This window comes from Corynebacterium nuruki S6-4 (assembly GCF_007970465.1).
GTDB lineage: Bacteria > Actinomycetota > Actinomycetes > Mycobacteriales > Mycobacteriaceae > Corynebacterium > Corynebacterium nuruki.
In genome coordinates, this window is record NZ_CP042429.1 from 1,095,761 (window position 1) to 1,211,103 (window position 115,343).

The 115,343-nt window shown below is 69.4% G+C and carries 96 protein-coding genes (2 of these 96 running past the window's edge); 37 read left to right on the top strand and 59 right to left on the bottom strand.

Features of this window, described 5'->3' with window-relative positions:
• Positions 1–632, top strand: partial view of a PucR family transcriptional regulator gene (locus FSW06_RS04930; protein ID WP_010121624.1) — the final stretch only. 985 nt of this gene lie to the left of the window's left edge; 632 of the gene's 1,617 nt are visible here — the last part of the coding sequence; its start codon lies off the left edge, out of view; it ends in the stop codon at positions 630–632.
• Between the two features lie 41 nt (positions 633–673).
• Here FSW06_RS04930 and FSW06_RS04935 read toward each other — a convergent pair whose 3' ends face one another.
• Positions 674–2,131: a GntP family permease gene (locus FSW06_RS04935; RefSeq protein ID WP_010121625.1), complete on the bottom strand. Its 1,458-nt coding sequence runs from the start codon at positions 2,129–2,131 to the stop codon at positions 674–676.
• 135 nt (positions 2,132–2,266) lie between these two features.
• On the opposite strand from FSW06_RS04935, the gene FSW06_RS04940 reads away from it, so the two are divergent.
• Entirely contained in the window at positions 2,267–2,488 is a 222-nt protein-coding gene (locus FSW06_RS04940; protein WP_010121626.1) for a hypothetical protein, read from the top strand.
• 214 nt (positions 2,489–2,702) lie between these two features.
• On the opposite strand, the gene FSW06_RS04945 is transcribed toward FSW06_RS04940, so the two are convergent.
• The 4 genes from FSW06_RS04945 to FSW06_RS14925 form a co-directional block, all read right to left on the bottom strand.
• On the bottom strand, positions 2,703–4,163 hold the full coding sequence (locus FSW06_RS04945) for a hypothetical protein (RefSeq protein ID WP_050802009.1): 1,461 nt from the start codon (positions 4,161–4,163) through the stop codon (positions 2,703–2,705).
• Positions 4,160–4,837: a hypothetical protein gene (locus tag FSW06_RS04950; RefSeq protein ID WP_010121627.1), complete on the bottom strand. Its 678-nt coding sequence runs from the start codon at positions 4,835–4,837 to the stop codon at positions 4,160–4,162. The genes FSW06_RS04945 and FSW06_RS04950 overlap by 4 nt, the downstream gene beginning before the upstream one ends.
• 166 nt (positions 4,838–5,003) lie before the next feature.
• Positions 5,004–5,387: a GNAT family N-acetyltransferase gene (locus tag FSW06_RS04955; protein WP_010121628.1), complete on the bottom strand. Its 384-nt coding sequence runs from the start codon at positions 5,385–5,387 to the stop codon at positions 5,004–5,006.
• Between the two features lie 108 nt (positions 5,388–5,495).
• Positions 5,496–7,184 carry a helix-turn-helix domain-containing protein gene (locus FSW06_RS14925; protein ID WP_010121629.1) on the bottom strand — a complete coding sequence of 563 codons (1,689 nt, stop codon included), beginning with the start codon at positions 7,182–7,184 and terminating at the stop codon, positions 5,496–5,498.
• Between the two features lie 105 nt (positions 7,185–7,289).
• Between FSW06_RS14925 and FSW06_RS04965 the strand changes: the two genes are divergently transcribed.
• The 4 genes from FSW06_RS04965 (at position 7,290) to FSW06_RS04980 (ending at position 12,762) form a co-directional block, all read left to right on the top strand.
• Positions 7,290–8,408, top strand: a complete 1,119-nt coding sequence (locus FSW06_RS04965) for an alcohol dehydrogenase catalytic domain-containing protein (protein ID WP_010121630.1) — start codon at positions 7,290–7,292, stop codon at positions 8,406–8,408.
• A gap of 94 nt (positions 8,409–8,502) precedes the next feature.
• Positions 8,503–9,975, top strand: a complete 1,473-nt coding sequence (locus FSW06_RS04970) for an NAD-dependent succinate-semialdehyde dehydrogenase (RefSeq protein ID WP_010121631.1) — start codon at positions 8,503–8,505, stop codon at positions 9,973–9,975.
• Between the two features lie 472 nt (positions 9,976–10,447).
• The gene (locus tag FSW06_RS04975) at positions 10,448–12,088 is read left to right on the top strand and encodes a DUF726 domain-containing protein (RefSeq protein ID WP_139024550.1); all 1,641 of its coding nucleotides are present in this window, start codon (positions 10,448–10,450) and stop codon (positions 12,086–12,088) included.
• A gap of 71 nt (positions 12,089–12,159) precedes the next feature.
• Positions 12,160–12,762, top strand: a complete 603-nt coding sequence (locus FSW06_RS04980) for a hypothetical protein (RefSeq protein ID WP_010121633.1) — start codon at positions 12,160–12,162, stop codon at positions 12,760–12,762.
• Here FSW06_RS04980 and FSW06_RS04985 read toward each other — a convergent pair.
• The 4 genes from FSW06_RS04985 to FSW06_RS05000 are packed head-to-tail and all read right to left on the bottom strand — an operon-like array spanning position 12,752 to position 19,536.
• The gene (locus FSW06_RS04985) at positions 12,752–13,720 is read right to left on the bottom strand and encodes a Gfo/Idh/MocA family protein (RefSeq protein WP_010121634.1); all 969 of its coding nucleotides are present in this window, start codon (positions 13,718–13,720) and stop codon (positions 12,752–12,754) included. The two genes, FSW06_RS04980 and FSW06_RS04985, sit on opposite strands and share 11 nt — an antisense overlap.
• Positions 13,721–13,739: 19 nt before the next feature.
• Positions 13,740–17,174 carry an ATP-binding protein gene (locus tag FSW06_RS04990; RefSeq protein WP_040430635.1) on the bottom strand — a complete coding sequence of 1,145 codons (3,435 nt, stop codon included), beginning with the start codon at positions 17,172–17,174 and terminating at the stop codon, positions 13,740–13,742.
• Positions 17,175–17,179: 5 nt separating this feature from the next.
• Positions 17,180–17,908 carry a DUF4194 domain-containing protein gene (locus tag FSW06_RS04995; protein WP_010121636.1) on the bottom strand — a complete coding sequence of 243 codons (729 nt, stop codon included), beginning with the start codon at positions 17,906–17,908 and terminating at the stop codon, positions 17,180–17,182.
• The gene (locus FSW06_RS05000; protein WP_010121637.1) at positions 17,905–19,536 is read right to left on the bottom strand and encodes a DUF3375 domain-containing protein; all 1,632 of its coding nucleotides are present in this window, start codon (positions 19,534–19,536) and stop codon (positions 17,905–17,907) included. The genes FSW06_RS04995 and FSW06_RS05000 overlap by 4 nt, the downstream gene beginning before the upstream one ends.
• Positions 19,537–19,829: 293 nt before the next feature.
• Between FSW06_RS05000 and FSW06_RS05005 the strand changes: the two genes are divergently transcribed.
• Positions 19,830–20,354, top strand: coding sequence for an RDD family protein (locus tag FSW06_RS05005; RefSeq protein WP_010121638.1), 525 nt, complete (start codon positions 19,830–19,832; stop codon positions 20,352–20,354).
• Here FSW06_RS05005 and FSW06_RS05010 read toward each other — a convergent pair.
• Positions 20,351–20,839, bottom strand: a complete 489-nt coding sequence (locus FSW06_RS05010) for a type II toxin-antitoxin system Phd/YefM family antitoxin (protein WP_010121639.1) — start codon at positions 20,837–20,839, stop codon at positions 20,351–20,353. The two genes, FSW06_RS05005 and FSW06_RS05010, sit on opposite strands and share 4 nt — an antisense overlap.
• A gap of 111 nt (positions 20,840–20,950) precedes the next feature.
• Here FSW06_RS05010 and FSW06_RS05015 point away from each other — a divergent pair, with 111 nt between their 5' ends.
• Positions 20,951–21,478 carry a hypothetical protein gene (locus FSW06_RS05015; protein ID WP_010121640.1) on the top strand — a complete coding sequence of 176 codons (528 nt, stop codon included), beginning with the start codon at positions 20,951–20,953 and terminating at the stop codon, positions 21,476–21,478.
• A gap of 4 nt (positions 21,479–21,482) precedes the next feature.
• Here the strand turns inward: FSW06_RS05015 and FSW06_RS05020 are convergent, their stop codons facing one another.
• Genes FSW06_RS05020 through FSW06_RS05045 form a run of 6 tightly spaced genes read right to left on the bottom strand, consistent with a single transcriptional unit; the run spans position 21,483 to position 27,279 of the window.
• Positions 21,483–22,139: a hypothetical protein gene (locus FSW06_RS05020; protein WP_010121641.1), complete on the bottom strand. Its 657-nt coding sequence runs from the start codon at positions 22,137–22,139 to the stop codon at positions 21,483–21,485.
• Complete coding sequence (locus tag FSW06_RS05025) at positions 22,132–22,740, bottom strand: GNAT family N-acetyltransferase (RefSeq protein ID WP_010121642.1); 609 nt, start codon at positions 22,738–22,740, stop codon at positions 22,132–22,134. Before FSW06_RS05025 ends, FSW06_RS05020 begins: the two co-directional genes overlap by 8 nt.
• The gene (locus FSW06_RS05030) at positions 22,737–24,140 is read right to left on the bottom strand and encodes an amidase (RefSeq protein WP_010121643.1); all 1,404 of its coding nucleotides are present in this window, start codon (positions 24,138–24,140) and stop codon (positions 22,737–22,739) included. The genes FSW06_RS05025 and FSW06_RS05030 overlap by 4 nt, the downstream gene beginning before the upstream one ends.
• Positions 24,141–24,172: 32 nt before the next feature.
• Entirely contained in the window at positions 24,173–25,660 is a 1,488-nt protein-coding gene (locus FSW06_RS05035) for a sodium:solute symporter family protein (RefSeq protein ID WP_010121644.1), read from the bottom strand.
• The gene (locus FSW06_RS05040) at positions 25,657–25,926 is read right to left on the bottom strand and encodes a PH domain-containing protein (protein ID WP_010121645.1); all 270 of its coding nucleotides are present in this window, start codon (positions 25,924–25,926) and stop codon (positions 25,657–25,659) included. The genes FSW06_RS05035 and FSW06_RS05040 overlap by 4 nt, the downstream gene beginning before the upstream one ends.
• A 6-nt stretch (positions 25,927–25,932) precedes the next feature.
• Entirely contained in the window at positions 25,933–27,279 is a 1,347-nt protein-coding gene (locus FSW06_RS05045; protein ID WP_010121646.1) for a M20 family metallo-hydrolase, read from the bottom strand.
• A 307-nt stretch (positions 27,280–27,586) separates the two neighbouring features.
• Here FSW06_RS05045 and FSW06_RS05050 point away from each other — a divergent pair, with 307 nt between their 5' ends.
• Complete coding sequence (locus FSW06_RS05050; RefSeq protein WP_010121647.1) at positions 27,587–29,446, top strand: BCCT family transporter; 1,860 nt, start codon at positions 27,587–27,589, stop codon at positions 29,444–29,446.
• 33 nt (positions 29,447–29,479) lie between these two features.
• Here the strand turns inward: FSW06_RS05050 and FSW06_RS05055 are convergent, their stop codons facing one another.
• Both FSW06_RS05055 and FSW06_RS05060 read right to left on the bottom strand, forming a co-directional pair.
• A complete protein-coding gene (locus FSW06_RS05055) occupies positions 29,480–30,340 on the bottom strand; it encodes an N-acetylmuramoyl-L-alanine amidase (RefSeq protein WP_238525994.1) in 861 nt (286 codons plus the stop codon).
• 435 nt (positions 30,341–30,775) lie between these two features.
• Positions 30,776–31,732 (bottom strand): SWIM zinc finger family protein, encoded by a 957-nt coding sequence (locus FSW06_RS05060; RefSeq protein ID WP_010121649.1) that lies wholly within the window; start codon positions 31,730–31,732, stop codon positions 30,776–30,778.
• A gap of 180 nt (positions 31,733–31,912) precedes the next feature.
• Between FSW06_RS05060 and FSW06_RS05065 the strand changes: the two genes are divergently transcribed.
• Together FSW06_RS05065 and FSW06_RS05070 are read left to right on the top strand one after the other, a co-directional pair.
• Positions 31,913–32,293 (top strand): hypothetical protein, encoded by a 381-nt coding sequence (locus FSW06_RS05065; protein WP_010121650.1) that lies wholly within the window; start codon positions 31,913–31,915, stop codon positions 32,291–32,293.
• Positions 32,294–32,323: 30 nt separating this feature from the next.
• On the top strand, positions 32,324–33,229 hold the full coding sequence (locus tag FSW06_RS05070) for a hypothetical protein (protein ID WP_010121651.1): 906 nt from the start codon (positions 32,324–32,326) through the stop codon (positions 33,227–33,229).
• 10 nt (positions 33,230–33,239) lie between these two features.
• On the opposite strand, the gene FSW06_RS05075 is transcribed toward FSW06_RS05070, so the two are convergent.
• Together FSW06_RS05075 and FSW06_RS05080 are read right to left on the bottom strand one after the other, a co-directional pair.
• The gene (locus tag FSW06_RS05075; RefSeq protein WP_040430618.1) at positions 33,240–33,533 is read right to left on the bottom strand and encodes a ribbon-helix-helix domain-containing protein; all 294 of its coding nucleotides are present in this window, start codon (positions 33,531–33,533) and stop codon (positions 33,240–33,242) included.
• Between the two features lie 2 nt (positions 33,534–33,535).
• Positions 33,536–33,907: a hypothetical protein gene (locus FSW06_RS05080; RefSeq protein ID WP_139024551.1), complete on the bottom strand. Its 372-nt coding sequence runs from the start codon at positions 33,905–33,907 to the stop codon at positions 33,536–33,538.
• Positions 33,908–34,110: 203 nt separating this feature from the next.
• On the opposite strand from FSW06_RS05080, the gene FSW06_RS05085 reads away from it, so the two are divergent.
• The 4 genes from FSW06_RS05085 (at position 34,111) to brnA (ending at position 36,321) form a co-directional block, all read left to right on the top strand.
• Positions 34,111–34,404: a hypothetical protein gene (locus tag FSW06_RS05085; RefSeq protein ID WP_010121654.1), complete on the top strand. Its 294-nt coding sequence runs from the start codon at positions 34,111–34,113 to the stop codon at positions 34,402–34,404.
• A 57-nt stretch (positions 34,405–34,461) separates the two neighbouring features.
• Complete coding sequence (locus FSW06_RS05090; protein ID WP_010121655.1) at positions 34,462–35,655, top strand: hypothetical protein; 1,194 nt, start codon at positions 34,462–34,464, stop codon at positions 35,653–35,655.
• A gap of 320 nt (positions 35,656–35,975) precedes the next feature.
• Complete coding sequence (locus FSW06_RS15050) at positions 35,976–36,095, top strand: BrnT family toxin (RefSeq protein WP_420838763.1); 120 nt, start codon at positions 35,976–35,978, stop codon at positions 36,093–36,095.
• Entirely contained in the window at positions 36,082–36,321 is a 240-nt protein-coding gene (brnA, locus tag FSW06_RS05100; protein ID WP_010121657.1) for a type II toxin-antitoxin system BrnA family antitoxin, read from the top strand. Before FSW06_RS15050 ends, brnA begins: the two co-directional genes overlap by 14 nt.
• 49 nt (positions 36,322–36,370) lie before the next feature.
• Here the strand turns inward: brnA and FSW06_RS05105 are convergent, their stop codons facing one another.
• Together FSW06_RS05105 and FSW06_RS14710 are read right to left on the bottom strand one after the other, a co-directional pair.
• On the bottom strand, positions 36,371–36,562 hold the full coding sequence (locus tag FSW06_RS05105) for an alpha/beta fold hydrolase (RefSeq protein ID WP_139024552.1): 192 nt from the start codon (positions 36,560–36,562) through the stop codon (positions 36,371–36,373).
• 28 nt (positions 36,563–36,590) lie between these two features.
• Entirely contained in the window at positions 36,591–36,836 is a 246-nt protein-coding gene (locus FSW06_RS14710) for an alpha/beta fold hydrolase (RefSeq protein ID WP_238525995.1), read from the bottom strand.
• Here FSW06_RS14710 and FSW06_RS05115 point away from each other — a divergent pair.
• A complete protein-coding gene (locus tag FSW06_RS05115; RefSeq protein WP_238525996.1) occupies positions 36,814–37,083 on the top strand; it encodes a cation:dicarboxylate symporter family transporter in 270 nt (89 codons plus the stop codon). The genes FSW06_RS14710 and FSW06_RS05115 overlap by 23 nt on opposite strands.
• Before the next feature lie 96 nt (positions 37,084–37,179).
• Here the strand turns inward: FSW06_RS05115 and FSW06_RS05120 are convergent, their stop codons facing one another.
• A complete protein-coding gene (locus tag FSW06_RS05120; protein ID WP_010121661.1) occupies positions 37,180–38,130 on the bottom strand; it encodes a hypothetical protein in 951 nt (316 codons plus the stop codon).
• Positions 38,097–41,447, bottom strand: a complete 3,351-nt coding sequence (locus tag FSW06_RS05125; RefSeq protein WP_029449932.1) for an SWIM zinc finger family protein — start codon at positions 41,445–41,447, stop codon at positions 38,097–38,099. Before FSW06_RS05125 ends, FSW06_RS05120 begins: the two co-directional genes overlap by 34 nt.
• A gap of 301 nt (positions 41,448–41,748) precedes the next feature.
• Between FSW06_RS05125 and FSW06_RS05130 the strand changes: the two genes are divergently transcribed.
• Positions 41,749–42,534, top strand: a complete 786-nt coding sequence (locus tag FSW06_RS05130; RefSeq protein ID WP_139024554.1) for a hypothetical protein — start codon at positions 41,749–41,751, stop codon at positions 42,532–42,534.
• Positions 42,535–42,739: 205 nt separating this feature from the next.
• Here FSW06_RS05130 and FSW06_RS05140 read toward each other — a convergent pair whose 3' ends face one another.
• The 3 genes from FSW06_RS05140 to brnQ are packed head-to-tail and all read right to left on the bottom strand — an operon-like array spanning position 42,740 to position 46,401.
• On the bottom strand, positions 42,740–43,669 hold the full coding sequence (locus tag FSW06_RS05140) for an ornithine cyclodeaminase family protein (RefSeq protein ID WP_010121664.1): 930 nt from the start codon (positions 43,667–43,669) through the stop codon (positions 42,740–42,742).
• Between the two features lie 14 nt (positions 43,670–43,683).
• The gene (locus FSW06_RS05145) at positions 43,684–44,937 is read right to left on the bottom strand and encodes an FAD-dependent oxidoreductase (protein WP_010121665.1); all 1,254 of its coding nucleotides are present in this window, start codon (positions 44,935–44,937) and stop codon (positions 43,684–43,686) included.
• A gap of 3 nt (positions 44,938–44,940) precedes the next feature.
• On the bottom strand, positions 44,941–46,401 hold the full coding sequence (gene brnQ, locus FSW06_RS05150; RefSeq protein ID WP_010121666.1) for a branched-chain amino acid transport system II carrier protein: 1,461 nt from the start codon (positions 46,399–46,401) through the stop codon (positions 44,941–44,943).
• Positions 46,402–46,552: 151 nt separating this feature from the next.
• Between brnQ and FSW06_RS05155 the strand changes: the two genes are divergently transcribed.
• From FSW06_RS05155 to FSW06_RS14465, 4 genes are all read left to right on the top strand, one after another.
• Entirely contained in the window at positions 46,553–48,163 is a 1,611-nt protein-coding gene (locus tag FSW06_RS05155; protein WP_010121667.1) for a PucR family transcriptional regulator, read from the top strand.
• Between the two features lie 52 nt (positions 48,164–48,215).
• Entirely contained in the window at positions 48,216–50,906 is a 2,691-nt protein-coding gene (locus FSW06_RS05160; protein WP_010121668.1) for a DNA methyltransferase, read from the top strand.
• 100 nt (positions 50,907–51,006) lie between these two features.
• The gene (locus tag FSW06_RS05165; protein ID WP_146881306.1) at positions 51,007–52,338 is read left to right on the top strand and encodes an ISL3 family transposase; all 1,332 of its coding nucleotides are present in this window, start codon (positions 51,007–51,009) and stop codon (positions 52,336–52,338) included.
• A gap of 40 nt (positions 52,339–52,378) precedes the next feature.
• On the top strand, positions 52,379–52,537 hold the full coding sequence (locus FSW06_RS14465; protein ID WP_010121670.1) for a type IIL restriction-modification enzyme MmeI: 159 nt from the start codon (positions 52,379–52,381) through the stop codon (positions 52,535–52,537).
• Here FSW06_RS14465 and FSW06_RS05170 read toward each other — a convergent pair.
• Both FSW06_RS05170 and lepA read right to left on the bottom strand, forming a co-directional pair.
• Positions 52,509–52,877 (bottom strand): transposase family protein, encoded by a 369-nt coding sequence (locus tag FSW06_RS05170; RefSeq protein WP_238525998.1) that lies wholly within the window; start codon positions 52,875–52,877, stop codon positions 52,509–52,511. The two genes, FSW06_RS14465 and FSW06_RS05170, sit on opposite strands and share 29 nt — an antisense overlap.
• 147 nt (positions 52,878–53,024) lie before the next feature.
• Complete coding sequence (lepA, locus tag FSW06_RS05175) at positions 53,025–54,875, bottom strand: translation elongation factor 4 (RefSeq protein WP_010121672.1); 1,851 nt, start codon at positions 54,873–54,875, stop codon at positions 53,025–53,027.
• Positions 54,876–55,117: 242 nt separating this feature from the next.
• Between lepA and FSW06_RS05180 the strand changes: the two genes are divergently transcribed.
• From FSW06_RS05180 to FSW06_RS05230, 11 genes are all read left to right on the top strand, one after another.
• The gene (locus FSW06_RS05180) at positions 55,118–56,302 is read left to right on the top strand and encodes an HRDC domain-containing protein (protein ID WP_139024557.1); all 1,185 of its coding nucleotides are present in this window, start codon (positions 55,118–55,120) and stop codon (positions 56,300–56,302) included.
• A gap of 48 nt (positions 56,303–56,350) precedes the next feature.
• Positions 56,351–57,832 (top strand): ABC transporter permease, encoded by a 1,482-nt coding sequence (locus tag FSW06_RS05185; protein WP_010121674.1) that lies wholly within the window; start codon positions 56,351–56,353, stop codon positions 57,830–57,832.
• Positions 57,833–57,953: 121 nt separating this feature from the next.
• Positions 57,954–59,360 (top strand): ABC transporter permease, encoded by a 1,407-nt coding sequence (locus FSW06_RS05190; RefSeq protein WP_010121675.1) that lies wholly within the window; start codon positions 57,954–57,956, stop codon positions 59,358–59,360.
• Between the two features lie 54 nt (positions 59,361–59,414).
• The gene (locus FSW06_RS05195) at positions 59,415–59,972 is read left to right on the top strand and encodes a type II toxin-antitoxin system PemK/MazF family toxin (RefSeq protein WP_139024559.1); all 558 of its coding nucleotides are present in this window, start codon (positions 59,415–59,417) and stop codon (positions 59,970–59,972) included.
• Between the two features lie 3 nt (positions 59,973–59,975).
• Positions 59,976–60,656: an alpha-ketoglutarate-dependent dioxygenase AlkB family protein gene (locus FSW06_RS05200; protein WP_010121677.1), complete on the top strand. Its 681-nt coding sequence runs from the start codon at positions 59,976–59,978 to the stop codon at positions 60,654–60,656.
• Positions 60,653–61,288, top strand: a complete 636-nt coding sequence (locus FSW06_RS05205) for a DNA-3-methyladenine glycosylase I (RefSeq protein ID WP_010121678.1) — start codon at positions 60,653–60,655, stop codon at positions 61,286–61,288. The genes FSW06_RS05200 and FSW06_RS05205 overlap by 4 nt, the downstream gene beginning before the upstream one ends.
• The gene (locus tag FSW06_RS05210) at positions 61,285–62,481 is read left to right on the top strand and encodes a hypothetical protein (RefSeq protein ID WP_010121679.1); all 1,197 of its coding nucleotides are present in this window, start codon (positions 61,285–61,287) and stop codon (positions 62,479–62,481) included. The genes FSW06_RS05205 and FSW06_RS05210 overlap by 4 nt, the downstream gene beginning before the upstream one ends.
• A 548-nt stretch (positions 62,482–63,029) precedes the next feature.
• Positions 63,030–63,299, top strand: coding sequence for a 30S ribosomal protein S20 (gene rpsT / locus FSW06_RS05215; protein WP_010121680.1), 270 nt, complete (start codon positions 63,030–63,032; stop codon positions 63,297–63,299).
• Between the two features lie 147 nt (positions 63,300–63,446).
• Positions 63,447–64,523, top strand: a complete 1,077-nt coding sequence (locus FSW06_RS05220; RefSeq protein ID WP_010121681.1) for a YdcF family protein — start codon at positions 63,447–63,449, stop codon at positions 64,521–64,523.
• Between the two features lie 300 nt (positions 64,524–64,823).
• Positions 64,824–67,661 carry a PD-(D/E)XK nuclease family protein gene (locus tag FSW06_RS14930; RefSeq protein ID WP_010121683.1) on the top strand — a complete coding sequence of 946 codons (2,838 nt, stop codon included), beginning with the start codon at positions 64,824–64,826 and terminating at the stop codon, positions 67,659–67,661.
• Positions 67,658–70,993 carry a UvrD-helicase domain-containing protein gene (locus tag FSW06_RS05230; protein WP_010121685.1) on the top strand — a complete coding sequence of 1,112 codons (3,336 nt, stop codon included), beginning with the start codon at positions 67,658–67,660 and terminating at the stop codon, positions 70,991–70,993. The genes FSW06_RS14930 and FSW06_RS05230 overlap by 4 nt, the downstream gene beginning before the upstream one ends.
• Positions 70,994–71,002: 9 nt before the next feature.
• Here the strand turns inward: FSW06_RS05230 and FSW06_RS05235 are convergent, their stop codons facing one another.
• The 6 genes from FSW06_RS05235 to FSW06_RS05260 all read right to left on the bottom strand — a co-directional run bounded on the left by FSW06_RS05235 (position 71,003) and on the right by FSW06_RS05260 (position 80,358).
• Positions 71,003–72,865, bottom strand: coding sequence for a flavin-containing monooxygenase (locus tag FSW06_RS05235; RefSeq protein ID WP_010121687.1), 1,863 nt, complete (start codon positions 72,863–72,865; stop codon positions 71,003–71,005).
• Between the two features lie 274 nt (positions 72,866–73,139).
• The gene (locus FSW06_RS05240; protein WP_010121688.1) at positions 73,140–74,681 is read right to left on the bottom strand and encodes an amino acid permease; all 1,542 of its coding nucleotides are present in this window, start codon (positions 74,679–74,681) and stop codon (positions 73,140–73,142) included.
• A 108-nt stretch (positions 74,682–74,789) separates the two neighbouring features.
• Positions 74,790–76,259, bottom strand: coding sequence for an NAD-dependent succinate-semialdehyde dehydrogenase (locus FSW06_RS05245; RefSeq protein WP_010121690.1), 1,470 nt, complete (start codon positions 76,257–76,259; stop codon positions 74,790–74,792).
• Positions 76,252–77,601 (bottom strand): 4-aminobutyrate--2-oxoglutarate transaminase, encoded by a 1,350-nt coding sequence (gene gabT, locus FSW06_RS05250; RefSeq protein ID WP_010121692.1) that lies wholly within the window; start codon positions 77,599–77,601, stop codon positions 76,252–76,254. The genes FSW06_RS05245 and gabT overlap by 8 nt, the downstream gene beginning before the upstream one ends.
• A gap of 499 nt (positions 77,602–78,100) precedes the next feature.
• Positions 78,101–79,120, bottom strand: a complete 1,020-nt coding sequence (locus FSW06_RS05255; protein WP_010121694.1) for a phosphotransferase — start codon at positions 79,118–79,120, stop codon at positions 78,101–78,103.
• The gene (locus tag FSW06_RS05260) at positions 79,117–80,358 is read right to left on the bottom strand and encodes an aspartate aminotransferase family protein (RefSeq protein ID WP_010121696.1); all 1,242 of its coding nucleotides are present in this window, start codon (positions 80,356–80,358) and stop codon (positions 79,117–79,119) included. Before FSW06_RS05260 ends, FSW06_RS05255 begins: the two co-directional genes overlap by 4 nt.
• A gap of 150 nt (positions 80,359–80,508) precedes the next feature.
• On the opposite strand from FSW06_RS05260, the gene FSW06_RS05265 reads away from it, so the two are divergent.
• Positions 80,509–82,131, top strand: coding sequence for a PucR family transcriptional regulator (locus tag FSW06_RS05265; protein ID WP_238525999.1), 1,623 nt, complete (start codon positions 80,509–80,511; stop codon positions 82,129–82,131).
• Here the strand turns inward: FSW06_RS05265 and FSW06_RS05270 are convergent.
• The 5 genes from FSW06_RS05270 to FSW06_RS05290 all read right to left on the bottom strand — a co-directional run bounded on the left by FSW06_RS05270 (position 82,091) and on the right by FSW06_RS05290 (position 87,684).
• Positions 82,091–83,470, bottom strand: a complete 1,380-nt coding sequence (locus FSW06_RS05270; RefSeq protein ID WP_029449949.1) for an MFS transporter — start codon at positions 83,468–83,470, stop codon at positions 82,091–82,093. The genes FSW06_RS05265 and FSW06_RS05270 overlap by 41 nt on opposite strands.
• A 28-nt stretch (positions 83,471–83,498) precedes the next feature.
• Positions 83,499–84,785 (bottom strand): TRAP transporter large permease, encoded by a 1,287-nt coding sequence (locus tag FSW06_RS05275; protein ID WP_010121702.1) that lies wholly within the window; start codon positions 84,783–84,785, stop codon positions 83,499–83,501.
• A complete protein-coding gene (locus FSW06_RS05280) occupies positions 84,782–85,408 on the bottom strand; it encodes a TRAP transporter small permease (protein WP_029449951.1) in 627 nt (208 codons plus the stop codon). The genes FSW06_RS05275 and FSW06_RS05280 overlap by 4 nt, the downstream gene beginning before the upstream one ends.
• A 5-nt stretch (positions 85,409–85,413) precedes the next feature.
• Positions 85,414–86,538: a TRAP transporter substrate-binding protein gene (locus FSW06_RS05285; RefSeq protein ID WP_139024560.1), complete on the bottom strand. Its 1,125-nt coding sequence runs from the start codon at positions 86,536–86,538 to the stop codon at positions 85,414–85,416.
• Positions 86,539–86,871: 333 nt separating this feature from the next.
• Positions 86,872–87,684 (bottom strand): IclR family transcriptional regulator, encoded by an 813-nt coding sequence (locus FSW06_RS05290; RefSeq protein WP_010121708.1) that lies wholly within the window; start codon positions 87,682–87,684, stop codon positions 86,872–86,874.
• A 128-nt stretch (positions 87,685–87,812) separates the two neighbouring features.
• On the opposite strand from FSW06_RS05290, the gene FSW06_RS05295 reads away from it, so the two are divergent.
• The 3 genes from FSW06_RS05295 to FSW06_RS05305 all read left to right on the top strand — a co-directional run bounded on the left by FSW06_RS05295 (position 87,813) and on the right by FSW06_RS05305 (position 91,421).
• Complete coding sequence (locus FSW06_RS05295) at positions 87,813–88,997, top strand: acyl-CoA dehydrogenase family protein (RefSeq protein WP_010121709.1); 1,185 nt, start codon at positions 87,813–87,815, stop codon at positions 88,995–88,997.
• Positions 88,997–90,112, top strand: coding sequence for a CaiB/BaiF CoA transferase family protein (locus tag FSW06_RS05300; RefSeq protein WP_010121710.1), 1,116 nt, complete (start codon positions 88,997–88,999; stop codon positions 90,110–90,112). The genes FSW06_RS05295 and FSW06_RS05300 overlap by 1 nt, the downstream gene beginning before the upstream one ends.
• A gap of 313 nt (positions 90,113–90,425) precedes the next feature.
• Positions 90,426–91,421 carry a hypothetical protein gene (locus tag FSW06_RS05305; RefSeq protein ID WP_010121711.1) on the top strand — a complete coding sequence of 332 codons (996 nt, stop codon included), beginning with the start codon at positions 90,426–90,428 and terminating at the stop codon, positions 91,419–91,421.
• 152 nt (positions 91,422–91,573) lie between these two features.
• Here FSW06_RS05305 and lpdA read toward each other — a convergent pair whose 3' ends face one another.
• From lpdA to nadD, 12 genes are all read right to left on the bottom strand, one after another.
• The gene (gene lpdA / locus FSW06_RS05310; RefSeq protein ID WP_010121712.1) at positions 91,574–93,004 is read right to left on the bottom strand and encodes a dihydrolipoyl dehydrogenase; all 1,431 of its coding nucleotides are present in this window, start codon (positions 93,002–93,004) and stop codon (positions 91,574–91,576) included.
• Positions 93,005–93,026: 22 nt separating this feature from the next.
• Positions 93,027–94,364 carry a dihydrolipoamide acetyltransferase family protein gene (locus tag FSW06_RS05315; protein ID WP_010121713.1) on the bottom strand — a complete coding sequence of 446 codons (1,338 nt, stop codon included), beginning with the start codon at positions 94,362–94,364 and terminating at the stop codon, positions 93,027–93,029.
• A gap of 20 nt (positions 94,365–94,384) precedes the next feature.
• The gene (locus tag FSW06_RS05320; protein WP_010121716.1) at positions 94,385–95,362 is read right to left on the bottom strand and encodes an alpha-ketoacid dehydrogenase subunit beta; all 978 of its coding nucleotides are present in this window, start codon (positions 95,360–95,362) and stop codon (positions 94,385–94,387) included.
• A 2-nt stretch (positions 95,363–95,364) separates the two neighbouring features.
• Positions 95,365–96,492 (bottom strand): thiamine pyrophosphate-dependent dehydrogenase E1 component subunit alpha, encoded by a 1,128-nt coding sequence (locus FSW06_RS05325; protein WP_010121717.1) that lies wholly within the window; start codon positions 96,490–96,492, stop codon positions 95,365–95,367.
• Positions 96,493–96,508: 16 nt separating this feature from the next.
• The gene (locus FSW06_RS05330) at positions 96,509–97,765 is read right to left on the bottom strand and encodes an MFS transporter (protein ID WP_010121718.1); all 1,257 of its coding nucleotides are present in this window, start codon (positions 97,763–97,765) and stop codon (positions 96,509–96,511) included.
• A gap of 199 nt (positions 97,766–97,964) precedes the next feature.
• The gene (gene holA, locus FSW06_RS05335) at positions 97,965–98,921 is read right to left on the bottom strand and encodes a DNA polymerase III subunit delta (protein WP_010121719.1); all 957 of its coding nucleotides are present in this window, start codon (positions 98,919–98,921) and stop codon (positions 97,965–97,967) included.
• A gap of 10 nt (positions 98,922–98,931) precedes the next feature.
• Positions 98,932–101,031, bottom strand: coding sequence for a ComEC/Rec2 family competence protein (locus FSW06_RS05340; protein WP_010121720.1), 2,100 nt, complete (start codon positions 101,029–101,031; stop codon positions 98,932–98,934).
• A complete protein-coding gene (locus FSW06_RS05345; RefSeq protein WP_010121721.1) occupies positions 101,012–101,770 on the bottom strand; it encodes a ComEA family DNA-binding protein in 759 nt (252 codons plus the stop codon). The genes FSW06_RS05340 and FSW06_RS05345 overlap by 20 nt, the downstream gene beginning before the upstream one ends.
• Before the next feature lie 215 nt (positions 101,771–101,985).
• A complete protein-coding gene (locus FSW06_RS05350) occupies positions 101,986–103,035 on the bottom strand; it encodes a DegV family protein (RefSeq protein WP_010121722.1) in 1,050 nt (349 codons plus the stop codon).
• On the bottom strand, positions 103,035–103,781 hold the full coding sequence (locus FSW06_RS05355; protein WP_010121724.1) for a histidine phosphatase family protein: 747 nt from the start codon (positions 103,779–103,781) through the stop codon (positions 103,035–103,037). Before FSW06_RS05355 ends, FSW06_RS05350 begins: the two co-directional genes overlap by 1 nt.
• A 9-nt stretch (positions 103,782–103,790) precedes the next feature.
• Positions 103,791–104,291 (bottom strand): ribosome silencing factor, encoded by a 501-nt coding sequence (gene rsfS / locus FSW06_RS05360; protein ID WP_010121726.1) that lies wholly within the window; start codon positions 104,289–104,291, stop codon positions 103,791–103,793.
• Between the two features lie 71 nt (positions 104,292–104,362).
• Positions 104,363–105,133: a nicotinate-nucleotide adenylyltransferase gene (gene nadD, locus FSW06_RS05365; RefSeq protein ID WP_010121727.1), complete on the bottom strand. Its 771-nt coding sequence runs from the start codon at positions 105,131–105,133 to the stop codon at positions 104,363–104,365.
• A 125-nt stretch (positions 105,134–105,258) separates the two neighbouring features.
• Here nadD and FSW06_RS05370 point away from each other — a divergent pair, with 125 nt between their 5' ends.
• Positions 105,259–106,251 (top strand): YwiC-like family protein, encoded by a 993-nt coding sequence (locus tag FSW06_RS05370; RefSeq protein ID WP_083827098.1) that lies wholly within the window; start codon positions 105,259–105,261, stop codon positions 106,249–106,251.
• A gap of 22 nt (positions 106,252–106,273) precedes the next feature.
• Here FSW06_RS05370 and FSW06_RS05375 read toward each other — a convergent pair whose 3' ends face one another.
• The 7 genes from FSW06_RS05375 to FSW06_RS05405 all read right to left on the bottom strand — a co-directional run.
• Positions 106,274–107,032 carry an alpha/beta hydrolase family protein gene (locus FSW06_RS05375; RefSeq protein WP_170233716.1) on the bottom strand — a complete coding sequence of 253 codons (759 nt, stop codon included), beginning with the start codon at positions 107,030–107,032 and terminating at the stop codon, positions 106,274–106,276.
• Between the two features lie 89 nt (positions 107,033–107,121).
• Positions 107,122–108,429, bottom strand: coding sequence for a glutamate-5-semialdehyde dehydrogenase (locus FSW06_RS05380; protein ID WP_010121731.1), 1,308 nt, complete (start codon positions 108,427–108,429; stop codon positions 107,122–107,124).
• A 70-nt stretch (positions 108,430–108,499) separates the two neighbouring features.
• Positions 108,500–109,822: a glutamate 5-kinase gene (proB, locus tag FSW06_RS05385; RefSeq protein WP_010121733.1), complete on the bottom strand. Its 1,323-nt coding sequence runs from the start codon at positions 109,820–109,822 to the stop codon at positions 108,500–108,502.
• Between the two features lie 46 nt (positions 109,823–109,868).
• A complete protein-coding gene (gene obgE / locus FSW06_RS05390) occupies positions 109,869–111,392 on the bottom strand; it encodes a GTPase ObgE (RefSeq protein ID WP_010121734.1) in 1,524 nt (507 codons plus the stop codon).
• Positions 111,393–111,615: 223 nt separating this feature from the next.
• Complete coding sequence (gene rpmA, locus FSW06_RS05395) at positions 111,616–111,894, bottom strand: 50S ribosomal protein L27 (protein ID WP_010121735.1); 279 nt, start codon at positions 111,892–111,894, stop codon at positions 111,616–111,618.
• 57 nt (positions 111,895–111,951) lie between these two features.
• Complete coding sequence (gene rplU / locus FSW06_RS05400; RefSeq protein WP_010121736.1) at positions 111,952–112,254, bottom strand: 50S ribosomal protein L21; 303 nt, start codon at positions 112,252–112,254, stop codon at positions 111,952–111,954.
• Positions 112,255–112,505: 251 nt separating this feature from the next.
• Positions 112,506–115,343 carry the 3' portion of a translation initiation factor IF-2 N-terminal domain-containing protein gene (locus FSW06_RS05405; protein ID WP_029449966.1) on the bottom strand. It continues 687 nt past the right edge of the window, so 2,838 of the gene's 3,525 nt are visible here — the last part of the coding sequence; its start codon lies off the right edge, out of view; it ends in the stop codon at positions 112,506–112,508.

The following is a 115,343-nucleotide window of genomic DNA, read 5'->3' on the forward strand; positions in this document are numbered from 1 at the left end:
TGGAGGTCCGTGGTCCGGGAACATCCGGCCCGGTGGAGGCCGCCACGGTGCGCCGGATCGCCGACCGCACCGGGTGGGACGTCCTCGCCGCACCGGGGTCAGTCACCCCCGGGTCGGCGACCGCCCCCACCTCCGGGGCTGCGTCCGACCGGATCAGCGCAGCGGTCTCCGCGCCCGCCGGCGGCGATCCGCTCGGCACGCTGCGCACCCTGGCCGACTGGCCGGGCACGGCGGTGCTGGTCTCCCCGCCGCAGCGTGACGTCGGCGCGCTGTCGCGCACCCTGCGGTCGCTGGGCCGGATCCGGGACGCCGCGCCCGGGGTGACGGTCGTCGGCGGGACGCCGGTCTCGACCGTCATCGACGAGCTGCGGGACGACGTCCATGTCCGGGATTTCGCCGCCCGGCTCCTGGAACCGCTGCTCGACTACGACCACCGCCACGACGGCGATCTCGTCGAGACCACGGCTGCGGTGCTGCGCCATCCGTCGTCCCGCTCGGCGGCGGCCGAGGACCTTCATCTGTCGCGGACGTCGCTGTACTCGCGGATCGCGACGATCGAACGGCTCCTCGGCATGGATCTCGGCGACGGGGAGACCCAGTTCGCGCTGGGGCTGGCACTGCGGACGCGGTGAGCCGGTTCGCCCGTCACGTCAAGTCCGCACTCCCCTGCGTGCTACACGAACACCGAGAGCAGCAGAGCCATGAGCAGACCGAAGATCGAGACGAGCGTCTGCACCGTCATGTGCGTCTTCGTCGCCTGACCGAGCGTCATACCGAAAGACTCCTTGACGAACCAGAATCCGGCATGGTTCACCCAGTTCAACCCCACCGACCCGGACCCGATCCCGATGACCACCAGGGAGATGTACGCGGGAGCCATCCCCGCCACCAACGGCGCGAGGATACCGGTGGCACTGACGATGCCGACGGTGGCCGAGCCGGTACAGAACGACAGCACCAGACCGATGATCCAGCCGAGCAGGATGTAGTTCATGTCCCAGCCGGAGATGACGTCGACCAGGGCGTCGTTGATGTCGGAGGTCTTCAGTACCTCGTTGAACATCCCGCCACCGGCGATGATCAGGGCGACCCCGGCGACAGAACCGAGTGAGGAGCCGAAGGATTTCTTCACGTCGCCACCGGTCATGCGACTGCTCCAGGCGAGGACCGTCCCGGCGAACAGGACGCCGGCAAGCATGGCGATGACCGGTTGACCGACCAGCGCAGCGGGAGTCTTGAGCACCGAGTCCGGCGCAACGAGATCCACGAGGGTCTCAAACAGCATGAGGACCACCGGGACGAGCACGCAGACGAACGCCAGCCAGGTCGGCACCGGTGACAGTTCATTGCCGGAGTCCGCTCCGACCCGTTTCCTGACCGTCGCCAGCGCGGACGCACCGTCGCCGGAGGCGTCCTGCTGCTTTTCCGCCTCGTCGGGAGTGGTGCCGGCGTACTGCCGGACCAGATCGTCCGAGGGCTCAAGCCGGATCCGTGGGGCAATGAAATGGGCGTACACCGGCCCCGAAAGCACGACGGCAGGTACCGCGCAGATCAGACCGAGGCCGATGGTGAGGCCGATGTTGGCGTCCAGCCCGTTGACCGCGATCGTCGGACCGGGATGCGGCGGCAGCATGCCGTGCAGACAGGACAGGGCTGCAACAGCAGGGATGAGAATGCGGAGGTACCAGGTCTTCGGACGTCCGGCCGCGACATCGAGCCGCAGGGCTACGGCGTAGATCACCGGCATGAGCACCACGAGTCCTACCTCGAAGAACATCGGCATACCGATGAGGAAGGCCACACCCGTCATCACCCACGGCGCGGTCCGGGGCGAGCTGTGTTCCACGACTAGGTCGGCGATGCGTCCCACCGCACCGGAATCGGCGAGCAGGCGGCCGAGCATCGCTCCGAGGAACACCACCAGACCGGTCTCACCGAGGGTGCCGCCGGCACCGTCGACAAGATTCTCCGGAATGTCCGCCAGCGGCAGGCCGGCGGCGACGGCGGCAAACAACGAGGTCACAGACAATGCGAGGAAGGGGTGCAGTTTCGTCCGCCAGTTGATCAGGAAGATGAGCAACAGGATCGAGACCACGAGGACCCCGACCAGGTAGGTAGGAGAATCAGTCATGCCCGGCACCGTACGCCCCGGACAATGGCGGGAATCGTCGGGCGACGGACGCCCCGCACGGCGCCGGCACCGCCCGGGTCCGACCCGGTCTAGAGTGTCACCTGTCCAACTTTTATCTCTGAAAGGATTTCACCGATGGACCTCATCAACACCATCTCCGGCTCTGTCCAGGGCGTCTGGGTCGCCTTCCGCGAATGGGCGGACAACCCGGTCGTCGACGCCTTCGGGAAGTTCGTCGACCACCTCGAAGACCTCGTCGGCATCACCCCGGACCCGGATGTCTCCGGTGACGTGACCGGCAGCGTCCAGGGCAGCTCCCTCGGCAGCCTGGGCAGCAGCGCCGCCGACGCCGAGTAGCCCCGACAACCTACCGGGTTTTTCACACCTCCCCGCCGGACGCCGCCCCCGGCTCACCCGCCCTGACCTGCACATCTCTGTGTGTGGGACGCCGTGGAGGTGTGAAAAACCGGGTGGGCGGTGGGAGGCGGGCTGGATGCCACGGCGGGAGGCGGGCTGACTGCCACGGTGGGCGGCGGACCCGGCGCAGCGACCGACCACCCAGCACACCCGGTCACCAGCGCGACGAACCGCCCCCGCCGGAGAAGCCGCTGCTGAACGAGGTGTTCGTCGAGGAACTGTTGTGCGCCGCCTCATCGGAGGCGTGCCAGCTGCTGACCGTGTGGTACGGCGTCCAGCCCCGGTACCCGGACCCCACCCGGTAGTCCTCGTCCCAGATCTGCGGCGGCACCCGGCCCTCCTGGTCGAGCCGGAGGTGCTCCATTTCCCGCTCGACCAGCTCCATGATCCGGGAGTATTCGGCGATGACGGTGGCGAACCGGGCCATGAAGTCCGCCCGGTCAGGGGTCTCCCGCAACTGCATGCACCGGTGGTGCAGGCCCTGCAGCTGGGTCTTCACCGCCGGGTTCACCGTCCCGGTCCGGGCGTCGACGATGTCGTCGGCCAGGGCGTCCAGCTCACTGCGGCGGACCTCCCGGTCCCCCTGCTCCATGGCGAAGATCCGGTCGATGTTCGCCTCCGCGGTGTGCATGTGCGCCACCGCCTCGTCGGCGTCCCCGATGGTCGTCGCCTGCGCCCGGAATTCCCGGTCCGTCGAGGACACGGTGAGCCCGGTCCGCCCCACCACCTCGTTGACCTCGAGGAAGGCGTCCCGGCAGTCCTCCCACTGGCGCCGCAGTTCCGCGTCGGCGATCGGCGAGGTCAGTGAGTGGGCCCGGATGTCAATCTGGTCGAGGCGCAGGGCGGCCGCACTGTAGCGGTCCGACAGGTCGGTGAACTTGTCGCGGGCGGTGGTGACCGTGCTGCGCCGGGTCCGACGCCGCCCCCAGATCCCGATTCCGACCGACGGGGCGAGGACGACGGCACCGATCGCGACGGGTCCCCAGAATTCGCCGCTGTCGTCCTTGACCTTCGACGGGTCACCGGCGGTCCGCAGTCCGTCGAGCAGGCCGCGGGCGTAGTCGCCGTCGCGCAGCCCCGGTTTCATGTCCTCGAGCGTCTGGTCGAGGTGCCCGCCGTCGCGCAGGTCGAGGGCGTCGCACACGTCGTCGCCGCAGTACACACCGTTGCCGTGGGTGGCCACGCCGACGACCAGGATCAGGGAACCGGCCCGCCACGTCGCACCTTGACCGGTGCCGTCGGGGACGAGGTCGGGGCGGTGTGCCCCGACCCAGTCGAGGGCCTCGTCGTTGAAGTTGTCGTCACTGTCCCAGCCGTTCTCGGCCCCGTCGCCGAGGACGATGTAGTCGACCTGCCTCGCGGGGTCCGGCACGAGTGACCCGGTCTGCGCGGTGAGATCCTGCTCGGTGGCGGGGTCGAGCAGGTCGTCCGGATCGTCGATGCGCACGTCAGGGTTGCCGGGCGCCGCCGGATCAGGTGCCGCCCCGGCCCCCGGGCAGGACGCCGCCCCCGCCAGGCCGGCGACGGCGGCCGCACACAGCAGTCGGGACAGCAGCCGGGCGCGACGCGGCCGGACCCGGGTGGTCCGGGTGGTCAGAGCGGTACGGGATGTCATGCGGCCGCCTGTCCGGCGCGGGTGGTGATGTCGTCGAGGTCGCGGGTGACGGTGACGACGCGGTCGAGGAGCCCCGCGGTGTCCGGGGTTCCGGACACCTCCTCCCGCAGCTGCCGGACCTGCTCCTCCAGGTGCTGCAGCTGCGGGTACGCCCACTGCGAATCCCAGTGGTCGGCCTCCGCCTCGTTGATGTCGCCGATGAGGTCGGTGAGCCGGTCGTGGCGTCCCGCCGGGTCGTCCCGCTCCAGGGCGAGGAGGCGGTCGACGGCGTCCGAGGCCTGCTGCATCCTTGCCGCTGCATCATCGGCGGTGCGGATCTCCCCGGCGTGCCGGCGGAACCCGCGGGCCGGCGAATCAGGGGTCAGGCCGGTGGCCTGCACGATCCTGTCGACCTCGAGGAAGGCGTCCCGGCATTCCTGCCAGCGGCGGCGCAGTTCCGCCTCGACGGCCGGGGAGGCCGGCGAGTGGGCACGGTCGTCGAGACTGTCGAGCTGCTGCGCCATGGCGCTGTACCGGTCGACGACCCGGCGGAACCGGGTGCGTGGGCTGTCCCCGTCGTCGCGGTCGTCCCGGGCGTCGGACCAGGCGTCGAACCAGAAGGCGACGGCCACCATGGCGGCGACGGCGACGACGACCGCCACCGCGATCAGTATGTACAGCAGCCAGTCCGGCATGTCCGACACTCCTCGCACCAGTGTGCGGCGACACTGTGCGCCGGAACACATCAGAAACTTACGGGAACTCACCCTACAAGAGGGGTGCCCCGGCCGCGCCCCTCACCCCGGTGACGTTGCCCCGGATAACCCCCGGCCCTGACCCGGCCGCGACCCGGCTGCCCCCTCACTCCTGGTCGGCGAGCCACTCCTGCACCTCGTCGGTGACTGGGGCGACGGCGCCGTCCCAGTCGTTCTTCGTGATCCAGTGCGCCACATAGGAGCACACCGGCACCACCGTGAATCCCTGCTCGCGGGCATCCGCCAGCGCCGCCGACACCAGCACTCCGGCAAGGCCCCGACCAGCGAACTCGTCGTCGACGACCGTGTGGTGGAAGACCCGCTCCACACCCCGTCCGAACGCCGCATCGGCCGGCCGGTCAAGGTAGTCGGCATGGCCGAGCTGCCGGTCATCGCCGGCGTAGAAGATGCGGTAGGTGTTCTCCTCCGGTGCGCGCTCCAGCACGACAGGCGTGCCCTCCCGGTCGGTCAGCTGCGGGGCTGTGCTCATGTCTGTCCTCTCCGTACTCTCTGTGCTCTCTGTGCTCTCGATGGATCGGTTCTCTTTCCTGACTGAACGCTTATTGTGGGGCCTGCATTCCCCGGGCGCAAGGCCTTCTCACCGCCGGTCCGCCAGGGCCTGTACCCGCAGTGCCAGCTGCAGGTCGAGTTTCCGCGGCATCGTGTTCCAGTCCTCCCCGAGCAGTCCGCCGATCCGGTCGAGCCGCTGCCGCACGGTGTTGCGGTGCACGCCGAGCACCGTCGCGGTGCGCGCCACGCTGCCGTCGGTGTCGAAGTACACCTGCGCGGTCCGGGTCAGCCCGCTGTGGTGGGACGCGTCGTAGCCGGTCAACGGTGACAGGTCGGCGACCAGCGGGGTCGGCAGTTCACCCTGGTCCGCCAGGTGCAGGACGGCCGCGAGGATGCCCAGCCCGGCGCCGTCGGACAGTCCGGTGCGTCCGAGTGTCCGCTGTGCCGAGGCCGCCAGTTCGGCCTGCCGGTGTGCCGCGGCGAAATCCCGTCCCGCCGGGCCGGCCGTGCCAGTAGCGTCGGCAGCGTCGGCAGAACCGGCGGCGACCCAGGTCATCCCGCCGCGCAGCGTCCAGCCGCGGGCGGCGAACAGGTCCGGCACCGCTGCCACCCACCGCGCGTCCCCGGTGACCACGCAGATGTGACCGTCGTGCGGGGCGATGATCACCGGCGACGGCGAGGACGCCGACAGTGCCCGCATCACCCGGTCCCGCACCGGGTCCGGTGAGTCCAGGACCAGCACACACCACCGGTCGGCCTGGTGCAGCCACCATTCCGCCAGGACCGACCGCACCGCCGGGGCGTCCAGGTCGCCGCCGGCCAGGGCGGCCACGGCCTCGGTCCCGTCCCGCAGTTCCACCGCCTCGCGGGCGCGGGCGAGCATCACCCACAGGGCGGTGTGCAGGCTGACCCGTTCCAGCAGGGTCTGTTCCGCCTCGCCGAGGGCACGGTCGGTGACCAGCTCGCCGAACTGCCGGCCGGCCGCGGTCACGGCGAGGAACGTGCCCCCGGCGTTCGCCGCCCGGTCCGGGACCGGTGCGTCGGTGGAGGCGGCGATGGGACGGCGTCCGGGCAGGTCCGTGAACCAGATGTCGCAGTCCAGCACCTGGGCGCCGATCGACAGCAGCGACGAGGCCGGCAGTTCCGAGGTGACGGTCTCCATGAGGCGCCGGTCCAGGTCGAGTCCCCGCGACAGGGCGGCGACATCGGATCCGCTCCGTTCCCGCTCGCCGCTGGTCTGCTCCACCAGCTCCATCAGCTGTTCGTGGCGTTGGGCGTTGTCGATCGCCACCGCGGCCTGGTCGGCGACCGATTCGAGCCGTGCGACCTCGACCGGGGAGAACTCCCGGGGTATCCGGTGGGCGATGAGCAGGGCGCCGATGACCCGCCCCGCGACGGTGAGGGGTGCGCCGAGCAGGGCGCGGACACCCTCCCCCGCCACGATGTCGTCGATGTCGCCGAGGTGGTGCAGTTTCTCGTCCACCTGGTAGTCGGGCGTCCAGTAGGACGAGTGGCCGATCGCCACCCGCCCCAGCACCCCGGTCCCCAGCGGCTGCCGGATGGTGGCGTAGGCCTGCGTGCGCACCCCGTCGGTCTTGCGGATCACCGTCTCGTTGCGGTCGAAGTCGGTGAAACTGACGTAGGCCATGTCCGAGCCCATGAGTCCGCGGGTGTGCCTCGCGACCGCCTGCAGCGTGGTTTCGGTGTCCCGGAGCTCGGTCAGCTGTGTCGCGGACCGCAGTCGGCGGCGGATCCAGTCGCCATCGGTGTGTGCCATGCACTGAATATCGCAGGAACATGGTCATGTTGCCACTACCGCGGGGTGCGGCCCGCCCCTAGTGTTGCGGACGAACATGTCCGTCGGCGTCAGAAAGGCGACCCCATGAAGATCACCGGAGCAGTCCTCGAGGAGATCGGACGCGCCCGGCCGTACGCCGGGACCACCCCCATCACCGTCAGCGAGCTCGACCTCACCGCCCCCGGCCCCACCGAGGTGCTCATCAGGGTCGAGGCCGCGGGCCTGTGCCACTCCGACCTGTCCGTGGTCGACGGCAACCGGCCCCGGCCCGTGCCCATGCTGCTCGGTCACGAGGCGGCCGGACTGGTCGTCGAGACCGGCGCCGAGGTCACCGATCTCGCCGAGGGGGAACGGGTCACCATGACTTTCCTGCCCCGCTGCGGCGAATGTGACGCGTGCCGGACCGACGGCCGGCTGCCCTGTGAACGCGGTTCGGCGTCCAACACCGCCGGGACGCTGCTGCACGGCTCCCGGCATCTCAGCCGGGACACCGGCGACGAGGCCGAGACCGTCCAGCATCACCTTGGCGTCTCCGGTTTCGCGACCTATGCCGTGGTGGACCGCGCCTCGCTGGTGAAGATCGGCAACGACGTGCCCCCGGCCATCGCCGCCGTCCTCGGCTGCGCCGTCCTGACCGGCGGCGGTGCCCTGCTCAACGCCGTGCAGCGCGCGGACGGGGAATCCGTGATGATCGTCGGCCTGGGCGGGGTGGGCATCTCCGCACTCATCTCGGCGGTCGCCGAGGACAAGGGCGACGTCATCGCCGTCGACGCCCTCCCGGAGAAGCTGGATCTCGCCCGCGAGCTCGGCGCCACCGCCGTCTACACCCCCGCCGAGGTCGCGGAGCAGGGCATCCGGGCCTCCCACACCCTCGAGTGCGCCGGTCATCCGCGCGCCTTCGAGACCGCCTTCGCCGCGACGAAGCCGGGTGGCCGGACCGTCACCGTCGGCCTGCCGCACCCGGACGCCATGTCCGAGGTCCCGCCGGCGGTCATCACCGGTGAGGCGCGCACCGTCATCGGCAGCTACCTGGGGTCGGCGGTACCGCAGCGCGACATCCCGAAGTTCGCCGACTGGTGGCGGTCCGGGAAGCTCCCGGTCGAGAAGCTGATCTCCCGGACGATCCGGCTCGACGAGATCAACGAGGCCATGGACGAGCTGGCTGACGGCCGTGCCGTCCGGCAGGTCATCCTGTTCGACTGAACGCCTACCCTGGGCGGCAGACCCCGGATCCCATCTCCGGGACACACTCCATGAGACAGACTCGAGACAGACACCAGAAAGACAAGGAACCGTCATGACCGACATCTCCACCCTCCTCTCGAAGGTCCCCACCGGCCTGCTCATCGGCGGGCAGTGGCGCGACTCCTCCGACGGCACCACCGTCGACGTCGACAACCCCGCCACCGGCGAACACCTCGCCACACTGGCCTCCGCCACCAGTGAGGACGCCGTCGCAGCATTGGACGCCGCCTGTGCCGTCCAGGAGTCCTGGGCCCGCACCGCCCCGCGCACCCGCTCCGAGATCCTGCGGAAGGCCTTCGAGCTCGTCCACGAACGCGCCGAGGACTTCGCCACCCTCATGACCCTCGAAATGGGCAAGCCGCTCGCCGAGGCCCGCGGCGAGGTCACCTACGGCGCCGAATACCTCCGCTGGTTCGCCGAGGAGACTGTCCGCCACTACGGCCACCACACCGAGGTCCCCGAAGGCACCCTGCGCATGACGACCCGCCACAAGCCGGTCGGCCCGTGCCTGCTGATCACCCCCTGGAACTTCCCGCTGGCGATGGCCACCCGCAAGGTCGCCCCCGCGATCGCCGCCGGCTGCACCATGGTCCTCAAGCCCGCCAAGCTCACCCCGCTGACCGCCCAGTACTTCGCGCAGACCATGGCGGACGCCGGACTGCCCGACGGCGTCCTCAACGTCGTCACCTCGCAGTCGGCGTCCTCGGTCTCCGAACCGCTGATGGCCGACCCGCGGCTGCGCAAGGTCTCCTTCACCGGCTCCACCCCCGTCGGCCGCACCCTGCTCAAGGCCGCCGCCGACAACGTCCTGCGCACCTCCATGGAGCTCGGCGGCAACGCCCCGGTCATCGTCTTCGCCGACGCCGACCTCGATGTCGCCGTCGAGGGTGCGATGGCCGCCAAGATGCGCAACGGCGGCGAGGCATGCACCGCCGGCAACCGCATCCTCGTCGAGGAATCGGTCGCCGCCGAGTTCACCGAGAAGTTCGTCGCCCGGATGGAAGGGCTCGTCACCGGCGACGGCCTGGAGGACAACACCGACCTGGGCCCGATGATCGAGGCGAAGGCCGTCGACAACCTCGAGTCCCTCGTCGCCGACGCCGTCAACCTCGGCGCCCGCGCCGCCGTCGGCGGTCAGCGTCTCGACGGTCCCGGCAACTTCTTCGCCCCCACCGTCCTCGTCGACGTACCCACCGAGGCCCGCGTGTTCCGCGAGGAGATCTTCGGGCCGATCGCCCCGATCTTCACCTTCCGCACCGAGGAGGAGGCCGTCGCCCTGGGCAACGACACCGAGTACGGTCTCGCCTCCTACGTGTTCACCCAGGACCCGGCGCGGATGTACCGGCTCGCCGACGGTCTGGAGTTCGGCCTGATGGGCTACAACTCCGGGGTGATCTCGAACGCCGCCGCACCGTTCGGCGGCGTCAAGCAGTCCGGCCTCGGCCGCGAGGGTGGCGCCGAGGGTATCGCCGAGTACTCCACCGTGCAGTACATCGGCCAGCGCGACCCCTACGCCGGCCGGTAGGACTGCCTCAGGGCTTGTCTCTGCTCCGGCGGCGCAGCGGTCGCACACGGGGCATGTCCTCCTCGGCCGGTCCTGCACCACCCGTCACTCCCGGATCATCCGCACCATCCGCATCATCCGGGCTAATAGTGTCGGGATGAAAATCAGTTATGCTATGCGACATAGCATAACTGATTTTCGTCATCATATATATCCCCCCGATCGTGTTCGAACAGTGAAGCACCGGTAGCCCGTCGCTGTCCGGTGGCACCGTCGGCGTTGTTCTTCAGTACCCCGGCTCTACCGCCGGTCATCCGGGACAGTCGACAACGCTGTCGTCACTGGTCACGTCATCTTCCCGCGATGCTGTGCGCATCGGCATCACGGGATTTTCCGGCGAAGTGCCGCAGCACTGCCATCCCTTCGTCGACATCAACGACTGCGGTTATACTCAGACACCGATTCCTATTTTCAGCCTTAAAAGGACGGTTCTGTGAACGGATTCCCCGACACCGTGACGATTTCTCCCCAGACAGAGGAAGGCCAGTTCACCTGCGAAATCTGGTCGCCCAAGGGACTCTTCGTCCGGGTGACCGGCACGGCTGGGGACCCGTCACCGGATGTGTCCGGCGATGAAGCACTTACCCGCAACACATCACTTGTTCAAGGCCTGTGGAGTGCGGCAAGCGATTTTCTCCAGAGCACAGCGCTGAAGGAGGATTCGCCGGATCTTGCCGCCGAAATCCTCGCAGATGCCCGGAACTCAGCCGAGGCCGCCGCCGAACTCGCCGAACTCGCCGAACGGCTCGGGGAGCAAACCACCGAGGGATGGTGCTCGAACTGCGTCACCCTCACTTCCCACCATCAGGTGAAAGATACCGGGCTCGGTCGCGACATCTTCCTCTGCGACTCTTGCGGGGCGGCGGTGATGCACTGTGCCGCACCGAACTGCACCAGTATGGCAGTCAAGGTGACTGGGCTCAGGGGCATCGCACCTTACTGCGCCGAACACCGTCATGACATCGCGAGTTTCGAGCGTTCCCGGGAGACCATCGCCGATCTCGCGGACTGGAAGGCCCTCGTCAACTATGAAAAGCCCGACCTGGCCAAAGCCACGACCCGGGCAACCGTCGGGCTGGCTGCTGTCGGGGCTGCCGCGGGCGGAGCCTGGCTTGCGGCACCCGCGATCGGTGGCATCATCGGGACTCAGTTCATGGCACTGACCGGTGCCGCAGCCACCAACGGCGGGCTGGCATTCCTCGGTGGTGGCGCAGTAGCTGCCGGCGGTCTCGGAATGGCCGGCGGAACCTATGCCGTCGCGACCGCCGGCGGCCTCCTCGGCGGGATCTACGGCGACCGGATCCTCGGCAGTTATGTCGGGGAAGATCCCTCGTTCAAGGTCGAGAAGCTCCGCGACGGATCAGGCACTCCGGTCGTCATCGCCCGTGGCTTCCTCAACGAGAACCAGCCTGAGTGGTTCAAAGCTGTCCGGGCGGTACAGAAACGTTATCCGGAGTCGCCGGTCTATCTGCTGCACTGGGGAAGCAAGGAGTTCAAGCATCTCGCCAACGCGCTCGGGGTGCAGGCCGCCGGCCAGGCGGGGAAAAAGTTCATTGTCGGAGCCGTCGCCCGGGCGAGCAAGAAGATGGCGAAAAAGGTCGGCCCGGTCGCCCCGGCCCTCGCGGTCGGTGACCTGCTGAAGAACCCGTGGCATACCGCCGTTCACCGGGCGAACCGCACCGGGACCGCACTCGCTGCACTCCTCGGCAAGACCGAACAGGACGAGTTCATTCTCGTCGGGCACAGCCTCGGCGGCCGTGTCATGGCCACCGCTGCGTCGGCCATGGCAGGATTCGGCGCTGCGCCGAAGATCCGGGACATCCACCTGGTCGGCGCAGCTATCGGTGTGGGCCGGGAATGGCGGCCGCTGAGCGAGGCAGTCACGGGAACGGTGCACAACTACTGTTCGCAGAACGACCCGATTCTGCGACGGCTCTACCGGACGGCACAGTTGGGGCAACACGCGGTCGGTGAGGTGGGTTTCAACACCCCATTTCCGAACATCGTCGACCACGACGTGTCGACGCAGGTCAGCGACCACTCCAGGTACTACGACGCCATCGACCTCATCTGACCCCGACCGTGTTCGAACAGTGAAGCACCGGCGGCCGGTCGCTGTCCGGTGGCGCCGCTACTGTCCCCGGTATGACACCGATCGACACCACCACCGTCCTGTCCTGCCAGGTCACCGGCCACGATCTGGCCACCACCTCCGGACACCTGCACCCCGTCACCGCCAGGTTCCCCCACCTCACCGTCACCGGCTGGCTCGCCCGCCACTGCCTCGACGTCCCGCTGTTCCTCGCCGACAGTCTCGACGCGACCGCCCGGCACACCGCCTACGCCGTGACGAATATCCTCCACGACCTGCCGTGGGACGGGGACGCCGACGGGATCGCGGACAGTTCCGGCTCGATCACCGACGATGCGCTCATCATCAGCAGCATCACCGGCGACTTCGCTGTCGACCGCACCCCGGACGTCTTCATCACCGGCCCCGGCCCGGAGGACCCGGCTCCACTGCTGACGATTCTGGTCGACCGGCTCGGACTCACCGCCGGCGGTTGTGTGGTCGCCGGCGCGGACCCCGGTCTCGCCGCACTCGGCCTCGCGCCGTGGGAGCACGGCGACAACGTGTGGTGGCGCCGGATCCCCGGCCGCACCGGCGGTACCGCCCGCTCAGCCGACACTGCCGACACTGTCGACACTGCCACCACGGTCACGACCGCCCCTGCCGTCACCGCGTGAGTGCGAAGGCGCGCTCGATGATCTCGAGGACCGCCACGGCGTCCGCCGGGTCGACGGGGACCGGCCCCTCCCCGCGCACCGCCGCCACAACCTGCCGGTAGAACGCCGGATAGCCGTCCGGATCGGCGATCACCCCGCCGCGCAACTGGTCCTCCTGCGGGTCGAGCCCCCACGACTCGTGACCGCCGAGGCTGCCGGTCACGCTGAACCGCGGCGCCTCCCCCGGGGCGACCGCGCTCATCGACAGGTGCGAGTACACGCCGCTGCGGTGGCGGAGGGCGAGGAAGGCGTCGTCCTCGGCGTCGATGCCCGGCACCCCGGCGTCCCGCACCACCGACGCCTCGGTGTACACGTCGTCGACCGGGCCGAACAGCTGCAGCGCCTGGTCGATGAGGTGTGCGCCCAGATCGTAGATGATGCCGCCGCCCCGGGACCGCGGCGTGGTGTACCGCCAGGCCTGTTCCGGGTCCGGACGCCACCGCTCGAACCGGGAGACAAACCGGCGGACCTCCCCCAGCCGTCCACCGGCGACAAGGTCACGCACGGCCCGGAAGTCGGCGTCCCACCGTCGGTTGTGGAACACGGTGAGCAGCCGCCCCCGCTCCTCCGCGAGGCGGATCAGCCGACGGGCGGACGCCGCGATCAGGGCGAAAGGCTTGTCGACGACCACGTCGAGGCCGGCGGTCAGCGCCGCCTCGACCAGCGGGGCGTGACTGTCGTTCGGAGTGGCGACGACCGCCAGGTCACAGCCGGATGTGCGCTCGCCGGGACCCCGGATCGCCGCGGCGTCCGACAGGAGTGCCGTGCCCGGGTACCGGCGCCGGACCTCGGCGCGGCGGGCACTGTTCCCGGTGACGACCGCCGACAGGTCGAGGTCGGGGTCGGCGGCGATGAGCGGGGCGTGGAAGACGCTTCCGGCGTGGCCGTAGCCGATCAGGACGGTGCGCAGTGGTGCCATGGCGCCCCAGGATACGGCGCTATCCCGCTGACTCCACCTGTTCCACCGGCAGCGCGACCTTCGGCCGGGCCCAGGACCGCCCGTTGCCGTCCTTGAGGATGTCGTACTCGACCTCGACATGCGGTTCGATCGCACTGTACTTGTCGTTCGGCGCCCCGATGACCAGCTGGAACCCCAGACCCAGCCAGGCGCCGATGGCGCGGGCGGTGAAGTGGGCGTCCGCCTTGATCAGCGCCTCGTCGAGGAACACCGGCGCATAGCGGGGACGCTCCGCCCCGGCGTCGCCGAGCTGGTAACGCAGCGCGGCACCGACGATGAACGCGATGAGCTCCTGGGACTCACCACCGGACTTCTCCCCGATGTGGTCGTAGAGGGCGACATGCTCCCCGGTGGCGGCGTCGATCTTCTCCGCACTGACCCGCACATGGTTGCGGACGTCGATGAGACTGCCGACATCCGGGGCGTCCGGCCGGATGCGGTCGATGAGGCGGGTCATCCGGTCATAGGCGCGGCCGCGGTCCTCGTCGGTCGTGGCCGCGTCGATAAGCCCGCGCACCTCCCTCAGTTCGGCGAGGAACCTGGACCGCACCGTGGAGCGGGTGTCGCGCGCGCGGATCTGCAGCCGGTGGTCGTCATCGTAGAACGGCAGGTCGGCCATGATCCGGTTGATCGGCTCGATGCGTTCCCGGATCTCCCGGCGCGCCTGGGCGAGCGTGGAATCCAGGTTGGTGAGGTCGTTGCCGGACAGGGTGAGCAGGCTGGCTTTCCACTCGGCCTCCAGTTCGTGGAGTCCGCTGGTCTCCAGCTCGTCGAGGAGCCGCTCGAAATCACCGAGGGAACTCTCCGGGTCGGCCCGCAGGTTGGGGTTGGGCCACTGGTCGAGGAAACTCTCGAGGATGCGGGCGAGCTGCCGGTGCTGGTCGCCGAGGGTCTCCTGGGCCGCGAGGCGGTCGTCGTCGAGCCGGCGGGACGCCGCGGCGACTGCCGCGTCGAACGCCGCCAGATCGGCCTGGCCGTCGGTGCCGTCGGCGCCGGTCGCGACCCGCTCGGCGAGGTACCGTGCCTGCTCGTCGGTGACCGTCCGGCCCGCCGCCGCAGCCTCGTCGAGGGCGGCGGAGGCGGTGTCCACCTCATCGACAACCCGGTCCCACCGGGCGGTCGCCGCGGTGTGCCGGGTCGCGGCGACCGCCGCCTGCCCGGTCAGCTCGGTGACCGTCGCGCCGAGTTCGTCGATCCGGGCGCGGAGGGTACTGATCTCCGGGTTACCGTCGGTGACCTCGGTGATGATCCCGGACCAGCGCCGGTACTCCTGCTCGGCGGTAGTGGTGTCCAGCTGCTCCCAGGTCGTCTCCGTCACGCGACGGTAGGCGGCCCGGCGGGCGCCGAGCGTGTCCAGGTCGGCGGCGGCCCGGTCTTTCGCCGCCTCCGCCGCCGCGAGCTGTCCGCGCAGGTCCTCGATCTCCGCGGCGAGTTCGGCCTCCCGGTGCGCCCCGGAGAAGCCGAGCACGTTGCGCCGGCCCCGGCTCCCCCGGCCGCCCTGCCCGCCGTGGGCACCACGGGTGCCCTGGGAGAGCTGGCCGGTGACCGTGAGTGCGCGGGCGTGGTCGCCGAGCTCGGCGGCACTGTCGACGCAGACGAAGCCGAAGTTGCGCTCCAGCCGGTCGCGGAGCCAGCCGGTGAAGGGACTGTCCCGGTAGTCGAGGCGGCCGGGCAGGGTCGCCGGATCAGCGGTCCCGGTGCCGGCCGGTTCCCCGGTCGGCACACCCTCGAAGGACAGCCGGCTGCCGATGCGGACCCCGTCGATGGCGGCGCGGAAGCGGGGCAGTTCGGCCTCGTCGATGAGGACGGTGGTGGCGAATCCGCCGAGGGCGAGGTTCACCGCCTCCCGCCACGGTTCGAAGTCGGAATGCACGTCGACCAGTTCGCCGACGAACGGCAGCTCCTCCACGCTCAGTCCGGCGACCTCGGCGAGCAGGACGCGGGCCTGGTGGAGGGCGGTGGGGATGTTGCCGTGGCGGGTACCGGCGGTGCGCTGCTCGGCTTCCGCATCGGCCAGCCGCTTGCGCTGCCGGGCGACCGCACCGTGTGCCTCGGCGTAGGCCTCGTAGACCGTCCCCTGGTCGTCGGGGGTCTCCAGGGCGGTGCGGGCGGTGGCGGCCAGTTCGGCGAAATCCGCGGCCGAATCCACCGTCACCGCGAGGCAGGCGGTGGCCTCGTCGAACTGTTCCCGGGTCCGGCGGATCTCAGTGAGGCGCCGTTCGGCGTGGGCCTGCTCGCGGGCGGCGGTCTCGAGGGTGTCCCCACCGGAGCTGCGGAGCACCTCGCGCACCCCGTCGCGTTCGGCGGCCGCGGCCTGTGCCGCCGCCGTGTGGGCCTCGGCCTCCGCCCCGGCGCGCTGTGCCTCGGACCGGACGGCGGCCTCGGCGTCCCGCAGCAGGTCGAGGCGGCGTCCGGTCCGCCAGAGGGCGGCAGGTGAGGCGGGGTCGGCGAAACGGCCGACCTCGTCGGCCAGGCGCAGCCGGTCGGCGGCATCCCGGGCGGTCGCGCGGATCTCCCGGATCGGACGCAGCGTCCGGACCTGCCGCTGGGCCTGCACCATCCGGTCGCGGGTGGCCTCCAGCTCGTCGAAGTGGGCGACGACCTCCTCGGCGGTCGCCATTGTCGTCGGGACGTCGAGCACCATCCGCTTGTACAGTTCGTCGACGGTGGTGATCTGCTGGCCGGCCTGGATCCGGGCGAGCAGGTTCATGGCCTTGGCGCCGCCGCCGGCCGCGCCGATGCCGAGGACGGACTGGACACGGGCGAGGAACTCGCGGTCGGTGGCGAAGGTCTCCAGGCCGGTGGCCCGCACCGCCGCATCAGAGAGCCGGTGGGCGGCGGCCTTTTCCAGGACGCCCAGGTCGAAGTCCCCGTCGGTGACGGCGCGGACCTTGACGGCGTCCTCCAGCACCCGGGCGCCGGCCGGGATGTACCAGGCGCGGACCGCGGTGAACCGGGGGCGGGTGTCCGTACCGGTGACGGTGTCGCTTCCGGCCTGGCCGGCTTGTCCGGCACTGTTGTCGACCCAGGTCATGGCGACGGCGGTCCAGGTGTCGCAGCCGTCACCGCGCAGCACGCGCATCCGGGTGCTGTCCCCGGCGCGGGACTCGTCGAGTTTGCCGCGGCCGTAGGACAGGATGTTGCGCTGTGCGTCGCCGCGCGGCCGGCCGGTCACCCCGCCGTTCGAGGCGCCGTTGAACGGGGTGGTGTGCGGCATCATCAGGGCGATGTAGGCGTCCATCAGGGTGGATTTGCCGGAGCCGGAGCCGCCGCACAGCAGCGTGGCGGTCGGTGAGAACCGGACGCGGTGCGGGCCGCCGTCATAGCCGCCCCAGTTCACCAGCTGCAGTTCCCCGGCGAGCCACTGCTCACCGCGGGAGGCCTCCGGGACCAGGCCGAACAGTGTGTCGAGCATGGCGGTCACAGGTCGTTCTCCTCGATATCGGTGGCGTCGGTGGCATCGGTGGTCTCAGGGCTCCCGGCGCTCTCAGTGTTCTCAGTGCTCTCAGGGCTCTCAGTGCTCTCAGGTTCCGTGGCCGGGGTGTGCTCGCGCAGCCAGGCGGCGAGTTCGGCGAGCCGGTCGGCACTGAGCACGATCTCGATGATCGGGCTGACCAGGTAGCGTCCCTCGGACTCCTCCTCGATGACATGGTCGGTGGTCAACCGGTCGAGGGCACCGGCCACCGCCTTCTGTGCCCCGGCCCGGTTCGGACCGGCGGGCAGGAAGCTCAGCGCGGCGTCCTCCACCTCCTCCCGGTCGACCCGCACCTGCTGCTCGCCCGAGGTCGTCGCCCGCTGCCGGACCGACCGCAGATACACCAGGACGAGCGTCTCCACCCGGGAGTACGCCCGGTCCTTCAGCAGGACCGGCACCTCCACCTCACCGGAGCGGACCTGCTGTTTGTAGGCCACCCCGCGGTCGGTGTCCACCACCAGACGGATGAACAGGTCGTGCAGCCGGGACTCGATGACCTGCTGGTTGTCCAGCAGGATCTTCCAGTCCGCCCGGTGGTCGGCGAGCAGGAACCGGCCGCGCAGGAGCTTGACCAGCACCCGGCGCACCTCCGGTTCCAGGGTGCCGCGGTCACCGGCGAAGCACGCCGCCGGATCGTTCTCCATCGCGGTCGCGTCAATGAACGGGTCGGTCACTCGGTCTCCTCAGTCTGTCCCTGTGCTGTCGTCGCTGCGGTCTCCTGCCCGGTCTCCTGCCCGGTTCTCTCCTCAGTGGTCCGGGCGGTCACCGCGCCGAAGGCGAACCGGCGCCGCGTCCCGTCCGGACGCACCGCCTCCACCACCGACACCTCGTCCCGGTCGACTATCCCGTTGCGGTGCGCGATCTCCAGCAGACCCAGCAGGTCCACCGGACGCCGCAGCGGCCCCGGCACCTCGTCGAACAACCCGGCGAGGTCGAAGGTGCCGGTCGGGCCACCGCCGGCCCCGGCGACGGCGTCCGCCAGCTCGTCGTAGTGCGGACCACCCCAGTCGCGGGTGTCGTCGTCGACGGACGCCGGCGCGTGGCCGTGGTGCAGCGGCACCGGCACATCCGGCGGACGCAGATCCGCGAGCGTCTGCCGCAGATGCCCCACCCGCGCGGTCGGGAAACTGCGCAGCGGCTCCACCGGCTCCCCGGGCCGCGAGACCGCCATCCACTCCTGCAGGCCCGCCGTCACCGACCGAAGCAGCCCGTCGATCTCCCGGTCACGGGCCGGATCATGGGCCTGGACCTGCGCGGTGATGACATGCGAGGCGCGCCGCTGCGCGGTGAGCACCTCCTGCACACCCTGCTCCACCCGCGTCGCGATCGCCGCCAGTTCGGCCCGCTGCTGCGGGGTCATCACCGCCACGAACGGCTGGATGAGCAGCGTCGTCAACTGGTCGGTCAGCCGGTCGATCTGCTCCGGGTCACCGATGAGCTGCAACGCCCCGGCGAACGCGCGGCCCTCCGGGGTGGCCTCCATGACGTGCTGGCCGCGGTGCAGGTACTCGCGCAGCACCTCACCGACCGGACGCACGTCCCGGCGCAGTTCGGTGACGACGTCCCGCTGCATCGCGTCGATGGACTCCGCCACCCGCGCGAAATCCGCGGGCAGTTCCCGGGACTGGTGCAGGATGTTCTCCGCTTCCTCCCGCAGCTGGTCATCGTCGGTGACCGGCAGGTTTCCCGCCCGGATCGACGCCATCTCCGCGTCGATCCGGTCCCGGTCGGCCTGCAGTGCGGCCAGCCGGGACGCCGGGTCGGTGTCCGCGTCCTGCACCAGCTGGTCGACCGAGTCGAGCAGGGTACGGATGCGGGACCGGGAGACCCGGGCGCGGCCGCCGCCGGCGCGGCCCGCGGTCTCCAGCGCGGCGACGGCCTGGGCGGACAGCCGGTAGACCTCGGTGCCGTTGTCGATCTGGCGCACCAGCCAGCCGGACCGCACCCAGGACGAGCAGATCCGACGGCCGTTGCCGGTGGGCAGGGCGGTGTCGGTGGCGTCGGTGGTGTCGGGTTCATCCGCGGTTGCCTCGTCGGCCGCACCGGACGAGGTACCGGCCACTGCCCCGGTGTCGGCCCCTGCGTCGGCTCCGGCACGGAGTGCACCACGCAGCGCCGACACCATGTCATCGACCTCCACATGGGCGTCCGTCACCGCGACGCTGGGGCGGCCCGGGGTGAAGATCAGTGAGAGTGCTGCGACGACGAAGGGGGCGTGTCGACCGTGCAGCAGGGAGAGCGGCGGGTCCCTGAAGTCCCGGAAGGCGCGCTGGTAGGCGGCTTCAATGCGGAGATTGGTCATCGGCCCGGAGTTTACCGCGCCCGCCTCCCGCCACCGTGGCCGCCATGGTGCACCCCGGTCGATGACAGAGTCGCCAGCCTGGCTCACCGCTGTCCGCCGACAGAACCGAGGGGCGCACGGTCGGCGGAACGAACCCAGGTGCTGTTTTTTCCGACCGGGGACGCCCTCCGGGTTCGTTCCACCAACATCGGTGACCCAGCTCCGCCCCGGGGGCACCACCTGCCGCACTACCGTGGAGCATGAACGGGACCACCAGCCCTCCCCGTCCACGGACCCCCAGGAGGAGGACCACCATGCGACTGCCCCGTCTCCACCGGCTCGCCGGACGCCGCGTCACCGCCTACGGTCTCGACTGCGCCGGCTACCTGGCCCTCGCCGTCGCCACTGTGCCCGCGGGACTGCTGCTGCGACGACAGCGCACCTTCATCGAACGGGACCTGCTGGTCGTCAGTGCCGTTCTCCCGCTGGCCGCCACCGGATGGGCGACACGGGCCGAATCGGGGCCGGCGTCCGCCACCGGAGGAAAACGCCGACAGCAGCTGGTCGTCCGGGATCACCGGACCGGGTGTCCGCCGTCGACGGGTGCGACGCTGCTGCGCAACACCGTGAAGATCCTCGTGCCGTGGCAGCTCGGACACATCGCCACGATCACCGGGATCACCGGTGGCTTCGACCGCAACCGACCACTGACCCTGGTGACAACCGTCGCATCCTACGGTCTCATCGCTGCCGCGCTGGCCACGGTCGCACTGGGTGACGGGCGGGCGCTGCATGACCGGGTCGCCGGCACGGTCGTGGTGGAGGCAGCGTCGTCCTAGGACGGCCGCTCAACCGCGGACGGAGAATGCAGCCACTCCAGGTCCCCGTCAGGTACGGCCCCGCCGGCGATCGCCGCCGCGGTGGCTTCCCACCCGTCGACAGCCTCCTGGAAAATCCCGTAACTGGACATGGATGCCGCCGCCAGGAGTTTTCTCTCCAGTTCGGCGACACACTGTCCACGGTCTGTGTCACTCAGGAACTCCAGCCAGGGAAAGACCCGCTGAACCGCCGCTGCCACATCTTTCAGCTCAGCGATCGCCGCGACCAGCTGCGCCGCTGCAGACATCCCGAGATCCGGGACGCCGTACTTCTGCGCCGAGACCAGAACCAGGTCCTTGTTGCTGCGTCTGGTGACGGTCACCGGCCCGTCCTCGGCCAGCCGGGCAGCGTGGTTCGGATCCCGCTGGAGGCTCGTGAAAGTGATGGTCCGGGAGCTCAGGTGACGGGCGTCCGCATAGTCGACGGAGTTGTGTGATGCGGTCATGCCGCCCCCCTACCGGAAATCAGATGTCAGGTCAGATATCAGATGATGGCGTGTGGCCCGGCGAATGGCTCACGAGGACCACCGACCCACCTCCCCGGTAGATTCGTCGGCATGGCCACGATCAGCAGCGTCACCCTGTCCACCGGCACCTGCCCCGACCCGCTCCGCGCATTCACCGCCCCGGTGTCCTGGTCGCAGCGGAACAGGAAGACCGGGGTCGGGACCCTGACCGGCTGGACTGCACTGCGCACCGCCGACTACGACGTGCGCCCGGCGACCGCGGACGAGGAGACGACCGCCGGATTCCTCGCCGCGGTGGCCGCCGAGGTCCTGCTGGCCGTCGACGGCGATCTCGGCGACATCGAGGACGCCCTGCTCCTCGACCCGGTGAGCCTCGCCGCCCTGCAGGAGGGAGATCCCGGACATGACCTGCGTGACCTGCTCGACCAGCTGGTCGCCCTGCTGCAGTTGGACGCCTACGGCTGCCTCATCGTCACCGACCTCGACCCGCTGCGTGACGGGGACGGGGACGGAGACACCTCCGCCCTCGAAGCCGCCCTCGAGGACGCCGGCTTCACCACCGAGAGTGAGGACCGCGACGTGTGGTGGCTCATCACCACCGCCGCGCGGCCGGAGTAGTACCTCACGCCGTGTCGCGGGGCTCCCGGTTATCCCGGGTATCACCGGCCGTGGCCCGGCGCACGGCGTCCGCAAGCCCGGAGAAGGTCGTCCGTTCCGGACCGACCCGCTGCAGCAGTGATCCGAGCGTGACCGTCTTCTGCGTCCCGAGAACCCGGTCGATCACGGCCGTCGGGGCGACGTAGAAGTCCCACTGCCGGGTGTCCAACGGATCTGCCGTCTCCGGATCAGTGGCGGTGAACACACAGAACACGTACACCTGCGCCTGGCGTCGGACCGCCGGCGCCCAGCCACCGGTGGCCGGGTCCCAGCCCGAAGTCTCCGGAATGTTGAAGGTGAGGACACTCGGTGACTTCTGCGCCCAGGACTGCAGATATGCGGTGGACTTCACCTCCACCGTGTGTCCGTCGGGAGTATCCAGATCGTAGGCGTCCCATTCCACCCGCGCGCTGCGGGTCAGACCGTCGACCGCAAGGCCGACAAGATATTCGGCGAGCACACCGCGCAACGCATTGTCGAGGGTCTGTGCGTAGGCCCACCGCCAGAATCCGAGCAGGTTGCCGCACGGCCGGCCGTCGTCGTCGAGTACCGGCTCCGCCCCCGTCTTCGGATCCGGGACGAGCGCGCCGTGGTAGCCGGCACCGGGTCGCGGATCACTCATCGGAGTCCCGGAGCCCCCACCCCAGCCGGAACCGCAGCGACGCCCGCACCTGCGGCCATTCCGCGGCGACCACCGAGTACACGCAGGTGTCCCGCAGTGACCCGTCGGCGGTACGGCTGTGCTGGCGCAGCACCCCGTCGAGTTTCGCCCCCAGCCGTTCGATCGCCGCCCGGGACTGCCGGTTGTGCCAGGAGGTCCGGAACTCCACCGCCGGGCAGCCCCACCGGTCGAAGGCGTGACTGAGCAGCAGCAGTTTGGATTCGGCGTTGGTCCCCGAACCCTGGGCGCTCTTCGCGTTCCAGGTGGAGCCGATCTCCACCCGGGGGATGTCCGCGTCGATGTTCATGTAGGTGGTCATCCCGATGATCCGGCCGGTACGCAGGTCGCGGGTGGCGAAGGGGATCATCGACCCAGCGTCCTGCAGGGCGAGGCGGCGGTCGATCTCCGCCGCCATCCCGTCCGGGGTGGGGACGGGGGTGTACCAGAGTGTCCAGAGCTCACCGTCGCGCACCGCCGCCACGAGTCCGGCCTCGTGGTCGTGGGACAACGGTTCCAGGCGGACGATCTCACCGGACAGTTCGACGGGTTCCAGGGTGGTCATGGCCGGATAGTCTGCCACGGCCGGCCCTGTTCCAGGGCGAAGCCGGCGCGGAAGACCGCCTGCTGGTCATAGGCGTTGCCGACGATCTGCAGCCCGGTGGGCACACCCGTGGGCCCGAAGCCGGTGGGCACCGCCAGTGACGGGTGCCGGTTGCAGATGTTGAAGGGGACGGCCAGGTAGTCGGCCCAGTAGTGCATGCCGTGACTGTCGACGGAGACCGCCGGCGCTTCGGCGGCGACGGCGGCCTTCGTGGTCACCGGGGTGAGCAGTGCGGTGGCACCGTCGAGCAGTCGGCCGAGCTCCGCACGGATCCGCGCCTCGCGTTCGAAGGTGCGGTGCAGGGGCATGCGTGCGGCGGCGGCGATGGTGTGGTCGATGAACTGGGTGATGTACGGCGAGACCTCGGCGCCGGTGCGTTCGATGACGTCCGCCATCGTCGGTGCGAGGGTGTGCCCGTAGTGCGCCGTCGCCACCGCCATGAGTTCCTCGACGGTCCATGCCGGGTTCACCTCCTCGATCTCGGCGCCCTGTGCGGCGAGGGCGTCGGACGCCGCCGCGAGGTTGTCGAGGATCGCGGTATCGGCGCGGTAGTCGCCGAGGGACGGGGAGACGAGGATGCGCCGACCCGCCACGCTCCACCCGTCGTCGGGTTCGGTGACCGGGCCGAACGGCAGGCTGTGCGGGTCGGCGGGGTGCTGGCCGGCGATGACGTTGTGCATGAGGAGGGTGTCCCCCACGGTCCGTGCCATCGCCGAATCGCTGCGGTACCAGTCCATCGTCGACGGGTGCAGGCCGGGGACCACCCCGTAGGGCGCCTTGTAGCCGACGACGCCGCAGAAGGTCGCGGGGATGCGGGTCGATCCGCCGATGTCCGAGCCGGTGGCCAGCGGGGCGTAGCCGGCGGCGAGGGCCGCCCCGGATCCGCCGGAGGATCCGCCGGGGGTGAACTCCGGGTTCCACGGGTTGCGGGTCACCCCGTGCGCCAGGGAGTCGGTGGTGGTGGCGGCGCAGAACTCGGGGCTCGTCGTCCGGGCGACGGGGACCGCCCCGGCGGCCCGGAGCCGGGCGACAATCGGGTGGTCGGCGGTGGCAACCTCGGCGGTGGCGGGGACCGCCTGGTCGACGGGGCGTCCGGCGATCCCGTGCTTCTCCTTGACGACGACCGGCACACCGGTCAGCGGGCGGGACGCCGGGACGGTTCCGGACGCCCACAGGTCGTCGGCTTCGCGGGCTGCGGCCAGGGCGTCATCGAGGACCTCGGTCACGGCGTTGACCGTCGGTTCGGTCTCGGCGATCCGGGCGACCGACTCGGTGATGACGTCACTGGGACGGCGGCGTCCGGCGGCGTAGTCGGCGAGCAGTTCGGCCGCGGAGAGTTGTGTGGATGGTGCTGTGGTCATGGGGTGATGTCCCTCCTTGCAGGTGGTGGGGTCTAGTGCGGCAGGCGGCCGGCGGTCCCGGGCGAGACGGGGGCGACGGTGCGGACCGGCGTGCGCTGGGTCGGCATGGTCGGGAACTCGGGGCGGTCGGCGCGGCCGGTCACCGCGGAGACGATGACCATCACGACGATATTCGCGACGAGGCCGGGGACGCCGTTGTTCAGGCCCCACAGGGTGGTGCCCGCGGCGGTGTAGGCGATGACGACGATCTCGCCGACCACGAGCCCGGCGATGATGCCCTTCCCGTTGATGAAGGTGGACTTCGTGCAGGCCAGGATGTTCGCCGGGGCCAGCTGTGCCAGGCCGGAGTAGGTCAGCAGGTAGAGGTTCGCCATGAGGTCGGGGCGGGCCAGCGACAGGCCCAGGGTGAGCAGCAGGATGACGCCCGCGGCGATCTTGCCGGTGAGCAGCCGCCGGTCGCCGGTGGTGCCGGCGGGCACGAGGTTCGTGGAGACCAGGGTGGCGATGGACAGGACGCAGTGGGCGGCGGGCACGATCGCGCACGAGATGCCGGCGATGAGGACGAGTCCCATGAGCCAGCCGGGCAGGGAGTTCTGTGCGAGGTTGAGGATCGCCGAGTTCTCCTCGCCTTTGCCGATGTCCAGGTGGGTGGCGGCGTAGAAGCCGATGATGATCGGGACGAAGGTGACCAGGGTGTACAGCGGGAGCATGACGTGGTTCTTCGAGACGGCCCGGGAGTTCTTCGCCGACAGCACCGCCGGCCAGCTCTCCGGCAGCGTCATGGCGCCGAGGCTGACACCGCTGACGATGACGCTGGTGATGAACCAGATGATCCCGTAGGTCTGCGATCCGCCCTGCACGGTGAGCAGGTCGTGGGCGGCGGTCATCACACCGCCGAGTCCCCAGTCCCCGGAGAACTTGTACAGGACGCCGAACAGGATGATGAGCAGGGCGACGACCATGGCGACGTCCTTGAAGTAGGCGGCGGTGGCCACGCCCCGCAGGCCGGCGTAGCCGACGAACAGCAGGATGAGGATGGTGGCGATGACCATGCTGGCGTTGCCGGCCGACTTCTCGCCGGTGGCGAAGGAGACCATGGTGCCCAGGCCGATGATCTGCACCTGGACGATCGGCATGAAGAAGACGACGGAGACCACGGCGACGAGTTTGCCGAGCAGCGGGCTGCGGTACTGGTGGCCGATCATGTCGGCGTTGGTGTGGTAGTTGAAGACCTTGCCGAGTTTCCAGACGACCGGTCCGATGAGGAACATGCCGATGTACCCGAGGATCAGGTAGGCGGGCAGGTAGGTCGCCGCGACCCCGCCGAGGACGGTGAGGCCGGACATGCCGAGGAAGGTGAAGCTGGTGAAGATCGCCCCGGCCTGGAGGAAGAAGGTGGTCAGGCTGCTCATGCCGCGGTTGCCGATGGACCAGCCGGTGTGGGTGTCCATCGAGCGGCGGCGTCCGAGTGTGGCGAGGACGGTGACGAGGAGGATTCCGAGGACGGCTGCGACGATCATGCGGACGCCTCCCCGAGGTCGGTGACACCGGAGGGACCGGTCGCGTCGGACGCGTCGGACGGGTCAGAGGGATCAGAGAGTTCCGGCTCGGTGCGGTAGAGCATGCCGAGGATCCCGGTGGTGATCACGCCCCAGGCGGCGATCCACACCGCCATGACGGGGAAGCCGAGGATGACCGTGTGGTTGTTCACGAAAGGGAACAGCGGGGTGCCGATCAGGGCGATGACCGGCAGCAGCACGAGTGCGTGCGCGGGTGTGAGGTGCATGGGATATCAGATCCTCTCGGTGGTGGACGGGCCGGTGGTGGATGACCCGGTGGTGAGTGGTTCGCCGGGGGCGGTGGTGTCGAGGGCGCCGGTGACGAGTCGGCCGGCGATCTGCGTGAACGCGGCGACGCCGGCGACCATGTCCCCGTCGGTGGAGAATTCGCGTTCGCAGTGCGAGACGCCGTCGACGGACGGGATGAACACCATGACCGAGGGGGCGATGCGGTTGACGGCGACCGAGTCATGCCCGGCCATCGTCTCGAGCCGCATGCAGCTCACCCCGGCGTCGGCGGCGGCCTTCTCGGTGAGCTCCACCCCGTCGAGCGGGTAGTGCTGGATGTCGCGGATGTCGAAGTCCTCGATGTCGATACGGATGTCCCGCTCGGCGGCGAGGTCGGCGATCTGCCGCGTCAGGGTGTCCCGGGCGGACAGGACGTCCGCAGCCGCCGAGGCCCGCAGGTCGATGACGAGGTCGACCTCGCGGGGCACGACGATCGGCGAATTCGGGTGGACGGTGAACTGGCCGACGGAGGTGACGATCTTCTCCGGTTCGTAGTCGGCGACGACATCCTCGGTGAACACGACGATCTTCGCGGCGGCGACGAGGGCGTCATGCCGGTCTGCCATGACCGTCGCACCGGTGTGGGACTGCTCCCCTTTCACCGTGACGACGAGTTTCTGGGTGTACCAGCTCTGGGTGACCGCACCGATGGTGGTGTGGTTGCGTTCCAGCAGTCGACCCTGCTCGATGTGGATCTCGGCGTAGGCCGCGACGTCGGGGGCGGCGTCCGTCCCGAGGCAGCCGATGGATTCCAGTGCCTGCCGGACGGTCACCCCGTCGACGTCGGTGACGGCGAGCATCTCGTCACGGTCCTTGATCCCCACCATCGCGGAGCTGCCCATGATCGAGGGGGCGAACCGGGCGCCCTCCTCGTTGAACCAGTCGACGACGGTGAGGTTGTGGACCGGGTCGAGGCGTCCGGCGCGGACCTCGTCGTTGAGGCGGGCGGCGGCGTGCAGTGCGGTGATTACGCCGTAGGTGCCGTCGAACCGGCCGCCCAGCGGCTGACTGTCGAGGTGGGATCCGGTGAGGACCGTGGGCCCGTCCGGCAGCCACCGGTAGGTCGCGTACTGGTTGCCGATGCCGTCGACGGTGACGGTCATGCCGAGGGCTTCGGCGCGGGCGCGGAACCAGGCGCGGACCGCACCGTGTTCGGCGGTGCCGGCCTGGCGGTCGATACCGCCGGCGGCGGTGGCGCCGTAGACGGTGGTGTGGTGGAAGTCGGCGAGGAAGTCCTCGTCCGTGAGACCGGTGACGGCGGTGGCCGCCGGGAGATCCGGTTCCGTGGTCATATCGGTGTCCTCTCCTCGGTGCGGTGTGTCCTGTGCCTCAACATTCGCCGCCGGGGTGGGCCGTGTCAGGGACGGAATGCCCCGGAGGATCCCGAATGGTGGACAGAGTGTTTATTTGTGAAAACAGTGTTTCACGGGTGTACCGCGGGGGCACCCGCACCTGAAAACCATTCAGGGGTAATTACGGAGATATTTCAGATTTTCCGAGCCGCCGGCCCCACCGCCAGGTACCCTCCGCAGAGGTCACGGGCACCGCGTACGATCCCCTGTCCCCGCCCCGTGCCGCCAACCTGAAACGGAGCCCCCTGTGAGCACATCCACGGAGCCTGCCAGAGAACCCGCCGAGCCTCCCCATTCGGCGACCCACCCGCCGACCGAAGGGCTCCCCGGCCGGGGACTCGACCCGGTCACCACCTCCTCCCCCGCCCTCGAGGCCGCCTACGCCCTGCGCCACCGACCCGGCGCGGTGTTCTGGGTCTCCATCGCCCTCGTCATCGCCCTCGTCGCCTGGGCGGCGATCACCCCGGACGGCCTCAACAACGCCCTGACCAGTTCCATGAACTGGTTGGCGGAGGACTTCGGGTGGGTCTACCTCACCGTCGCCCTCGGCTGCATCGTCCTGCTGGTGTGGCTCGCCTTCAGCCGCTTCGGCACCGTCGTCCTCGGCGGCCCCGACGACAGACCCGAATTCAGCACCCTGTCCTGGCTGGCGATGATCATCTCCGCCGTCATGGGCATCGGCCTGATCAGCTACGGTGTCGCCGAGCCGATCAGCCACTTCGCGTCCCCACCGCACGGCCTCGCCGAGGCCGGCACGGAGGACGCCGCGGTCCGTGCCCTCCAGTACTCGTTCCTCGACTGGGGGCCGCACGCCTGGGCCATCTTCGGTGTCTTCGGGCTCGCCGTCGCCTACTCCACCCACGTCCGCGGTAACACCGGGCTGGTCTCCCCCATCCTCCGGCCGCTGTTCGGCAAGGCCATGGACGGGTGGGCCGGCAAAATCGTCGACATCCTCGCCGTCATCGCCACCCTGTTCGGGACGTGTACCTCGCTCGGCCTCGGGGCGTCCCAGATCGCCGAAGGCGCCGGCCGGGTCTTCGGCATCGACGACTCGACCTTCGTGGAGATCGTCATCATCGCCGGGGTGACCGTGATGTTCACCCTCTCGGCCCTGTCCGGGGTGAACAAGGGCATCAAGTTCCTCAGTCAGGCGACGTCGATCCTGTCGATCTTCCTCGTCATCTTCGTCGTCGTGTTCGGGCCCACCGGGTTCCTCGGCAACCTGTTCTTCCGGTCGGTCGGCCAGTACGGCTCCGACTTCCTGGGCATGTCACTGCACACCCCGCTCAACGGTGACGACGCGCAGTGGTACCAGTCCTGGACCTACTTCATGATGGCCTGGTGGCTGAGCTGGGGTGCGTTCGTCGGCGTGTTCCTGGCGAAGATCTCCCGCGGCCGCACCATCCGCCAGTTCGTCGCCGGGGTGATGGGCATCCCCTCGCTGATCTTCTTCGGCTGGTTCACCATCTTCGGCGGCACCGCCATCAAGCACGACATGGACGGCGACGGTTCCATCGGCCGCGCCGCTCTGGAGAGTGTGGACTCCGCCTTCTTCGACAACCTCGAACACCTGCCGATCGCGACGGTGACCTCGATCATCACCATCATCCTCGTGGTGCTGTTCTTCGTCTCCGGGGCGGACGCCAACACCTACGTCCTGTCGATGCTGACCTCCCGCGGCACCCTGGAGCCCACCCGCCCCGTGCTCAGTGTGTGGGGACTGCTCACCGGTGTCGCCGCCGCGGTCCTGCTGCTGGTCGGTGGTCTCGCCGCCCTGCAGCAGGCCTCCATGCTGTCGGCCTTCCCGTTCGCGTTCATCATCGCGTTGATGGCGGTGAGTCTGATGAAGTCGCTCCGGGAGGACCACGACCTCGACTACGCCAAGGTGGTGCGGCAGAAGGACCTCATCGCCCGCGGCTGGACGCTGCCCGGGCTCGCCGGCCGTCCCGGCCACGCCACCGCCCCGGTCGCCGCCGCCGAGCAGGACGCCGCCGGAATGTCGGACGCCCCGACCCCCGAGGAGGGCATCGGCTCGACGGGCCGGAAGTGGACCGAGCACACCCCCGACCCGCGCAAACCCTCCTCGCACTGGCCGCAGGAGGGGTGACCGGCACAGTCCGGTACAGTCCGGCGCGTGCGGTCAGCCGATTGAGCCGACCGAACCGGCCGAGCCGGTCACCGGTGAGCACTGCGGCGCCGTCGCCACACCGGCGATGACCCCCGCCGCCAGGCCGTCGGCGTAGCGGGCCTTCTCCGCCGCGGAGATGCCGAGCGCTCCCCCGCCGGCGGCACTGCCGAACTCGCTGTAGACCCACGGGGTGTCCGCGATCAGCGAGATGACCGGCAGGTTCCCGGCCCACAGTCCCGGCCGGGCGTCGAAGCTGTTGTCCTTCACCGGGACCTGTCGTCCTTCAGCCAGCGAGCGGGACGCCGCCACTACCGCGGAGAACCGCTGCGACTCCGCGGCGAGCCCGGGGTTGTCGAAGGTCACGGTGCGTTCGGTGCCGTCCGCACCGGTGCCGGTGCGGTGGCCGCCCGTCCGCTGCGGGAAGATCGCCGACCCGTCGGCGCCCGGGGTGGTGTGCACGGACACGCCGACGACCGCCCCGGCGTCCCGCGCCCAGTCGACGCGCTGCCGGTACGTGACGTCATCGGTGGTGGCGTCCTTGAGCAGGACGGCCCGGATGCCGGCCGCCCCGAGGCGGTCCGCCAGAGTACGGGAGACGTCCAGGGCGTCCGCGTCCTCGGCGCCGTTCGGGTAGTCCGCCATCAGGACGCCGGTCACCGGGTCGAAGGTGTTCGTCACCGCCCCGTTGTGCCCCGGATCGATCGCGACGGTGCAGGTGGTCGGGGCCGGACCCGATGATGCGGCGGGGGCCGCCGTCGGCACCATGGCCGCGCCCGCCGCCGGGGTCAGTGAACACAGCAGGGCACACAGTGCGGTCGTGGCGGACACGGCGGCTGCGGTCGCCGTCCGGCCCGGTCCCGGTAGTGACGTCATGGCGGTCAGTCTACGTGGGCACGGGAGGGCGTCCGTCGGGGTCTTCCCGCCGACGGTCATGGACGCCTGGGCGCAACGGCATCACCGACGTGGAACGGAGCGTGGACGGGCAGGTCATCGCCCGTTCCGCGGGACGTCGCGCGTAGTACGGATGCCCGCGCAGGGTTAAGGGGCGGGACCGGTCCCGTACCGGCGGTGGCCTCCACCGTCGGGGGTGTCACGCACTCGGGCGGGGGTCGCGGAACGAACCGACAGGTCGACGGCCCGGTCCGCTTGTCGACATTGCGAACCGACAGGTAGAAAAATCCGCCCCGGAGCAGCACCTGGGTTCGTTCCACCGACCTCCCCGGGAGACGGGCGACCCCTCGGTTCTGAAAACCGACACTGTGCCGGCCGGGTTCAGGCGCAGGCACAGGCTACGCGGGGAAGTACCGGTCAGCGGAGTTCCCGCAGCCACTCCCGCAGTGCGGTCACACACCGCCGACTGACCGTCGCCGCCACGGTGAGCAGCAGCTCCCGTTCGGCGTCCCCCGGCTCCCGCCAGGCGCACCACATCAGTGCGACCTGCGCATGGTCGACCCGGCCGAGCAGCCGGTAGCGGACGACCGCCTCGCGGATGTCCATGGCGGCACCGCCCTCCGGAACACCCGGGCGACTGGTGAAAGCCCCGATCGTCAGCAGTTCATAGTGCTGTCTGACCTGCTCCTTCTTCCGGTCCGGACGGCCGAGGTCATGGACGGGGTCCAGCACCGGAAGCGTCGCCGGCAGGGGTGGAGGTACCGGGTCACGGCGATGACGGCTCCTCACCAGGGACAGTGTGGCGGGGCGTCCGCCGGCCCGGCGCGGGGAATCCCGTGCAGGTGGGGTGCCAACGTCCGGGGTGGGGCGCTGGCCACGGAACCGCCGGTCGGGCCTGCCGTCCGGGTTCACGGGAGCGACCGTCGGAGTCGTGTCCGCCCTACTGGCCGGAGCATTAGCCGGGGTGACCGGGGCAGTTGAGGCGGCCGGCCGGTGGTCCCCGACCGTCCTGTTCTCCTCTTTGTCCCGTGGCGGCAGGGGTTCCGCCACCAGCGGAAGCGCCGCCGGCAGTGCCCCGTCGAGCAGGCAGGCGACGGCGACGATGTGTTTGCACACCGCGATCCCCTTCCGCCGGTGCTCGAAGTCGCCGCAGTCGCAGGACGACGACAACGGCGCAGCAATATCCAGCAGCACGTCGTAGACGGGTGGTGTCTCCTTCTCGTCCGACGGGGTCCCTTCGACCCGCGCGACGGCTGTGCCGTCCGCCAGCTCCCGGTGGTCGAGGACCTTGCCGAGCACCGGCTCCACCGCCGCCTGAGCCGGCAACCACCGGAGGTGGACCAGCGCGGCCATCCGGTCCTGTGTCACTGCCATGCCCGACACCCTATGTTATCCATCCTTTTCGCTGGTAGAAACCATGCTTTCTGTGCAGCGGCGCGGCTACTTTCCGAGGCTGAAAATCTAGATTCGTCCGGTTCACCCCGCACCGACCGCCCCGGACACGGCCGGTGCCTGTCCCCCCAGTCAGTCCACCCGAAAGGCATCCGCTCCACCATGTCCATCGTCCCCTCCAGCTCCACCGTCCCCGCACCATCCGCGTCAGCCGACTCCCCCGCACTCGCCGCCGAGCTCGACATGTGGCGCACCTGCTTCCTCGACTACGGCGCCGCCCTGCTCACCACCTCCGAACAGGGCGACCCGGAAGTCGCCGGCCAGGTCCTCTACGGGCTGCTGCTCGATGCCGCCCAGCAGATCGCCCGGGAGGACCCGGACCCGGAGGCGGCGTCCGGCGAGACCGCGGCCCTGCTCTACGCCTCGCTGGACACGGTGCGCCGACGCTACCGCCGCACGGTCGGTGCGCCGGAGCACGCCACCTGCACCGTCTGCAGTTTCCTCGGCCACGCCGCCCTCGGTCTGCTCCCCCTGCCCTGCTGAACCCACCTCCCACCGAAAGGAACATCCGTCATGTCTTTCCCCTCCTTCACCAGCCTGGACCGCGCCTTCACCGTCAAGGGGCTGCGCATCCGCCGCATCACCGCCGACTGGATCTACGTCCTCACCGCCGACTATGAGAACGACGGCACCTGCTGGTCCGTCGAGTACCGCGGCAGACGTTCCGAGCGGCCCTGCCCGACGAACCGGGACGCCACCCAGTGCCTCGCCGTCCGGTTCCACCCCGACGGACCCGCCGGGACCGGGCCGCAGGGCCTCGCCGCGGACCTGGCGGACATGGACCACCCGAACCCCACCGGTCTCGACGACTGGACCTGGCTGCCGTACGTGCCGGTCGGCGAACCGTTGACCGCGCGCATCGTCGTGTGGGCGGTCGAAGAATCCGCGCTCATGCGGGCCGGCGCCCTGTCCGGTGACGAACCCGAGTGGGACCAGATCGAATGCGGACGCCGCATCGCCCGCATCTGGCGCGACGGCCGGGACAGTCACGGTCACGAGGACCGTCTCGCCGGCCTGCATGCCTGCGAGGACGCCCCGTCGCGCGAGTACGACCTGGCCTATGACCCGCTGCGTCCGGAGACCGAGGACCCCTACGTCCGCACCGTGGACGAGGACAGGGAGCGGTACCGCGAGCTGCTCAGCGGGCGGTACGTCAGCGCCTCGGGACGGCCGGCGGGCTGGTCGGTGGACGATGCGCCGGTCGATGTGATGGCCCGGCTCGATGCGGTCGCCCGCTGGAACCGGGCGAAGGGGCGGGAGGAAGGCCGGGAGCAGGGGTATGCCGAGGGCTACGAGCTCGGCTGGGAAGGTTGCGCGACCGCGGCATGCGAGGAGGAGGCCGCGGCGAGAGCGGACGCAGCGACGGCGGAGGCGGAGAACGAGGAGGCGGAACGCCGGGTCGATCCGGACGCGGACTGACCGACTCCGGTCAGGCTCCGCGCTGCGTCAGATACTCGTCCAGCGCCTCCCGCAGGACGTCGCTCCGGGAACGCCCTGACTCAGTGAGAAATCTGTCGAGACGGCTCCCGTCGTCAACGTTGAGCCGCAGCGAAACCATGGTCGTCGGTCTCTTGTCCCCGGCCTTCGGACGCCCCGGCCGGTAATCCGGGTGTTCCGGATTGACCCAGTAGTCACCGGTCGGATCAAATTCACCGCGCTCCGCGGCATCGGCCCAGGCCCCGTAGCGGGCCTCAGCCTCTTCACGGGTCTCGTTTTTCCGCATGATCACTCCTGTCCATCAGTGTCGTTCACGGCACCGGGGAACGACTTGCGCTGCGCCACTACATCCTCGACAAAGGAGACCGAACGACCACTGGCCGCTTCTGCTTCCAACGCCGTACTGCGGGTAAGCAACATGGCATGGAAGACGTGGATGCCGTTGGATCGTATGTCCGCCAGCACTTCAATCCATGGGCCGCCTTCCCGGCCTCCGACATACCGATAAATCAAGGCTGAATCCGATATACGGGATACCAGGCTGTAGACCAACCGGGGGAATGCGATGGTGGCCCTGATTTCCTCGCCGGTAATGAAGTGCCGCAAAGCCGATCTGTAAATGTAGATCGTCCCACTAACCGTAGTACGGTTTTCTGCCATGTCAAGGACCTCCCCTGTCCGCATCCTCGACGGACACACCTGCACTGACGTGACTCCGGACACTATCGCACCCGTCGGACAACTCCTCCGGTCCTCGCAGATCCTCAAGGCGTCGCGGCCCGAATGCCCGTCGTTGCTGTCCGCACCCCACGCTATGGTGTGCCCCACCACAGCAACAGACCACACCACCACAGGAGCTGACCATGACCACCACTGCCCTGCCCACCACCCTGCCCGCCGCCTGGACCGAGGACACCTCCGAGGAACTCGATGCCGCCATCCTGGCCGAGCGGACCACCGCCGCCCGGCGCGCCGCCCGCAGCGCGGCCGACGACGCCGCCGCCGGACAACCCTCCGACCGCCGGGACGGTCACGCCCACCAGTCCGGCTACGATCCGCACCGCATCGTCACCGTCTCCGGTATCGATGAACGCATGATGACCAGGTCACAGGCCCACGAACGGCGGCTCCTCCGTCAGATGGGGCGGGCGGCCTGAGCCCGACCCAGGTCATTTCCCGGACAAACGGACAGCGGCCCGCTAGCATCACCCGGCATGGGGAAAACACTGAAATTCTCCGGCCCCGATGCGGGCCGGGCCACCGCCATGTACCGGACCATGACCACGGCGAACGGGACGGAGCACGCGGCCGACACGGACATCCGCGCTGTCGGCGAGGAGATCATCTCCGCCGTCGCCGCAGAGATCGCACAGGAGGAGGAGTCGCGGGTACGCCAGGAGGCGGCCAGCGGCGTCCGGACCGCCGAGCGGTTCACCCCGGCCGAGGCACACGCCCGGTTCCTCGCCTGGCAGAAGCTCGATCTCGACGAGATCCCGGATCCGTTGTGGACCTGCCTGGCCTACGGCGCCCAGTCGGCGATCGAGGCGGTCAGCGGCTCCGACCGGCACGACCGCGTCTACGACATCGCCGTCATCGACGATCCGCACGGTTCCGGTGACCAGGTGCTGGCGGTGACCTGCCTGCACACCGACGACAGTGAGGAGGGCGTCCAGGGGCAGAACCCGCCGGTCCACGGCGACATGATCCTCGTCGCCGTCCCCGACCGGACGGGTCTCGACCAGCTCGTCGACCTGCGCGCACGGAATCCGGAACTGCTGCAGGGCTGGTGGATCGGCGCACTGCAGGAGCTCGCGCACGACTCTGTCGCCGCCGACCGGGACATCGCACTGGTCACGGACATCATCACCCGGTCGATGACCACCGCCATCTTCCACCGGTTCCCGGACGCCGAGGGGCGGATCCGGCGGCGGCACGGCGTGACCTTCGCCGTCGTCGACACCGCCGAGCAGGACGCCGCGGTGCAGGCCGTCCGTGAGGCCTGGCGGCAGGATTCCGCAATCAGCGACGCCGAGCTCGTTGAGTCACTGGGGAACCTCGCGACCGGGGTCCTCGACCAGGCGTTGCACGAGTTCGGGGACGAAGGACTGATCACCGGGTACACCGTCGACGGCAACACGGTGCAGGTCGCGATGCTCACCGACGCCGAGCGCGAGGTCGGTCTGCCCGGTATCGAGATCGTCACCGCGCCGGTCAACGGCGCGGTGCCCTACCGGCTCGAGCGTGCCGCCGGCGGGTCCGCGACCTCGGCGAACGCTGCCTGGGTCCGCGCCCTGGAAAGTGCGGTGGACCGGGTCGCCGACGAGTCCGGTCACCCCCGGGCCGCCGTCGTCCGGGTCGTGGAACGGTCCACGGTCATGCTGGCCGAAGCGGAGCTCGCGGCCGCGTAGAGGCTGCGATCCCTCCCCTGTACGGCTCCGGCGGAACGGGGAGCAGGTGCGGGCGGTCGCTCGATCATGCGGAGCGGGACCGCAGCCGGGACCGACTACGGGGAGGACAGCAGGAGCGCCATCAGGGGTGGTCATACGATACGAGTATCTGTATATTTTTTATCCAGGAGAAAGTCGTGGACTTTGAGTTTGATCCCGCGAAAAGTGCATCCAACCTCGTCAAGCACGGCATTGACTTCGTCGAGGCACAACAGTTGTGACTGGACCGGCACCGCCTCGAAGTCCGGGCCCGGACCCTGGACGAACCCCGTTGGCTGCTGATCGCGCGGCCCAACCAGAGAATCTGGTCCGCGGTGATCACCTACCGGCCTGACCATGTCCGCATCATCTCGGTACGACGAGCAAGGCAGAAGGAGACCGCTCTCTATGAAGACCAGTAGAGACTTCGACCGGACATTCGACGAAGGTGGCGACGTCGTCGGCGACCTCGATCTCAGCACAGCGCGGCGCCCCGGTGAGGAGCAGAAGCGGGTCAACGTCGATTTCCCCGTATGGATGGTCACCGCACTTGACGCGGAGGCACGTCATCTCGGGGTCACCCGACAGTCGATCATCAAGCTCTGGCTCGCCGAGCGCCTTGAGCAGCGCCGGCGCCCCGCGTCCTGACCCCGGTCCGTCAGGGACGTCGGGAAGCGACCGCGCGCAGGATCCGGACTCAGCCGTCCTCCCCGTCGCGGGCGAGGAAGCTGCACACCCACGCCGCGAGATAAGGCGGCATCTCGTACATCGCGTAGTGCCCGGTGTTCGGGAAGACCTCGATCTCGAGATCCGGATAGGTGAGGCCGAAACTCGAACGGACCTCGTCCTCGGTCACGGCCAGATCCGTCGCACCGACGAACACCTTCACGGTTTCCGCGGACGCGAACAAGGCCCCGCTAATCCGGCGGCAACGGTGTGCCGGCCGAACCGACCGGTGAGATTCCCACCACCGATTCGACGGGGCGCCGGGTGTCCGCCAGCACCCGCTGCATGAACACCCCACCCATGGAATGTCCGAGCAGTGAGACCCGCTGCTGGGGAAGGGCGTCCAGCACGGCACAGATGTCCGCCGAGATCCTCACGCTCTTCTTCGGCGACATGTTCATCAGGCTGATCCAGATGTCGATCGTGCTGTTGGTCATGGCGTCCGTCATCGCCGCGGTACTGGCCTGGGGTCTGGCCACCTTGTTCCGCCCCGGGGAGAGCATGGTCTTCAACGGGGAGATCGATCCGTCGCTGCAGGAGGAGGCGGAACAGACAGGAGAGTGGCAGGACACGATCCTCGACGTCATCTCCACCAATGCCGTCGAGGCGATGGCGAAGGCCGACATGCTGCCGATCATCGTCTTCTCGCTGCGGTTCGGCGTCGCACTGAACGGTCGTATCTGAGTGTCACCGCACTCGCTGAGCAGACCGTCATCGCGGTCACCACGACCAGCTCGGCGGTGACCTTCCTGGCCCAGCTTCTGACGAGCGGAAACCCGTTCACTGCCCCAGCGGCCCCTCCCCCTCCTGCGCCAACAGGGTCAACAGGAGGTACCGGCGGTCGGCGTCACGGATGATCTTGTCCCGCGTCGATTCCCACCGGCTCAGGTCCTGTTCGGTGAACGCCCCGCGACGGGTCCGGAGCACCCGGGCGGACGCCGCCAGATGCCCGGCCAGTTCCCGGTAACGGTCCATGGTCTCCGGCGCCGCGTCAGACACCGGTCCCGGCGACTCGGACTCGCCGTCAACGAGCAGCCGGGCATCGATCAGGTGCAGTTCCACACAGGTCGCCGGAGCGTGACCGGCGAACTCCTGCTCGACAAGGGACCTCAGCGCTCCCGCCTCCGGATCCCGGAGGGCTGCACTGCCGGCGACCTCCGACCATGCCCCGGCGCGGTTACCCCGGCCGAGCAGCAGTCGCGTCCGGAGTTCGGTAACGGCCGTGCCGCCGTCGGCGGGGACAGCGTCGATACCACGGTCGTACCGGTCCATCCATGCCACGGCATCGCTGACGCCGAGCCGGGTGGTCGTGGTGCCGTCGAGGGTCAGCGCTGCCCCGGTGAGGATCCGGTCGAGCATCGCCCCTGCCTCGGTGGCTTGTCCAGTGGCGTCGAGCAGGAGCAGGGCGGTGACCAGCTCCGGGACCGGTGCGGTCACCAGTGCGTCGACGATGACGTTCGGGTCATCGGTCGCGTCGGCGATGAGCATCCGGAGGTCCCGGAGCCGCTGCGACTCACCGAGGACCTGCCGTCGCTGTTCCGGAGTGGTCACGGCTGCCTTCCGTTCCCGGATGTCCTGCGCCCAGGCGTCCAGTTCCGCGGACAGGGCAGCGTGGGCATCCGGGGTGAGGACGTCGGCGAACTCCCGGGCCGCGGTGATCTGTCCGGTCCCGAGGGTGGAGCCCGTGCGGTGGCAGGTCACCAGCCAGTGCACCAGCGCCGCCCAGTCCACGGTGTCCGGCTGCAGGTGGCCGGGTACGTGTCCACGGCACGGACAGTCAGCCTGGTCAGATGGTGGCGGGACGCCGGGGCAGTCTGCCGCATCCAGGCGTCGAGCGCCTGGACCAGACGACGACTCTGCGCCGTCACCACTGCGGCCCGGCCGTGGTGGAGTGCGCCGCGGATGATCCGGTCCGCATCATCGAGGGCGTCGTCGAGTTCCGCCACCAGATCCCCCGTCGCGCCGGCCTTGTTGATCGGGCCGGCCGGCGGGGCGAACTCGCCGAGCAGGGTGACCACGGTGTCGACGGTCCGTTCCAGACGAGCCGTCAGGAGCTCGTCATTCTCCTCCGCCACTGCGATATCGAGCGCCATGGACGTCGCGACCGGGGTGGCCCGTCGCCACCTCGCGGACAGGGTGCGCCGGGCGAATTCCTGCAGGATCTCGGGGGTGGCGTGTTCCAGGAACAGGGGAACGAGATCGTCGTTGTCGGACTCCCCGTATCCGCCGACCATGTCCTCCGGACCGGTTCCGGACAGGACCGCAGCGGTCGCCACCAGGTGCTTGCAGAAGTGTCCTGCGGCGAAATGCGGGCAGGTGCAGGTGGATCCGGACAGGGGTGCATAGAGGTCCACGCGCACGTCGTAGGCGCGGGTGCCCTGGACGATGGCCGTAACGGTGGACTCGTCGACGGTGGTCACGGTCACGGCGTCCGGCAGGCGGGACGCCCGGTCGACCACCCGCTCATCGGCGAGGGTGAGGATGTCCCCCATCCACCGGTCCGGGAGGGTGACCGGCACAGCAGGCGTCCCCGCACCGACGGGAGCGGTATCGCCGGGCGCCTCGACAGCGCCGGCGGTGGCGGCCACGGACAGTCGGACGTACCCGGTCAGCCAGGTCCCGACGGCCGGGCCGGGGGTGGTGGTACCGGGGATCGCGACGGTCAACGGGATCAGAGCATCGACGGTGGCCAGGTACCAGGGATCACCGGTGTCCGGATCCACGACCAGTGCGCAGGCGAGCACCTCCGCCCAGATCACGGAGTAGGGATCGACGTCGAGGGCGCGACCGGTGCCGTAGGCCTGCAGCAGTGACGGGGAGACGAGGGGCATCGGAACCCGTCCGGCGCGCCGCTCCGCATCCCGGGCGGCATCTGCCGTGGCGTGGACATGAAGGTCCACGCTGACGCCGGTGAGCCGGATTCCTTCACAGGTCACTGCACCGTTGAGGTCGAGTCCGTTTCCCCGTTGCCCCACGGTAGGCAGGGGCCGCGGGTCTGCTGCCCGATCGAGATGCGCCGGGAAGGTCACCTCGGGTGCGGGATCGTCGTCGCCGCGGTCGGAGCGGTCGTCGGTGTCGCGGACGGTGACCTGGATGATGTCACTGTGGAAACAGATCAGGTCCACGGTGCGCGGAGCGGCGTACCGGAACCAGGGAAGGTTCGGCCGGTACCCCGGGTCCTCCGGCCGGTCGGCGGGATCCGGTGGTGGGGTGACGTGCATGAGATCGGTGTAGCGGTGACTGACGGTCTCCCAGTCGGGGATGGACCGGGCGTAGAAGGAGTCCGCCAGCTGGTGCGGTGAGTTGATGATCTCGCCGTGGGGTTCGGCGTCCTCACCGTCATGGACCTCGACAGCCAGATACCCGGCACTGGGCCCGAACGGTGGCGTTTCCGCCATGACAGTGGCGAGCAGCAGCCGGTCCTCGCGGGGAAGACCGGTCCAGGCTTCCCCGTGCTGTGCGGCAAGTGATGCGTCCAGTTCGGCGGCTGCAGGGACCGTGCCGGCGTCCGCGCTTCCTCCGGCCGGATCTGTGATCCGCGCCGATGGCGGTACCGGGATGTCCGGTACCCCGGTGTCCCCGGTCAGTGCGGTGTACCACGCCATGACGTCGGGACGTTCCGGGGTCCAGCGGCCGCCCCCGTTGCCCGGTCCAGCGAGCTTTGCCAGGTCCACCCGCCAGTCCGTTCCGGCGGCGCAGTCGGTGTCCGGCACGGCGACCGCACCGAGCATCCGGAGATCGTCGAAGGACGCCAGGCCGCGGACCTCGATCAGCTCCGGACGCTCCCCGTAGCTGATCATTGTTCCGCCCGGACCGGAGAGCAGGTCACGGTAGCCGGCGGCGAATGCCCGCTGGAATTCGTCGAGGTAGCGGTCATCCCTGATCTCCACCGCGGTCGGCCGACGGATCCCGGCCAGCCGCGGGTGGTCCATACCGAGGAGTTGTGGGGTGGTCACATCGGGTGAGTTCCAGTCCGGAGCGAGAGCCCGGACATCCTGGGCGATCGCGGCGGCTGCACCGAGGACGTCGGCGACATCGGTGAGCGGGCCCGTCATCCTGCGCAGTTCGAGGACGGCGTCGAGTTCCCCGGCGAGGTGGACAAGCTGATCCTGCCACCCGTGACAGTCGTCGGGGAACAGTGATCGCCCGGTCCCCAGCGAGGCGCACAGCCAGGTCGCACTGCGGACGATGCGGGGCAGCCAGTCGTCAGCACAGGCTCCGGGCATGTCCTGTGGGAAATCGTCATGAACCGTGCCATCGGGCGATTCGGTCCACCGGTCCGAGGGGGCGGCGGGATCCCAGGTGTCCCAGTATCCGGTGCCGACGTGCATCCGGAACGTTCCCCGGACGGTGTCGCCAGGGCGCAGATCGGGAGCTGCGTGCACGGGAACGGCGACGGTCACGGGAATCCCGCAGTATCCGGTCACCCGCCACCAGGGTTGTCCGGTGAGTTCGGTCGTGCGCAGTTCCACGGCGTCGCAACGCAGGGTTACGGCCGCCAGGGCACTGCGCTGGCCGAAGGGGACCGGACGACCGTGGATACCCCGTTGGCCACACGGCCGCATGGCCGGGATCCGGGCATCCGTGGGTTCCATGCGGAGGTTTCTGAGCGGCATTCCGGTATCCGTCCAGGTGGCGGATACCTGCAGGTCACTGACGAGACGCCCGGTGAACGGCGTGCCGTCGTCCCCGCAGAAGTTCCAGCCCTCGGACGTCTCCGCCGTAAATGCGACGGCGTGGGTACTGTACAGGCCGGTTTCCGGGCCGATGACCGGACGGACAGCAACCTGGTGAGGCCCGATCTGGTCGACCGTGGCAGTGACGACAGTGGTCACCCCGGTCAGCTCACAACAGTAGAACCAGTCAGGACACATGGTGAGCGTGAGCATCGCCCCGGCCGGGTCGGTGTACGTGGCGATGTATCCCCCGTACCTACCCGACCACTCCTCCAGACCGACCTGGTCAGGGCTAGTGTTCATGAGGTCCCACGGCTCATCCGTGGTGAGGAACGCCAGTCCCAGAGAAGCACCGTCATAGTCACTGATCATGACAGCGACGGTAGCCGAGAGGTGGGACGGCACAGTCGCCCGTCCGGCGGTGTGTTCGACCCGTCGCTGACAACCGGGACGGCTCACGACCACGCGCCCGACGAACGACGATGCACGTTCTCAGTTCCCCGACGTCGTGACTTTCCCCGGCCTCTACCGGCAAGGCGGCAACCTGCCCCCCGGGGATCCCCCACCATGTATCTCCCCTCCGGCGATCGCACCCCACATAACTTTTGTACATGATACTGTCTGGAACAGTGACGCAGCGAGGGGTTGCGACACACATACACAGGGGGAAATCATGGTTGAAAGACTCATGCCGGACTTCGGTCTGGATGCACTGCCGTTGGCCATCACCGCGCCAGGCCGCCGGTGGCCGGGCCCGGGACCGGGCGAAATGGTCCCCAGCGGGCTCGTCCCCGGTGCACCGCCGCACATCCGCGGCCTGACCAGCTTCTGCTACAGCCTCCCGATGGTCCCGGGGGATGCGGTGGAAACGGTCCCACTCGATTCAGAGGAGGGACGCAGCCAGGCAGAGTACGCCCTGACCTGGATGACGGCGGGGATGCCGGGGCAGGACCGGGCGGAGAGAAAAGCGGAGGAAAACCGGATGACGCGCCGGAGGAAGAAGGCGAAGACCTCCAGGCGGCGTCAGCAGGGGTGGGACGACTTCATCGACGTGAACGTGTATGAACCGGTGGTCCTCACCCACGTCCGGGCACTGATCCCCGGCGTCCTGGTGATCATCGAAGGGTGCGCCGAGCAGAGCCGGCGGGAGATCGCCGGCCCCGGGATCAGCGGCAATCTCGTTCCCTACGGGTTCGCGCCAGACCGCGAGGACGGGATCGTCGAGGAATGGTGGGTGGATGTGGAGTCCGTGCTGGCAGCCGCCGGCTGTGACTTCCTCGAAACCGACGGTGACCGCCTCTTCGCGTTCTGGGGTTGGCGGGACTGCCGGGACGTGGCGCAGGACGCCTGTCTCGCCGCCGGATTGCCGGCGGAGAAGGCCCGGATCCTCGACCGCGACGACCGGGCACAGGAGATCGGCGAATACCTGGAGATGGACCTGATCGAGCGAGCGATGTGAGGGTGGTTTCCGGGCCGGTACTGACGTAGGCTCCAGGCCATGAAAACTGCTGAGGAGTTCGATCTGGCCTTCGACCGGGACGAGGACATCGTCGACGACCTCGATCTCAGCACGGCTCGTCGCCCCGGTGACGAGTAGAAGAGTGCCGACGTCGTCTTCGCCGGGGAAGGAAGCGCCGCCACCGGGGTACCCGGCATTGGTTCCGTCAGTCCCGGTACGCCAACCCTGCGACGACGAGGTCCTCCCAGCCCATGCCGGTGGTCTTGTACAGGGCAGGTCCCGCCGAGACCACCGGGCCGTCCACCACCAGCGACCGCAGTGTCTTCAACTCAGAGACTGCCATAGTCCCCTCCCCGATCGCCATGACCACGTCACCGGCCTCGCGCAGCGCGGTGTCCACGTCCTCGACGTAGACCGTGCTGCGACCGACGAGACCCGCGTCCAACTCCCGGACGTCCGGCTCATGCGACCCCATCGCGACGACGACCGCATCGTCCCGGACCAGTAAACCGTCGAACAGCGGTTCACTGGCGCTTGTGCAGCACTGCACCAGGTCCGCGGCCGGCACAGCCTCCGTCGCATCCAGTGAGGCGTGGGCGTCGTACCCGTCCGTGACCAGCCGCTCCGCCAACGCCGCGGCTTTTTCGAGAGTCCGGCCGATCACGTCGATGCGTCCGACCTCCCGCACCGCGGCGATCGCCGCGATGTGGTTGTAGGCCTGCGGCCCAGTGCCGAACAGCGCGACCCGCAGCGGCCGGTCACTGCGCGCCAGATACTTCACCCCCAGTGCTGACAGTGCAGGGGTCCGGATCTCGGTGAGCGCCGCCCCGTCCAGCACCGCCAGTGGCGCGAGGGTCGTTGCGGACATCAGCAGGTAGGCGCCCTGGATCTTCGGCAGCCCCACTGCCGGATTGTCCGGGGCGACCGAGGCGATCTTCACGCCCACGACATCACCGGCTTCGGCGGGCATGAGCAGCAGCGAGCCCCGTGACAGCGGCAGGTTCGCCCGAGCCAGGGATCCGGCCGGATCGAAGCCGTCCTGCAGCGCAGCGTCGAGCCCCGCGACGGCGTCCGCCATGGACACCCGCTCCCGGACCTGGTCGGCGGTGATGAAGGGCAGTGCGGAATCGGTCATCGTATCGCTCCTGGTCAGAATCGGTTCGGGGACAGGTCGGGGTGGGCGTCGGCTGCGAGGTTTCCGGTGGCGAACCCGGTGATGAGCTTGCCGGTCGTCGCGGACAGGCTGATGCCCAGCATCACGTGGCCGGAGGCGACGAGCACGTCGGGGTGCTGTGCCAGCGGGCCGATGACCGGGACGCCGTCCGGGGTCGTCGGGCGCAGTCCGCTCCACGGCTCCGGTGGAGTGTCCAGGGCACCCCACCCGGAGAAGTACTCGCGGGTGTTGGTGATGATGCCGCCGGCGCGGACCTCGTCCACCCCCTCGTTGATCGGTCCGAACCCCATGGTCCCGGCGAGCCGGATCTTCGTGTCCAACGGTGTGATCGCGACCTTGCCCTCGGCGAGATACATGGGCTTCGTCGGGGCGTCCGCAGTGACCGGCAGATCATAGCCGTAGCCCTTGCCTGCCTGCAGTGGAATCCGCTCACCGATCCCAGCGAGCAGTCCGGGGGTCCACACCCCGGCGGCCACGACGATCTTCTCCGCCTTGAGCCGCGTTCCACCGACCTGCACGGAGACCTCACCACCGGGTCCGCTGACCAGCGTGCCCTGCTCCCCGAGCCGCAGTTCCACACCTTCGCGCTCACAGGCGGCGGCCAGGCCACGGACGTAGGACGCCGGATCCACACTCTGGTCACCGACCGACTCGATACCGGCGACGACCTTGTCGCTGACGGCGGGGACATGGGCACGCAGATCCTCCTCGGTCATCTGCTGCCAGGAGAAGCCGGGCAGGGACTTCTCGATGAGTTTCAGCTCGGCGATCCGGTGATCCACCTTGTGCCCGTCGGTGAAGAGCATGGTCAGCGGGTCAGCGTGGTGCTCGAATTCCACCCCGTCGGCACGCAGCTCCGCGATGTCGGACAGGGCGGTCGAACTCAACGCCGCCAGCGTCGCCGCGCCCTTTTCGAAGCGGGACGCCGTGCAGTTCCGTAGCATCTTCAGCAGGAACGCCGCATAGTGCGGATCTGCGGACGGGGAGACGTAGAGCGGGCTGTCCTTCTTCGTCATCCACTTCAGTGCCTGGGGCAGCACACCCGGCTCAGGCACCGGGGTGGACATACTGGGGATCAGCCAGCCGGCGTTGTGGCCGGATGCCCGGGCGGCGAGCGGTTCGGGGTCGATGACGGTGACCTCGCAGCCGGCGCGGCGCAGGTGGTAGGCACTGGCCAAACCGACGGCGCCGGCGCCGAGGACGATGGTGGTGGGGGTACGGGTGGTCACTGGTCAGGCTCCTTCGAGGGCGGGGGCGTGGTCGGGTTCGGCGTTGGGCTCGTCCGGTTCTTCTTTCGGCGCCGGCACGGTCTCCTCGACCTCGTCGATGAGACTGTCTTCGCGGGGTGGGGTACCGCGTACCCGGGCGACGACGTAGCCGATCAGGGCGCCGAGCACCGCGGGGATCAGCCAGCCCATGTTCCGGTCGAACAACGGCAGGAAGGAGAACCAGTCCCCCAGCTGGTCGGCGAAGATGTCGGCCGCCTTCAAAGCGTCCAGGACGGCGACTGCGCCGGCACCGATCATGGCGCCGATGTAGACCTCGCGGCGTCCGCCGAAGAACCGGTCGAGCAGGGACAGGATGATGAGCACCATGCCCAGCGGATAGAGCAGGAAGAGGACTGGCAGGGCGGTGTCCAGGACGGCATTGAGGCCGAAGTTGGCGATGGCGGTGCCGATGATCGCGTGGATCCACACCCAGCGGGAGTAGCTGACCCGGGGGAACAGCTTTCCGAAGTAGTCGGCCACGCAGGTGATGCAGGCGACGTTGGTGGTGATGCCGGTCAGCAGGATGACGATGCCGATCATGCCGACGCCGAGGGTGCCGAACAGTTCCCGGCAGGATTCCACCAGGACGCTACCGCCGTTGTCGGGCCGGCCGATGGCGTCCACGCTGGAGGCGCCGAGCCAGGCGGTGGCCAGGTGCAGGGCGGCGAGGCCGAGCACGCTGATCAGACCGGCCTTGAAGAACAGTTTCGAGATTCCCTTGCGGGTGGTCACGCCTTCACCACGGATGGACTGGACGAAGACCCCGGCGAAGACGAGGGCCGCCATGGCGTCCATCGTGAGATAGCCCTCGGTAAGGCCCGACATGAACGCGCCGTCGGCGAAGGGGTCCTGCGCGGTGTGCATCTCCCCCATCGGGGTGATGAAGGACTTCACGACGATGACGACGAGCAGGGTGGCGAAGACCGGGGTGAGGACCTTACCGATCCGATCGACGAACTTGCCGGGGTTCAGCGACAGGTAGACCGAGATCAGGGCGAAGACGACGGAGAAGCCGAGCAGTGCCCAGGGACCGTCGGTGGCGGCCTCCGGCAGGTTCGGCTTCACCGAGATCTCGTAGACCACCGAGGTGGTGCGCGGGATGACGTAGAGCGGGCCGAGGGTGACGAACAGCAGCAGGCAGAAGCCGACCGCGAACCAGGGGTGGACGCGGTTAGCCATGGCCCGGACGTTGCCACCGGTGGCAGAGAGGGCGACGACGGCGAGAAGGACCAGGCCGACGCCGGTGACGAGGAAGCCGGACATCGGTTTCCACATGGATTCGCCGGCAGCCTGGCCGACCATGGGGGCGAAGATGACGTTGCCGGCGCCGAGGAACATAGCGAACAGCAACAGTCCGAGGGCGATCACACGCCCCGCCGGGAGCTTGCCGGCGGCGAGGTCTGCCGCGCTGGGGGTGGTGGCCATGAGAACCCTTTCCGTGGATGGCTGATGTGGTGATGCTCGTTATGTTCCTGATTCAAACAGATCTGCATCACACTGCTCTCCGGTGATCCGCACCATGTTTCCCACTTTTCTTTGGTCACATATACGATGTTTCCCGACAAGGAGATGTGGGATGGAACAGGAAAATGCGGCCGCGGTGCCGCTCGACGCGCTGGTGACCGTGCTCGATACCGCGGTGGTGCAGGTGCACCGCCCGGACAGCGGACTGGCCGGCCAGTTCGCCGAGGTCACCGTCGGTTCTGTCGCCCTGGTGGACACCGCCGATCTGGGCACCGTGACCGCCGACCTGGTGTTCCTCACCGCGGATGCGACCACCGCATTCGCCCGCCTGGCAGTCACGCCCGGCGCAGCTCTCCCCACGGTCGTCGCCGCCCGGGAGAACACGGTTCCACCCGAACTGCCGGCACCGGCGACGGCTGCCGGCTGCACGGTTCTCGTGCTGGACGCACGTGCCCGCTGGGATGTCCTCCTCCCCCGCGTCCAGCACCTGTTCGTCGATGAGCCGGGACAGGCCGTCGCCGGGCACCACGCAACCGCCTCATCGTTGGAGGAACTCGCCGTCCTCCTCGCCGATGACATCGGCGGCCTGGTCACCATCGAGGACGCCGGCAACCGGGTCCTCGCCTACTCCCCCTCCCTCAATGCCGCCGATGACATCCGGGCCCGCGCAATCCTGGGTCGTGGTGCGCCGCCGCCGGTGATGGCACTCTTCTCCGCCTGGGATGTGGTGGATACCGTCACCCGCACCACCGACGTCATCCGCGTGCCCGCCGATCCTGCCCTCGGGATGCACAGTCGGCTGATCACCGGCATCCACCGTGCCGACGGCTCGCTGCTGGGGTCGATCTGGGTCCAGGAGGGACCACACGGGTTCACCGCGGATGCCGCGGCGGTTCTGCGCGGTGGCGCGGTCGCCGCAGTCTCCGTGCTGCACCGCATGACGGACGGCGCAGATCAGGAGGATGAACTGCTCCGTCGGCTCTTCGGCGAGTACAGCGAGGAGGACGCCGCAGTCGCCGCCGGGATGCTCCGCATTGTCACCGAGGACTCTGCCGTGGTGATCGGACTAGCCGCCGCAGCTGGTGTGGCACCTAATGAGGACCTGCTGTTATCGACGGTGAAGCGGCTGCGAATCCATGTCGGTGCACTGTGGACCGATGCCCGAGTGGCGTTGCTGGGTCGGCGGATCTACCTGCTGCTCCCCCGCGTTCCGTCTGGCACGGACATCACAGTGTGGACGGAGCAGCTGCTGGAGCGCTTCGACGATCAGGAGGCGGTGCGGCAACTCTGCCTGCGGGCCGCGATCGCACCGGTCATTACAGACACCGGCACCGTGGGTGTGCCCCGAGCCCGAGCAGAGGTAGACCGCGTGCTGACGTCCTCCGGATCCGGCGACGGTTCGCGTGTCACGACCTTCGAACGCTCCAGGACCGCCGTCCTGCTCAGCGAAATCGTGGCACGGCTGTCGCCGTATGAGGAGGTTGCCGATCCCCGGCTCAATGCCGTCGCCGACTACGACACAGCGCACGGCAGCTTCCTGATGGACACGCTGCGGGCCTATCTCCGGTCAGGCTGCAATGCCCGGGACGCCGCCCGTTTCCTGAATCTCCACCCCAACACGCTGCGCTACCGGATCGCACGAGTGGAGGCGCTGTCCGGACTGGACCTGCACGATCCGGACGACCGATTGCTGACGGAGATGGTCCTGTTGGTCCGGGGGTGATTAATCGAACAGACTCCGCGACTCGTCCTGCCTTCTTATTACACTCTCAACCATGTCACTATCACCCGCTCAGCAGAAACGTGCCGCCCGTGAGTTCTCCACCAAGTGGCAGGGCCGTGGCAACGAGAAAGAGGACACCCAGAGTTTCTGGCTCGAGCTCCTCCGTGACGTCATCGGCATGGAGGACGTCACCACCGCGGTCCGCTTCGAACAGCACACGGTTGACCGGGGCTACATCGACGTCGTCATCGCCGACGCGAAGACTTTCATCGAGCAGAAGTCCCTCGGCATCGACCTGGACAAGGCCGAGACCCGGCAGGGCCGGAAGGTCACCCCGTTCCAGCAGGCCAAAGCCTATGCGGACTCGATGCCGAACTCCCAGCGCCCCGACACGATCATGGTCTGCGACTTCAACGAGTTCCGTATCCATGACATGGACACCGAGCGTCCGGGTGAGAACTACACCAGCTTCACGCTGGATGAGCTGTCGGACTGTCTCTATCTGCTGGACTTTCTCGTCGATCCGCAGCGGGAGCGCCGTGCCCGTGAAGAGAAGGTCTCGATCGACGCTGGTGCGCTGATCGGACGTCTCTACAGTCTGCTGAGCGCGCAGTACCTCGATCCGGAGTCCGAAGAAAACCAGCATGCCCTCAACGTGCTTTGTGTACGGCTGGTCTTCTGCCTCTTCGCTGAGGACGCCGAGCTCTTCCCGAAGGACGCCTTCTACGCCTACCTCTCCCGGTTCGAGCCGGACCAGATCCGTCGGGCACTTAAGGACCTCTTCGAGTGGCTGGATACACCGACCGACCAGCGTGATCCCTACGCCTCGGATGCCATCCGGGTGTTCCCCTACGTCAACGGTGGCCTGTTCCGGGATGCGCAGGAGGACGAGATCCCCCGGTTCACCGGGGAGATCAAGGATGTGCTGCTGGCGGAGGTCAGTGCAGACACGAACTGGGCGACCATCTCCCCCACGATCTTCGGTGGCGTGTTCGAGTCCACCCTGAACCCGGAGACCCGGCATGCCGGCGGGATGCACTACACGTCCCCGGAGAACATCCACAAGGTCATTGATCCGCTGTTCCTCGACGATCTCACCGAAGAGCTGGAGGCCATCCTCACCGAGGAGGGTGTCACTCCCCGTACCCACAAGAACCACCTGATCAAGTACCACGAGAAGCTCGGTTCACTGACCTTCTTCGATCCTGCCTGCGGTTCGGGGAACTTCCTCACGGAGACCTACATCTCGCTGCGCCGCCTGGAGAACAAGGTCCTCTCCGAGCTGTGGGAGGAAGGTAAGCAGGGCGCGTTCGACCTCACCGACGTGACAGAGTCCCCGGTCAAGGTGACGCTGCGGCAGTTCTACGGCCTGGAGATCAACGACTTCGCGGTCTCTGTGGCCGAGACTGCACTGTGGATCGCCGAGCTGCAGGCGAACATCGAGACCGAGACGGTCCTCGCCCGCAATATCGAGGATCTCCCGCTCCGGGATGCGGCGAAGATCGTCCACGCCAACGCACTGCAGACCGACTGGGCGACGGTGGTCGAGCCGGAGAACTGCTCCTATGTCATCGGGAATCCGCCGTTCCTCGGCGCCCGTAACCAGTCCAAGGAGCAGAAGGCGGATCTCAAGGAGGTCTTCACGGCTATCGGGGCCACGAAGAATCTCGGCAGCGTGGACTTCGTCTCCGGTTGGTACGCGAAGGCCGCCGCGTACATCGGTGCCCACCCGGTCCGCTGTGCTTTCGTCTCGACGAACTCGATCTGCCAGGGTGAGCAGGTGGCGAACATCTGGTCCCCGATCTGGGAGCTCGGTGTACGCATCGACTTCGCACACGATACTTTCCGCTGGGCCAACGAGGCCACGGACCAGGCGCACGTATTCTGTGTCATCGTCGGGTTCTCAAAGCAGAATGGTCCGAAGCAACTGTTCCATCACAGGACGCCGGACTCCCCCGCCGAGCTACAGCACCCCGCGCAGCTCAACGCCTACCTCGCGGATGCGCCAGACGTCTTCATCTGGAACCGAAGCACCCCGATCTGCGATGTGCCGAAGATCGGAATCGGAAATAAACCAATTGACGGCGGAAACTATCTCTTCACTCCCGAAGAGAAGGATTCCTTCCTAGCAGAAGAGCCTGGTGCAGAGAAGTTCTTCCACGGGTGGATGGGTTCACAAGAGTTCCTCCGCGGTATCGAACGATGGGTCCTCTGGCTCGGCGACTCGAGCCCCTCGGAGGTCTCCAAGATGCCGACGGTACGAAGCAGGGTACGTGCTGTGCATGACTTTCGCTTGGCAAGCAAGAGCGCGCCTACCAAGAAGTTGGCAGCCACTCCCACCAGATTCCACGTGGAGAACATGCCAGAGGGGAACTCGATCCTTATCCCCGAGGTGTCTTCCGAACGTCGCCGTTACATCCCAATTGGCTTCGTAGGCCCAGAAACTCTCTGCAGCAACCTCGTGAAGCTCATCCCGAACGCCACCTTGTACCACTTCGGTATCCTGCAGTCCCAGTTCCACAACGCATGGATGCGACGAGTTGCCGGCCGTCTCAAAAGTGACTACCGATACTCGGGCGGAGTTGTATACAACAACTTCCCTTGGCCCGACGTCAACGGTCCGAGCGGACAGGGCCCCCACAAGGCGATCGAGGAAGCCGCCCAGTCCGTGCTCGACGCACGCGCCCAATATCCGGCTCTTCCGGATAGGGAGTGCGTAGCGGGTGTGAAGCCCCCGAGGTAGGCCACCACTACATGTAGGGGGCTGGGGCCGGGAACGTAGAAGGACCCTGCAGTGACAGGATGAAGGTGTCTTAAGCATCCATCCAGCCGCTCCAGGATCCATGTCTCACCCTACCGTCACCGCCACCCCTGCCCCGAACCTCGTCGCCGACACGATCTGCCGCACCGTCGAGTTGGGCCTGTCGATCGACAACGCCGCCGACGCCGGCAACATCACCCACCTCTACTGTCATCCGGTGACCGTCGACCTCAGCTGCCCACACTGCGGGCACGCCTGCCGAGTTCGCGACCATATCGAACGCAGGCTCACGGACCTGCCCATCGCCGGGCACCCCAGCCTGCTGCACGTCCGCGTACCCCGGTTGGTCTGCGTCAATGACGACTGCGAGGTCACCATCTTCCGGGCCTCGATCCCACAAGCCGCCGACGACCGTCAGACGGTAACCCACCGGGTGACCCGCTGGATTCTGCAACGCATGGCGGCTGACGGCATGAGCGTGAAAGCCTGCGCCCGCGGGCTGGGCATCGGCTGGGACAAGACCAACCAGCTGGCCCTGACAGCCTGCCGGCACCTGTCCTACGGAGATCCCACCCGACTGGACCGGGTCCGGATCCTCGGCGTGGACGAGCACAAATGGAAGCACGTCCGCGGCGACGGGTCCCCCGGCTTCGTCACCGTCATCGTGGACCTGACCCCACTGGTCGACGGGGTAGGCTCGGCCCGGCTCCTGGACATGGTGCCCGGCCGCAGTGCCGACGCCTTCGGCGACTGGCTCGATGCCCGCGGCAGCACGTTCCGCCACCGGATCCGGGTCGTGACCATGGACGGGTTCACCGGCTACGCGAAAGCCGCGACCCAGCACCTGGCCCAGGCCAGGCAGGTCATGGACCCGTTCCATGTCGTCCATCTGGCCATCGACAAGCTCACCGCATGTCGGCAGCGGGTCCAGAATGAGACGATGGGACACCGCGGGCGGTCGGGGGATCCGTTGTACGGGATCCGGCGCATTCTGCTGACCCGTAAGTCACTGGTGACCCCGGCCAACGCGGTGAAACTTGATGACGTGCTCACCGCCGAGGCGCACCTGCCGGTGCAGGTGACGTGGTATTTCTACCAGGAGATTCTTGCCGCCTATCAGGCTGACCGGCCACGCGACGGGAAGCTGCGGATGTTCAAGGTGATCAAGGCTCTGCACGTGAAGATCCCCAATGACTTGCGGGAACTGCGGGTGCTGGGTCAGACCCTGTGGCGGCGGCAGGCTGACATCCTCGCGTACTTCGACACCGGTGCGTCCAACGGTCCGGTCGAGAACATCAACGGCAAGCTGGGACACCTGCGCGGTATCGCGTTGGGGTTCCGGAACAAGGCCAACTACATCTTGCGGTCACTGATCCACTCGGGTGGACTCCGCGGGGCAATCAACGCACTCTGAAACCGGAAGAGCCCAATATCCGGACTCTACCATCTCCGAGATGTACGATCCCGACAACGACTTCCTCTTCCCCGCCCTGACCTCCGCCCACCAGAGCCTTGATGCGGCGGTCGAGTCTGCCTATGGGGTCAGTTTCGACGGCGGCGAACAACAGATCGTCGAGCACCTCTTCAAGCTGTACACCGCCGCCACCGTCTGAGGAGGCTCCGGCGCCTGCTGCAAGGCCCGATCGAGGCCCGGAAGATGGTGACCTCGCAACAGTCGTTGGCGCAGACCATGCGAGGGATCCGCACGCGCAGGAGGCTGGGGTGTCCGGCGATGGGCGGGTCCGTCAACCGGCGTTCCACGTGGTCACAGATCCGGCAGTCCTGCCCGCAGCCCGGGCAGGAAGAGCTGACGATCACCGGGTGGCAGTACAGGTGGGTGACGGTCCCGGCGTCGGCGGCGTTGTCGATGGACAGACCGAGTTCGGCAGTGCGGCGGATCGTGTCAGCGACGAAGTTCGGGGCAGCAGAAAGCGTGACGGTAGGGTGGGACATGGATCCTGGAGTGACTGATGAGGACGTTGAACACCTTCATCCTGTCACTGCAGGGTCCTTCTACATCCCCAACCCCGGATCCCTACATGTTGCGGTGGCCCACCCCGAGGGCTTCACACTCGATACGTACTGCGACGAAGGACTCCTCTAACCCTCATCCGTACTCAGCGCAGCAACAAACGCCTCCTGCGGCACCGCCACCGAGCCGATCGCCTTCATGCGCTTCTTGCCGGCCTTCTGCTTCTCCAGCAGCTTTTTCTTGCGGGAGATGTCGCCACCGTAACACTTGCTGAGGACATCCTTACGCAAAGCGCGGATATTCGTACGCGAGATGATCTTCGAGCCGATCGCCGCCTGCACCGGCACCTCGAACTGCTGGCGGGGGATCAGGTCCTTGAGCTTCTTGGTCATCTTGTTGCCGTAGTGCAGGGCGTTGTCCCGGTGCACGATCGCGGCGAAAGCGTCCACCGGCTCCCCCTGCAGCAGGATGTCCACCTTCACCAGGTCGGCCTCCTGCTGACCGTTCTCCTCGTAGTTCAGCGAGGCGTAGCCCTTCGTCTTCGACTTCAGCATGTCGAAGAAGTCGAAGATGATCTCCCCCATCGGGATCCGGTAGCGCAACTCCACCCGGTCGGTGGACAGGAAGTCCATGTTCTTCATCTGGCCGCGCTTCTCCTGGCAGAGCGTCATCGTGCCCCCGAGGAACTCCTCGGGCACGATGATCGTCATGTCCACCATCGGCTCGTAGATGGCCTTGAGCTTGCCCTCCGGCCAGTCCGACGGGTTCTGCACCTCCAGCTCGGTGCCGTCCTCGGTGACGACCTTGTAGACCACCGACGGCGCCGTCGAGATCAGATCCAGGTTGAACTCGCGCTCCAACCGGTCGCGGGTGATCTCCATGTGCAGCAGCCCGAGGAACCCGCACCGGAAGCCGAAGCCCAGCGCGGTGGAGGTCTCCGGCTCGAAGGTCAGGGAGGCGTCGTTGAGCTGCAGCTTCTCGATCGCCTCGCGCAGCTCGGGATACTGGTCGGCCGAGATCGGGAACAGGCCCGAGTAGACCATCGGCGTCGGCTCCTGGTATCCCTCCAGCGGCTCCTCGGCGCCCTTGACCGCCGTCGTCACGGTGTCACCGACCTTGGACTGGCGGACGTCCTTGACCCCGGTGATGATGTAGCCGACCTCACCGACGCCCAGCCCCTTCGTCTTCGTCGGCTTCGGCGAGACCACGCCGATCTCCAGGGCCTCGTGCTCGGTGCCGGTCGACATCATCCGGATCTTCTGGCGGGGCTCCAGCTTCCCGTCCATCACACGGATGTAGGTGACCACGCCGCGGAAGACGTCATAGACCGAATCGAAGATCATCGCCCGGGGAGCGGCGTCCTCATCGCCCACGGGCGCCGGCACCAGTTCACAGACCTTGTCGAGCATCGCCGGGATGCCCTCACCGGTCTTCGCGGAGATCTTCAGCACCTCGTCCGGTTCGCAGCCGATGATGTTCGCGATCTCCAGAGCGTACTTCTCCGGCTCCGCGGCCGGCAGGTCGATCTTGTTGAGGACCGGAATGATCTCCAGGTCCTTCTCCATCGCCATGTACAGGTTCGCCAGGGTCTGTGCCTCGATGCCCTGCGAGGCGTCCACCAGCAGGATCGCACCCTCACAGGCAGCCAGCGCGCGGGAGACCTCGTAGGAGAAGTCGACGTGACCGGGGGTGTCGATCAGGTGCATGACCAGCTCCTCCCCCTCGCACGCCCCGGAGCGCGGCACCCACGGCAGGCGCACGTTCTGCGCCTTGATGGTGATACCGCGCTCGCGCTCGATGTCCATGTTGTCGAGGTACTGGTCACGCATGTCGCGGTCCTCGATCACACCGGACAGTTGCAGGATGCGGTCCGCGAGCGTCGACTTGCCGTGGTCGATGTGCGCGATGATGCAGAAGTTGCGGATACGGCCCGGCTCCGTGAATGTGTCGAGTGCGTAGTTCTTCTGCTTCGGCGCCATGGGGTCCTCCTGGGTACGGGCCTACGGACTGCCCCGGTCAAGGGCAGGGATATCGCACCGAGCCTACCAAGGGGGTGGGCAGTCACCGTGGTGCGGCGTCCGGCCGGCCCCCGACTACTATGCGGGCCGTTGTCCCCCGCTCTGATGCCACCCGTTGCCGGTCCCCCCTGAATCTCCCCCTTCTGTGCGGACCCACCGAAGATTTGCCCGTGCGAGGCCTCATCTTGTGTTACGTTCCGCACATGGGTTTGTTCGGTGATATCCCCAGTTGGCTCGGCTACGCCGAGGACAAGAAGGCACGCAAGCAGGCAGAGGCACGAGCGGCGGAACAGCACCGTCTGCAACAGGAAGCTCTCCTGGGACAACAACGCATGCAGCAGGAGGCTCTTCTCGGGCAACAGCGCCGGGAGGAGGAACGCGACCGCCGGGAACAGGCGAAGCAGATGAACCTCGAACGCCGTGATCAGGCCTCAAAGATCTTCGCCACCATCGAGCAGCGCTTCGACGAGGACGACAGTGGCCGCTACACGCTGGGGGTACGGGTCCACAACAAGTCAGATCTCCCGGTGTACGACCTCCAGGTGGTCGCGGCGTTCGGTGTCGCCGACGCGCCCTACACCACACTGCGGGCGTCCTGCCAGCCCGGCGACACCTTCATCGCGAAGAAGCCACCGTGGAACCGGGGACGATTCGACTTCGATTTCCCCACCGCGGTCGACGCCGATGATCCGTGGTTCCAGCCCTTCGCCGCCTCCGCACGGTTCCAGGTGTTCCGGATCGTGTTCCGGGACAGTGCGGGCCGCTGGTGGTCATGGGAACAGGACGGACTGCGGGAGATTTCCGCCCCCGCCGCGCCGCTGACATCGGTGGGGCAGCACGGGTGGAAGCCGAAGCCGAAGAAGCGGACGCCCGCGGCCCCCGCGGAGCCCGACGACACGGATGACACAGACGACACAGACGATCCCTCCGTTACTGGCGACGATGATGCCGACGACGATGCCGCCTCACCCGGTATCCCGCGCAATCCGTTCGCGGCACCGGGTTGGGATGTCTCTGCACCGCAGACTTCCGCCGGACCGGCGGTCACCCCGGATTCCCGGTGGAGAGTACGCGATGAGGAGGACGCCACCGGGGCCCCGGCAGCGGACACCTCAGACCCTGGAGAACCGCAGGAACCCGAGGAACCGGACACCGTCCCGCAGGACGACGAGCTCACGGCCTTCGATGCTCTGAAAGCATGGCGGACCACGCGGTACAAGGCAGACGGCGTGAAGGCCTACCAGGTTGCGACGAACAAGACGCTGGAAGCCATCGCCGAGACACTTCCGACGACCGCAGAAGAACTCCGGTACGTGACCGGCATGGGACCTGCGAAGACGGAGAAATACGGCGACGAGATTCTTGCCGTCGTCGCCCACTTCTCCTGACCTACGCCGCACCCCGCCCCCACCGCCCGCGCGTAACATTGTTCGGTGATGAACACACCGGCCCCCGGCGCAGGCGACGCCTCCGACGACCGGACGCCCGCACCACCGGCGCCCGGTGCCGGTGACGTGCACCGGATGCCACCGAAGAAGTCCGCGTACCGCCGGTGGTTCTCCACCCTCAACCCCGCCGTCCAGCTGGTGTTCTGCCAGCTGTGGATGCCCACGTTCATGTGTGTGATGTTCGTGCTGGTCTACGTCGGTGCCTTCCAGCACGCCGCCCCGCGCGAGGTGCCGGTCGGGGTGATCGGCGGGACGCAGGTCACCCGGCAGCTCCAGCAGGCCGCCGACGAGCACGAGCCCGGCACACTGAACCTTGAACAGGTCGCCGACCATGACACGGCCCGGGAGAAGGTGAAGCGCGGCGACCTCGGCATCGCCTACGACGTAGCGGCCAACCAGCTCATCGTGGCCTCCGCCCACCAGGCGCAGGCCGTCTCGATCGTCCCGAAGCTGATCACCCCGCTGCTGCCCGCCGTCGGCCAGAACGCGCCGCCGGCCACCGACGACGTCGCCCCGCTGCCGGCCCACGACATCGGGATGACGCCCATGTACCTCACCCTCGCCTGGTGCATCAGCGGCTACCTCGCCGCGATGTTCATCGGTCTGATGGGCGGCCCGCTGCGCCGGATGACCCGCTTCGCCATCATCGCCGGGGTCTCCGGTGTGCTCAGTCTGCTCTCGGCGGTGCTGGCGGACCTCGTCCTCGGGGCGATCACCGGCCATTTCTGGGCACTGTGGGGTCTGGGCTTCTGCTGGGCGGCGGCGATCGGCACCGCGGTCAACGGCCTGTCCTACTTCGCCGGCCGGTTCATCGCCGCCCCGTCGATGCTGCTGTTCATCTTCCTGTCGATCCCCTCCTCGGGCGCGGCGATGCCGATCTGGATGATGCCGGAGATCTTCCAGTGGCTGAACAACATCGTCGTCGGCTCCGGGATCTCCGAGATGCTCAAACATCTGGTCTACGGGGTCGGCCCGGGCTACTCGCGGGGGTGGCGGATGCTGGCCTGCTACCTGGTCATCGGCCTGCTGCTGACTTGGGCCGGCCGGCCGTACTGGGAGTGGAAGCGGGTACGCCGGCTACTGTCGGGCCGGCGCACGATGTTCCAGGACGCCCAGCGCGCCAACGGCCGGAGGAACGCCGACGACGAGTCGGAGATCCTCGCCTCCTACGGGCTGGAGGTCCGGGAGTCCGACGGTGCACTGGTGACCACCGGAGGCCCCACCGGCTCTGCCGGCTCAGCCAACTCAGCCAACTCAACTGACGCTGACTACCGGACGCAGAACTTCCTCTTCTCCGGCACGCTCGACCCCAAACTGCCGGACTACGGGCGCGACGACAGTGACGACAGTGACGACAGCGACGACGCGAACAGCACCGACGGCACCGACAGCAGCGACAGCACCGAGCACGCCGCCGGCCGCGACACCGGTGCTCACGGCAGCCGCAACGACGACGGCACGACCAGGTAGTCCGCCGCCCCGGCGTCCGGACGCCGCAGCACACCGGCTAAGATAAGCCGGTTATGAAAAATGCCGAGCCCGCCACTCCCCCTCCGACGCACCCTCCGGCGACGACCATCTCGTCTACGCGATGCCCCAGAAGAAGTCCGCCTACCGCCGCTGGTACGCCGCACAGCACCCCAACGTCCAGATGGTGCTGTCCCAGCTGTGGATGCCGGTGTTCATGCTCATCATGTTCATCCTCTGCTACGTCGCCCCCTTCCAGCACGCCGCCCCGCGCGACATGCCGCTGGGCGTCGTCGGCTCCACCCAGGTCGCCGAGTCCCTGCGCACCGCCGCCGACGCAGGTGAACCCGGTGCCGTCGACGTCCGCGACATCACTGACCTCGACACCGCCCGCCAACAGGTGACCGACGGCGACCTCGCCGCCGCCTACGTCCCCGGCTCCGACACGATGATCATCGCCTCGGCACACCAGGCGCAGGCGTCCTCGCTCGTCCCGAAGGTCGTCACCCCGCTGCTCAAGGCCACCGGCCACAACCCGCAGCCGACCACCGAGGACCTCGCAGCGCTGCCGACCCACGACATCGGCATGACGCCGATGTACCTCATGATCGCCTGGTGCATCTCCGGCTACCTCGCGGCGATGTTCGTCGGACTGATGGGTGGCCCGCTCGGCCGCCGCATCCGGTTCTTCATCATCGCCTGCACCGCCGTCCTGCTCAGCTTCCTGTCCGCCCTGCTCATCGACCCGATCCTCGGGGCGATCACCGGCCACTTCTGGGCGCTGTGGGGCCTGGGCTTCTGCTGGGCCTTCGCCATCGGCGCGGCGGTCAACGGCGTCTCCTACTTCGTCGGACGCTTCGTCGCCGTCCCCGCGATGCTGATGTGCATCTTCCTGTCGATGCCCTCGTCGGGCGGGGCGATGCCGATCTGGATGATGCCCGAACTGTTCCAGTGGCTGTCCCATGTCGTCGTCGGCTCCGGGATCACCGAGATGCTCAAGCAGCTGGTCTACGGGGTCGGCCCGGGTTACACCCGCGGCTGGATCATGATGGCCTGCTACATCGTCGCCGGACTGCTGCTGTCGCTGGTCGGCAAGCCGTTCCGCGAGCGCAAGCTCATCCGCCGGATCCTGCGCGGCCGCACCACCATGTTCCAGGACGCCCAGAAGGCCGCCGGCGCCCACGGTGCCGCCGAGCAGAAGCACATCCTCGCCGAGCACGGGCTGAAGATCCGCCCGGCCGACGGTGCGGTGCTGCGCATCCCACCGGAGCACGCCCACCACGGGCTGCGGGAGAAGGTGGAGGACGTGGTCGCCCGCTACGATTCGGCGGTCTCCGAGCGCGCCGAGCACCACGGCGGCACCGCCGTCGCGACGACCGGTCAGCTGCTCTCCGACGGGGACCGGACGCCGCCCACCGGTCTCGATTCCACCCAGTCCGACTTCCACGACCTCGAGGTCGAGGTCGCCGCCGAGGAGGCCGGGGAGGCACCCGGGGAGACGACTGACGGGGCGTCCCGCCGCGACCGTTGATACCGACATAACCACAGGTCGCACAACCCGCGGGACGGGGCTACGATGGCGCACATGCCCGAGACCGTCACAGGATCCTCCCCCCGTACCGGCAATGTGCTGACGCGCTTCATCCAGCGCCATTTCCACCACCGGGGACAGCTCGAGACCGGCCTCGACGAGCTCCACGCGAACCTCGGTCTGGCGGCCCACCGGGTCCGGGAGCGCACCCCGGAACCGGTCACCACCACCACTCCCTCCGCACTGCTGGCCCGCCCGGTGATCTACGCCCCGGACATGGACGGCCAGGCCGATCCGGGCGAGGTCATCTGGTACCGCATCAAACGGTCGAAGGACACGCCCCCGGAGCTGCGCGCCTGCCTGGTGGTCGGCCGCCACAACCACACACTGCTCGGCCTGCTCATCAGTTCGAACCCGGAGCACGCCGAGGACAACAACTGGATACTCATCGGTACCGGACTCTGGGATCCGAAGGGAAACCCCTGCTGGGCGCGGGTGGACCGGGTGGTGGAGATCCAGGAGTCCCGCATCCAGCGCCGCGGGGTGTCCATGCCGGAACGCCGCTACGACCGCATCGCGACCGTGCTGCGCTCCGAGTACGGCTGGGTGTGAGACATGACCGGTGCCACCCCCTCCCTCTTCGATCTGCCGGACGCCGCCGGTGATGCCGCCGCCCGCACCCCGGACCTGCCCGCCGGGGCGGTGCACGTGCCCGGCTGGCTGACTGAGGGGCAGCAGCAGGACCTGCTGGACCGGGTGGCGACCTGGGCCCGGGGTCCGGTCGCCCCGGCGCGACCGCGCACGGCGTCCGGCGAGATGAGTTCGCGGATGCTGTGCCTCGGACGGCACTGGGTGCCCACCGCACCGCGCGGTCACCGCTACTTCGACCGCGCGGTCGACGGCAACGGCGCCCCGGTCCTCCCGGTGCCACCCGAGCTGGTGACGCTGGCCCGGCGTGCGGTGTTCGCCGCCACCGGTGACGGCCGGGCGGCCGGCCGCTACTCCCCCGACATCGCCGTGGTGAACATCTACGGTCCCGACGCGCACATGGGGATGCACCGCGACGACGACGAGGCCTCCGAGGCCCCGGTGGTGTCCCTGTCTCTCGGGGCGGCGTGCCGGTTCCGGTTCGGCAACGCCACCGACCGGTCGAGGCCGTACACCGACCTCACCCTCGCCCCCGGTGACCTGTTCGTGTTCGGCGGGCCGGCCCGGTGGAACTACCACGGGGTGCAGAAGATCCTGGGCCCGGCCACGCGGGTGAACATCACCGTGCGGGAATCGGGGCTGTCATGACCGGCCCCACCGAACCCCCGCTCGTCACCGGCGGGGACGGCCGGGCGCGCCCGCGGTGGGCCGCCACCGACCCGCTGCTGCGGGACTACTACGACACGGAGTGGGGCATGCCGGTCGTCGATGAACGCGGCATGTTCGAACGCCTCAGCCTGGAGGCGTTCCAGTCGGGGCTGAGCTGGGCGACGATCCTGCGGAAGCGTCCGGCGTTCCGGGCGGCCTTCGCCGGTTTCGACCCGGCGGCGGTCGCCGCGTTCACCGCCGGGGACGCCGACCGGCTGATGCAGGACGCCACCATCGTGCGCAACCGCCGCAAGATCGACGCGACGCTGGCCAATGCGTCCGCGACCCTGGCGCTGCGCGGCTGGGACGACGGGCGCGGCGATCTGGCGTCGTTCGTCTGGTCCTACCGGCCGACGGTCACACCGGCCCCGCGCACCGTCGCCGAGGTGCCGACGACGTCACCGGAATCACGGGCCCTGGCCCGCGACCTGAAGGCGCGCGGGTTCCGGTTCGTCGGCCCGACGACGATGTTCGCCCTCATGGAGGCCGTCGGGATCGTGGACACCCACCTCGTCGGCTCGTGGCGCCGCGGTGCGTCGGGTGTCTGGACCGCGCAGGAGGACGCGTCATGACCCGGGAGATGACCTCGTTCGAGGCCTTCGAGCTGGAGCTCTGGGGGTTGCACACCGCCCGCGAGCGGGAGCGGCTTGTCCCGGTGCTGCTGAACTTCGCGGTGCGCCAGCGCGACCATTCCCTGGCGGACGCCGTCGAGGCCACCCTGCAGATCTACCGCCGCTACCGGCCGCGCTACCAGCGGGACGCCACCGAGACCTCGAAGACCTCCCTGCTCGTCCCCGAGATCGAGGCGTTCTCCAACGGACTGCGCACCGACGACCGGGATGCCCGGGTGATCCTTCCCGGACGCACCGGCGGGCCGGACGCCACGGAGACCTTCGTCCTCGACTCGGACCTGTACTACGTGGATGAGGAAGGTGTCGGCCACTTCCCGGCGCGCGAGAAGCTCGCCGCTGCCGATCACCCGGGCACCGGCCCCGTTGCCGTGCCGGACGCCGACCCGGGTACGGCGCCGGACACTGTGCCGGACACCGCACCGGACACTGCCCTGGCCACCGCGACCCGGCGGGTCGCCACCATCGGCATGTCGCTGGGGACGTTCGGTCCCGGCCGGGTCGCGGACCGGTCCGGCGCCTTCACCCTGCAGGTCCGCGGCGGAACTCCCGGACTCTTCCCGACCACCCCGGTGACCGGGGACAACGCCTGGTACGCGGTGCGGCTGCACGAGGGACTCACCGGTGAGGAACGTCTCGCGGTCCTCGCCGAGATCCTCGGCTACATCTTCCTCGGCCATGCGCCGCAGGTGTGGCGGGGCGACCGGGCGTGGACGAACCTGGACGGGCTCGTTCCGGAGGCGCCGGCGACCGCGCACTGGTGGATCGCCCCCGAGTCCCGCGCGGAGTCCCCCACCGGGTCGCGGGCCGGGGCACGAAGCGACTCCCGGCCCGGTGCACGGACCGGTTCGCAGCCCGGGATGCCCGGCCTCACCGTCAGCAGCCGGAGTTTCACCGATCTGCAGGCCCGGGAGGCGATGCTCGCGGGGACGGTGGGCATGGCGCGTGCCGGCCTGCTGCCGCACCTCCCGTCCGGACGCCGTCTCGGCGCCCCGGGGGCCGTGCCGAAGGAACTGCGGTGGGTTCCGGTGCTCAACGCGGCGCAGCGTATCGAGGAACTGCTCGACGGGTCGATGCGTCCGCCGCAGGCCGCGCCACCGGTGGACCGCCGCAGCCGCGGGTACGAGGAGCCGTAGCCGCCCCACCCGGTAGGGCAGGCCGTAGTCGCCGGGGTCGCCGGGGTCCGCTGCATGATCCGTGAACTCGAGCACGGAACGCCCCGCAGGTGCCTCAGCGTCGGATTCCTGCTCGAGTTCACGGATCCCCGTCAGCCCGCACCCCGCCCCTCCCTGCCCTCCCTGCTCCCCCGCTCCCCCGGCCCTCCCGGCTTCCCCGCAGAAGGTGAACGGCAGATACTGCTCTCCCTGTCACCGTTCCGGACGCTCAGGCGGTGACAGCGAGTGCAGTATCCGCCATTAACCCGCGTGGAGGTGCAGAGGAGCGGGTCGGCCGATGGCACGCCCGCACCCGTCCTCAGGCGTCGAGATGCGGCACCCGGCGCACCACCGACTAGGTCCGCGGCGTCCCGGGTGGTAACGTCATGCCGGTTGACCCGCGACCGTGCGTGGCGCACACACCGCATCCGGCAGGACCTTGGGCCGGATGTCAGAGACCGTGTGTGCGGCTGACCCGCCCGGCTGTGGCGAACGATCCGAAGATTCACCGTTCAGGAAGAGGTAGTCACATGGCTAACATCAAGCAGCAGAAGAAGCGCGTCCTCACCAACGAGAAGGCCCGCCAGCGCAACCAGGCCGTCCGCTCGCGCCTGCACACCGAGAGCCGCAAGTTCCGCGCTCTCGTCGCCGCCGGCGACAAGGAGGGTGCCGAGAAGCAGCTGCGCGTCGTCTCCCGCCTGTTCGACAAGGCCGCGACCAAGCACGTCATCCACCGCAACAACGCCGCCAACAAGAAGTCCGGCCTCGCCGCCGAGCTCAACAAGCTGGCCGCCAAGTAGGCTGACCGCCTGACCGACCCCGGTCACCTGCCCCCGTCCCCGACGGGCCCGCAGGTGGCCGGGGTTCTGTCGTCCCCGGGTACGGTTCCCCGGCGGCGAAAGTGGCGGCAGAAATGGGGGAGCCGGAAAACGGTATGGTCGGGGGCCATGACCGGTGTCTGGATCTTCGGGACCGTGACCGTCCTGCTCGCGGTACTCACCGTGTGGCGTATCGTCCGTGAGCCGCGGCGGGTGCTCCACGGGCTGCTGCTCGTGGCCACACTGGTCTCCCTGTGGCTCACGCTGCTGGCGGCCACGTGGGACGGCGACGGTGCCGGCGACGCCCCGGCACTGCTGTTCTACGGGACCATCGTGGTGGGGCTGCTGCTCATCCTCGGCACCGGACTGTTCCTCATCGTCAACGGGCTCATCGTGGTCCACCGGGAGGGGCTGGGACTGTCCACACTGGTCCCGGCGGTGTTCGGGCTGCTGCTGGTGGGGATCATCGTCGGGCTCGTCACGGTGGTCCTGTTCGTCGGCCGGGGCTCCGACGGCCACCCGTGGCTCGGCGACCTGCTGGTCCTGGTGGTGCTGCCGTTGTGCGCCGTTCCGGTGGGCATGCTGCTGGTCAACCTCGTCGGCTTCATCCTCTACTCGGTGCTCTACGGCCGGATCGGCCGCACCACCGGGGCGGATGCGGTGATTGTCCTCGGTGCCGGACTCGACGGCGACACGGTCACCCCGTTGCTCGCCGCGCGGGTGGACCGCGGCATCCGGGCGTGGCGTGACCTGGCGGCGTCCGGCCGGTCCCCGCTGCTGGTCCTCTCCGGGGGTCAGGGTGCCGACGAGGTGGTGCCGGAGGCGGTGGCGATGGCCGGTTACGCCGCGGACCGGGGGATGCCGCGGGAGGCGATGGTGCTCGAGGACGCCTCGACGACGACGCAGGAGAACCTGGTGAACTCCCGGGAGCTGCTCGCCGGACGCGGGGCCACCGGGCGGGTCGTGGTGGTGACCAGCAACTACCATGCGATGCGGGCGGCGTCCCTCACCGAGGAACTGGGGATCCCCGCGACGGTGGTGGGGGCGCGGACGGCCTCGTATTTCGTGCCCGCGGGGTTCCTGCGGGAGTTCGTGGCGGTGGTGAACCGGTACCGGCGTCGGCTGCTGATCGTGTGGCTGTCCCTGTCGGCCCTGTGGCTGCTGTTGGCGGGTGCGCTGCTGGTCATCGCGAACGCGGGGCAGTGACCGGACAGTGAAGAGACCCCGTCCCTGGGGTGCTAGGGGCGGGGTCTCGGGCTCTCCCACTGGTGATGGCGTGGTCGAGTACGGTGCCGAGATTACGGGAACTGTCAGCCCTCTCCTAGTTGGCTTCCCAAAATAACCACCATCGGGGGTGAAAGTTTCCCGACATGTGGGAAACAGCTGGTGGCGGCACTCTCCGCCCCGCTCCCCCGCCGTTCCTCCCCGTTGCTGTCCGGTGGGCACGATAACCTACCGCCGACACACCGGATCCCCGTACCGGACAACAGAAATGAGGACCTCCGCATGATCATCACCTTCGGCTGGGGCTGTGACGGCGCCCGCTGGTCGGATGCCGTCACGCCGGCGACCCGCGACCGGGTCGTCGTCGGCCCGGGCGGGCTCACGGACATTCTCGCCACCCGGTTCGCGTTGAGCCGTCCCGCGCTCGACCGGCCCCGCCGCACCGCCGCGTACCGGGCCGCGCTGCGGCAGGTCGTGGACACGCTACCGGACGCCGCCTGGCCGGTGGAGAGCACTCTGAAGGACCCGTGGACGGTCGCCACGGAGCTGCTGGCCTGGCGCGACGAACTCATCGCCGCCGGGTGGACCGGCGCCGACCAGGCTCTGCCCGGCGGATCCCACTCCCGCCGCGACGGGGACGGGGACGACACCCCGGCGCGGCTCGCCGTCCTCGCCCGGATCGAGGCGCTGCTGCCGCTGCAGCCGGGCTGGGCGCCGGGCCCGGCGGACACACTCCGGGAGATCGACGCGGTGATCACCGACCTCACGACCGCCGGCACCGCCTGGCCGACCGGCATCACCGAACTGACCGTGGACAACCGGATCGCCGAGCTGCCGCCGGTGTGGCAGCGCATCCTGTCCGGGCTGGAGCGGTCGGGTGTGACGGTCACTGAGCTGCCGGACCCCGGCCCGCTGACGGAGTTGACCGTGCTCACCGCGGACACGGAGTGGGACGCCGCCCCCGTCGCCGCGCGGTTCCTCGCCGGCCGGGCGGCGTCCGGTGACCCGGTCACCGTCGTCGCCGGGCGGTCCACCGACCTGCTCGACCGCGAACTGCGGCGGCTCAGGGTCGGCCCGGTCGGGGTCCGCCACGGCGCCACCTCCCCGCTCGCCGACACTGTGCCGGTCTTCCTCCGTGCCATGACGGCCCCCTGTGACGTCCACGCCCTGGTCGAGCTGCTGAACCTCCGGCTGCCGGACACGCAACAGACTGGCGACGATAAGCCGCGCCGCACCCGCACCCTGCTGCCCGGCCGGTTCCACGCCAACCTGGTCACGGCGCTCGGAGAGCAACCCGGAATCGGCGGCCCGAAGTGGACCGCTGCCGTCGCCGACGCCCTCGCCGACTGCGCCCCCGACAGTGACAACGCGCGGGTCATCACCGGATTCGACCGGCTGATCCGCGAATCTCCCCTGGTCGATGACGGTGAAGGGTTCGCCACCGGCGAGGTCCGGGACCACCTGGAGTGGTTGGCCGACCGGCTCGCACGCCTCGGCCGGGGCGACGGAGAGCTCGCCGGTCTCGCCCGGTCGACCGCCGACCTCGCCACCCTCGTCGACGGGCTCGGCGACCGGGTCAGTGCCCGCGAACTCGGCCAGGTCACCGCCGCCGTCACCGGGGCAGGCGGTCCGCACCTGGCCGCTGCGGCGTCCCGGACCATCGATGTCGTCACCGGTCCCGCCCAGCTCGGCACCGGTACCGCCCCGGTGCTGTGGTGGCTGCCTGTCGACGACGGGGCGGCCGTGCGCGACCGGCTGCGCCCGACCGAGGCCGACTGGCTGGTCTCCACCGGAGTGGAACTGCCGGACCGGGAGGACGCCGCCCGGCTCACCCTCGACAGCCAGTTGCGCGCCCTGCGCCACCGCGGTCGGGTGACCGCCGTCCTGCCCGGTCTCATCGACGGCGCGGCGGCGTCCGGCCACCCCGCACTGGCCTTCCTGCGCGATGACCTGCGCTGTAGCGGCGGCACGGTAGCCACGGAGTCCGCCGTCCTCCCCGCCGGCACGTCGACGGTGCCGGAGCCGGGTGAACCGGCCCGCCCGGATCCGGTGCGCCGTCGGTTCGCCCCGAACAGTGCGCTGGTCCCCGAACGGTTGAGCTTCTCCCAATGGGAGACCCTGCTGATCCATCCGCTGGAGTGGCTGCTGCGGTGGCGCCTCGGAATCCGCGCCGGTGGTCTGGCCGATGTCCCGACCGGCAACCGGATGATCGGCACGTGGCTGCACGCCGCGGTCGAGGAGATCGTCACCGGCCAGCTCGCCGACAACGACGGTGAACCGGTGACCGTCCATGTCACCGGGACCGGGGTCGCCGAGATCCTCGAACGGCTGTTGCCCTGGTACGCCTCCGAGCTGCTGCTGCCGGGCCGGCAGCGGGAACGCGGCGCCACCCTCGCGCTCGCCGTCCGGTCGGTCACCGGCCTGTTCACCACGCTGGCGGACGCCGGGATCCGGGTCCGCGCGGTCGAAGCCGACTTCGATACCGCGCTGACCGGCAGCCGGGGTGCCGACGGTGCACCGCTTCGGCTGCGCGGTTTCCGGGACATGGACATCGTCCTGGCCGACGGCACACCCGGGGTGATCGACCTGAAGTACACCTTCGCGAAGAAGAAGTACCGGGACAAGGTGGCCCGCGGGACCGCCCTGCAGCTCGCCGTCTACGCGAAATCCGTCGCCGCGGAGCACGGGTCGGCGACCCTCGCCGAGATCCCGGTGGCCTATTTCTCGTTGCACGACGACCAGCTGCACACCGCCTCCCCCGCCTTCGGGCTCGGCGCCGGGGACACGGTCACCGTCGACCCCGACGCGCAGGCGACCGAACGCGGATCCGCGACCCCCGACGAGCTGTGGGACCGGGCGGTCGCCGGACTCAACCGGGTCCTCGACGACCTGCGCGCCGGCCGGGTCACCGACCTCGGCAACCTGCTGGCGGATCCCGCCTGGCAGGCCTACGAGCACCCGAAGAAGAACGAGGAGCCGGTCTCCCCCGTCGACGCGGAGACCACCCGCGAGTTCCGGGCCGCGCTGGATCTGGCCCGCACCACCGGCTTCCTCCCGGAGGATGCCGCCCCGTACACCGACGTCCCGGTCATCACCGGCCTGCAGGGAGACTACGCATGACCACCACTGCCACACCCCACACGACCACCGGAACCACCGGCACCCGGTGGACCGTCATCAAGGCCTCCGCCGGATCCGGCAAGACCTACCGGCTCACCGAGCTGCTCACCGACCGGCTCAGCCGCACCGACACCGGCGCCCCCGACGGCGCTGCACTGCGCCCGTCGCAGATCATCGCGACGACCTTCACCCGCGCCGCCGCCGCCGAGCTCACCGACCGGATCCGCGACGGGCTCGTCGACCGGGGCCTGCTCAGCCAGGCCGCCGCCCTGCCCACCGCCCTGATCGGCACCGTGAACTCGGTGACCGGACGGATCCTCACCGACTTCGCGCTGGACGCCGGCCGCTCCCCCGACCTGCAGATCCTCACCGAACAGTCGGAGAAGACCGCGTTCACCCTGGCCACCGACCAGGTCATCGCCGAGGCCGAGGAGGCCCACCGAGAACTGCTCGCCCGCACCGGCTACGACGGCGACGGCGACCGGGGCTTCTACGCCACCGCCGTGAACTGGGCGGACACGATCCGCGCCGTGACCGGGTACGCCCGCGCCAACAACATCTCCGCCGACCGGTTGCCCGACTTCGCCGAGACCAGCATCGCCGAACTCACCGCGGTCCTCGACGACCAGTCGCAGGCGGCCGAACCGCTCGACACCCGCGCCCTGCTCGCCGGGGCGGCCCGCAGCCTGCCGGAGACCCTCGCCGCCGAGGAGGAACCGGCGACCGCCAAGCGCCGCCCCATCCACGACCGGCTCGACGCGCTCCGGGCCTTCGGCCGGCGGGTCGACCGGGAGTACCGCACCCTGTCCTGGCCGACATGGCTGAAGGTCGCCGAGGGGAAGATCCCCGGGGTGAAAGGCTCGAAGCCGATCAAGCGGATCAGCGAGACCTACGGTGCCGTCGTCACCGCCGAGGAGATCCTCGCCGACCCGGCGCTGCGCGCCGACCTCGCCGACCTGACCCGGCTCGTGTTCACCACCGCCGCCGACTGCCTCACCGCCTACGCCGACTACAAGGACGCGCTCGGGCTCATCGACTTCACCGACCAGGAGCAGCTCACCCTCCGGCTGCTGCGTGGGGAGGGAGTGGACGCCACCACCGCGGCCGCCGTGCGGGAGACCCTCGCCGCCCGCTACCGCATCCTCGTCGTCGACGAGTTCCAGGACACCAGCCCACTGCAGCTCGCCCTGTTCACCGAGCTGGCGCAGCTGGTCGAGGAGGTGATCTGGGTCGGCGACCCGAAGCAGTCCATCTACGGCTTCCGTGGGTCGGACCCCGCCCTGATGGATGAGGCGGTGCGCACCGTCACCACCGGGGTCGGCGACGGTGGTCTCGGCGGTACCGCGGAGACCCTGCGGTTCTCCTACCGGACCCGGCAGGCCCCGCTGGACCTGTCGAACCGGCTGTTCGGCCGCCTGTTCGCCGATCCGGAGTCCGGGTCCACCGATGATGTCGTCCTCACGGTCCCGGCGGTCCGCGCCGCCGACTACGCCGCCGACGGCGACCTGGCCGACGGGGAGACCCTCACCTGGCCACATGAGGAGGGTAAGGCGACGAAGGCCACCTGGTACGACCGGATCGCCGAGGGTCTCGCCGGGTGCGGCGCCGAACCGGTCGAGGCAGGCCGGGTCCCCGCCCGCGCCGTACTGGTTCGCAACAACACCCATGCCGCGGAACTGCGCGCCACACTGCGGGACCACGGCATCGCCTGTTCGGGGGCCGGCGTCCCGCTGTCGGACACCCGCGAAGGGCAGCTCACCGCGGCCGCCGTCGCCTGGCTCCTCGACGACCGGGACACCCAGGCGCTCGTGGAGCTGGTCTGCCTGCTGCCCGACCACGCCGCCCACCACACGTGGTTCGACGAACTCACCACCGCCGACCCGGACACCCGGCGCAATGTCGTCGACGGGTGGGCCGGCGACCCCGTCCTCGCCCCGCTCGCCGCGCTGCGCCACCGGCTCCCCGAGCTGGCCGTCCCCGAGCTGACCGCCGGCATCGTCGACGCGCTGGACCTGCGTGGCCGGGTCGCCGCGACGGCGGACCCTGTCACCCGCACCGGCAGTGTGCTCGGTGTGCTGCAGGCCGCGGCCGACTACACCGCGGAGCAGGAGTCCGCGGGTCTGCCCGCCACCGCCACCGGCTTCCACGCCCACCTCGTCGACGAAGAGACGGTGACCAGTCCGGTCCCGGAGCCGGGGGCGGTGGAGATCCAGACCGTGCACCGGGCCAAGGGACTGGAGTGGGACACGGTCGTCGTCGCACTGCCGGACGCCCGGGAACGCTTCACCCCGGCCGGGGTGTGGGTGCAGTCCGACCGGGCACTGTCGATGACTGATCCGCTGGCCGGCCGGCAGATCCGGTTCTGGCCGGAGACCCTGCTGGCCCACTCCGGGGTGAAGGAGGCGTTGTCGGCGACCGGGGTCCAGGCCGCCCGGCGCCGCGCCGACCTGCTGGAGGAGCAGCGGCTGCTGTACGTGGCCATGACCCGGTCGAAGTTCCGGACGGTGCTCGCCCCGTACTCCTCGGTCGGCTCCTGGCAGGCACTCACCGAGGCCGGGGTGGACGCGGAGGAGCTGGCGGACCTGATCCGGGATTCCGCCCGGCTACCGCAGTCCCCCGTCCTGGTGTCCGACGCACCGACGGTCTCCCCCGCCGCCGTGCTGGACCGGGCCCGGACCGAACCGCCGGTCGATGACGACATCGTCCCCGCCACCTTCGCCCCCAGCGGGGCGGTCGCCGACGAGGATCTGGCCGCCGGGGCCCGGGTGAGTGTCCGGGCCGACCTCGGTGCGCCACTGGTCACCGGTGGTGGGGAGGAGTGGAACAAGGTCGGTGACTGTATCCACTCCTATCTCGCCGCGCCATTGGGGGCGCTGTCCGCTGATCAACGGATCACTGTCGCCACCCGGCTGGTCACCCGGTGGGGTGTCGGCGACAGGGTCACCCCGGAGCAGGTCGTGGCCTGCGGGGACCGGTGGTCGGACTACGTCACCGGGACACTCGGTGCGACCGCGGTGGCCTCGGAGGTCCCGTTCACCTGGACCAACCGGAACGATCAGCGGGCACAGGGCTGGCTGGATCAGCTGCTCACCGTGCCCGGGAACGACGGAGGCGGCGGCACCGGAGACACCCGGGCCGCCGCTGACCGGCGGATCATCGTCGACCACAAGACCTACCCGGGCACTGACCCGGTCGGCCACGTGATCGCGAACTACCTCGGGCAGATGGCGGTGTACCGGGACGCCCTCACCGCCATCGACGGGGTGGCGCCGGCGGCGGTGCTCATCCACCTGCCGCTGCTCGGCACGGTGCTGGCGGTGGAGCTGCCCTGACCGGTCCGGCTACTTCTCGTGGTACACCGGCGCCAGCTTGTAGACCGGGGTGTCCAGTCCCTCGTGCCGGGCGGCGAGCTGCAGCGCCAGGTAGCGGGAGTAGTGGCGTCCCTGGTGCAGGTTGCCGCCCATGAACCACAGATTCTCCTGCTGGGTGGGCTTCCACATGTTGCGCAGTTCGCCCTCCCACGGGCCGGGGTCCTTGGCCGTGTCAGAACCCAGGCCCCAGCACTTGCCGACCTTGTCGGCGACCTCGGGACTGATGAGCATCTCCGCCCACCCGTTCATCGACCCGTAGCCGGTGGCGAGCACGACCACGTCGGCCTGCAGTTCGGTGCCGTCGGTGAGCACCACCCCGTCCTCGGTGTAGTGGTCGATGCCCACCCCGCTGTGCAGTTCGATCGACCCGTCGGCGACGAGTTCGGACGCCCCGACGTTGATGTAGTAGCCCGACCCGCGCCGCAGGTACTTCAGGAACAGGCCGGACTCGTCCTCACCGAAGTCCAGCAGGAAACCGGCGTCCTCCAGCGACTTGTAGAAGTCGGCGTCCTCGGCGCGGACCGCGTCGAAGGCCTGCTTCTGTCCGATGGGCAGCAGCTTGTAGGGCCAGGAGGCGAACAGCAGGTCGGCGGTGTCGGTGTCGATGCCGGACTCGACCGCCTCCTCGGAGAACAGTGGCGAGGTGACGTGCTTGATGAACTCGTGGGAGTTGACGATGTGGGTCGACGACCGCTGGATCATGATCGGGTGCGCGCCGTTGTCGTGCAGGTCCTTGCAGATGTCGTGGGCGGAGTTGTTCGCGCCGAGGACGACCACGCGGCGTCCCTTGTCACCTTCGCCGCCGGGGTGCTCAGAGGAGTGGCGGATCTCGCCGCGGAAGTCCTGCTGGCCGGGGAACTCGGGGCGGTTGGGCACGCCCGACATGCCGGTGGCGAGGACGAGCTGGGTGGGGTGGAGTTCGACCTGTTCGCCGTCGCGGTCGACGATGACCTCCCAGGTGCCGGTGGCCTCGTCGTAGGACGCCCGTTCGCAGGTCGTGTGTGTCCAGTAGTCGAGGTCCATGATGCCGGTGTAGTGCTCCAGCCAGTCCCCCATCTTGTCCTTCGGGGTGAAGACCGGCCAGGTCGGCGGGAAGGGCAGGTAGGGCATGTGGTCGTACCAGACCGGGTCGTGGAGGCTCAGCGAGTGGTAGCGGCCGCGCCACTGGTCACCGGGGCGCTCGGACTTCTCGACGATGAGTGCGGGCACACCCTGTGCCTTCAGCCGGGCGCCGAGGGCGATGCCGCCCTGGCCGCCGCCGATGATGAGCACGTAGGGCTGCTCGGAGTAGCCGAGGCTCTCCCGGCGCTCGGCGCGCTTGTCGGCCCAGTTGCGCGGGTCGGTGACCGGGCCGTGCTCGGCACCCTTGGGCCGGTTCTTGCCCTTGGGCTCGGGGCGGGCGACGAGTTCGCGGGCCGACGTGAGCAGCGTCCAGGCCTTGCCGTCCTCCCCGCCGGCGTCGGCGTCGCGCAGCCGGACGATGCCGCGGGCCTTGAACACGGGGGTGGTGAAGGTGAACTGGCCACGGGTCACGCCGTCGCCCTCGTCGACCGCGTCGGCGGAGAGCTCGACGTCGGTGACGGCGGCCCGGTCGTGGTTGGTGGCGACGAGGTCGGTGATGTTCTCCGCGCCTTCGGCGGTGTGCAGGTTCCAGGTGAAGACCAGCAGGTCACGCCAGAAGCCCGTCTTCTCGAACAGGTCGGTGGCCGCGGCGGCCGAGGCGGCGGCGTCCGGGGTGTTCAGGGCGGTCTCGAAGCTGTCGAGCCAGTCGAGGACCTTGGCGTTGAGCGCGACCTGCGCTTCGTCGATACCGGGTACGGTCACTGCGGTCATGGGGGTCCTTTCCACGGAACGGAACACGGGGGTTGTGCCGGAGCGGCGACTGTGCCTTGGATCACATCGTCGACGACCCCGACAACCCTAGGGAGCATCCCCGGCCCTCCGCGACCCATATATCTTCATTGCTGTCTGCCAAGAACTTTTCCCACAGCAATGTTCGCGGTCACACCGCTGTGACCCCCGACACACATGACGGAGCCGGGGGTGGCCGTCGGCCACCCCCGGCTCATCGCAGTGACGGTCGCTGACCGACCGTCCGGTGTGTCAGCTACTCCTCCGGAGCCGGTTCCCGGTCGGTCCGCTCCGCGACGGCATAGCCCCCGGGCTCGTGCCGGAGCTCATGGGTGCCGGCCGCATTGGCGACCGAGGCCGCGATCTTCCGCTTGTTCCGCTTCACCAGCGGCCAGAGTGCGGCGATGAACGCGGTGGCCACGACACTCGACCACACCTCCACCCGCGACCCGGAGTTCACCATCATCACGACGACCACGGCGACGACCGACAGGAGGACGACGAGGTTCGGCAGCGGGAACAGCTTCGCCTTCATCTCCAGGGCACCCGTCTCTGCCGCGCTCATCTTCCGCCGCATGTTCCAGTGGGACAGGGCGATGAAGGCGTAGACGAACAGGGCGACCAGGCCGGTGGAGTTCATGATGAAGTCGAACACCCCGGCGTCCGGGAACAGGTAGTTCACCAGCAGGCCGACCACGCCGCCGACGGTGGACAGCACCACCGCGAGGACCGGCACGCCGCGGGAGTTGCGGACCGCGGTCGCCTTCGGCGCGAACTTCTGCTCGGCCATCGACGACAGCATGCGGGACGCCGCGTACAGGCCGGCGTTCATCACCGACAGCACGGCGGCGAAGACGACCAGCTCCATGATCGTGGCGGCGCCGGGGACGCCCAGTTCATTGATGACGGCGGTGAAGGGGCCGGACGCCGCGTCCGAGGCGGACTGCAGCGAGTCCCACGGCACGACCGTGATGATGACGAGGACCGAGCCGACGAAGAAGAGCATGATCCGCCAGATGACGGTCTTGGTGGCCTGCCGGATGCCCTTCGCCGGGTTCTCGGACTCGGCGGCGGCCATGACGGCGACCTCGGTACCGAAGTAGGCGAAGATGACGATGGCCACGCCGCTGACCACGGCGCCGACACCGTTGGGCATGAATCCGCCGTGCTCCCAGAGGTTGCCGAAGCGGGCACCGCCGTCGTCGGTGGGCCACAGGCCGAAGGCGAGCATCGCCCCGACGACGAGGAACATGATGACCGCGACGACCTTGATGGTGGCGAGCCAGAACTCGACCTCGCCGAAGGTCTTCACGCTGCGCAGGTTGATCGTGATGAACAGGCCCAGCATGATCAGTCCCCATGCCCAGCTCGGCAGGAAGGGGAACCAGCCGGTGAGGATGGCGCCGCCGACGACCGAGTCATAGGCGAGCACGCCGACCCAGAAGTACCAGTACAGCCAGCCGACCGTGTAGGCCGCGCCGTCGCCGAGGTTGATCCTCGAGTACTCCATGAAGGAGCCGACGGCGGGGCGGCGGGCGGCCATCTCACCGAGCAGCACCATCGCCAGGAAGACGAGGAGGCCGCCGATGAGGTAGGCGATGATCGCCGCCGGGCCGGCCTTGGCGATGACGTTGCCGGAGCCGATGAACAGGGCGGACCCCATGATCCCGCCGAGGGTGATCATCGTGATGTGGCGGGACCTCAGTTTGTCCCTGCCGACGGTCACGTGGTCTCCGGTGCCGTTGTCGGGTTCCGGAGCCCCGGTGGTGCCGGTCTCTCTCCCGGTCGCTGTGGCCATGCTGGTTCTCTCCTTGATGTGGTGGGTGTCTGGTGTGGAGCGTGGGTATCTGGTGATTCGTGTCGTCGCTGGTGGTGTTGTCGCTGGTGTCGGTGGTGTCGCTGGTGGTCAGGGCAGTGCGAGGTAGCGCACGTCGAGGTATTCCTCGATGCCTTCGGTGCCGCCTTCCCGGCCGAAGCCGGACTGGCCGATGCCGCCGAAGGGTGCCGCGGGTTCGGAGAGCTGACCGCGGTTGAGCGCGACCATGCCGGCCTGCAGGTTCTCGGTGAGGTACTGGGCGGTGGTCACGGCCCCGGCGTAGCCGTAGGCGGCGAGTCCGAAGTCCGTGTCGTTGGCGGCGGCCACCCCGGCCTCGACCCCGTCGAAGGTGGTGATCGTGGCGACGGGGCCGAAGATCTCCTCGGCGAGGATCGGGGCGTCGGCGGGTACGTCGGCCAGGACGGTCGCCGGGTAGAAGTTGCCGGGTCCCTCGGGCAGTTCGCCGCCGAGCAGCAGCCGGGCGCCACGGGCGACCGCGTCGGTCACCAGGTCGTGGACCCGGGCACGCTGCTTTGCGGTGATGAGCGGTCCGAGGGTCACCCCCTCGTCGAGGCCGTGGCCCTGCCGGACCTCCGACGCCGCGGCGACGAGTCCGGCGGTGAACTCGGCGGCGACCGCATTGTCGACGAGGAAGCGGTTCGCTGCGACGCACACCTGGCCGCCGTTGCGCAGCTTGGCGACCATGGCCCCGGCGACGGCGGCCGGGATGTCGGCGTCCGCGGTGACGACGAAGGGGGCGTTGCCGCCGAGTTCCATCGAGGTGCGCTGCAGGTTGTCGGCGGACTGCCGGACCAGGGTGCGGCCCACCGGGGTGGAGCCGGTGAAGGTGACCTTGCGCAGCCGCCGGTCGGCCATGAGGTGCTCCGACATCCCGGCGGCCCCGGTGGTCGGCAGGATCGAGACGAGTCCGGCGGGCACCTCGAACTCGGCGAAGGCCTGGGCGATGATCTCGCCGAGCAGCAGCATGGTCAGCGGGGTCTCGGCGGCGGGCTTGACGATGATCGGGCAGCCGGCGGCCAGGGCGGGGGCGATCTTGCGGGTCGCCATGGCCAGCGGGAAGTTCCACGGGGTGATCGCCAGCACCGGGCCGACCGGGGTGCGGGTCATGAGCATGTGCCCGTTGCCCTGTGAGGCCTCGCCGAAGCGGCCCGGGATCCGGGCGGCTTCCTCGGCGGCCCAGCGGAAGTACTCGTTGCCGTAGGCGACCTCGCCGCGGGCTTCACCGAGCGGCTTGCCCATCTCGACGGTCATGGTGCGGGCGAGGTCCTCGGTCCGCTCGGTGACGAGGTCGAAGATGCGGGTGAGGACGTTGGTGCGGTGCCGGGGCGAGGTTTTCGCCCACACCGGTGCGGCGGCGACGGCGGCGTCGAGGGCGGCGTCCGCGTCGGCGAGGGTGGCGTCGGCGACGTGCGCGATGACCTCACCGGTGGCGGGGTCCTCGACGGCGAAGGTCTCCCCCGACGAGGCGGGGACCCGGTGGCCTGCGAGCCACAGGTCGGTGGGGACGGTGGGCAGCAGCGTGGTGGTGACCTCAGGCATGGACGGCCTCCTGACCGGCGGCGGCGCGCACGGCGTCCGCGATGACGGACAGGCCCTCGCGTAGCAGGTCCTCGCCGATGACCAGCGGGGGCAGCAGGCGGATGACGTTGCCGTCCATCCCGCAGCTCAGCACCAGGACGCCCTGGGCCAGACAGGCGGCGACGACCGAGCCGGTGAGGGCGGCGTCCGGGTTGCCGTCGGCGTCGACGAGCTCGACGGCGACCATCGCGCCCCGGCCGCGGACCTCGGCGACCCGGCCGGTGGCGGTGAGCGGCTCGAGTTCCTCCCGGACGATCTGCTCGATCTCGCGGGCGCGGGCCGGCAGGTCGAGGTCCGCCATCTGCCCCATGGCGGCGACGGCGGCGGCGCAGGCCACCGGGTTGCCGCTGTAGGTGCCGCCGAGTGTGCCGACGCCGGGGGCGTCCATGATCTCGGCGCGGCCGGTGACCGCCGACAGCGGCATGCCGCCGGCGATGCCCTTGGCGGTGGTCATGAGGTCGGGGATGACGTTCTCGTGGTTGACGGCGAACCAGTCGCCGGTGCGGCACATCCCCGCCTGGATCTCGTCGGCGACGAAGACGACGTCGTTGGCGCGGCACCACTCGGTGATCGCCGGGAGGAAGCCCTCGGCCGGGACGATGAAGCCGCCCTCGCCCTGGATCGGCTCGGCGACGACGCAGGCGATGTTCTCCGGGCCGACCTCCTTCTCCATCTGGTAGATGGCGCGGGCGGCGGCCTCCGCGCCGGTGAGTCCGTCACGCACCGGGTAGCTCATCGGCACCCGGGTGACGTCGGAGGCGAAGGGGCCGAAGCCGGACTTGTACGGCTGGTTCTTCGCGGTCATGGCCATCGTCAGGTTGGTGCGGCCGTGGTAGGCGCGGTCCATGACGACCACACCGGACTTTCCGGTGTAGGCCCGGGAGATCTTCACCGCGTTCTCCACGGCCTCCGCACCGGTGCTGAACAGGACGCTGCGCTTGTCGTGGTCACCGGGGGCGACCTCGGCGAGCTTCTCGGCGACCTCGACGTAGGACTCGTACGGGGTGGTCATGAAGGCGGTGTGGGTGAAGTGGCCGGCGGACTCGCGGATGGCCTCGACGACCTTCTCGTCGGAGGCGCCGACGGTGGTCACGGCGATGCCGGAGGCCAGGTCGATGAAGGAGTTGCCGTCGGCGTCGACGAGCACTCCGCCGTCGCCGTCGACCATGTAGCCGGGGGTGGAGGGGCTGATCGCCCGGGCGACGCTGCCGCTGCAGCGCTCGGCCAGGGCGGTGCTCGCCGGGCCGGGCAGTGCGGTGACGATGCGGCGCTCCTGCGGCAGCCGGTGGGTGAGGTTCTTCACGTCAACTCCTTGGTGTCGTTCCAGTCGGTCGGTTCCGGTCGACTCCTGTCGCCGGGGCCGTGACGGCGGGGCGTCCGCAGTGTGCGGTGTGCGCCCGGTCACTCACGGCCGATGCACCGAAGTATGGCGGCCTGCCACGGATGCCGAACCTGACAGGGTGGACACCCTGCCAGCCGGTGAACCCGCCACCCTGTCCTGTGTTACCCGTCACAATGACGGTGACCGTCGGCGACCGTCGGTCGGCCACCACAGGTTGTTATGTGTGCAGAGGTTATTCGCGCGTCACCGGTCGGCCGCGGGGCCGCCGGGCGCCGTCACCGCCCGCCCTGACCGGCCCGTTCGGGGGTGATCGACGGCTCCTCACCTCCCCCGCCCCGCCCCACCACCGGGGTCGTCTGACTCTGCGCCGACAATCCGGCGCCTCCGCGCCACCGGTCGTCCGGAAAGTCGGCGCAAAATCAGAACACCCCCACGTCCCCCGTCCCCGCCGCTCCCCCTGTCAGCCCAGTTCCGCGAGGAACGCCCCGACACCCTGACGTGCCACCCGGTCCAGCAGCGGCTCATTCTGCCGCCGCCGCATCGTCGCGTAGTCCGACGGCGCCCCGGTGACCCCCGCCGCAGCGTCCGCAGCGTTCACAGCCTCCCGTACCGACCACGCCGCCCAGCTCGCGCACACCCGCGCCAGCGCCAGCGGACCGAGCACCCGCCGTTCCGCCGCCGTCAGCGACAGGACCGACCCGTACCCGCCGGTCACCAGTGCCACCGCCTCCGCCGGATCCGGGAAGCGCTGCATCGCATAGGCGCAGCACAACGCCACATCGGCGACCCGGGCGGTGAAGGTCGCGTCATTGAAGTCGATCACGCCCCCGACCCCGGTGACCTGCGGCCCGACGGTGGACACCATCACGTTGTCACCGTTGAGATCCTGGTGCACCGTCGCCTGCGGCAGGGTCCCGAAGCCGCCGACCCCGGCCGCCGCGCGCTCGCATTCCGCGGCGGCCTCGACCGCCACCGCGGCGTAGCGGGACGCCCCGGGCCCGGCCACCGCATCCCTGATCCGCACCGCACTGTCCACCGCCAGCCAGGGATGCCCGGCACTGTACCGGTGCACGTCCAGCGGTGACAGCGCCACGGTCAGTTCGGCGGACACCCGCCCCAGATCCCGCAGAAGTTCGGCCGGGTACACCGGGATGTCCGCCATCACCGCCCCGTCCACCCAGCTCACCGCCTGCACCGACCAGCCGTCGACACTCAGGCGTGCCGCACCGTCACGGGTGGGGATGATGCGGGGCACGCCACAGGGCAGCCCGGCCTTCCCGACGGTGGCCAGGACGGCGTCCCGCCAGGAAAGTTCTGCCGGTGGGGTGCCCGGTGGACTGAGCTTCACCAGGCAGGGTTCGCCGGCGTGGACCCCGGCGGCGACGGTGGCGCGGATGTTGCGGTCGACGTCCCCGCCGAGGACCCGGTGGTCCGCCGCCAGCCCCCAGGCCCCGGCGACGGTGTCCCAGATGCCGGTCACCGGAGTGTCCCGGCCACGTCCAGCAGCCGGTCGCGGAACACGGCGACCTCCGGCTCCCCGAACACCAGCGGCGGGCGCACCTTCACCGTCTGGCCGTCGGCACCGGTCGTGCCGACGAGTACCCCGTGGTCACGGAGCCCCTCGGCGAGGTCCGCGGCGTCCACCGGCGAGGCGGCGAGATCCAGGCCGTTCATCATGCCCGCACCGCGGACGCGGTTGTCCCCGGGCAGCAGGTCCGCCGCCTCCTGCAGGACGTCGCGGACCAGGGCCCCGGTCGCGGCGGCGGCCTCGACCAGCCCGTCCTCCTCGATGACGGACAGCACGACCGAGGCCGCGGCGGCCGCGGCCGGGGAGCCGGCGAAGGTGTTGAAGTAGCGGAACCGGGCACCGTAGCTGTCGAGGAGGTCCGACCGGCCGACGAGTGCGGCGACCGGCACCCCGTTGCCCATCGGTTTGCCGAGAGTCACCAGGTCGGGGGTCATGCCGTGGCGGGTGAAGCCCCACCAGGTGCCGGTGCGGCCGAAGCCGGCCTGGACTTCGTCGGCGATGAAGAGTCCGCCGGCGGCGCGGACGACCTCCGCCGCACCGCCGAGCAGTCCCGCCGGGTCGGTGACGATGCCGTCGCTGGTCAGCGTCGTGTCGACGAGCAGGGCGGCGACGTCGAGTCCCGCCGCGTTCAGCTCGGCGACCGCGGCCCGGGTCCGGTCGGCGAACTCGGCGGCCGGGTCCGCGGCGTCCTGCCCGGGAACCTCGACGTAGGCGACGCAGGGGGTGTCGAGGCGGCCGGACAGCGACGGCGACACGCTCTGCGCCAGGTAGGTGGTGCCGTGGTAGGCGTTGGTGGTGACGATGATGCCGCGGCGGCCGGTGACGAACCGGGCGACCTGCAGTGCCAGGTCGTTGGCCTCGGAGCCGGAGTTGGTGAAGACCATCGTGTCCAGGGTGGCGGGCAGGTGCGCCAGCAGTTGTTCGGCGCAGGCGACGGTCGGTTCCGAGAGGTAGCGGGTGTGGGTGTTGGCCCGGCCGAGTTCACGGTCGACGGCCTCGGCGATACGCGGGTGGGAGTGGCCGATGACCGGGACGTTGTTGTAGCAGTCCAGGTAGGTGTGGCCGTCGTGGTCGGTGAGCCACACGCCGTGGGCTGCGGCGATGTCGACGGGTCTGCGGTAGAACGTCCGGTAGGAGGAGGCGAGGACGTGGGTCCTGCGGCGGGCGAGAGTGGTCGTGTACTCGGACATGGGGGTTCCCTCCTGTGGTCGGTGCGGTACCCGCAGTATGGCGCGGGTCACACGGGGGTGAACCTGACACGGCGGAGTGTTTAATGGGGCAACAACTGTCCATGATGGACGGTCCGCCATGATCCGAGACGATTCCGGGGAGGAAATCCCGTGACTGCGCCGATGCCCGTCGAACTGCTGCCGTTCACCTGGTTATATGCACAGAGCAGGTTGCAGCTGCGCGAGATCGTGCCACCGGCGCCACGCGCCGACGGGGACGCCCCCGGATTCCGCGCAGTCCACCCCATCGAGCTGTCCGACCCCAGCGAATTCCTCGTGCCGGACGCCGTGGTCCTCACCGTCGGCATCCCGCTGCACGACCACGACTCCGACGATCCGGCGGCCTTCGCTGCCGCCGTCGACGACTATGTCGCGCGCATCGCCGCGACCGGCGCGGTCGGTATCGGCTTCGGCACCGCACTGTTCTTCGACGAACTGCCCGAGGCCCTGGTCACCGCCTGCCGGACCCACCGGCTCGCCCTGTTCGAGATCCCCCGCCCGGTCCCGTTCATGTCGATCCTGCGCGCCGTCCAGGATGAACGCACCCGCCGCGCCCGGCTGGTCCAGGAGCATCTGCTCGACATCCAGCAGCGGCTCACCGCCGCCGCGGTCAGCGGCGGGATGGAGGCCCTGCTGTCCACCCTGGCCACCGAGCTGGACGCCGCGGTGGCCGTCACCGACAACGACGGTCGACCGCACGGCCACCACGACCATGCCGGACTGGACGCCGTCACCCCGGCGCGTGAGCAGCGCACCAGCAGTGCGGCCGAGGACCCCGCGGCCGGGACATGGCGGGTCACCCAGCTCATGGAGAAGCAGGGTGAGCGGCGCCATCTGCTCACCGTGCTCGCCCGCCATCCGTTCACGCCGCACGACCGCAGCGTGCTGCGGCACTGTTCAGGTCTGGCGGACCTCATCCTGCAGCGGCCGAGCTACCTGCGGTCGGCGGAGCGGCGGCTCAATTCCCTGGCGATGTCCCTGCTGCTCGGGATCGGCGACGGCCCCGGGACCGACGGCGCGGTCCCGCAGGCCTTCGCCACGGCGGTGGACGCCGACGGCCGGATCCGGCCGGTCGTCCTGCAGGCAGACCGGCCCGGTGACCTCACCGCCGCCCTGAACCGCACCGACCGGCGGGCGGCCGACCGGGGCCGGCAGTTGTTCGCGCTGACCAACGGACCGGACACGGCCCTGCTGTTCGTCCGCGGGTCCCGCACCGTCGACCAGGTGGTGGCGGATGTCGGGGCGGCCCGCCGGTCGCTGCGCATCGCCGTCGGTGAGCCGGTCGGCTGGCAGGAGATCACGCTGGAGCGGGTGCGGCGGTTGGAGACCTCGGCCCGCGCCCTGCCGCAGGGCGAGGCGGCCGGACCGTTCGAGGCGGGGGCGGACTGGCTCAGTGATGCCGCGGTGCAGACCGCGCTGGACCGGCGGGCGGCGGAGACCGTGGACCGGCTGGCCGAGGCGGACGCCTCGGGGGCGGCGCTGACCGAGACGCTGGTGAGCTGGCTACGGTCCGGGTCGAAGGCGGCGACGGCCGAGGAGCTCGGGGTGCACCGGCACACGGTGCATGACCGGCTGCGCCGTATCGCCCGGCTCTGCGAGGTGGACCTGGGGGATCCGGTGGCGCGGGCCGAACTGCTGCTGGTGGCGGTGACGAGGACGAGAGCCGGGGCAGGGTCGGGCACCGGGTCGGGCGCTACGCCGCGGCGTCCCGGTACAGCCGCGGGACCGCGATGAGCACCGCCGCCACCAGACCGATCTCCAGTCCGGGGAGCAGGTAGGCCGACGCACTGCCGCTGCCCCACTGCGACACCCCGATGCCGAGCAGCAGCCCACTGGTGGCGATACCGATCGACTGGCCGAGCTGCCGGCTCGCGGAGGCGGACGATCCCGCCACCCCGGAGACCTCCTTGGGCAGGCTCACCATCGACAGGTAGTTCACCGGGGTGTTCGCGGCACCGAAACCGAAACCCATGCACAACGAACCCACCGCGAACAGGAGTGTCGCAGCCGGCACCGAACCGTCGACGGCGAACCAGACGGTTCCACCACCGACAATCACGACACCGGTCGCCGTGACGGTGGCGGCGGTCCGGATCGCCCCGGCCGCGCCGGTCAGTCCGGTGTGCCGTCCCGCCCACATCGACCCGCAGGCGGTGGCCGCGGCCAGTGGGACGCTGACGGCTCCTGCGGTCCCCGGTCCGAGACCGTAGAGGTCCTGGAGCAGGAGAGCCGAGATGAACAGGGTGGCACCCAACGCGAAGTAGTTGAGGAACGCCACGAGCATGGACACCGAATACGCCCGGTCCCGGAACGCCTGCGGCGGGACGACCGGATAGCGCGTCCTGTTGTTGCGGTACAGCCAGCCCCGGGCCAGGAGGACGGCGATGAGCGCCAGCCCGACCTTCTGCCACGCCGGCATGCCGGTCCGCAGTTCAATGAAGAACGCGGTCGCCACCAGCATCGCCGCACCCAGCAGAAGATGGGACGCCCCGTCGATGCGCCGGTCACGGGAACCGGCGAGTTCCGGGAGGAACAGCCGTACCGACACCAGGTAGACGATCCCGAGGACCGTCATCACGACGAAGAACCAGCGCCAGCCGAGCAGCTGCGTCACGGTACCGCCGGCGACCGGGCCCAGGGCCATGCCGAGACCGACGGAGAGCCCCCACAGCGACATGTACCTCGCCAGCTGTTCCTTCGTTTCGGCGATCACGCGGAGGGTGGCGAGTCCGACCGGGACCAGGGTGGCGGCCCCGGCGGCGGCCAGGGCCCGGCTCAGTGTGAGCTCGAGCCCGGAGCGGCTCACGGCGCCGAGCACGGAGCCGCAGATGTACACCACAAGGCCACAGGTCAGTACGGTCCGCTTGGTGAACCGGTCCCCCAGCGCCCCGCCGAGCATCGTCAGTGCTCCGAGGATGAGGACATAGGACGCCGACACCCACTGCATGGTGGTGAGACCGAACCCCAGTTCGTCCCGGATCTGCGGGAGTACGAGGTTCAGCGAGGTGTTGTTGATGTTCACCGTCAGTGTCCCCATCGTGCAGGTGACCACGGCCCATGTCCTGGATCTCACAGGATCAGATCCTCTCAGTGTCCGTACCTCACCCGGCCATCGAGGGCAGCCAGAGGACGAGATCGGGCCACAGGATGAAGATGGTGGTCAGCACGAGCATGGCGATGACGTACGGGAACGCACCCTTGAACACGGTGATCGGCGGGACCCCGGATTCCCTGGACACGATGAACACGTTCAGTCCCATCGGCGGGGTGACCATGCCGGTCTCGGCGAGCAGGATGACGACCACACCGAACCACACCGGGTCGTAACCGAGTGCCTCGATCAGCGGGAGGGTAACCGGGACGGTCAGAGCGATGATCGCGATCTGGTCCATGAAGAACCCCAGCACCAGGTAGATCAGGGCGATGAGGAAGACGACCGCCAGCGCGGGCAGACCGGAATCCTCGATGGCGTCGACCATGGTGGGCGTGACCCGGGTCTCGGTGAGGAAATCCCCGAGGACGTGGGCGGACATGATGATGGCGAAGATCATGGCGCTGGTCTTCACCGTCGCCAGGACGGCCTTCCCGAATCCCCGGTTCGACCACTGCTTCCGCGCCAGGACGATCACGAGTGAGGCCAGCACGCCGACGGCCGCGGATTCGGTCGGTGTGACGATCCCGAAGAAGATGGCGCCGACCACGCAGAGGAAGACCAGGAGCATCGGGGACGATTCCACGATGAGTTTCGTCTTCTCCTTCATCGAGGTCCGGGTGCCCTTGGGCATATCATCGGGCTTGCGGAAGTAGCCGATCGCGATGACGACCAGCATGGACACCGCCACCAGCAGCCCGGGCAGCAGCCCGGCGATGAGCATGTCCCCCACCGGTGCTTCCGCGGTGACAGCGTAGAAGACGAGGATGATGCTCGGCGGCAGCATCGCCGCCAGGGTCCCGACGACGGCGACCAGTGCTGTGGAGGTCTCCTTGGTGTAGCCCTCCTGGAGCATGCGCCGGGTCGAGGTCTGTGCCAGGGTGGCCGCCGCGGCGGTCGATGATCCGGACACCGCACCGAATGCGGTGCCCGCTCCCACGGACGCGACGGCTGTCCCGCCCGGCATCCGGCCGACCAGGGCGCGGGCGGCGTCGAAGACCTTGTCCATGAGTCCGGACATCAGCATCAGCTGCGCCATGAGGATGAACAGCGGGATCGCGGAGAGTGAGTTCTTGCGTACGGCGGCGAACGGCGAGGTCTCCATGGCATGGACCGCCGAATCGATGCCGCCTGTCATGACCAGTCCGAGCAGGCCTGTCGCGAACACCGCGAAGGCGACCGGGATCCGCAGCAGGATCAGCGCGATGAGAAGAATTACGACGATAAGGACGGTCATGAGTTCTCCTCGTCAAGCACCGAACCGGGCTCGTAGTTGGTGTACGGACGGTCCCACGGCGTGGCGATCTCCCGGTACAGGTCGATGGCCACCACCACGGTGCCGAACAGGGCCGAGACCGGCACGATGATCCGCCAGGTCCAGTCGGCCGTCGCCAGATCCGCCGAACCCGGCAGTACGTGGAATCCGAAGTTGTAGGCGTCCAGCGCCATGGTGGCGCCACCGGCGAACAGGGCGACGAGGACGAGGAGGACGATCACATGGATCACCACCAGCATCACCTTCTGCGCCTGCGGGCCGAACTTGTCGAAGATCGAGGTGACGGCGATGTGCGTCGAGGTGCGGTAGGCGGTCACCATCCCGAAGAAGGCGATCGTGGGCAGCAGGTACTTCTCCGTCGCACTGACATTCCACGCCATCGGGTCCGAGAAGAATTCCCGGGAGATGACCGAGACCAGCGTGAGGATCGTGAGCAGCACCGTGGCGATACCTGCGATCCAGGCGCACAGTCCGGATATCGCGTTCTGGACCTTGTCCAGCCCGGGGTGGTCAGTGGTCCGGTAGCCGAAGGTGGTGGGCTGTGCGGTGCCGCCACCGTCGGTCCGGACGATTGTCTCCGGCATGTCCATCAGAGTTTCTCCCCCCGGGCGATCCGCTCGGCCGCGTGGTCGTACCTGTCCACGGCCGCGGTGAACTCGTCCAGCACGTCCTGCGTCGGGAGGTCCAGCTTCTCGCCGGCGTCGACCCATCCCTGGCGGACCGGGTCCACCAGTTTCTCCCACTCCGCGGCGTTGGCGCTCACGTCCTCGAACTCGACGCCGGCGTCCTCCATGGCGGTGTACGCCTTGTCCTTCGCCTCGTTGAGCTGCAGACACAGTGATTCCTGGCTGGCGTCCGCGGCATCGAGCAGTTCCTTCTGCTGCGAGTCGTTGAGCCTGTCCCAGGTGTCCGTGTTGACCCCGTAGATCAGGGTGAACGACCCCTGTTCCGCACCGCGGGTCGAGTGGGTGATGACCTCCTCCAGGCTGTAGGGCGTGATACTGATCGGGCTGGCCAGCGTCCCCTCCACCGTCGCCCGCTGGATGGCCTCGTACATCTCTCCGATCGGCATGGAGATCGCGCCCGCTCCCACCTCGCTGATCATGCGGTCCACGGTTCCGCCGGTGGACCGGATGATGGCGCCGCTGAGGTCTTCCGGGGACGTCACGTGCCGGCCGCTGGTCATCACCTCGAACGAGGGCAGACTTCCGGCCCACAGCGGACGGAACTTCAGGTCCTTGAGTTCCTTCTCGTAGAGGATGCCGCCGGGGCGGGCGACATCGCGCAGGGCGTAGCCGACCTGGCAGGCGTCGTTACCGAAGCCGGGCAGGTCGCTGACACCGGACAGCGGAAGATTGGATCCCGCATAGGCCGCGGAGACGACGCCGATGTCCGCCGTACCGTTCCGGATGACCGTCGGCATGTCCGCCTGGTGTCCGAGCTGGCCCGACGCGAAGTAGTTGATGTCCAGGTCGGACGTGTCCTCGATCCGGTCGAGGAAGGGTCGGGTCCCGCCCACTCCCACCGGGTGGGTGAGCGCGAAATTGTCGGCCATGGTCAGTGTGACCGTGTCGGTCTCCCCCTCGGCCGGCGAGGAACACGAGGTGGTCGCGAACACTGCTGTTGCTGCTGTGACGGCGGCGACGGTGGCCGTCACAGCTCCCCGGGGTCTGCCGAGCGACCCTCGGGTCGGGCAGACCGGTGGCTTGGTCATGTAACTTCCTCTCGATTACGCATATTCGTAAACGGTTCTGTATTTACGTATCGACAGCAAACTACAGGCTCGGATGTGTGTCAAGTGTCACTTTCATGAGAGCTTCCGCAGCAGACCACTCCCCGGCCGTCCTGCTCCGCCCGGAACCGCCGCCACCCCGTGTCGCCGCACGCCGGGCGCGCACCAACGACCGGCACCACCCCCACTTGCGGGGTGTCCGCGGCATTTTCCCCGATCCCCTTGTCAGGACGCTGGCAAACTGATTGACTTCCCCTTACGCAAATCAGTATCTGTCTACGTATTTAAGTAATCCGGAGGAGGTTCACCGTGCTGTCACTGGTCCCACAGTCCGCGACAGCGGCGCAGCCGCTCGAGGATCCGGTCCGCGTTGCGCCGGATATGTTCCTCCCCCGCGATCACGGAGACCGCCGCCACCACGTCACCCCGGTTCTTCACCGCGACCGCCACACCGTCAGCCCCGTTGCTCGCCACACCCGGCGCGATACATTCCCCGCTGTCGCGGAGCTCCGGATAGGCCCGCTGGAACGCATCGACGAGATCCTGATGGTCCCCCTCCGCCTCGGCCGAGGCGAGTTCGGCCCAGGTCGTGTCCACATCGAGCCCGGACAGCAGGATCCATCCCGCCGAGGTCTCCAGCGGTGGCCGGCGCAGCCGGTTCTGCGCCAGGTACGCGTAGGCCGGATCGTCCACGGCGTAGTCGATGTAGAAGACGCTTCCCCCGATCAGCACCGCGACAACGGCGACGGCGCCGGTTCCCTCCACGACGTCCTCCAGCATCTGGTGGGTGACCTGGTCCACCGGCCGGGTTCCGGCCAGCGTCGCCAGGAAGTAGGGGGCCATCCCCAGCCGGAATCCCCGTGCTTCTTCGGCGAGATAGCCGGTGGCGGCCAGACCGTTCACCAGCGACTGGGCCGAACTGACCGGGGCTCCCACGGCCTTGGCGATGTCGGACAGTCCCATCGGCGTCCGGGACCGGGCGACGGTCTCGAGAATCGCGGCCACCCGGTCGACGGTGCGGTGATGGGGGCGCGGCGTCCCACCCGGCCGCTCCGCGGAACCGTCGGACATCCCCGGCGGAAACGGGAAGGCGTCCCCGGCCCCCGGCCGGTCATTCGTCGCAGTCATGCCCACAGCCTAAACCACACCGCCGGACGCAGCCCCTGACCGCAGATACGCTCGTCTCCGGAACGAACTGTCCAGACTTCCCGCACACACCTCTGAAACACACCCCGAAACCCCTACAGGAGCAGACCATGACCACCTCCCCCCTCGGCTTCGTCGACTTCGACTCCCTCCTCAGCGACGAAGAGCGCATGCTGCGCGACGCGGTCGCCGACTTCGGCGCCCGCGAACTCGCCCCGCACATCGGCGACTGGTTCGAGAACGCCACCCTGCCGGCCAAGGAACTCGCCCCCAAGCTCGGTGAACTCGGCGTGCTCGGCATGCACCTCGACGGCTACGGCTGCGCCGGCACCTCGGCCGTCGCCTACGGCCTGGCCTGCATGGAGGTCGAGGCGGTCGATTCCGGCCTGCGCTCCTTCGTCTCCGTCCAGGGCTCGCTGGCCATGTTCGCCATCCACCACTGGGGCTCCGAGGAGCAGAAGGAGAACTACCTGCCGAAGATGGCCGCCGGTGAGTACATCGGCTGCTTCGGCCTCACCGAGCCGGACGCCGGTTCCGACCCCGCCAACATGCGCACCCGCGCCGTCCGCGACGGTGACGAGTGGGTGCTCAACGGCACGAAGATGTGGATCACCAACTCCCCGGTCGCCGATGTCGCCGTCGTCTGGGCGAAGACCGTCGACCGCGGCGACGGGAAGCCCGGCTTCGCCGGCTTCATCCTCGAGAAGGGCGACGCCGGGTTCATCGCCCCGGAGATCCACCGCAAGCTCTCGCTGCGCGCCTCGGTCACCGGCGAGATCGTCCTCGACGACTGCCGCCTGCCGGACTCCCGCCGACTGCCGGGCGTCAGCTCGCTGCGCGGCCCGCTGACCTGCCTCGACGAGGCCCGCTACGGCATCATCTGGGGCGCGCTCGGCGCCGCACGGGACGCCCTGCACACCGCCATCGAGTACGCCGGCACCCGCCAGGTCTTCGACCGGCCGCTGTCCAGCTTCCAGCTCACCCAGGCCAAGCTCGCCGACATGACCGTCGAGCTGGACAAGTCCACCCTGCTGGCCCTGCAGCTCGGCCGGCTCAAGGACGCCGGGGAACTCTCCGCGAACCAGGTCAGCGTCGGCAAGCTGAACTCCACCCGCGTCGCCCTGGAGATCACCCGGCAGTGCCGCACCATCCTCGGCGCCTCCGGGATCACCCTGGAGTACTCGCCGCTGCGCCACGCCAACAACCTCGAGTCCGTGCTGACCTACGAGGGCACCGCCGAGATGCACCAGCTCATCATCGGCAAGGAGCTGACCGGCGAGCAGGCGTTCCGCTGATGGCCGGCGACAACAGCACGGCAGGCGCGCTCGACGGCATCCTCGTCGCGGACTTCTCCCGCGTCCTCGCCGGCCCCTACGCCACGATGATGCTGGCGGACATGGGCGCCGAGGTCGTGAAGGTGGAGCGCCCCGGCGCCGGTGACGACACCCGCCACTGGGGTCCGCCCTACGGTCCCGACGGACAGGCCACCTACTTCGCCGGGGTGAACCGCAACAAGCGCTCGGTGTCCATCGACCTGCATTCCGAGGAGGGACTCGCCCGGGCGAAGGAGCTCGCGGCGAAGGCCGACGTGGTGGTGCAGAACTTCCGTCCCGGTGTGATGGAACGGCTCGGCCTGGACTATGCGACCGTGGCGGCGTCCAATCCCGGGGTGGTGTACGCCTCGCTGTCCGGGTTCGGTACCTCGCCGGAGGGTGCGTCCCTCGGCGGCTACGACCTGGTCGTCCAGGCCGTCGGCGGGATGATGTCGGTGACCGGGCAGGACGCCGACCACCCGGTCAAGGTCGGGGTGGCCGTCATCGACGTGCTCACCGGACTCCACCTGGGCATGGGCATCCTCACCGCGCTGTACCACCGGACCGCCACCGGCCTGGGCCAGCATGTGGAGACCGACCTGATGTCCTGCAGCCTCGCCTCCCTGGTCAACCAGTCCGCCGCCTACGCCGGCGCCGGTACGGTGGCGAAGCCGCTGGGTAACCGGCATCCCTCCATCGCCCCCTACGAGGTCTTCCGCACCGCCGCGGGGGAGCTCGCCGTCGCCGCCGGCAACGACAGTCTCTACCGCCGGTTCTGCGGCGTCCTGGAGCTGCCGGAACTGGTCGACGATCCGCGGTTCCGCACCAACCCGGAGCGCGTGGCCCACCGCGACGAGCTCATCCCGGTGATCGAGGAACGGTTGGCGACGCGGACCGCCGACGAGTGGTTCGAGCTGCTGCGCGAGGTCGGTGTGCCCGCCGGGCCGGTCAATGACATGGCCGGGGCGTTCTCCTTCGCCGAGCGGCTGGGGCTGGATCCGGTCGTCGATGTCGAGGGCAGCCGGTCGGTGCGCAATCCGGTACGGATGTCGGCCACCCCGGCGACCTACCGCTCCCCCGCCCCGCGGCTCAGCTGAGCATCCGCTCCTACCTCACAGATACTGCACTCCCTGTCACCGTTCCGGGCGCTCCGGCGGTGACGGGAAGTGCAGTATCTGTCGTTCACCCGGCAGCGGGGCGCGGTTGTCCACAGTCCGCGCCCCACCGCGGCGTCCGGCGGGCGGAATCGCACGGAAGTTGTCCACAGAAACTGCTGCCATCCGGGCCCGCACTGGCCGGATCCCCTCCCGTGCTGTTCACTGCATGACCATGAGGGGCACAAGGGGCATGAGGGGCGATGACGGGGCACTGTACGTACCGGGCCGGGGGCCACTGCACACACGCCGGCCGATGCCCGAGAAGGTCCCGGTCGCCCGCGCCGATCTCGTGGCGCAGGGCATGGGGTGGCGGAAGATCGACCGGCTGTACGTGCCGAGCGGCCCGGGGATGCTCGTGCCCCGGGACACGGTCGGCGCGGGCCTGCCCACCGGGGAGGATGCCGGGCCGTTCCGGCACGACATCGTCACCCGGGCACGCAGTCAGATCCGCCCCGACGGCGAGGCTGTCGTCGGTTTCTGGGCGGCACTCGCCGGCCACGGCCTGCCGAGGTGGGCGGACACCGAGCCGGTGGTGCTGCATGTCGGCGCCCGGAGCCGCGGATCGCTGAGCGGCACGGTCGCCGGCCGCACCCCGCTGCTCGCGACGCTGCGTCCGCGCCCCGCGGATCTGCTGACGACCCGCCCCGACCCCTGCTGTCCGCAGCTTCAGGTCGTCACCGCACCGGTGGCGACCGCCCAGTGCCTCGCCACGGTCATCGCGGGGAAGAAGGCCTGGCATGCCCCGGAGGTTCCCGGGCTGGACCGGCGCACCGTCAACGGCGTCCAGCTGCTGGACGCCGTCCTGCAGTGCACCGTCCTCTCCCCCGACGATCTGTTGTCCGGGGCGGCGAACCGGGTGAGGCGGGACCGGATGGAGCGGCTCATCGCCCTGACCGACGACGGGGCGCAGTCGCCGCGGGAGACTGTGCTCCGGCTGATGGTCCGGGACAGTCTGCCGCCGGGTTTCACCTGGTCGTCCCAGGTTCCCGTCGCCGTCTCGGAGGAATGGTGGGGGACGCGGTCCACCGTCCCCGACCTCGCCTGCGAGGACCTGAAGGTCGCGCTCTACTACGACGGTGGCCACCACGGCACCGGGGAGCAGAAGAGCACCGACTTCGACCTGTTCCAGAGACTGCGGGATCTCGGGTGGGAGCCGGTGCGGATCGACAAGGCGCTCATGAAGAAGTACGTGACGATGATGGAGACCGTCGACAATGCGATCCTGCGCGCCTACCGGCGGTACGGCTGAGCCGTCCGTCCTGCACGCACAAATACTGCACTCCCTGTCACCGCCGGAGCGTCCGGAACGGTGACGGGGAGTGCAGTTTCCGTCGTTCACCCGGCGGTGACGGCCCGGCGGCGGCGTTGCAGCGCTACAGCTGCGGCGCTACAGCTGCAGCGCTACAGGTGCGTCGGGTACCCGGTCGCGATGTCCGCGGCCTCCTGCACCGGCTCGCCGAGCGTCGGGTGCGGGTGGATCGTCAGCGCGACATCCTCGACGTTGAGCTGGCAGTTCACCGCCACACTCAGTTCCGAGATGAGGTCCGAGGCACCCGGCCCCACGATCTGGGCGCCGACGATTGTGCCGGTGTCGATGGTGGAGACCAGCCGGACGAAGCCCTCACCCTCACCGAGCGACACCGCACGGGCGTTGCCGGCGAAGGGGAACTGCGCGGCATGGACGGTCAGACCGTTCTGCTCCGCCTCCGCGACGGTCATGCCCACGGTCGCGATCTCCGGGTCGGAGAAGCACACGGCCGGGACCGCGAAGTACTCGTTGGCGTCCGGCCGTCCGGCGATCGCACCGGCGGCGGTCTTGCCCTCCATGAAGGCCATGTGCGCCAGCGCCGGGCCCATGGTCACGTCGCCGACCGCCCAGATGTGGTCGGTGCCGGTGAACCCGCGGTCGTCGACCTTGATCAGGCCGTGCTTGTCGATCTCCACACTCGTGGCGTCCAGACCGAGCGAGTCGGTGTTCGGCTTCCGCCCGACGGTGATCATGCAGTAGTCGGCGGTGACCTCGTGGTCCTCGCCGCCGCCGTCGGTGTAGGTCACCGTGACGGCGTCCGAGGTCTGCGAGGAGTGCTTCGCACGCACCCCGGTGAGGACGGTCACGCCCTTGGCCTTCAGCCGCTTCTCCACGACCTTGACCAGGTCCGCCTCGAAGTTGGGCAGGATCTGCCCGGTGCCCTCGAGGATGGTGACGTGGGTGCCGAAGTCGGCGTAGGCGCCGGCGAGTTCGGTGCCGATGTACCCGCCGCCGATGACGACGAGTTCGTCGGGGAGATCCTCCAGGCCGAGGCCGCCGGTCGAGTCGATGACCCGGCCGGTGATCTGGAATCCGGGGATGTGCACCGGGCGGGACCCGGAGGCGATGATGAGGTCGGTGAAGGCGATCCGCCGCGGTTCGGTGACGCTCATGAACTGCTGCGGCCCGGCCGGCATGACCTGCACCTCGGTGTCGCTGACGAGCATGGCGGAGCCGCGGACGACCTCGACCTTGTGCTTCTTCAGCAGTCCTTTCACACCACGGGTCATGCGGTCGACGACCTGATGCTGCTTCCAGTCCTGCAGGGCGTGGAAGTCGAACTTCACCTCCCCGGTGGTGATCCCGTACATCGTCGAGTCCTTCGCCTGCCCCAGCCGCTTACCGGCCGAGATCAGTGCCTTGCTGGGCACACAGCCGACGTTGAGGCAGATGCCGCCGAGGGTGTCCGATTCCTCGATGACGGTGACCTGCTGGCCGAGCTCCGCGGCGCGGATGGCGGCGACGTAGCCGCCGGGGCCGGCGCCGATGATGACGGTGCCGTGTTGTTCCAGTTCCTTGGCCATGGTGGTGGCTCCTCTGTCCTCTCTAGCCTTCGATGATCAGCAGGTTCGGGTCGTGCAGCAGCCGCATGACCGTGTTGAGGATCTCCTGGCCGCGGACCCCGTCGATGATGCGGTGGTCGTAGGTCAGGGAGAGCTTCATCATCTGGCCGACCGCGAGGTCACCGTCGTCGTTGACGTAGGGGGCCTTCACTGCACGTCCGACACCGAGGATCGCCGCCTGCGGGCTGGTGATGATCGGGGTGAACCAGCCGCCGTCCACACCGCCGAGGTTGCTGACGGTGACCGAGGCGCCGGACATGTCGTCGGCGCTGAGCTTGCCGTCGGCGGCCTTGTCGGCGTTGTCGCCGATGGCCCGGGCGATCTCGAGGATGTTGGCCCGGTCGGCGTCCTTGACGACGGGTGCGTAGAGCCCGCGGTCGGTGTCGGTGGCGATGGCGACGTTGCATGCCGAGTGGTAGACGATCTCGTCGGTCTCCGTGTCCAGCGAGCTGTTGAGCACGGGGTACTTCTTCAGCGCGGCGACGAGGGCCTTGACGATGAACGGCAGGACGGTCAGGTGGATGTCCTGGTCGGCGGCCGCGGCCTTGTACCGCTTGCGCAGCTTGAGCAGCGCGCCGACCTCGACCTCGCCGAAGTTGGTGACCGGCGGGATCGTGGCGTGGGAGGTGGCCATCGCCCGCCCGGTCGCGGCGCGGACGCCGGAGTAGGCCTCCCGGCGGTCGCCCTCGCGGTCGGTGACCGCGACGGGTGCCGCCGTTGCGGCCGGCACGGCTGCCGCTGCCTCGTCGCCGGTGGTTCCGGACGCCGCGGTGGTGGCGTCGGCGGCCGGGGCGGCGGCCTTCTCGACGTCGGCGCGGGTGACGTGTCCGTGGGATCCGGTCGGGGTGAGCGTCTGGATGTCCACGCCCTTCTCGCGGGCCAGCCGGCGGACCGAGGGCATGGCGAGGACCCGGTTGGCGGCGGCCTCGCCCGCGGTCTGCGGGACGTGGTTGGCGACGGGCGCCTCGGTCGGCGCGGGCGTCTCCGGCTGCTCTCCGGTTTCTGCTGCCTCGTCGGCGGCGGCCGGTTCGGCGGCGTCCGCGTCGCCCGCGGCACTGTCGTCGTCGGTGTCGTCGTCGGGCGAGCCGTCGTCGATGACGATGAGCACGTCGCCGACCTTCGCGGTCTCCCCTTCACCGAAGTTGATCTTGGTGACGGTGCCGGCGACCGGGGACGGCAGGTCGGTGACGGCCTTGTCGTTCTCGATCTCGACGAGGTCCTGGTCCTCCTCCACCGTGTCTCCCACGGCGACGTCCCAGGCGGAAATGGTGCCCTCGGCCAGGCCTTCGCCCAGCTCCGGCATGATGAACTTGAATGACATGGTGTTCTTCTCCTACTGGGCTAGTAGCTCAGGATCTCGCGGGCCTTGGCCTCGATCGTCGTGGCGTCCGGCAGCCAGGCGTGCTCGTCGACGGCGAACGGGTAGACCGAGTCCGGTGCGGAGACCCGGCCGATGGGTGCCTCCAGCGACAGGATGCGGTTCTCGGCGACCTCGGAGACCACGTGGGCGGCGACACCGGCGATGTTCTGTGCCTCCTGGATGACGACCAGCCGGGAGGTCTTGTCGACCGAGGCGAAGATCGTGTCGGTGTCGATCGGCGACAGGCTGCGCAGGTCGATGACCTCGGCGGAGATGCCGTCGGCGGCGAGCTTCTCGGCGGCGGCGACGGACTCGCGGACCATCGCACCGTAGGTGACGAGGGTGATGTCGGTGCCCTCGCGGACGACGGCGGCGGTGTCCAGCGGGACGCGGTAGATGTCCTCGGGGACGTCACCCTTCTCCGACCGGTAGAGCCGCAGGTGCTCGAGGAAGAGGACCGGGTCGTTGTTCTCGACCGCGGAGACGAGCAGCCCCTTGGCGTCGTAGGCGTTCGAGGGCGTGACGACCCGCAGGCCGGGCACGCCGGTGAAGAGGTGCTCGATGCTGTCGGAGTGGAGTTCGGCGGTGTGCGTGCCACCACCGTAGGGGGTGCGGATGGTGACCGGCTGGGTCACGTCACCGGCGGTGCGGAAGCGGTTGCGCGAGAGCTGGCCGGCGATCGAGTCGGTGGACTCGAAGGTGAACGGGGAGAACTGGATCTCCGGGATCGGACGCCACCCGGTGGCGGACAGTCCGACGGACAGCCCGAGGATGCCGGACTCGGCGAGCGGGGTGTCGAAGACGCGGTCCTCGCCGTACTTGTCCTGCAGTCCCTCGGTGGCGCGGAAGACGCCGCCGTTCTTCCCCACGTCCTCACCGAAGATGAGGGTCCGGTCGTCCTCGGCGAGAACGTTGTCCAGGGCGCTGGTGATGGCCTGGATGTAGCTCATCGTGGTCATGTTTACTTGGCCTCCTCGGCGGTAGCCTGCTCGGCGAGCTGCTTGACGATGTTCGGGGTGGGTTCCTCGAAGGTGTTGGTGAGGAACTCGGTGACCGTCTGGTGCGGGGTCTTCTCCGCCTCCTTGATGGCGGCGCGGAATTCCTTCTTGTACGAGTCCTTCAACTCGACCTCCCGGTCTTCGGACCACAGGTCCCGGCCGGTGAGCAGTTCGCGCAGCCGGTTCAGCGGGTCCTTGTCGAACCAGGGCTGCTCCTCCTCCGGGGTGCGGTAGCGGCTCGGGTCGTCACCGGCCGAGGAGTGGGCGCCGAACCGGTAGGTCAGGGTCTCGATGAGGACCGGGCCGTTGCCGGCGGCGGTGAACTCACGGGCCGCCTTCGACACGGCGTTGACCGCGAGGATGTCCATGCCGTCGACCTGGACCGACGGGAGGCCGGCGGCCATCGCCTTCTGCGCCAGGGTCAGGGTGTGGGTCTGGTAGGAGCGGGGGACGGAGATCGCCCAGCCGTTGTTCTGGATGATCATGACCAGCGGCGCCTGGAAGGCACCGGCGAAGTTCATGCCTTCGTAGGTGTCGCCCTGGGAGGTGGATCCGTCACCGGAGTAGGAGAACGCGACGGCGTCCTCCCCGTTCTTCTTGATGCCGAGTGCGGCGCCGGCAGCGGCGATGTGCTGGGCGCCGATGATGATCTGCGGGAACCAGCTGCGGTGGCCCTCGGCCATCCGGTTGCCCTGGACGTGGCCGCGGGACCACAGGAATCCCTGGGTCGGGGTGATCGCGCCGTGCTCGATCATCTGCGGCAGGTCACGGTAGCTGGGGAACAGGTAGTCCTGCGGCTGGAACGCGGTGACGCTGCCCATCTGGCTGGCCTCCTGCCCGAGGGTGGGGGCGTAGAAGCCGAGCCGGCCCTGCTTGGAGAAGACCGTGGTCTGCTCGTGGAGGACGCGCTCGTAGAGCATGATCTCCATGAAGTGGACGAGCTCGTCGTCGGAGTAGGTGTCGAGGACCGCCTGGTCGACGACCTTCGCGTTCTCGTCGAGAACCTGGATCGGGTGGGCGTACTCCTCGCCGAGACCGTTCTTGATGGCGGCGAAGTCGACGACCGGGGTGGCGGCTGTGGTGTCAGACATTTATGGTCACTGTCCTTTACGCGTTGAGTGATTCAGAGGTGCCGGCGGCTGCGGCGGCGGGTTCGGCCGGCGGCGGGCCGGGCGCCTTGACGAGGAAGAGGATGACGGCCCCGATGGCCAGGAAGACCGCACCGATGAGCAGGGCGGTGCCGAAGCTCAGGACATCGTTGGACATCAGGGTGTTGAAGATCAGGGTGATGACCGCACCACAGGCAAAGCCCTGGTAGATCACCGAGTAGTTCTTCGACTGGTTGTTGTGGCCGAAGTAGTCGCCGACGATGGTCGGGTAGATCGTGATGCAGCCGCCGAAGGCCGCACCGAACAGCAGGAAGCCGACGATGTACAGCCACGGTTCCGGACGCCACGTCACGCCGATCACCACGGACATCACCGCGAGCACGGTCAGCGAGAGGGCGACGATGAGGGTGCGGGACATGTGGTCGGACAGCCAGCCGAAGAGGAACCGGCCGGCGGTGTTCGCCAGGGCGACGAGGGAGACCAGGGTGACGGCGGTGCCGATGAGGTAGTCCTTCGGCTCCGGGGCGTCGCCGGCCGCGCTGCCTGCGTTGCCGATGATGAACAGGCCGGCGAAGCAGAACGCCGTGATGCCCCAGAACAGCAGGTAGGCCTGCGGCCGGCGGAGCATCTGCGGGATCGTGTACTCACCGGAGCCCGGGGTGTCGCTGCCGGGGATGACCGGGGCGTCCTTGAGGAAGGCGCCGCCGCCGATGATGAGGATCCCGGCGATGATCGCCCAGAGAATGAAGCAGATCATCAGTCCGGAGTAGCCGTTGTCCGCGTCGCCGAGCACCGGGGTGACGACGAACGGCAGGACGAAGGCCGGCAGGCCGTAGGCGCCCACGCAGATGCCGGAGATGGTGCCCGACTTCTCCGGGTACCAGCGCAGGCAGTTGGTGAGACTGAGCAGGTAGCCGATGCCGTCGGCGATGCCGACCATGACGCCGGCGGTCAGGTAGAGCACGACGACGTTCGGGACGAACGCCGAGAGCAGCAGACCGACCGCCAGCAGAACGCCGCATCCGGTGAGGACGCGGCGGACGCCGAACTTCGCCTGCAGCCAGTTGATGGTCAGGGTGGAGACCGACAGGCAGATCATCATGATCGAGAACGTCATGGCGATGCCGAAGGTCTTGGTGTGGTCGTCGTAGAACTTGTCGGCGAGTGCCGGGTTCAACATCGACCAGGAATAGACGGTGCCCAGCCCGATCTGGGCGAGCACCGTACCGACCAGGACTCTGGTGCGGGTTTCCATGGGTGGCTCCTCTGGTGAAAGCATCACGTTTTCTTTCCCGTGCTGCCGCCGAGCCTAGTACCGAAACCGGGGGAACCAATCTGTATATATAACCCCATACATTACCCCACTTCACTATTTCCCCAGGTCATGTGGTCTTACCGGTCGTATCCACCGTGACTCACTCCACCCCCATCGGGTGTAACCGGGTGGTCGACCACTACCCCCGGGCCAGGACGGCGACCCGGTACACGGCGTCCTCCACCGCGTACTCCGGGTCCGCCGCATGCCCCTTGACCCCGGCATCCAGATCGGCGACGACCTGGACCGCCGCGGCAACCGCGGCAGGCGTCCAGCCCCGCGCCGTCCGCACCGTCTTCTCCAGTTTCCACGGCGGCATCCCGAAGTCCTTCGCCTGGGCCCGCGCGTTGATCCGGCCCGCCCCCCGGACCCGGGCGATGTCCCCGACGACACCCGACAACGCCGACGCCAGCAGCACGTGCGGCACCCCGAGCTGCAGTGCCCGGCGCGCCGCCCCGACCGCCCGGTCGACCCTTCCGGTCACCGCGAGATCCGCGACATCGAAGCCGGAGACCTCAGCGGTGCCCTGGTAGTAGCGGTGGACCGCCGCGGCGGTGACCTGCCCGCCGGTGTCCGCCACGAGCTGGCTGACCGCGGCGGACAGCTCCCGCAGATCCGTACCGACCGCGTCGAGCAGTGCCGCGGTGACGTCGGGGCTGACGCGGGTCCCGGCGTCCCGGAACTCCCGGTCGACGAAGGCGGTGCGTTCCCGGCCCTTGAGTTCCTCGGCACTGTGCACCTGCAGTTCCCCGGTCGGTGCCTTCTTCGGCAGCGACGTGACCAGTCCCTTCTGCCGGCCCTTCCCGCTGTGCTGGAGGATCAGGGTGATGCCGGGGGCGGGGTCGGCGACGGCCTGTTCGACGAGTGTGGCGGTATCCTTCCCGGCCTCGGCCAGTCCGGTGACGACGATGATCCGGTCCTCGGCGAACAGCGACGGGCTGAGGAGTTCAGCGAGTTCGGGGGCATCGACCTCGGAGGCCTTCCGCATTTCGGCGGGGAGGTCGGGGTCACCGCAGGCGGTGCGGACCGCCTCGACGATGCCGTGACGGATGCGCTCGGCCAGGAAGTCCTCGGAGCCGACGATGAGATGGATCATGCGCCCCATCCTAGGCAGGCCGCCCGTCGGCGTGGAGACCGTCTCCGGTCAGGACGACCGTCCCGTCGCGGCACGGGTAGGCGACCGGCACACCGGCCGGGGTCCTGCTCGGCATCCCCCGGCTGCGGCCGCACGCGGTCACGACGTACAGCTGCGGTGGCGGGACGCCCCGCCCCCGCCCCCGGTCCCGGTGCTCCGCGCGGAGCACCGCCGCGTCATCCGGCAGGACGACCACTGCGTCCCGGGTGTCCGGGGTGAGCAGTTCCGGCCCGCCGTCGCGCCACCGGACCCCGATCTGCCACGGCCCCACCCGGGCCAGGTCCTCGGCCCATTTCCGTGTCAGCTGCTGCCCGTCCGCGTCGTCGTCATAGGGGCCGACGCTGACCACCCCGCCCCGGACCAGGCCGACGGCGATGACCACCGAGGCGGTGAGCACGGTCGCCGCACCCCGGCGCGCCCGGGGAACGGCGACGAGCACCACGACCGACGCCACCACCGGCACCAGGGCGAGTGCCGGCCACCAGCCGCCGGCGGTGTGCAGGACCGGCACCTGCCCCAGGCGTCCTGCGACGGTGAGGATCCACCAGGCGGGCACGACCGTCCCCCACAGCACCGCGGTCCCCGCCGGCACCCACACCCCCGCCACGAGTGCCCCCGCCATCCCCACCACGGTCAACGGGGCTACCGCCGGCCCCACCAGCAGGTTGGCGGGCAGCGCCGTCGGCGAGACGACCCCCACCATGTGGACGATGACGGGCGCGGTCACCACATCCGCCGCCAGGCTCACCCCCACCAGCCGGGTGAGCATGAGCTGCCACTGCACCGGGGCGCCGCGACCCCGACGGTCCCGGGACCGTGCCCACACCTGCAGCAGCCGTCGCGAGATCCACGGTGCCAGCGCGACGATGCCGACCGTCGCCACGACCGACAGGATGAAGGCGTACTCCACCGCCAGGCCGGGATCGACGAGCAGCAGGAGCAGCACCGCCGCCGAACACGCCGCGAACCCGTGGGTCCGTCGGGCGGACGCCACCGCCACCAGCCCGACCGCCCCCATCACCGTGGCCCGCAGCACGCTGGGTTCGGGCCCCACGAGCAGTGCGAACAGGACCAGGGCGACCGCGGCGGCGACCACCTGGCCACGTTTGCCCACCCGCAGCGCCACCGCGGCGAGCAGGACAGCCCCGGTCACGGTGGCGACGTTCGCCCCGCTGACGGCCATGAGATGGGACAGGCCGGTGGCGAGGAAGTCGGTACGGGTCCCCACCGACAGCCGCCCGGTGTCCCCGACCACCATCCCCGGCACCAGGTCACCGGTCGTCCCCGGCAGGTGGGACGCCGCCTCGCGCAACGCCGCCCGCAGGTGCCCCGTCACCGCCTGGAGCCCCGACGGGTCCCGCAGCGGTCCGGGTGTCCCCCGCGCGGAGACCGTCACCGGCACCAGGCCGGGCCGGTCGTCGGTCCGGACCGACCCGGTGATGTGCAGGACGGTCCCCGGCCGGATGTCGAGCAGGTCCGTGACACGTCCCTGCCCGGCACCGACGCCACTGTCACCACTATCACCGCCGTCACCGTGACTGTGACCTCCGCCGACGAACACCGGGACCTGGCCCAGGTCGGGGACGTCGACGTCGAGGACCACCCCGCCGTCACGGACCGGCCGGGGCGCCCCGGTGACCGTGTAGTCCCCGTCGGCGACAGTGTTGTGCGCCGCCGACCACGGATGCCGGTCCACCACCGTCGTCCGCTGCCAGGCCCGCAGTGCCCAGGCGGCGGCGAGGACCGGTGCAACGACCGCCGTGCGCAGCAGACTGCGCACCGGCAACCGGTCACTCCACCGGGCCGACCGGCCGTGACGCGACCGGTCGGGGCCGAGGCACCGCAGCAGCACCAGCGGGACCACCGCCACCGCCCCGGCGACGACCGCGGGGACCGGGGACCGTGTCAGCACGGTCACCGTGACCGCCGCCCAGGTCACCAGCGCCGCCGGCACCAGCCGGAGATCCGGGGCCCCGCGGCGGCGCCGGACGGCGTCCGGACTCCACGGGTCCCGGTCGGCGACGGTCCAGGGTCCCCCGGCCGGACGCCGCTCAGACTGTGACGCCGTCACGGAGTGCCTCGAATTTCGCCGGCCCGATGCCCTTGACCTCCATGAGCTGTTCCACCGAGCTGAACGGACCGTGGGCGTCCCGCCAGGCGATGATCGCCTCGGCCGTCTTCGGCCCCACCCCCGGCAGACCGCCGAGTGCTGTGGCGTCGGCCGTGTTCAGGTTCACCGCCGTACCCTGCCCGGCGGCCTCCCCGGTGCCGGCCGGTGGCGCCCCCGCGTTCCCCGGTTCTCCGCCACCGGTAGCTGCAGCACCTGCACCGCCCGGGTACACGACCCGGGACCCGGCGTCGTCGACAACCAGCTGGAGGCCGTCCACGACCTTCTCGGCGAGGTTCAGTCCGTCAAGCCGGGCCCCCGGCAGTGCCCCACCCGCCAGGTCGGCGAGCTGACCCAGCCTGGTCGCCGCCTCGACGGTGACCAGCCCGGGTCGGGTCACCATCCCCTGCACCGAGACGACCGGCGACGGATCGGCCTGCCCCGCGGCGACGGTGGTCGGCGCTGTCGCCGTGGTCTCCCCCACCGGCGACAGTCCCACCGCCGCCGGCTCCCCTGCCCCGTCTCCCCCGCCGGAGAATTTCCCCACCAGCATCACCCCCACCACGACGGCGACGACGACCGCGGCCACCGTCACCAGGGCACGGGCGGACTTCGGGGCCACCACGGCCCGACGCTCGAAACGGACATCGGCCAGCTCGTGCCCGGGAACCTGCTGCGTCAGGGCCTCGACCCTGGCCGCCACCTTCTCCGCGGCACTCCGCCGACCGTTCCCCGGTCCGTGTTCTCTCGCGTCTCCACCCATGGCCCCATCGAACACGACCGGCGGTCACGGCCCGGATGCCCCGACGGCGAAAGCCCAGGAGGCTGTGGACAACCCGACCCCTGTGGACAACTTTTTCCGGCGGGAGCGACCGCGCGCTGAACGGGCACAGCCCGGACGCAGACCGGGCGCAGCCGTCAGCCCCGGACGAGCGTGACCCCGATCGCCCCCGGGCCGGTGTGCACCGCGATCGCCGGGGTGATGTCGACCATCGAGATCACGACGCACTCCGGCAGCGCCTCCCGCAGCTGCTCACGCAGGTGGCCGGCGGCCTCCTCGTCGCCGAACTGGTGGACCGCCAGGTGCATCGGTACCGGCGGGAGGTCCCGCAGCGGCGTCCGGTCCTCCTGCCGGCGGCGACGGCGGCGACGGGCGTCCTCCGGCGGATCGTCCTGATGCTCCGCCGGGGCCGGTTCGGCGGCCTCCCGGTAGGCGTCCTCGGCGAGGACAACGAGCCGCTCCAGGGCCTTCGACCGGGTACGTGTCTTGGCCGCGACCTCGAGCTTGCCGTCCGACAGGTGCATGATCGGCTTGATCGCCAGCGCCGTCGACAGGAGCCGTTGCCCCGTCGACAGCCGGCCCCCGCGCGACAGCAGGTCGAGGTGGGTGACGATCAGCCAGACATGGGCGCCGTCGACGACCTCCTGCGCCGCCGCGGTGCACTCGGCGAGTGTCCCGCCGTCCGCGGCGACGGTGGCCGCGGCGATCGCCGCCTGACCGAGCACCATCCCCGCCGAGCGGGTGTCCACCACGGTCACCTTGCCGTCGAAGATCCCGGCGGCCTGCACCGCCGACGACCAGGTGGAGGACAGTTCCTTCGACAGGTGGATGGCGACCACACCCTCGTCGCCGCCGCGTTCGAGCAGGCGGGCATAGGCCGCGGTCAGCTCCAGCGGACCCAGCGCCGACGTCGTCGGCCGCTCGGCGTCCTCGGGTGCGGACGCCGCGTCGGCCGGTGCCGCCGCATCCCCGTCCGCCCCGGAGGCGTCGGTACCGCCATCACCGTCGGCCACCTCACTGTCAGCGTCATCCCCGTCGGTCGCCGGGTCGGAGCCCCGGTCGACCGGGGATGCCGCCGGTTCCCCGATCCCGCCACTGGTGTGCAGGTCGAGCACGGTGATCCCGTATTCCTCGGCGAGGGCGGCCGGCAGGCACGACCCGGAGTCCGTCACGACATGGACCGTCATCAGGCGACCACATCCCCGTCCGTACCGTCGATGTCGGTCCCCTCGTCGGCGTTGACGACCGACACTGACGACGGGGCGGCGATCCCGACGTTCCAGCCTTCGAGGAACCAGCGCGGCTCCCGCCACCACTGCGGCCCACCGGTGGGCTCCGCCGCGGTCGCGTTCGGCCGGGCGACGAGCTGCGACCAGCGGGTGTTCCCCAGACCGCCGAACATCGGGTAGTGCTCCACCGGGATGTTGAGCAGTCGCGAGGTCAGTGCGGAGATCGTCCCGCCGTGCGCGACGATCAGGACGGTGCCCCGCTCCCAGACGTCCGAGACCATCAGTTCCGCGACGACCTGTGCGGCACGGTCGGAGACCGCCACCCGGCTCTCCCCGCCGGGCGGGGCGAACCGGGGGTTGAGCCGCCAGTGGGACCGCTGCCCCGGGAAGGTGCTGTCGACCTCCTCGTGTGCCCGACCCGACCAGTCGCCCAGATCAGTCTCGCGGAGCCTGACGTCGGTGTGCACCGGAACCCCCAGCGCCCCGGCGACGGCGCCGGCGGTCTCGGTCGCCCGACCGAGGTCGGAGCTGATGACGGTGCCGATCGGCCAGTCGCCGAGTTCGGCGGCGACCGCGGCGGCCTGGGCCCGTCCGGCGGGGCTCAGCGGTGTATCGAGCTGGCCCTGCATCCGGCCGAGCAGGTTGTACTCGGTCTGGCCGTGGCGGAGCAGCACCAGACGACGCTCCGGGATTCCGGTGGCCACGGCAGTCTCCTAGATCTCGTCGGCGTCCGGTGCCGGGCCGGCGAGCGGCAGGTCGTCGACGCTTTCAGCGCGCAGCACGTCGACCACATCCCCGCTGTCGAGATCGGTGACGGGGCCGGCGGCGGACGCCCAGGCACCGCGGTCGGGCTGCTCCACGCCCTCGATCTCGATGGTCGGGCAGTCGCGGTAGAGCCGGTCCAGGTCGTAGTAGTTCCGCTCCTCGCGGCGCTGGACGTGCACCATGATGGTGCCGTAGTCGAGGAGCACCCAGCGGCCGTCGCGCTGACCTTCCCGCATCAGCGGCTTGACGCCCGCCTCCCCGAGCTTCTCCTCGATCTCGTCGACGATGGCGTTCACCATGCGCTCGTTGTCGCCGGTGACCAGCACGAAACAGTCGGCCAGCGGCAGCCGGCCGGTGACGTCGAGGACGCTGACATCCTCACCGAACTTCTCGGCGGCGGCGCGGGCGGCGATGCCTGCGTGGTTGATGGCTTCGGGACTGGCGGTCACGGTCGGTGGGGTCCTTTACGGGGGAGGGGGAGTAGTCCGGTCGGCCAGTCTACCCGTAATACCGCCCCAGGTCAGAACCAGCCGCGCGGGAACCGGTCGTCGCTCCAGTCGACGTCGGGCTCGGCGTCCGGATTTCCGCGGTGCACGCCGGCCCCGTCGCGGTCCGTGCCCGGGTTCCCGGCCTCGTCCCGGCCTGTGCCGGTGCCGCTGCCGCCACCCCCGTCGACCCCGTCGGCGCCGTCGGCGCCGTCACTGTCAGCCGCCCGCAGGTAGATCCCGGTCTTGTTGATGTACTGCACCACTCCGTCCGGCACCAGGTACCAGACCGGCCGACCCGTCGCACCGCGCTCCCGGATGTCGGTCGAGGAGATCGCCATGGCGGGGATGTTGACCAGGCTGAGCCGGTCCTCGTCGACCTGGTTGCGCAACGTCTCCCCCGCGTCCGCCAGGTCGTAGCCGGGTCGGGTGACGCCCACGAAGTGCGCCAGCTGGAACACGTCCTCCCAGTCGCGCCAGGTGACGATGCGGTCGAGGGCGTCCGCTCCGGTGATGAAGAACAGTTCCGCGGCCGGGTACCGCTGCTGGATGTCGGTGAGGGTGTCGACCGTGTACGTGTTGCCGGGCCGGTCGATGTCGACCCGGGACACGGTGAAGCGGGGGTTCGAGGCGGTCGCGATGACGGTCATGAGGTACCGGTCCTCCGCCTCGGTCACCCCGGTGTCCTTCTTCTGCCACGGCTGACCGGTCGGCACGAAGATCACCATGTCGAGGTCGAACAGGTCCGCGACCTCACTGCCGGCCACGAGGTGGCCGTTGTGGATCGGGTCGAAGGTACCGCCCATCACGCCGATACGGCGGGGCTGTGGCCGTCCGGGTGCGGGGCTCACGGGGGTGTTCACAGGTTCCGATGTTACGGGTATCCCGAACTCCCGGAGACCGTGGCCCGTGTCCCGCTACTCTGGTGGCCATGGTTTCGTCGGAGAAGCAGGGGAAGAAGTCGGGCAGGGGCCGCGGTATCACGCCGTGGCACCCCAACCAGCACGGCGCGTGGCCCATGATCGTGATCCCGGTGATCGTCGGTCTGTTCTGGGGGATCACGCTGTGGGACACGGTCCCCGCCGGGGACCGTGGATCCGGGTTGCACGGTTCCGGCGGGATGTGGCTGACCTTCCTCACCGTCACCGTGGCGTGGGTCGTCGGCTACCACGCGTTCTTCGCCGGTGGGCTGTGGCTCACCGGGCGCCGCTCCGGCAATGCCCGGGTCACCGCCGACGCGCGGCGTCCCACCCTGGTGTACGGGGCGGTGACACTGGTGGCTGTCATCGTGTCGGTCCTGCTGCAGCCCCATCTGCTGTGGTGGGCGGTGATCTTCGTCCCGCTCACCGTCATCGCCCTGTTCGAGGTCAACCGGGGCACGCCGCGGTCGCTGATCGCCGGGGTGGCCGAGACGGTCGCCTCCGCGTTCCTCATCCCGGTGCTCACCACGGTCGGCATCGGATCCGCGGCCCCGGTCGGGACGGGTATCACCCTCACCCGCAGCCTGTTCAGTACCGAGGTGGTCACCGCGGTCCCCACCGCGGCGTGGGTCAGCGCCGCCTGGCTGGCGCTGTACCAGGTCGGGACGGTGCTGTACGTGAAGACCATGATCCGGAAGAAGGGCGACGCCACCTGGCTCACCGGCTCGATCGTCTACCACGCGGTGGCGCTGGTCATCGTCATCCTCACGGTGACGGCCGAGCATCTGGCACTGCTGCCCTGGATCGTCGCGGTCATCGTCTTCGCCTGGTGCCTGTGGCGGTCCCGGGCGGTTCCGCGGGACGCCGCCTCCGGGGCGTCGGGGACGACGTGGACCCCCAAGAAGGTGGGGATGGTGGAGATTCCCGTGACCGTGGGTGTGGCGGTGGCCTGCTCCGCCGCGGCGTGGCTCTATGACGGGCCGCTCGTGCTCTGGGTGGGCTGACCCCGCTTCCCGGAACGTGCAGTCAGGCCAGCCAGGCGGCGAGGGTGTCTGCGGCGTGGCGCTCCCCGGCGGTCGCACCGGCCGGGTCGGCCACGGCGTCCTTGAAGTAGTCGGCGTGGGTGCCGGCGTCGTCATCGTCGGTGAGAGCGTCGACGACGGAGGCCGGGCCGGTGTCACACACCACGTCGAGCGGGGCGCACCAGCTCTCGGTGGGGACACCGGCCGGGACCACCTGCGGGACCCGCTGCAGCGGGTTGCCGAAGGCCATCACGCCGCGCAACCGTCCCTGGCCGGCCAGGTCGTGCTGGGTCGGGAGCAGCACCGCCTCGCCCTGCGAGTACCCCAGGGTGATGTAGTCCGGCCGGCAGCCGGACGCCGCCTCGTACTCCTGCACGGCGGCGCCGGTGCCGGGGATCCCCCGGGTGAAGGACTCCGAGAACTGCACGGCCCCGTCGACCAGGGACGGCAGGGTGATCTGCTCCCCCTTGCCGGGCAACGGGAGGCGGGCCGGGTAATGGTCGGCGTCCACCCCCAGCACGTAGACGTCACCGGCACCGGAGGTGAACAGGTCGGGGTGCACGGTCGCCGCGAAGGTGAGGAAGCGGTGGAGGGTGTCCCCCTCCCAGCCGTTGGAGTGCGCGGCCACCGGACCGTCGACCGTCGGGTCGTCGTAGACGTCGTTCTCCTCGCTGCCCCGGGCGGCGAGGATGACGGTGGAGGGACAGGCCGGTGCGCTGACCGGCGCCGGTGCCGGCAACGTCCCCGCGACAGCGGGTGCCACAGACACAGCCACCGCCGACACAGCCACCGCCGACACAGCGACGAGGACTGTCGCCGCGGCCGCCCCGGCCCGCCCGGCGGCCGCGGTTCTCACGGCCGGACCTGTCCGTTGCCCGTCATGATCCATTTCGTGCTCGTGAGCTCCGGCAGTCCCATCGGCCCGCGGGCGTGCAGTTTCTGGGTCGAGATGCCGATCTCGGCGCCGAAGCCGAACATCTCACCGTCGGTCCAGGCGGTGGAGGTGTTGATCATCACCGCCGCGGCGTCCACGTTGTGCTCGAAGTAGCCGGTCACCCGCACGTCGGTCGCACTGACGGCCTCGGTGTGTCCGGTGGTCCAGCGGGTGATGTGCTCGACCGCGGCCTCCACCCCGTCGACGATCTTCGCGGCGATGTCGAAGGAGAGGTACTCCTCGGCCCAGTCCTTCTCGGTGGCCTGCACCACGCCGCCGACCCCGAGGGCGGAGAGCTCGTCGACGTCGCCGTGGACCGTCACGCCGGCGTCCTGCAGGGCGGTGAGGATGCGCTTCTTGTCGGCATCGGGCAGTGCGGCGTCGATGAGCACCGTCTCGGTGGAGTTGCACACCGAGCAGCGCCGCACCTTACCGTTGATGACCAGGGAGATCGCCTCGTCGACGTCGGCGGAGCCGTCGACGTAGAAGTGGCAGTTGCCGGTCCCGGTCTCGATGGCGGGGACGGTCGCCCCGGTGACGACGGCGTTGATGAGGCCGGCGCCGCCGCGGGGGATGACGATGTCCACCAGGCCACGGGCGGTGATGAGGTCCTGCACGGAATCATGGGTGACGCACGGCAGCAGCTGCACGGTCTCGCGCGGCAGGCCGGCGGCCTCGCAGACGTCCTGCAGGATGTCCACCAGGGCGGTGTTGGAGTGCAGTGCGGACTTCGAGCCGCGCAGCAGCGGGACGTTGCCGGATTTCACGGCGAGTCCGAAGGCGTCCACGGTGACATTGGGCCGGGCCTCGTAGACCATGCCCATCACGCCGAGGGGCACGCGCACCTGCCGCAGCTCCAGCCCGTTGGGACGCCGCGATCCGCGCACCACGTCGCCGACCGGATCCGGCAGGTCGGCGACCTGGCGCAGGCCGCCGGCGATGCCCTCGACACGGGCGGCGTCGAGACTGAGCCGGTCGATGAGGGATTCGTCGAGGCCGCGTTCCCGGCCTGCGGCGATGTCGAGCTCATTGGCCGCGAGGATCTCGGCGGTGCGCTCGACGAGGACGTCGGCGGCGGCGAGGAGCAGGGCGTTCTTCTCGGTGGTGGTCAGGGGCGACCGGCGGGAGACCTCACGGGCCTTCGTCGCTTTGGCGAGGACTTCATCGCGCTCGGCGGCGCGTTCGGTGGTGAGGCCGGCGGTGGTACTGGGGGTCACGTCGCTCATGGTCCCCCAGCCTACGCGAGCCCCCGGACAGTGTCCCGGAAATTGTTCAACAAACTTCCGGGGGACGCTGTCAGCTCGTCGCGCCGTACGCCCGGGACAACCGGTTGGCGTAGGTCGACATGTAGTCGACGTGGACGACCGGACGCTGCGCGAACTCCGGCAGCTCGTCGGTCGACTTCCCGATCATCCCGCGCAGCGTGGCGTGGTCGTAGTTCACCTCGCCACGGCCGATGAGGTAGCCGTCAGGGCCGACGATGTCGACGACGTTGCCCGAGGTGAACTCCCCCTCGACCTCGGTGATCCCCACCGCGAGCAGCGAATTGTGGTGCTCCATCGCCTGGGCGGCACCCCCGTCGATGCGCAGCACACCGGCGGACTCCGCGGCGTAGAGCACCCAGAACTTCCACGCCGACAGCCGGTCCTCGCGCGGCCAGAAGCAGGTACCGATCATCGCCTTGTCCAGGGCCGCCCCGATGTTCTCCGTCGAGGTCAGCAGCACCGGCACCCCGGCCTGCGAGGCGAGCCGCGCCGCCGAGACCTTCGCCGCCATGCCGCCGGTCCCCAGCCGACCACCGTCGCCGGCGATGACGTCGCGCAGGTCGCGGGCCTTGCGGACCTCCGCGATGAACTTGGCGTCCGGCTCGGCGGGGTTACGGTCGTACAGGCCCGCCACATCCGACAGCAGGATGAGTGCGTCGGCGTAGGCCAGGTGGCTGACCAGGGCGGCGAGCCGGTCATTGTCGCCGAAGGTGGCGTCCCCGGTGGAGACCGTGTCGTTCTCGTTGACGATGGGCACCACGCCGAGCTGCCGCAGCCGGTCGATGGTGCGCTGCGAGTTCCGGGCACTGTCACGCTGGGCCGCGTCGGACACGGTCAGCAGGACCTGGCCGATGGACCGGCCGTAGCGGGCGAAACTGCGGGACCACTCCTGCGCGAGCAGCACCTGGCCCGCCGCGGCGGCCGCCTGGCGGGTCGCCAGGTCGGTCGGCTTGTGGGACAGCCCCAGCGGCGCCATGCCGCAGGCGATCGACCCGGAGGACACGACGATGATGTCGGCGCCCCGGTCCATGCGGGCCTCCAGGGCGTCCGCGATGAGGTCGATACGTTCCGGGCTGACCGCACCGGTCTCGTCGGTCAGGCTCGAGGAGCCGATCTTGACCACCACGCGCTTGGCGTTGCGGATATCGTCGCGGGCCGCGGAGTGGTGACCGTACTCGGGGTCGTCGAAGGTGAGGTCCACGTCGGGGAACTCGATGGAGGTCGCGGGGACGACAGGACCGGGCTGGTGGACACTGTCGATGTCGAAGTCCGGTGGCTCCTGTGCCGGAGCCGTTTCCGGGGCTGCCGGAAACAGGGGGTCGGACGGATCGTTCTGCACGGTTCTGTCAGACATGCTGACCGATCTTACCCGTCCGACCCCGCGACGACGGACAGTCCCGCTAACCTTCCCACCGATCGCGGGAGGCTTCCTCCCCGTCGCCGAAGTCGTACTCGTCGATGAGACCGCGTCGTGCCTGGGAGGCACGCTTCCGTTCCTCCGCGCCCATCCGCTCGCTGCGCTCGAGACGACGGTCCGTGCCACGCCCGCTCGGCAGCAGGTCCACCCCGGCGGAGGTCTGCGGCTCCCACTCGAAGGTCACGCCACCGATGGTCACGTCGTCGCCGGCCTGGGCGCCCGCCTTGAACAGCTTCGTCTCCACCCCGGCCTTCGCCAGCCGGTCGGCGAGGTAACCGACGGCCTCGTCGTTCTCGAAGTCGGTCTGGATGATCCACCGGTCCAGCTTCTCGCCGGTGACGATGAAGGCGTGGCCGTCGGGGCCGGCGGCCGGATCCCGGGAGACCGTGAAGTCGGCGTAGCTCTTCGAGGCCTTGTTCCGCAGGTGCTTCGGCGTGATGACCGGAGCCGGGACCTCCTCCGCCGGGTGTTCCTCCCGGTGGGTGCGGACGATGTCCATGAGGGCGAACCGCAGCCGGTCGAGGCCCTCGTGGCTGGCCGTGGAGATCTCGAACACCGGCCAGCCGAACTCCTCCTCGAGGTCCGGGCGGATCATCTCGGCCATCTCCCGGGCGTCCGGCACGTCCATCTTGTTGAGCACGATGACGCGCGGCCGGTCGCGCAGGTCGCCGAGTCCGGCGTCCACCGACAGCTCGGACTGGTAGTCGGCCAGCTCGGCCTCCAGGGCGCGGATGTCGTCGACCGGGTTGCGGTCCGGCTCCAGGGCCGCGCAGTCCACCACGTGGACGAGCACGGCGGTGCGCTCGATGTGGCGCAGGAAGTCCAGTCCGAGCCCCTTGCCCTGGCTCGCCCCGGGGATGAGGCCGGGGACGTCGGCGATGGTGAAGACCTCGTGGCCCACGCTGACCACGCCCAGGTTCGGCTGCAGCGTGGTGAACGGGTAGTCGGCGATCTTCGGCTTCGCGGCACTCAGGACGCTCACCAGGGAGGATTTGCCGGCCGAGGGGAAGCCCACCAGTCCGACGTCCGCCATCGACTTCAGTTCGACGGTGACGTCCCTGACCTGGCCCGGCTCACCGAGCAGGGCGAACCCGGGCGCACGGCGGGCCTTCGACACCAGTGCCGCATTGCCGAGACCGCCCTGGCCGCCGGCGGCGACGATGGTGCGCTGCCCGCGGGTGGTCATGTCGGCGATGATCTCGCCGTCCTCGCCGATGACGACGGTGCCGGCGGGCACCTTGAGGATGAGGTCCTGGCCGCGGGCGCCGTTGCGATGGTCGCCGGCGCCGTTGGTGCCGCGTTCCGCCTTGATGTGCGGGTGGAAGTGGAAGTCCAGCAGCGTGTGGATCTGGGGGTCGACCTCGAGGACGATGTCGCCGCCGTGGCCGCCGTTTCCGCCGTCCGGCCCGCCGAGCGGGACGAACTTCTCCCGGCGGACCGAGGCACAGCCGTTTCCGCCGTCGCCGGCCTGCAGGTGCAGGACGACACGGTCGACGAAGCGTGACATTGTTGGTATTCCCCTAGCGTTGAACTTCACGAAGTGGTCGTCGACTGTGGCGACGACCGTGATCACCGGTGGTCACGGTGACCGGAGTACCGGTCGAGTGTACCTTCCTCCTGCCCGATCAGCCGCTTCATGCGGCCGGGCACGCGGATCCGGGGCACTCCACCGGACGTCGAAAACCCCCGGAGGAGCCGGCAGGCTCTACTCCGGGGGTCACCGGTGGAAGCTACGCCTCGGCGGGCTCGGCTGCCTCGGTGCTCTCGACGATGTTCACCAGACGACGGTTGCGACGGGTGCTGAACTGCACCGCGCCCGCCTTCAGGGCGAACAGGGTGTCGTCGCCGCCGCGGCCGACGTTCTCACCCGGGTGGAACGAGGTACCACGCTGGCGGATCAGGATCTCGCCGGCCTTGACCTGCTGACCACCGAACCGCTTGACGCCGAGACGCTTGGACTCGGAATCGCGACCGTTGCTGGAGCTAGCAGCACCCTTCTTGTGTGCCATGGTCTTTTCCCTCCTCGGAAAAGTACGTACCGCTGCAGTCTGCAGCAGTCGCTGTGGTTACTTGACGCCGGTGACCTTGAGGACGGTCAGCTGCTGACGGTGGCCGTAACGGCGCTTGTACCCGGTCTTGTTCCGGTAGTGCATGCCGTTGATCTTCTTGCCCTTGGTCTGCTCGACGATCTCGGCGTTGACGGTCTTGCCGGCCAGCTTGTCACCGGAGGTGATGTCAGCGCCATCGACGAGGAGAACCGGGGTGAGAGCCACGGACGAACCCGGCTCACCCTCGATCTTCTCGACCTTGACGAGGTCACCGTCGGCGACCTTGTACTGCTTGCCGCCGGTCTTGACGATCGCGTACATGGAAGGGCTACCCCTTTATTTCTCTACTCGACTCAGGCCATCCTCCCCGCCGGTCGGCGCGGGAGGACAATCTGACTGGACTCACTTGCTTGCTTTCACTGCGTTCGACGCCTGACATCCCGACTCTCAGCGACCCGGGAGAGGGAAACGCATGCTCCGGCGCACACGTGACCGATGGTCGAACAGCGACTGCTCAAGACTACCCGGAGTGGCGCCCAACACCAAAATCATATCGGCGCTACCCCAGGACGTCAGTGGGAGCGCCGCACGACACGCCGGCGTCCACCACGGCGTCCGCCCCGGTGCGGGGCGTCACCACCGGACCTGCCGGCCGACTGTGTCGCCTGCTCCTGCTGCCGTGCACCCCGGGACGGGGCCGCCTCGTCGGCGGGCGCGGCGGGCGTTTCCTCGACGACGAGGTAGTCCTCCGGCTGCGGCGGAACGTCGGAGCGCGAGGCCCCACGGGTCCGGCGGCGCCGACGGGGCGAGGCGTCGAACTCGGCCTTCGCCGCCGCATAGCTGCCGCGCGGACCGGCCGGGGACTCCGGCTCGGCCACGGGCTCTGCCACGGGCTCGGTCGCGGACTCTGCCACGGTCTCCGCGTCCGTCTCCCGGGTCGTCGGCGCAGTCGCCTGCGTCTCCGGCTGCGTGGTCGTGCGGACCACCCGCCGACGGCCGCGACGGTCGCGTCGGGTCTGCGTCCGAGCCGCCGTCACCGGAGTGTCGGTCGACTGGTCGGCGACATAGTCGGCGCCCGTCGGCTCCTCCGGGTCGATCTCACCGGCGTGCGCGATCGCGGACGCCGCGATGTCCGACAGATCATCCTGTGCCGGCTCCTGTTCCTGCGTCGCCTGCTCCGCGGTGTCTCCGTGGTGCTGACCGTGGATCCGACGCACCACACGCCGACGGCGACGCTGACCCGTCGCGGCCTCCGTCTCTGCGGCCGGCTCGGCCTCCGGCTCAGCAACCTGCTCGGCGGTCGCCTCGGCGACCGCCGCCGGCAGGTCCGCCTTGTGCTCGGTGACGACCTCGACGGCTTCCCCGTCGGCGTCCTCCCGGGCCTTCTCGTAGCGGGCCTTGAGTTCGGCCTGTTCCTTGGCCTGCCGACGCTCCGAGCGACCGTTGTGGTCACGACGACCGTCGTTGACGGTGCGGTCGATCTCCTCGTCACTGTGCTCGACGGGATCGTCGTGGAGGATGATCCCGCGTCCCTCACAGTGCTCGCAGACTGTCGAGTAGGTGTCCAGCAGGCCGGTCCCGAGCCGCTTCCTCGTCATCTGCACCAGGCCGAGGCTCGTGACCTCGGAGACCTTGTGACGGGTCCGGTCGAAGGCCAGGTTCTCCGTCAGGCGGCGCAGCACCAGTTCCCGGTTCTCCGGCAGCACCATGTCGATGAAGTCGACGACGATCATGCCGCCCATGTCACGCAGCCGCATCTGGCGGACGATCTCCTCGGCCGCCTCGATGTTGTTCTTCGTGACGGTCTCCTCGAGGTTCCCGCCGGAGCCGACGAAACTGCCCGTGTTGACGTCGATGACCGTCATCGCCTCGGTCGGGTCGATGATCAGGTAGCCGCCCGACGGCAGCCAGACCTTGCGGCTGAGCGCCTTGGTGAGCTGTTCGTCGATCTTCCGGTCGGCGAAGACGTCCTTGCCGTCGTGCTTGGCCGGATCGTAGGTGACCAGCCGGTCCTCGAGGTCCGGGGCCATGCGGTGGACGTAGTCGCGGACGACCTGCCAGGACTTCTCCCCGTCGACGACGAGCTCGTTGATGTCCTCGGTGAAGATGTCCCGGATGACCTTGACGAGCATGTTCGGCTCTTCGTACATGGTCTCGGGCTTCGTGCCCTTGCGGTTGCGGGCCTTCTCCTCCCGTGCCTGGATGTCGGTCCAGCGGCGGTCCAGCCGGTCGACGTCCTCGGCGATCATCTCCTCGCTGACACCTTCGGCGGCGGTACGGATGATGGTGCCGCCGTCGGAGGGGACGACGTCGGTGAGGATCTTCTTCAGCCGCTTGCGCTCCCCTTCGGGCAGCCGGCGGGAGATGCCGTGGGTCTTCCCGCCGGGCAGGTAGACAAGGAAGCGTCCGGCGAAGCTGATCCGGTTGGTCAGTCGGGCGCCCTTGTGTCCGATGGGGTCCTTGATGACCTGGACGAGCACCTGGTCGCCGTTCTTGAGCGCCTGCTCGATCTTCCGGTTCTTGCTGTGCAGGTGCGGGCTGTGCCAGTTGACCTCGCTGGCGTACAGCACGGCGTTGCGGCCGGTTCCGATGTCGATGAACGCGGCCTCCATGCTGGCCAGGACGTTCTGGACGCGACCCAGGTAGATGTTGCCGATGGTCGAGGACTGGGTGTCGCTGGTGACGAAGTGCTCGACGAGCTGCCCGTCCTCGGTCAGCGCGACCTGGGTGGTGGTGCCGGGGTGGTCACTGCGCTCGGAATCGCGCACGACCATCTCGCGGTACAGGTTCTCCCGGTGGGCCTTGAATTCGGCGCGGGAGACGACCTTGCTCTTCTCCTGGTTCTGCTCCTGGCGCCACAGGCGCTTGGAGGCAAGCCGGGTCGACCCCTTCAGCTTCACCGGCTCGTCGACGATCTCCACACCGTCGGCGGTGACACGCCGGGGGGCGGAGTCCGCGGACGCCGGTGCGGCAGCGCCGGTCCTGCCGTTGTGCTGCGGGGTTGCGGGGGTGGTGTCCTGCGGGACGCCGCGACCGCGGCCTGCGCCGCGGCGGCCACGGCGGCGGCCGGAATCGTGGTCCGCGGTGCTGTCCGACCTGTCGTCGGCGCCGGCCTTGGCAGCCTTGCCGGGCTTGCCGCTCTGACCGTTCTTCCCGGCCGCACCGTTCTGCTCGGCACGGCGCCGACGCAGCAGCTCTGCGTCGGAGGCGGCGGTACGCGATCCCACCCGCCGGATCACGCGGCGCCGCACCACCCGGGCGGGTGCCTCGGCCGCCGCGGAACCGTTCTCAGCGGATTCTGCCGGAGCCTGCGACTTCTCCTGCGCCTCCTTCGGTGCCTCCTTCTGCGCCAGCTTCTGGCCGGTCTTCTTCGGCGCCTTCTTCCCACCGGTCTTCTCAGGGGCCGGCTC

Excerpts from the sequence above, each read along its gene's own strand:
- FSW06_RS04990 (WP_040430635.1), bottom strand. The coding sequence starts at position 17,174 with ATGCTCGACACACTGTTCGGCCTGGTCCCGGAGGCCTCCCGCGGTGAG.
- FSW06_RS05195 (WP_139024559.1), top strand. The coding sequence starts at position 59,415 with ATGCCCGAGACCGTCACAGGATCCTCCCCCCGTACCGGCAATGTGCTG.
- FSW06_RS05290 (WP_010121708.1), bottom strand. The coding sequence starts at position 87,684 with ATGACTGCGACGAATGACCGGCCGGGGGCCGGGGACGCCTTCCCGTTT.
- FSW06_RS05075 (WP_040430618.1), bottom strand. The coding sequence starts at position 33,533 with ATGCGGAAAAACGAGACCCGTGAAGAGGCTGAGGCCCGCTACGGGGCC.
- FSW06_RS05245 (WP_010121690.1), bottom strand. The coding sequence starts at position 76,259 with ATGCCTGAGGTCACCACCACGCTGCTGCCCACCGTCCCCACCGACCTG.
- FSW06_RS04985 (WP_010121634.1), bottom strand. The coding sequence starts at position 13,720 with ATGGCACCACTGCGCACCGTCCTGATCGGCTACGGCCACGCCGGAAGC.
- FSW06_RS05205 (WP_010121678.1), top strand. The coding sequence starts at position 60,653 with ATGACCGGCCCCACCGAACCCCCGCTCGTCACCGGCGGGGACGGCCGG.
- FSW06_RS05040 (WP_010121645.1), bottom strand. The coding sequence starts at position 25,926 with ATGCACCTCACACCCGCGCACGCACTCGTGCTGCTGCCGGTCATCGCC.
- FSW06_RS05220 (WP_010121681.1), top strand. The coding sequence starts at position 63,447 with ATGACCGGTGTCTGGATCTTCGGGACCGTGACCGTCCTGCTCGCGGTA.
- FSW06_RS05015 (WP_010121640.1), top strand. The coding sequence starts at position 20,951 with ATGGCCACGATCAGCAGCGTCACCCTGTCCACCGGCACCTGCCCCGAC.
- FSW06_RS04945 (WP_050802009.1), bottom strand. The coding sequence starts at position 4,163 with ATGACATCCCGTACCGCTCTGACCACCCGGACCACCCGGGTCCGGCCG.
- FSW06_RS05080 (WP_139024551.1), bottom strand. The coding sequence starts at position 33,907 with ATGGCAGAAAACCGTACTACGGTTAGTGGGACGATCTACATTTACAGA.
- FSW06_RS14925 (WP_010121629.1), bottom strand. The coding sequence starts at position 7,184 with ATGGCACACACCGATGGCGACTGGATCCGCCGCCGACTGCGGTCCGCG.
- FSW06_RS05285 (WP_139024560.1), bottom strand. The coding sequence starts at position 86,538 with ATGACCAAGCCACCGGTCTGCCCGACCCGAGGGTCGCTCGGCAGACCC.
- FSW06_RS05190 (WP_010121675.1), top strand. The coding sequence starts at position 57,954 with ATGCCCCAGAAGAAGTCCGCCTACCGCCGCTGGTACGCCGCACAGCAC.
- holA (WP_010121719.1), bottom strand. The coding sequence starts at position 98,921 with ATGATCCATCTCATCGTCGGCTCCGAGGACTTCCTGGCCGAGCGCATC.
- FSW06_RS14710 (WP_238525995.1), bottom strand. The coding sequence starts at position 36,836 with ATGACCAACAGCACGATCGACATCTGGATCAGCCTGATGAACATGTCG.
- FSW06_RS05055 (WP_238525994.1), bottom strand. The coding sequence starts at position 30,340 with ATGACGTCACTACCGGGACCGGGCCGGACGGCGACCGCAGCCGCCGTG.
- FSW06_RS05300 (WP_010121710.1), top strand. The coding sequence starts at position 88,997 with ATGGCCGGCGACAACAGCACGGCAGGCGCGCTCGACGGCATCCTCGTC.
- FSW06_RS05005 (WP_010121638.1), top strand. The coding sequence starts at position 19,830 with ATGCGACTGCCCCGTCTCCACCGGCTCGCCGGACGCCGCGTCACCGCC.
- nadD (WP_010121727.1), bottom strand. The coding sequence starts at position 105,133 with ATGGGCGGTACCTTCGACCCGATCCACAACGGCCACCTCGTGGCCGGC.
- FSW06_RS04965 (WP_010121630.1), top strand. The coding sequence starts at position 7,290 with ATGAAGATCACCGGAGCAGTCCTCGAGGAGATCGGACGCGCCCGGCCG.
- FSW06_RS04955 (WP_010121628.1), bottom strand. The coding sequence starts at position 5,387 with ATGAGCACAGCCCCGCAGCTGACCGACCGGGAGGGCACGCCTGTCGTG.
- FSW06_RS05025 (WP_010121642.1), bottom strand. The coding sequence starts at position 22,740 with ATGACCACCCTGGAACCCGTCGAACTGTCCGGTGAGATCGTCCGCCTG.
- lepA (WP_010121672.1), bottom strand. The coding sequence starts at position 54,875 with ATGGCGCCGAAGCAGAAGAACTACGCACTCGACACATTCACGGAGCCG.
- FSW06_RS05185 (WP_010121674.1), top strand. The coding sequence starts at position 56,351 with ATGAACACACCGGCCCCCGGCGCAGGCGACGCCTCCGACGACCGGACG.
- FSW06_RS14930 (WP_010121683.1), top strand. The coding sequence starts at position 64,824 with ATGATCATCACCTTCGGCTGGGGCTGTGACGGCGCCCGCTGGTCGGAT.
- FSW06_RS05125 (WP_029449932.1), bottom strand. The coding sequence starts at position 41,447 with ATGATCAGTGACTATGACGGTGCTTCTCTGGGACTGGCGTTCCTCACC.
- FSW06_RS05200 (WP_010121677.1), top strand. The coding sequence starts at position 59,976 with ATGACCGGTGCCACCCCCTCCCTCTTCGATCTGCCGGACGCCGCCGGT.
- FSW06_RS05260 (WP_010121696.1), bottom strand. The coding sequence starts at position 80,358 with ATGTCCGAGTACACGACCACTCTCGCCCGCCGCAGGACCCACGTCCTC.
- FSW06_RS05170 (WP_238525998.1), bottom strand. The coding sequence starts at position 52,877 with ATGTCCCACCCTACCGTCACGCTTTCTGCTGCCCCGAACTTCGTCGCT.
- proB (WP_010121733.1), bottom strand. The coding sequence starts at position 109,822 with ATGTCTGACAGAACCGTGCAGAACGATCCGTCCGACCCCCTGTTTCCG.
- brnQ (WP_010121666.1), bottom strand. The coding sequence starts at position 46,401 with ATGGCCACCACCCCCAGCGCGGCAGACCTCGCCGCCGGCAAGCTCCCG.
- brnA (WP_010121657.1), top strand. The coding sequence starts at position 36,082 with ATGAAGACCAGTAGAGACTTCGACCGGACATTCGACGAAGGTGGCGAC.
- lpdA (WP_010121712.1), bottom strand. The coding sequence starts at position 93,004 with ATGGCCAAGGAACTGGAACAACACGGCACCGTCATCATCGGCGCCGGC.
- FSW06_RS04970 (WP_010121631.1), top strand. The coding sequence starts at position 8,503 with ATGACCGACATCTCCACCCTCCTCTCGAAGGTCCCCACCGGCCTGCTC.
- FSW06_RS05000 (WP_010121637.1), bottom strand. The coding sequence starts at position 19,536 with ATGACCAATCTCCGCATTGAAGCCGCCTACCAGCGCGCCTTCCGGGAC.
- FSW06_RS05280 (WP_029449951.1), bottom strand. The coding sequence starts at position 85,408 with ATGCCGGAGACAATCGTCCGGACCGACGGTGGCGGCACCGCACAGCCC.
- FSW06_RS04940 (WP_010121626.1), top strand. The coding sequence starts at position 2,267 with ATGGACCTCATCAACACCATCTCCGGCTCTGTCCAGGGCGTCTGGGTC.
- FSW06_RS05320 (WP_010121716.1), bottom strand. The coding sequence starts at position 95,362 with ATGACCACGATGAGCTACATCCAGGCCATCACCAGCGCCCTGGACAAC.
- FSW06_RS05090 (WP_010121655.1), top strand. The coding sequence starts at position 34,462 with ATGGGGAAAACACTGAAATTCTCCGGCCCCGATGCGGGCCGGGCCACC.
- FSW06_RS05065 (WP_010121650.1), top strand. The coding sequence starts at position 31,913 with ATGTCCATCGTCCCCTCCAGCTCCACCGTCCCCGCACCATCCGCGTCA.
- FSW06_RS05210 (WP_010121679.1), top strand. The coding sequence starts at position 61,285 with ATGACCCGGGAGATGACCTCGTTCGAGGCCTTCGAGCTGGAGCTCTGG.
- FSW06_RS05085 (WP_010121654.1), top strand. The coding sequence starts at position 34,111 with ATGACCACCACTGCCCTGCCCACCACCCTGCCCGCCGCCTGGACCGAG.
- rpmA (WP_010121735.1), bottom strand. The coding sequence starts at position 111,894 with ATGGCACACAAGAAGGGTGCTGCTAGCTCCAGCAACGGTCGCGATTCC.
- FSW06_RS05035 (WP_010121644.1), bottom strand. The coding sequence starts at position 25,660 with ATGATCGTCGCAGCCGTCCTCGGAATCCTCCTCGTCACCGTCCTCGCC.
- FSW06_RS05350 (WP_010121722.1), bottom strand. The coding sequence starts at position 103,035 with ATGACGGTCCATGTCGTGACGGACTCCGGGTCGTGCCTGCCGGCCGCC.
- FSW06_RS05315 (WP_010121713.1), bottom strand. The coding sequence starts at position 94,364 with ATGTCATTCAAGTTCATCATGCCGGAGCTGGGCGAAGGCCTGGCCGAG.
- FSW06_RS05165 (WP_146881306.1), top strand. The coding sequence starts at position 51,007 with ATGTCTCACCCTACCGTCACCGCCACCCCTGCCCCGAACCTCGTCGCC.
- FSW06_RS14465 (WP_010121670.1), top strand. The coding sequence starts at position 52,379 with ATGTACGATCCCGACAACGACTTCCTCTTCCCCGCCCTGACCTCCGCC.
- FSW06_RS05240 (WP_010121688.1), bottom strand. The coding sequence starts at position 74,681 with ATGGCCACAGCGACCGGGAGAGAGACCGGCACCACCGGGGCTCCGGAA.
- FSW06_RS05115 (WP_238525996.1), top strand. The coding sequence starts at position 36,814 with ATGTCGATCGTGCTGTTGGTCATGGCGTCCGTCATCGCCGCGGTACTG.
- FSW06_RS05380 (WP_010121731.1), bottom strand. The coding sequence starts at position 108,429 with ATGAGCGACGTGACCCCCAGTACCACCGCCGGCCTCACCACCGAACGC.
- FSW06_RS05235 (WP_010121687.1), bottom strand. The coding sequence starts at position 72,865 with ATGACCGCAGTGACCGTACCCGGTATCGACGAAGCGCAGGTCGCGCTC.
- FSW06_RS05045 (WP_010121646.1), bottom strand. The coding sequence starts at position 27,279 with ATGACCACGGAACCGGATCTCCCGGCGGCCACCGCCGTCACCGGTCTC.
- FSW06_RS05155 (WP_010121667.1), top strand. The coding sequence starts at position 46,553 with ATGGAACAGGAAAATGCGGCCGCGGTGCCGCTCGACGCGCTGGTGACC.
- FSW06_RS05160 (WP_010121668.1), top strand. The coding sequence starts at position 48,216 with ATGTCACTATCACCCGCTCAGCAGAAACGTGCCGCCCGTGAGTTCTCC.
- FSW06_RS05060 (WP_010121649.1), bottom strand. The coding sequence starts at position 31,732 with ATGGCAGTGACACAGGACCGGATGGCCGCGCTGGTCCACCTCCGGTGG.
- FSW06_RS05140 (WP_010121664.1), bottom strand. The coding sequence starts at position 43,669 with ATGACCGATTCCGCACTGCCCTTCATCACCGCCGACCAGGTCCGGGAG.
- FSW06_RS05070 (WP_010121651.1), top strand. The coding sequence starts at position 32,324 with ATGTCTTTCCCCTCCTTCACCAGCCTGGACCGCGCCTTCACCGTCAAG.
- FSW06_RS04980 (WP_010121633.1), top strand. The coding sequence starts at position 12,160 with ATGACACCGATCGACACCACCACCGTCCTGTCCTGCCAGGTCACCGGC.
- rplU (WP_010121736.1), bottom strand. The coding sequence starts at position 112,254 with ATGTACGCGATCGTCAAGACCGGCGGCAAGCAGTACAAGGTCGCCGAC.
- FSW06_RS05275 (WP_010121702.1), bottom strand. The coding sequence starts at position 84,785 with ATGACCGTCCTTATCGTCGTAATTCTTCTCATCGCGCTGATCCTGCTG.
- FSW06_RS05010 (WP_010121639.1), bottom strand. The coding sequence starts at position 20,839 with ATGACCGCATCACACAACTCCGTCGACTATGCGGACGCCCGTCACCTG.
- FSW06_RS05030 (WP_010121643.1), bottom strand. The coding sequence starts at position 24,140 with ATGACCACAGCACCATCCACACAACTCTCCGCGGCCGAACTGCTCGCC.
- FSW06_RS05230 (WP_010121685.1), top strand. The coding sequence starts at position 67,658 with ATGACCACCACTGCCACACCCCACACGACCACCGGAACCACCGGCACC.
- FSW06_RS05180 (WP_139024557.1), top strand. The coding sequence starts at position 55,118 with ATGGGTTTGTTCGGTGATATCCCCAGTTGGCTCGGCTACGCCGAGGAC.
- rpsT (WP_010121680.1), top strand. The coding sequence starts at position 63,030 with ATGGCTAACATCAAGCAGCAGAAGAAGCGCGTCCTCACCAACGAGAAG.
- obgE (WP_010121734.1), bottom strand. The coding sequence starts at position 111,392 with ATGTCACGCTTCGTCGACCGTGTCGTCCTGCACCTGCAGGCCGGCGAC.
- FSW06_RS04950 (WP_010121627.1), bottom strand. The coding sequence starts at position 4,837 with ATGCCGGACTGGCTGCTGTACATACTGATCGCGGTGGCGGTCGTCGTC.
- FSW06_RS05370 (WP_083827098.1), top strand. The coding sequence starts at position 105,259 with ATGGTTTCGTCGGAGAAGCAGGGGAAGAAGTCGGGCAGGGGCCGCGGT.
- FSW06_RS04935 (WP_010121625.1), bottom strand. The coding sequence starts at position 2,131 with ATGACTGATTCTCCTACCTACCTGGTCGGGGTCCTCGTGGTCTCGATC.
- FSW06_RS05130 (WP_139024554.1), top strand. The coding sequence starts at position 41,749 with ATGGTTGAAAGACTCATGCCGGACTTCGGTCTGGATGCACTGCCGTTG.
- FSW06_RS05330 (WP_010121718.1), bottom strand. The coding sequence starts at position 97,765 with ATGGAAACCCGCACCAGAGTCCTGGTCGGTACGGTGCTCGCCCAGATC.
- FSW06_RS05295 (WP_010121709.1), top strand. The coding sequence starts at position 87,813 with ATGACCACCTCCCCCCTCGGCTTCGTCGACTTCGACTCCCTCCTCAGC.
- FSW06_RS05020 (WP_010121641.1), bottom strand. The coding sequence starts at position 22,139 with ATGAGTGATCCGCGACCCGGTGCCGGCTACCACGGCGCGCTCGTCCCG.
- FSW06_RS05325 (WP_010121717.1), bottom strand. The coding sequence starts at position 96,492 with ATGTCTGACACCACAGCCGCCACCCCGGTCGTCGACTTCGCCGCCATC.
- FSW06_RS05305 (WP_010121711.1), top strand. The coding sequence starts at position 90,426 with ATGCCCGAGAAGGTCCCGGTCGCCCGCGCCGATCTCGTGGCGCAGGGC.